Raw genomic sequence first — 113,714 nt, 5'->3', positions numbered from 1 at the left:
GGCTAGCGCCGCCACCGCCTCCAGGGCGGGCCCCTCCTCCGCGGTCATCAACGTGGTCGCGTGCGCGGTCGACAGACCGGCGGGATCGGACTCCGCCGCCCGCAGGGCCGCGTGGACGTCCGAGGACAGCCGCTCGGGCTGCCGATCAGCGGCGACCCTCTCGCGCAGCACTCCCCAGTCGCCGTAGACGTCCTCGAAGTCGCTGCGCCGGTCGCTCGTGCGCCCCTCGGTGTCGACCGCCGTGTGCAGGTCCGCTCGTCCCGTCGTGACGTCGAATCCCCCGTCGGGCTCCTGCCAGGGCAGACCGGTGGGCAGCACGTCCGCCTGCGCGAGACCGTCGGGTCCGCGGAGCGCCTCCACATGGCCTCGCAGCCGGGGATCCAGCCACGGCACGTCCAGGAACTGCGGGTGCGCCGTGAGGCGTTCACGCAGCTCGAAGCCGGCCTCGGCGCTCAGCGCCACGAGCTGGTCGATCTGGGGCCAGGGACGCTCGGGGTTCACGTGATCGGGGGTCAGCGGGCTGATGCCGCCGAAGTCGTCGACGCCCGCGTCGAGCAGTGCGCGGCACTCGGCGAGGTCGACGAGGTTGGGCGGGGCCTGGATCCGCATCCCGGGGCCGAGCACCACACGCGACGTCGCGATGGCGGCCAGGTACTCCTCGAGCCCGAGGTCGTCGTCGTGACGCATCGCCGTGTCGGGCTTGGCCCGGAAGTTCTGGACGATGACTTCCTGGATGTTGCCGTACTGCCTCGCGATCCGTCGCAGCTCGAAGATGCTGTCGGCCCGTTCGGCCAGGTCCTCACCGATGCCGATCAGCAGGCCCGTCGTGAACGGGACGTTGAGCCGGCCCGCGTCCTCGAGCACCTGCAGACGTACTGCCGGGTCCTTGTCCGGGGACTTGTAGTGCGCCGCGCCCTTGGTCTCGAACAGGCGACGGCTGGTGGTCTCGAGCATCATGCCCATCGACGGGGCGACCGCCTTCAGCCGCGACATCTCGGTCCACGACATGACGCCGGGATTCAGGTGCGGCAGCAGCCCGGTCTCCTCCAGCACCCGGATGCTCATCGCTCGCACGTACTCCAGCGTCGAGTCGTAGCCTGCCTCCTCGAGCCACTGCTTCGCCTCGGGCCAGCGGTCCTCCGGCCGGTCCCCCAGCGTGAACAGCGCCTCCTTGCAGCCCATCTCCGCACCCTCGCGGGCGATGGCCAGGATCTGGTCGGGCGACAGGAACGGCGCCTCGAGCTTGCCCGGGACCGTCACGAACGTGCAGTAGTGGCACCTGTCGCGGCACAGGCGGGTCAACGGGATGAAGACCTTCTTGGAGTACGTGACGACCCCCGGACGTCCTGCCGCCTCCAGACCTGCGTCCCGTACGCGCCGGGCGACCGTCATGAGACGCTCGAGGTGCTCGCCCCGTGCGCACAGCAGGGCCTGGGTCTCGGCGAGGTCGAGCGACTTGCCCGCCTCCGCCCGTACGACGGCACGGGCGACCTGTCGCTCGTTGGGTGGCACGACCGGGGTCGGCAGGACAGTCACGGGATCAGCCTTCCTGCACTCCGGTGATGGCCACGCCCGAACGGGTCTTGTACCGCTTGTTCATGCTGATCAGCACGGCGGTCAGCGGCTCGAGCTGGCGAGCCAGCCGGAGCCTGCCCGCATCGATGCCGCGCTTGCCGGTCACGGCGGCGGCGAGGTCCTGCACGACGGACTTGGCCTCGTCGTCGTCGCCGCACACCAGGACGTCCTCGTGGGTGAGGGCGTCCTGGGTCTTCCACAAGGACAGCGCTGCGACGTGGTGGAACGCGCCGACCACGCGCGCCTGGGGCACGAGTCGCTGCGTCTCCTGCGCCGCCGACTCCTCCAGGACCAGCCCGTAGGGGCCGTCGGCGTCGAAGCCGAGGGGGTTGACGCAGCTGATGACGATCTTGTCGGCGAGCTGCCCGGCCAGGGACGACACGAGGTCCGCGTGCCCGTCCCACGGCACGGCCAGCAGCACGATGTCGGCCGCTCCCACCGCATCGGCATTGGTGGCTCCGGACACCGTCTCGGCCTCGAGCTTCGCGTTGATCTCGTCGGCCTTCTCCTGCGCGCGGCCGGCGTCACGGGAGCCGAGGATCACCGGGTGCCCGGCCAGGGCGAATCGGTAGGCGAGCCCGCGACCCTGGGGTCCGGTTCCGCCGACGACGGCGATCGTGTGAATCTGGTTCATGTCTGGTTTCCTCCGGTGGAGTGAACGGCACTGGGACACGCACAACGCGTGCGCGGCGAACATGCGGCCCGTACAGCTACGAGCACCAGATCAGACGCCTCATGAGGAGGCGGGACTCGGACCAAGGTGTGTCCGGTGGATCCTCTGCTTGGCACTATACGCACGCTGGGGGCCACTGTGCAGCAATCGGGACGACGGCGGTCGACGCGGCTCAGCGGACGGCCGGCAGGACGCACCGGCCGAACGTCTCGATGAAGTCCCGCTGCTCGCGCCCGACGTTGTGCAGGTAGATCCGATCGAAGCCGATGTCGGCGAACTGCTGGATCCTTCGTCGGTGCGCGTCGAGATCGCTGCTGATCAGCATGCGGTCGTCGAAGCCGTCCGGCCCGACCTGTCGGGCGATCTGCTCGAAGACCTGCGGGCTGCGGATGTCGCCCTTGGGGAACCTCATGGCCCCGAGCGGCCACTGCTCGATGGCGTTGGCCATCGCCTGCTCGTCGCTCGGAGCCCAGCTCAGGTTGAGGTGCAGCACCCTCAGCATCGTGCCGGGATCGCGGTCCGCCTCGTCGACGCCCCGGTCGAAGCGCTCCAGCAGCGTGGCCGCGCGGTCGTACGAGGTGCCGACCGTGACGATGCCGTCCGCGACCTTGCCGGCACGACGAGCCGTGACCGGCCCTCCGGTCGCGACCAGCACGGGAGGCGCGACCGCGGGCATGGTCCACAGGCGGGCGGACTCCATGCGGTGGTACGTGCCGGTGAACCGGGTGTCGCGACCGGCGATCGATCCGCGGAAGAGCTTCTTGATCAGGTCGATGGCCTCGAACATCGAGTTGAGGCGGTCCGGCGCCTCGGGCCAGTAGCTCGCGGTGACGTGCTCGTTGAGCGCCTCGCCCGGACCGATGCCGACCCAGTGACGTCCCTCGTACATCGACGCGAGCGTCGCGGCGGCCTGGGCCAGCGTCGCCGGGTGGTAGCGATACCCCGGGACCGCCATGCCGGGACCGAAGTTGGTCGACGTCCGCTCCCCCAGGGCCGCGAGGACGCTCCAGACGAACGGGCTCTGGCCCTGGCTGGGCAGCCACGGCTGGAAGTGGTCGGTGGCCAGGGTGCCGACGAATCCGTGCTGCTCGGCCATGGCGGCCAGGTCAACCGCCTCGCGCGGCGCGTACTTCTCGAGCGCGGCCGCGTACCCCACCTCGACTCGTGAGCTCATCCGTCACACCTTCTGTCGTCGCCGGCCGGCGACCTCATGCTAGCGAGGGCGGAACGGGCCGACGGGGTCATGCCGTCACCGCGGTGCCATGCGGATCGCGCCGTCGAGCCGGATCGTCTCTCCGTTGACGTAGGAGTTCTCGAGCAGGCTCAGCGCCATGTGGGCGTAGTCGTCGGCCTGGCCGAGGCGGCTGGGATGCGGGACGGTCTTCTCGAGCGCTTCGCGGATGTCGCCGCGCAGGCGCGCCAGCATCGGCGTGTCGAACACACCGGGGGCGATCGTGTTGACGCGGATCAGCCGGCTCGCGAGATCGCGGGCGGCGACCAGCGTCATGCCGTGCACGGCAGCCTTCGCGGCCGTGTACGACGTCTGGCCGATCTGTCCGTCGAAGGCCGCGACCGACGCGGTCAGCACCATCGCGCCACGCTCGCCGTCGACCGGCTCGGCCTGGGAGATGCGGGCAGCACCCAGCCGAAGGATGTTGTACGTGCCGACCAGGTTGACCCGGATGACCTCCTCGAACGTGTCGAGGGAGCCCGGCTTGCCCTCACGGTCCAGGATGCGTACGCGGTCGCCGCCGCGTCCTGCACAGTGGACGACCGAGCGGATCTGGCCGTACGTCTCGTGGGCGACGTCGAGCGCGGCCTCGACCGACGCCTCGTCGGCGATGTCGGTCTGGACGTACGTGACACCGTCGCCGAGCTCGGCGGCGTCGGCGTCCGAGGGAGCGTTCAGGTCGGCGATCGTGACCTTCGCCCCCGCGGCGCGCAAGCGGCGCACCGTGGCGAGACCGAGTCCGGACGAGCCGCCCGTGACGAACGCAGCTGTGGAGTCGAGCTTCATGGGTTCTCCTGTGGTCGAGGGGGTGCGGGGGTGGAGGTCAGGGCTCGAGCAGCTCGAGGATCGTGGCATTGGCCATTCCGCCGGCCTCGCACATCGTCTGCAGGCCGTACCGCAGGCCGTTGTCGCGCATGTGGTTCAGCATCCGGGTCATGAGGATCGCGCCGGACGCGCCGAGCGGGTGCCCGACCCCGATCGCCCCTCCGAGCGGGTTGACCTTCGCGTGATCGGCACCTGTCTCGATCTCCCACGCGATCGGCACGCTGGCGAAGGCCTCGTTGACCTCGAACACACCGATGTCGTCGATCGTCAGGCCCGCGCGCTTCAGCACCTTGGCGGTCGCCGGGATGGGCGCCGTCAGCATGGTCACCGGGTCGTCGCCCACGACCGAGCCGGAGTGGAAGCGGGCGATCGGCTTCCAGCCGAGCTGCGCTGCCCGCTCACTCGTGGTGATGAGCAGCGCGCCGGACCCGTCCGAGATCTGCGAGCTGTTGCCGGCTGAGATGACGCCGTCCTCCATGAAGGGGGTCTTCAGTGTCCCGAGCTTCTCGACGGTGCTGCCGGGCCGGACTCCCTCGTCGGCCGTGAGCTCCCCGTCTGGTCCCACGACAGTCGCGAGCTGGGTGGAGAACGCGCCTGCGGCCTGGGCGGCGATCGAGCGCTCGTGCGACTCCACGGCGAACTCGTCGAGCCGCTGGCGGCTCAGGTTCCATCGACGAGCGATGTCCTCGGCGCCCAATCCCTGGTTGAAGCTCTCGCGCCCGTAGCGCTTCTTGACCTTCGGGCCGAACGGCTCACCCATCGCGCGCGCCGAGCCGATCGGCACCCGGCTCATCGACTCGACGCCCCCGGCGATGACGATGTCGTTGATCCCGGACATGACCGCGCCGGCAGCGAAGTGGACAGCCTGCTGGCTCGAGCCGCAGGCCCGGTCGATCGTGACACCGGGGATGACCTCGGGCCAGCCGGCTGCGAGCACCGAGAGCCGGCCGACGTTCGTGGACTGGTCGGAGATCTGGTTCACGCAGCCCCAGATGACGTCGTCGACGAGACTCGGGTCGAGTCCGTTGCGCTCCGCGAGGGTGGTCAGCACGTGCGCCGACAGGTCGACCGGGTGGACGTTCTTCAGGGTGCCGTTGCGTCGCCCGATGGGGGTGCGCACGGCGTCGACGATGACTGCGTCTCGCATGATGAAGCTCCTCGTGTCGAAGGCGCGGAAGGGAACGGCCGATCAGCCGACCACACCGGCCGCCCAGCCGGAGCGCGACCGCTCCGTGGGCACGCTCACCTCGCCTGGGCCAATTAAGATTGATTAGTTATCTGATTATAGGCACAAGACGGCCCATCGGTCCCAGGTGTGGTCGCACACGACGGCCGACGAGTCACCTACGGACGCTGACGAGTCGCGCACGACAAGCGAGGAGTCACCTACGGATTCGTAGGTGACTCCTCGGTGTCCGTGCGCGACTCCTCGGTGTCCGTGCGTGACTCGTCGGCGGTCGTGCCGAGCTAGAGGGCGGCGTAGCCGGGCTTGATGACGTCGTTGATGAGGGCCAGGCGCTGGTCGAAGGGCAGGAAGGCGCTCTTCATCGCGTTGATCGTGAACCAGCGCAGATCGTCCACGGTGTAGCCGAACGCGTCGACGAGCAGCTCGAGCTCCCGCGACATCGACGTACCGCTCATGAGCCGGTTGTCGCAGTTGACCGTGACCCGGAACCCCAGGTCCTTGAGCTTGCCGATCGGGTGGTCGGCGATCGAGGTCATGCCGGGCACCGCGTGGGTCTGCAGATTGGACGACGGGCACATCTCGAGCGGGATGCGGCGGTCGCGGATGTACGCCGCGAGGTCGCCGAGCACGGGTCCGCCCGGGGCGTCCCAGTCGATGTCGTCGACGATCCGCACGCCGTGGCCGAGGCGCTCGGCGCCGCAGCGCTGGATCGCCTGCCAGATCGACGGCAGCCCGAACGCCTCCCCCGCGTGGATCGTGAAGTGGGCGTTCTCGCGGCGCAGGAACTCGAACGCCTCGAGGTGCAGGATCGGCGGGAAGCCGTCCTCGGCGCCCGCGATGTCGAAGCCCGCGACGCCGCGGCGACGGTACTCGACCGCGATCTCGGCGATCTCCAGACCACGCTTGGCGTGCCGCATCGCGGTCAGCAGCTGGCCCACCACGATCGGGTGGCCCAGCTGCTCGGCCTCGGCCCGTCCGGCGTCGATGCCGGCCTGCACGGCCTCGACCGCCTCGCGCAGCGTCAGCCCGGCCGACTGGTGCTGCTCGGGCGCCCAGCGCAGCTCGGCGTACACGCAGCCGTCCGTGGCGAGGTCGACGACGGCCTCGCGGGCCACGCGGGCCAGGTCCTCGGGCCGCTGCATCACCGCGACCGTGTGGACGAACGTCTCCAGGTAGCGCGGGAGCGAACCAGAGCTCGAGGCCTCCTCGAACCACGTGCCGAGGGCCACGGGTCCGTCGGCCGGGAGGTCGTGCCCGATCTCGGTGGCGATGTCGACGATGGTCGCCGGCCGCACGCCGCCGTCGAGGTGCTCGTGCAGTGCGACCTTGGGGGCCTTGGCGATCTGTTGGAAAGTTGCTCTCACAGGCTCATCGTGTCATGAGGCCATCAGCAGCGTGACGACCTCCGCGACGCACGCCGGCTTCTCGCTGCCCTTGATCTCGACGGTGTGCTGCAGCGTCGCGCGCTGTCCCTTGTCGATGTCCTCGACGCTCAGCAGCTCGACGCGGTCGCGCACCTTCGAGCCGACCGTCACGGGCGACACGAAGCGCACCTTGTTGAGGCCGTAGTTGACCCGCGCGACGTCCCCCGCGAACGCGAAGACCTGCGCGCCGAGGAACGGCAGCATCGACAAGGTGAGATAGCCGTGGGCGACCGTCGCGCCGAACGGCCCGTCGGCCGCACGCTCGGGATCCACGTGGATCCACTGCCGGTCACCCGTCGCATCGGCGAACATGTCGATCCGGTCCTGCGTGATGGGGACCCACTCGCTGACGCCGAGCTCCTGGCCGGCCGCAGCCGCGATCTCTTTGCTGTTGTTCAACATGCGCATCGTGCGAACCTATCCGATCCGGTCGATGACCACGGCAGACGCCTTGCCGCCCTCCGTACCTGCGCCATACAACCCGTCACCTATGTCATACACCCCGTCGAGCGCAGCCACCGCTCGATCGAACCGTTCGGGCGTGTCGGTGTGCAGCGTCAGCAGCGGCTGGCCCGCGGTGACGGCGTCACCCGGCTTGGCGTGCATCACGACGCCGGCGGCGGCCTGGACCTGCTCGCCGGGACGCGATCGACCGGCGCCGAGACGCCACGCGGCGACTCCCACGCCCATCGCGTCGAGACGGGTCAGCGTCCCGGACGTCGGGGCGGTGACGACGTGCGTCTCCTTCGCGACCGGCAGCGGTGCGTCGGGGTCGCCGCCCTGCGCGCGGATCATGCGCTTCCAGACGTCCATCGCGGCGCCCGAGGCCAGCACGTCAGCCGGATCGCGGTCGTCCTTGCCCGCTGCGGCGAGCATCTCGCGAGCGAGCGCGACCGTGAGCTCGACGACGTCGGCAGGTCCGCCGCCGGCCAGGACGTCGACCGCCTCGGCGACCTCGCACGCGTTGCCGGCCGTCAGGCCGAGCGGCGTGGACATGTCGGTGAGCAGCGCGACCGTCGTGACCCCGGCGTCATTGCCCAGCGCGACCATGGTCTCGGCGAGCTCGCGGGCCTGGTCCACGTCCTTCATGAACGCACCGGAGCCCGCCTTCACGTCGAGCACCAACGATCCGGTGCCCTCCGCGATCTTCTTGCTCATGATCGAGCTCGCGATCAGCGGGATCGCCTCGACCGTGCCCGTGACGTCGCGCAGCGCGTAGAGCTTCTTGTCCGCCGGTGCGAGGCCCGCACCGGCGGCGCAGATCACCGCACCGATGTCCTCGAGCTGGGCCATCATCTCCTCGTTGGTGAGCGACGCGCGCCACCCCGGGATGGCCTCGAGCTTGTCGAGCGTGCCGCCCGTGTGGCCGAGGCCGCGACCCGACAGCTGCGGCACGGCGACGCCGCAGGCCGCGACGAGCGGGGCCAGCGGCAGCGTGATCTTGTCGCCCACGCCCCCGGTCGAGTGCTTGTCGGACGTCGTCCACGACAGCGACGAGAAGTCCATGCGCTCGCCGCTCGCGATCATCGCGTGCGTCCAGCGGGAGATCTCGCGACGATTCATGCCGTTGAGCAGGATCGCCATCGCGAGCGCGGACATCTGCTCGTCGGCGACGATGCCACGCGTGTACGCGTCGACGACCCAGTCGATCTGCGGATCGGTCAGCTCGTGCCGGTCCCGCTTGGCAGCGATCACCTCGACCGCGTCGAACGACTCACTCATGAGGCCACCTCCACGTCGATGCGCTCGAATCCGCGCAGCACCCACGTCGGGCGGCGCGGCGCCTCGCCGACGAGCCGCAGCTGCGGGAAGCGCTCGAGCAGGGTCCTGATGCTGATCTGCAGCTCGAGGCGCGCCAGCGGAGCGCCCAGGCAGAAGTGCAGGCCCATGCCGAAGCCCACGTGCGGGTTCGGGTCGCGGCCCACGTCGAACGTGTCGGCGTCCGGGAACACCGCGGCGTCACGGTTGGCCGAGCCCATCAGGCAGGCGATCTTGTCGCCGGCCCGCACGAGCTGGCCGCTCACCTCGACGTCCGCGGTGGCGGTGCGCTCGAACAGCTGCAGCGCGGCGTCGTAGCGGATGAGCTCCTCGAGGGCGGTCTCGACCGAGACCTCGCCGCTCGTGACGCGGGCCATCTGCTCGGGGTGCTGCAGCAGCGCGTGGAAGCCGTTGCCGAAGACGTTGACGGACGCCTCGTGGCCCGCGTTGAGCAGCAGGACGACGGACGCCACGAGCTCGTCGTCGCTGAGCTTGGTGCCCTCGTCGCGGGCCTCGATCAGGTCGGTGATGAGGTCCTCGCCGGGGGCGCTGCGACGCTGCTCGACGACCTCGCGGACGTAGTCCGAGAACGCCGTGCTGGCCTCGATCGCGGCCTGCTTGGTCGCCTCGTCGACGTGGGGCTCGTACATGTGGACGATCGCCTGGGACCAGTCGCGCAGGCGGGCGTGGTCCTCGCGCGGGACGCCCAGCATGTCGGCGATCACGTAGACGGGCATGGGCTCGGCGTAGTCGCCGAGGACGTCGAAGCTCTCGCCGAGCTCGGCGACCATGCTCCGGGCGAGGTCCTCGACGCGCGGACGCATCCGCTCGACGTGACCGCGGCCGAAAGCCGCCGCGACGAGCCGCCGCAGACGGGTGTGCGTCGGGGGCTCGTTTTCCATCATCTGGTTGCGGTGGAGGGCGTTGAACGGCTCCATCTCCGACGTGGGCTCCCAGTCGGTCCACAGCCGCCCGAATGCCCGGTTGCGCAGCACCTGGCTCACCGCGTCGTGGGTCGTCGCGAGCCACGCGCCCATCGGCTCGTGCCAGAGCACGGGGCCCTCCTGGCGCAGCGACGCCAGGACCGGGTAGGGATCGCGGACGAAGTCCGGCGAGCCGAGGTCGACCTGGACGGCTCCGGCGGTCACTGGATCCCCAGGTCGTCCGCGCCGAACGCGTCGGGCAGCACCTCGGCCATGGTCCGGACGCCCTTGGGCGTCATGAGCTGCATCGTGGGACCGCCGTTCTCCCACAGCAGCTGCCGGCAGCGCCCGCACGGCATGATGGCCGCCCCTGCCGCGTCGACGCACGCGACCGCGCGCAGACGTCCGCCGCCGGTCGAGTGCAGGGCCGAGACCATGCCGCACTCGGCGCACAGCGCGACGCCGTACGCGGCGTTCTCGACGTTGCAGCCGAGCACGACCCGGCCGTCGTCGACCAGCCCGGCCGCGCCGACCCGGTACTTGGAGTACGGCGCGTACGCCCGCCCCATGACCTCGGTCGCGTAGCGGGTCAGTGCCTCCCAGTCGACCGGATCGTCCGCTCCGGTGATTCCCAGCGCCACTAGCCTGCACTCCCTCGTCGATATGGTTTTCCGTCGGCTGCCGGCATGCGTAGTCGTTGTGAGAACAACGCGAGCACCAGGAGCGTCGTGACGTACGGCGTCATGCCGGTGAGGTCCTCGGGGATCGAGTCCGTCGCGAAGTACCAGACCGCGACGCCCACGCCGAGCAACGCACCGATCAACGTCGAGACGCGACGGGTCTTGCGGTACTGCCAGATGCCGTAGAGCACGATACCGACCGCGACCAGGAGCAGGAGACCGTGGATGGTCTCGCCTCCGCCGCGCAGCCGCAGGGTGTCGGTGTAGCCGAACAGGCCCGCGCCGGCGAGCAGTCCACCGGGGCGCCAGTTGCCGAAGATCATCGCCGCGAGGCCGATGTAGCCGCGTCCGCCCGTCTGGCCGTCACGGAACGTGCTGGAGGCCACGAGCGCCAGGAAGCCACCGGCCAGACCGGCGAACCCGCCGGAGATGACGACCGCGATGAACTTGTAGCGGATGACGTTGACGCCGAGGGACTCCGCCGCCGCGGGGCTCTCGCCGCACGAGCGCAGACGCAGGCCGAACGGGGTCTTCCACAGGACGTACCAGGTCAGCACGAACAGGAGCAGGCAGATGATCGTCAGCACCGACAGGTTGGTCACGAGCGCCCGCACGACCGAGGCGAGGTCGGACACCACGAACCAGTGCTTGCGCTCGAGGTCGCCGAGCGGATCGGACAGGAAGTCCAGCGTCACCGACGGCAGGCTCGGGATGGTCGGCGACTGGGTCTGGCCGCCACCGGGCACGCCCGTGAACGCGAGCGCGGCGAGGTACTGCACCGCACCCAGGGCGATGATGTTGATCGCGACGCCCGACACGATGTGGTCGACGCCGAAGATCACGGTCGCGACCGCGTGCAGCAGACCGCCGACCGCGCCCAGGGCGATCGCGCCGAGGACGCCCTGCCAGGGGCTGTAGAAGTAGCCGAAGTAGCCCGCACCGAAGGTGCCGAGGATCATCATGCCCTCGAGGCCGATGTTGACGACGCCGGCCCGCTCGGACCACAGGCCGCCGAGACCGGCCAGGCCGATCGGCACCGCCGCGACGAGCGTCGCGCGCAGCGTGCCCGAGGAGTCCAGGTCGTTCGCGCCCGTGATGATGCGCAGCAGCGAGAACAGCACGAGGCCGACGGCCAGCCAGATCATGATCCAGCCGTACGTGAGCTTCTGCGCGGCGGCCTTGACCGGCGCGACGACGTCGTTGACGGCGCTCATGCGGACACCTCCTTCGTCGTCGCGGGCTGGTCATCGAGGGCGCTTGCCACCCTGCGTTGCTCGATCCGCACGCCGTAGCGACGGACCACCTCGTACGCGATGACGACCGTGAGCACGATCGTGCCCTGGGTGATCTTGACGATGTCGGGCGAGACGTTGAGCAGGATCTGCAGCGGATTGGACTGCTCGTCGAGGAAGGCGAACAGCAGGGCGCCGAGCGCGATCCCGACCGGGTGGTTGCGACCCAGCAACGCGATCGCGATGCCGGCGAAGCCGAGGCCTGACTGGAACGTCGAGCCGTACGCGTAGTCGTTGCCGAACAGCAGCGGCATGCCCACGAGCCCTGCGGCACCGCCGGACAGCAGCATCGAGATCACGATCATCTTCTTGACGTTGATGCCGCTGGCCACCGCGGCCGACTCCGAGGCGCCCGTGGCGCGCAGGTCGAAGCCGAAGCGGGTCTTGTTGATGACGAACCAGTACAGGAAGCCGACCGCGACCGCGAGGAGCACGAGGCCGTAGACCGTCGCCGGCACGTCGCCGAACAGGCTGAAGCCGCCGACGCGGCTGCCCTCGGGGACCTCCTTGGTCGCGGTGATGTTGCTGCCGGAGTTGTCGACCGCGGCCTTGCGCAGCAGGTACGCCACGAGGGCCGTCGCGATCGAGTTGAGCATGATCGTCGAGATGACCTCGCTGACGCCGCGGGTGACCCGCAGCAGGCCTGCGATGCCGGCCCACGCCGCACCGACCAGGACCGCGGCGACCATCGCCAGGGCGGTGTTGAAGTAGCCCGGCAGCCAGCCCTCGCCGGCCACGACCGCGGCGGTGAACGCCGCGACCCGGTACTGACCATCGACGCCGATGTTGAACAGGTTCATCTTGAAGCCGATGGCCACCGCGATCGCCGAGAGGTAGTAGACCGTCGCGGCGTTGATGATGTTGACGTAGCCCCGGTCGGTGGGCAGGCTCAGGATCTGGCTCCACACACCGCCGACGTCGTCGCCCGCCAGGACGAGCACGAGGCTCGTGATGAGGAACGCCGCCACGAGGGCGAGCACGGGGGCCCCGATCGCCAGCGCGATCTTGGTCGTACGAGGGCTCTTCATGACGCGTCTGCTCCTGTCATCGCCGAGCCCAGCATCGACGGGGTCACCGTCGCGGGGTCGAAGGTCTCGCCGAGGCGACCGCGCAGGATCACCCGGATGGTGTCGGACAGGCCGATGAGCTCGTCGAGGTCGGCCGAGATCAGCAGCACCGCGAGCCCTTCGCGCCGGGCCCGCTTGATGTGGCCCCAGATGGCCGCCTGCGCGCCGATGTCGACGCCGCGGGTGGGGTGCGACGCGATCAGCAGCACCGGGTCGTCGGCCATCTCGCGGCCCACGATGAGCTTCTGCTGGTTGCCGCCGGACAGCGCCCGCGCGAGCGTGTCGATGCCCGGGGTGCGGACGTCGTACTGGTCCACGATGCGCTGGGTGTCCTGACGCGCTCCCCCGCGGTCGATCAGCGGGCCCTTCACGTTCGGCTCACGCGTCTGGTGACCGAGGATGCGGTTCTCCCACAGCGGCGAGTCGAGCAGGAGGCCGTGGCGGTGACGGTCCTCGGGGATGTAGCCGATGCCGGCCTCGCGGCGGTCGCGGGTCGAGCGCCCCGCCAGGTCCTTGCCGGCCAGGGTGATCGATCCCGTGGTGCCCGAGCGCATGCCCATGATGGCCTCGACCAGCTCGGCCTGGCCGTTGCCCTCGACCCCCGCGACGCCCAGGACCTCGCCCGAGCGGATCACCAGGTCGATGTGGCTCAGCAGGTCGCGGCTGCCCTCCGACGGGAGGGTCAGGTCGCGGACCTCGAGGATGACCTGGTCGGTCACGGTCGAGGTCTCGGTGCTGGGGCTGGGCAGCTCGGAGCCGACCATCATCTCGGCGAGCTGGCGCGAGTTGACCGAGGAGGCGTCCACGGTCGCGACGGTCGTGCCCCGGCGGACGACCGTGACCTCGTCCGCGGCCGCCAGCACCTCGTCGAGCTTGTGGGAGATGAAGATGACGGCGAGGCCCTCACGGGTGAGCTCCTGCAGGTTGCCGAAGAGCTCGTCGACCTCCTGGGGCACCAGCACGGCGGTGGGCTCGTCCAGGATGATGATCGACGCGCCGCGGTAGAGGACCTTCAGGATCTCGACGCGCTGGCGGGCGCCGACGCCGAGGTCCTCGACCAGCGTGTCCGGGTCGATGCCGAGGCCGTACGAGTCGGAGATCTCGCGGATGCGCGCGCGGGCCTTGTCGCCGATGCCGTGCATCTTCTCGGCTCCGAGCACGACGTTCTCGAGCACGCTGAGGTTGTCGGCCAGCATGAAGTGCTGGAACACCATGCCGACACCCGCGGCGATCGCATCGGCAGGGGACGACAGGTTCACGAGGTTGCCGTTGACCTCGATGGTGCCGGAGTCCGGCTTCTGGACGCCGTACAGGATCTTCATCAGCGTCGACTTGCCGGCACCGTTCTCGCCCACGATCGCGTGGACGGTGCCACGCCTCACGTCGATGTTGATGTCGTGGTTGGCGACCACGCCGGGGAACGTCTTGCCGATGTCACGCAGGCGGACGACGACGTCGTCGGTCGTGCTCGTGGTGTTCACACTCTGCCCATCAGTTCTGGCCTCACTTGGAAAAAGTACGACAGGACGACCCTGGCCCGGGACCACGCTACAGCGGGGTCCCGGGCCAGGTCTCTCAGTGCCTACTTCGTCGGGACCGTGATCTCCCCGTCGATGATCTGCTGCTTGTAGCCGTCCAGCTTTTCCTTGATCTCGTCGACCTGGCCACCGGTGGTGGAGTAGCCGACACCGTCGACCTTGAGGTCGTAGACCTTGGGGCCGCTGACGTTCTCGCCCTTCTCGACGCTCTCGAGGTAGTCGAAGACCGCCACGTCGATGTTCTTGAGCATCGACGTCAGGATCACGTCGCGGACCGACTTGTCGGCCGTCAGGGCCTGGTCGGAGTCGACGCCGATGGCCTTCTTCCCGGCCGCGGAAGCAGCCTCGAAGACGCCGCCGCCGGAGCCGCCTGCTGCGTGGTAGACGACGTCCGCACCGGCGTCGAACATGCCCTCGGCCGTGGTCTTGCCCTTGGCCGGGTCACCGAAGCCGCTGAAGTCCGGCGGCTGCGAGAGGTAGCGCGACTGGACCTTGATGCTCTTGTCGACCGCCTTGGCGCCAGCGGTGTAGCCCGCCTCGAACTTCTTGATCAGGGGCGTCTCGACGCCACCGACGAAGCCGATGTTCTTGGACTTGCTCTCCAGGGCTGCGGCCGCACCGACCAGGAACGAGCCCTGCTCCTCGGCGAACAGCAGGTTCGCGATGTTCTTGCCCTCGACCGCGTCGTCGACGATCGCGAAGTTCACGTCGGGGTTGGCCTTGGCGACCTTGGCCAGCGACGGGGAGTACGCGAAGCCGACCGCGATGACGGGGTCGAACCCGGCGTCGACGAGCTGCTGCAGGCGACCCTCGCGAGCCGACTCGGGCTCGCCGTCCTGCGCCTCTGCGGTCTGGACCGTGAGTCCGAGCTCGCACGCGGCCTTGTCCAGGCCCTTGGCTGCCGAGTCGTTGAAGGACTGGTCGCCGCGTCCGCCGACGTCGAACGCCATGCCGACCTTCTTGTCGGGATCGGCCTTGACGCAGTTGTCCTTGGAGCCGGACTTGTCGCTTCCGCCGTCGCTTCCGTCACTGTTCTTGCCACAGCCCGCGGCAGCGAGCACCAGCACGGCCAGACCCGCGATGGCGGTGGCCTTCGTCGATCGACGCAAAATTCCTCCTCGAAACGGAGCCGGGTGCCCGGCTCGTGAGTCGAACCTTAATCTTTGCCCCACGGCTTCGGGACCACACCCCCGGGATTGGAGGCGCCCTTAACCGTTTCTTCACCATTTGCGGCCGCGCAGAGCACGTGCCGCGTGGCTCAGCTCACAGCGGCGCTGGCCAGGACCTTCGCACCGACCGCGATCGCGCGCTCGTCGACCCGCAGGTTGCCCTGGTGCAGGTCGTACGTCGGGCCGTCGGGGGTGCGGGTGCCGAGACGTCCCATGGCGCCGGGGACCGCCTCGACGTACCAGGCGAAGTCCTCGCCGCCGAGGCTCTGCGAGGTCGTCGCGACACCGCTCGGCCCGATCGCCTCCGTGACGGCCCGTCGCAGGACCTGCGTCGCGCCGAAGTCGTTGACGACGGGCGGGACGCCGCGCGTGTAGTTGACCTCTGCGCTGACCCCGAACGGCTCGATCAGGTCGCTGATGATGCCGCGGACCAGATGTTCGGCCTGGTGCCACGCGGACGCGTCCAGCATGCGGATCGTGCCCCGGAGCTCGCCGCTGGACGGGATGACGTTGGCGGCGTTGCCGGACTGCACCTGGCCCCACACGAGGCTCGCCCCCGCCCGGGGGTCGAACCGCCGCGACAGCACCGCGGGCAGCTGCACGAGCAGGCTGCCGAGGGCGTACGTGAGGTCCTCGGTCAGGTGGGGCCGCGACGTGTGGCCGCCCCGTCCCGACAGCACGACGTGGACGTGGTCGGACGCGCCGGTGATGGGCCCCTCGCGCAGGCCGACCTGGCCGACGTCCAGCGACGGGTCGCAGTGCAGCGCGAAGATCCGCGAGACGCCCTTGAGCGCCCCGGCGGCGAGCAGCTTCAGCGCGCCGCCCGGCATGACCTCCTCGGCGGGCTGGAACAGCAGCCGCACGTGGAACGGGAGCCCATGATCGGCGTGGGCGTGCGCCAGGGCGATCCCGGCACCGAGCAGCGACGCGACGTGCACGTCGTGACCGCACGAGTGCGAGACGCCCGGGACGGTGGACCGCCAGGGATCCTGGGACGTCTCGATGACGGGGAGCGCGTCCAGATCCGCGCGCAGCGCCACGATGGGCCCCTCGGACGGACCGATCTCGGCCATCAGGCCGGTGCCCTCGAAGCGCTCGTAGGGCACGCCGATCTTGTCCATCCACGTCGCGACCACGTCCGTCGTACGCTCCTCGTGCCACGAGAGCTCGGGCGAGGAGTGCAGGTCACGGCGGACCTCGATGAGATCGGGGGTCACCACGTCGATGGATCGTGCGAGCGACTCGATCAAGGACATGGCCCCCAGTTTATCGCTGATCGCGGGCCACGCCGGACCGCTACCGTCCGGGGGGCTCCAGCGAGCGGCGGATCTGCTCGACGGTCTCGTCCGCGAGCCCCTCGAGCTTGGGCCTGACCACGAAGGGCGCCGCGACGCGGGCGAGGCCGCGGAACCGGAAGTCGGCGCGATAGCGGATCTGGGTGCTGTCGCCGTCGCGGGTGAACGTCATCGAGTCGATCGTGGTCGCGGTCTTGTTGGTTCCCCGGCACGCGAAGAACGTGGGTCGGTCGAAGCCGATCGTCTCGTAGGTGAGGTCGGTCTCGCGGCCCATGAACTCCGACCGGTTCGCGTACGTCGTGCCGAGGCCACCGTCCCCGCCGGTGCGCGTCGTGCGCACCGTCCCGGGGTCCCACTCGTTCGTGTTCTCGAAATCACTCAGGTAGGCGAACACGTCCTCGATCGGACGTGGCACCGTGAAGGTCCGTTCGACGTGCATGTCGCCAGCGTAGATCGCGGATCGACGTCCGCAACTCCTCGAGCGTCTCGTCCTGGTGCCGCAGGAACCAGATCGTGGCCAGCGCGATGCCGACGAGGGTCAGGCTCCCTCCACCCGTGAGCATCCACCGGGCGCCGAAGGTGTCGCCGACCCAGCCGACGAGCGGAGCGCCGAACGGCGTGCCTCCCATGAAGACCATGAGGTACAGCGCCGCGACCCGACCGCGCATCATGGGGCTCGAGGTCAGCTGGATCGTGGCGTTCGCCGACGTGATCATCGTCAGGGCGCACAGGCCCAGCACCGGCAGGACCGCCGCGAAGGTCTCGTACGTCGGCATGAGGCCTGCGACGATCTCGACCACGCTGAAGGCAGCACCCGCGATCACGACCGAGCGCAGGCGCGGACGTGCGCGCCGCGCCGCGAGGAGGGCGCCGGCGAGCGAGCCGATCGCCATGATCGAGGCCAGCAGGCCGTACTCCCCCGCGCCCTTGCCGAACACGTCGGTCGCCATCAGCGCGCTGGTCATCTGGAAGTTCATGCCGAACGTGCCGACGAAGAACACACAGGTGAGGATCAGCACCAGGTCGGGGCGCGAGCGGACGTACGCGACACCGTCGCGGACCGCGTGCTTGCGCGTCCCGGTCACCTCCGAGGGCCGCAGCCGGCTGCCGTCGAGCAGCTGCAGGGAGGCGAGCACCGCGAGATAGCTGAAGGCGTTGATGAGGATGACCCAGCCCGCGGCGCCGACGCCGGAGCCGAGCGCCGCGATCAGGATGCCGGCGACCGCGGGGCCGATCATGCGCGCCAGGTTGAACGACGCCGAGTTCAGGCCGACGGCGTTCGCGAGGTCGTCGCGCCCGACGATCTCGACCACGAACGACTGGCGGGCGGGGGCGTCGAAGGCCGTGCCGATGCCGAAGAGGAACGACAGGGCGTAGACATGCCAGGTCTGGACCGCCCCCGTGACGGCCAGGATGCCGAGCAGGGCCGCCGGGACCGCCATCGCGACCTGGGTGACGCGCAGGACCGTCCGCTTGGGGACGCGGTCGGCGACGACGCCGGCGATGGGCGAGAAGAGCAGGGCGGGCAGCAGCTGCAGGCCCGTCGTGATGCCGAGGGCGGTGCCGCTGTTGGTCAGCTGCAGGACCAGCCAGTCCTGGCCGATCCGCTGCATCCAGGTGCCGGTGTTGGAGACGATCGCGCCGAGGATGTAGATGCGGTAGTTGCGCACCGCCAGCGCGCGGAACGTGGGGCTCAACTCTGTGCCAGCCGTTCGAGCAGGGCGGCAGCCTCCCTCAGGGTCTTGCGCTCCGCGGCGGTGAGGGCCGCGAGCCGGTGGCCGAGCCAGAGGTCGCGGCGCGTGCGCTCCTCGGCGAGGACGGCATCGCCCTTCTGGGAGACCGAGACCAGGACCTGTCGACCGTCGTCGGGGTGGGGCTCGCGGATCGCGTAGCCCTCGTCGACCAGGCAGGCGAGCGTACGGGTGATGGACGGCGGCTGGACGCGCTCGTGCGCTGCGATCGCGCTGGGCGTCGCAGGACCGATCTTCAGGACCGCGCCGAGCACCGACAGCTGGGTGGGGGTCAGATCGCTCTGGCGCTCCTGACGGAGGCGGCGGTTGAGACGCGCCACCGACCGAGCGAGCTGGTGGGCATCAGTAGGCATGTCCTTAGCATAACAAATTACCTACGCTAATCAATGTCGTGCACGAAGACGTCATCCCGGGCGAACCGCGTGCGGCTCGCCCGGGATGACGTCAGTGCGATATCAGGCGTCGCCGTGCGCGAGGGCTCCGAGGAGGTCGCGGTTGAGCCGACTGATCGTGTCCAGCGGGATGCCCTTGGGGCATGCCGACGTGCACTCGCCGATGTTGGTGCAGCCGCCGAAGCCCTCGTGGTCGTGCTGCTCCACCATGCCGATGACCCGCGAGTCACGCTCGGGCTGGCCCTGCGGGAGCAGACCCAGGTGCGTGATCTTGGCGGCGGTGAAGAGCATGCCCGAGCCGTTGGGGCACGCCGCGACGCAGGCGCCGCAGCCGATGCACGCGGCCGACTCGAAGGCGTGGTCGGCATCGACCTTCGGGACCGGGAGGTTGTTGGCCTCGGGCGCCGAGCCGGTCGGGGCGCTGATGTAGCCGCCCGCCTGGATGATGCGGTCCAGCGATCCACGATCGACCACGAGGTCCTTGATGACCGGGAACGCTCCCGAGCGCCAGGGCTCGACGTCGATGACGGCGCCGTCCTCGAAGCTGCGCATGTGCAGCTGGCAGGTCGTGGTGACCTGCGGGCCGTGCGCGATGCCGTTGATCACGACGCCGCACGCGCCACAGATGCCCTCACGGCAGTCGTGGTCGAACGCGATCGGCTCGTCGCCGGCCAGCGTGAGCTGCTCGTTGAGGACGTCGAGCATCTCCAGGAACGACATGTCCTGCGAGACGTTCTCGACGCCGTACGTGACCATCTTGCCCTTGTCGTCGGCGTTCTTCTGACGCCAGACGCGCACCGTGATGTTCACTTGTAGCTCCTCGACTTCATCTCGACGTACTCGTACTTGAGCGGTTCCTTGTGCAGCACAGGCTGCTCCTGACCGAACTCCCACGCCGAGACGTAGGCGAACTCCTCGTCGTGGCGCAGTGCCTCGCCGTCCTCGGTCTGGCTCTCGGCGCGGAAGTGGCCGCCGCAGGACTCACGGCGGTTGAGCGCATCGATGCACATGAGCTCACCCAGCTCGAAGAAGTCCGCGACCCGGTTCGCGCGCTCGAGGGTCTGGTTGAGCTCCTCGTTGACGCCGGTGACCTTGACGTCGCGCCAGAACTCATCGCGCAGATCGCGGATCATCCCGATGGCCTTGATCAGGCCTTCTTCGCTGCGCTCCATGCCGCAGTACTCCCACATGATCTGGCCGAGCTGCTTGTGGAACGAGTCCACCGTGCGGGTGCCGTTGATCGACAGCAGCTTGGCGACGCGCTCCTCGACGGCCGCGCGGGCCTCGAGGACGGCCGGGTGGTCGTCGGCGATCTTCTCGTACGGACCGGATGCCAGGTAGTCGGCGATCGTGTTGGGCAGGACGAAGTAGCCGTCCGCGAGACCCTGCATCAGCGCCGAGGCGCCGAGGCGGTTGGCCCCGTGCTCGGAGAAGTTGGCCTCGCCCGCCACGAACAGGCCCGTCAGGTTGCTCTGCAGGTCGTAGTCGACCCACAGGCCACCCATCGTGTAGTGCACGGCCGGGTAGATGCGCATCGGCTGCTCGTACGGGTTCTCGCCGGTGATCTGCGCGTACATGTCGAACAGGTTGCCGTACTTGGCCTTCACGGCCGGCAGGCCGAGGCGCTCGATGGCCTCGGCGAAGTCGAGGTAGACACCCAGGCCGCCGGGGCCCACGCCCTTGCCGTCGTCGCACTGGTACTTCGCGGCACGCGAGGCGATGTCGCGGGGCACCAGGTTGCCGAATGCGGGGTAGATGCGCTCGAGGTAGTAGTCGCGCTCGTCCTCGGGGATGTCGCTCGGGATGCGGTCGTCACCGGCCCGCTTGGGCACCCAGATGCGTCCGTCGTTGCGCAGCGACTCGCTCATCAGCGTCAGCTTCGACTGGTAGTCGCCGCTGACCGGGATGCACGTCGGGTGGATCTGCGTGTAGCAGGGGTTCGCGAAGTACGCGCCCTTGCGGTGGGCACGCCACGTCGCGGTGACGTTGGAGCCCATCGCGTTGGTCGACAGGAAGAACACGTTGCCGTAGCCGCCGGTCGCGAGCACGACCGCGTCGGCCGTGTGCGTCTCGATCTCGCCGGTCACCATGTCGCGCACGATGATGCCGCGCGCACGGCCGTCGACCATGACGAGCTCGAGCATCTCGTGGCGCGTGTGCATCTCGACCGTGCCGGCGGCGATCTGGCGCTCGAGCGCCTGGTACGCGCCGAGCAGCAGCTGCTGGCCGGTCTGGCCGCGGGCGTAGAACGTGCGGGAGACCTGGACGCCGCCGAACGAGCGGTTGTCGAGCAGTCCGCCGTACTCACGGGCGAACGGGACGCCCTGTGCGACGCACTGGTCGATGATGTTCACCGACACCTGCGCGAGGCGGTAGACGTTGGACTCGCGGGCGCGGAAGTCGCCGCCCTTGACCGTGTCGTAGAACAGCCGGTAGATGCTGTCGCCGTCGTTGCGGTAGTTCTTCGCCGCGTTGATGCCGCCCTGGGCGGCGATCGAGTGCGCCCGGCGCGGGCTGTCCTGGTAGCAGAAGTTCTTGACGTGGTAGCCGGCCTCGCCGAGCGTCGCGGCGGCCGAGGCCCCCGCGAGGCCGGTGCCGACGATGATGATGCTCAGCTTGCGCCGGTTGGCGGGGTTGACGAGCTTGGCGTTGAACTTGCGGTCGTCCCAGCGCTTCTCGATGGGGCCCGAGGGCGCCTTCGTGTCGGCGATGTCGGCGCCGACGGTGTGGAACTGCTCGGACACGTTGGTGGTGGTCATCAGGAACCAGCTCCGAAGAAGAAGACAGCGAACGGGACGGAGAGGAAGCCGACCGTGATGAGGGTCGCGAGGCCGATCGCGATCGGGGTCCAGCGCGAGCCGCGGCGCGTCGCGCTGCGGTTCTGGCCGAGGGTCATCAGGGCGCCCCAGAAGCCGTGGGCGAGGTGGAAGCCGACCGCGATCATGCCGATCGTGTAGAGCAGGACGACCCACCAGATCTCGAAGCCGTTGACCACGCGGTCGTACTTGCTGTCGCTGGCGCCGCCGGGCGAGAGCCAGTTGGGCATCATCTGCGCGACGTGGCCGATGATGAACAGCAGCAGGACGACGCCGCCCCAGCGCATCGTGAACGAGGCGTAGCTGCGCTGGATGCCGGTCTTGTTCTGCGTGGTGTGGTAGCGCTTGCCACCGACGTAGCCGGCCGCGGCCTTGTTGCGACGCCACAGGTTGGCTGCGCAGTAGACGTGGACCACCAGCGCGACGAGCAGCAGCACTCGGATGATCCAGAGCGCTCCGCCCTCGGGGAGGTACGGGTAGAACATGTGCGGCAAGGTCTCGTGCAGGTAGGAGTCGAACTTCTCCTCGCCCTGGAAGAACTTCAGGTTGCCGTACATGTGGACGAGCAGGTAGCCCAACATGATGAGCCCCGACACCGCCATCGCATATTTCTGAGCGACCGTCGACCTGCTGGCCGAGACGCGCTTCACAGTTTGGGTAGTTGCCACCTGCACAGGGTAGGACTGATCGACGATTCACGCTAAGTCTTGTTGAGGCAAACCTTCATAGCCAATGGCTATGACACACTGGTTGGATGCAGATCCACCAGCTGACCTACTTCGTGGCCGTCGCCCGTACCCGCCACTTCACCCGGGCCGCCGAGATCACCGGTGTGTCGCAGCCCACACTGTCCAAGCAGATCCGGGTCCTGGAGAACGCCCTCGGCGCCCCGCTGTTCGTCCGCAACCGTGGAGCGATCGAGCTGACCAGCGCGGGCGAGGCGCTGCTCCCCCATGCCCAACGCATCCTCATCGACGTCGCGAGCGCCGAGCGCACGGTCCACGAGGTCGCGAGCCTGCAGCGCGGCCGGGTACGCCTCGGCGCGACGCCCTCGCTGTGCGACGGGCTGCTGCCCGAGGCGCTGACCCGGTTCCACGAGTCGTACCCGCAGATCGACCTCGAGGTGCAGGAGGCGGGCTCGCGCGTGCTGACCGAGGAGCTCGCCCAGGGCCGGCTCGACATCGCCCTGCTGATCGTCCCGCTGCACACCAACGACCCCGACATCGAGACGACACCGGTGCTGCGTGAGCGGCTCGTCCTGGCCAGCCCGGTCGATGCGGATGTCCCGGACGCGATGGCGGTCGCCGAGCTGCGCGATCTCCCCTTCGTGATGTTCCGCGAGGGCTACGACCTGCGCGACGTGACGCTCCGCGCCTGCGCGACAGCCGGGTTCGAGCCGCGCCTCGCGGTCGAGGGAGGCGAGATGAGCGCAGTCCTGCGCTTCGTCCAGGCCGGTCTCGGGCACGCGGTCGTGCCCAGCATGGTGCTGACGACCCGCCCGCAGCTGCGCGCGACCGAGCTCGTCGACCCGCCCCTCGAGCGGGTCATCGCCCTGGCCCACCGCAGCTCGGAGGCGCTGCCGCTGGCCGCCCGGGCGTTCAAGGCCGATCTCCTGGAGCACCTCCCGCGGATCGGCGACGGCGATCTGGCCCTCGTGTGAGTCCGGCTACCCCGGGCCGAGGCGGAAGGCCCGCTGCGGCACCCAGCCCGCCTCGTCCTCGTGGTGGTAGAGCGCGAACTCGCTGACCGTGAACCGGCACTCGAAGTCGTTCAGCTCGTCGTACGCCCGGTCGAGGCTCGCGTCGTCGAGGTTGTGCGCGACCGTGACGTGGGGATGGAACGGGAACTCCGGCTCGGGGCTGCCCAGGGCGGTGCGGACGCACTTGGCGAGCATCTCGGTGTAGGAGATGCCCTGGCTGACCGCGACGAAGACCACGGGCGAGACGGGGCGGAACGTGCCCGTGCCGCGCAGCCGCATCGCGAACGGCGGCAGGGCCGCCGATGCGCGCTCCAGCGCCGCGCAGACCGCGTCGAGCTGGTCGTCCTCGACCTCGGTCGGCGGGATCAGCGTGACGTGGCTCGGGACGGTCCTGGCCATCGGGTCACCGAAGTCGGCCCGCTTCTCGCGCAGCAGGGCGCCGTACGGGTCCGGGACCGGGATCGCGACTCCGATCGTGGGCATGGATCAGGCCCGCCGCACGAATCCGGAGCGCTCGTAGACCAGGTCGAGCGTCGTGGCGGCGACCTCGCGCGCCTGGGCCGCGCCCCGGGCCAGGATGCGATCGAGCTCGCCCCGGTCGTCGAGCAGCTCGCGGGTGCGGTCACCGAAGGTGCCGACGAAGTCGGCGACGAGATCGCCCAGCGCCACCTTCAGGTGGCCGTACTGCTTGCCCTCGAAGTCACGCACGATCTGCTCGACCGGCTCGTTCGTCAGCGCCGAGTAGATCGACAGGAGATTGGAGATGCCCGGCTTCTCGACCGGGTCGAAGGTGATCTCGCTGCCTGAGTCGGTCACGGCGGAGCGGATCTTCTTGGCGACCTGCTTCGGGGAGTCGGTCAGGTCGACGACACCCGCGTGCGAGGCGTTCGACCCGCTCATCTTGGAGGTCGGGTCCTGCAGGTCGTAGATCTTGGCCGTGCTCTTGACGATGTACGCCTCGGGGACCGTGAACGTCTCGCCGAAGCGGTGGTTGAACCGCTGCGCGAGGTTGCGGGTCAGCTCGACGTGCTGGCGCTGGTCCTCGCCGACCGGGACCTTGTCGGCCTGGTAGATCAGGATGTCGGCGGCCATGAGGATCGGGTACGTGAACAGGCCCACGCTCGCGGAGTCCTGGCCGCCCTTGGCGCTCTTGTCCTTGAACTGCGTCATGCGGCTGGCCTCGCCGAAGCCCGTCACGCCGCCGAGGACCCAGGCGAGCTGGGCGTGCTCGGGCACGTGGCTCTGCACGAACAGGGCGCTGCGCTCGGGGTCCACGCCGGCCGCGAGCAGCTGCGCCGCCGCGATGTAGGTGCGCTCGCGCAGCAGGGCCGGGTCGTACTCGACCGTGATCGCGTGCAGGTCCGGGATGAAGTAGAACGCCTCGAACTCGTCCTGCAGCGCGACCCACTGCTTGAACGCCCCGAAGTAGTTGCCCAGGTGGTACGAGTCGGCCGTGGGCTGGGCCCCGGAGAGGACGCGTGGACGGCGAACGGCAGGCATGGGGGCATTCTGCCAGTCGCGCGGTCGCCCGCCTTCGCGGGCTGCGCCTATGCTCGACGGGTGACTGACGTACGCCGCTGGGACGTGCCCGGGAGGGTGAACCTCATCGGGGAGCACCTCGACTACAACGGTGGGCCCGTCCTGCCCCTCGCGATCGACCGCTCGGTGACCGTCAAGGCCCGCCTGCGTGACGACGGCGTCATCAACGTGTGGAGCGACCTCCCCGGCGCCGCGAAGGTCACGTTCACGACCTCGGTGCAGCCCGGCGAGGTCGACGGCTGGGCGTCGTACGCCGCGGGGACGATCTGGAGCCTCGTGGACGCCGGTCACGCCCTGACCGGCGTCGACCTCGTGATCGAGTCGCGGCTGCCCTCAGGGGCCGGTCTGTCGTCCTCCGCCGCGACGACCTGCGGCATCGCTGCCGCGCTCGACGAGGCGCACGGCCTCGGCCTGGACCGCACCCAGATCGCCCTCGTCGCCCAGCGCGCGGAGTCCGGCTTCGTGGGCGCACCCGTCGGCCTGATGGACCAGCTCGCAGTCCTCTACGGGGCCGCGGGCCACGCAGTCCAGATCGACACCTCCGTGAGCCCTCACACGACCCGCCTCGTCCCGCTCGGCTGGGAGGAGGACGGGCTGACGCTCGTCGTCATCGCGACCGGCGTCCACCACGCCCTCGCCGACGGCGAGTACGCCGCCCGTCGCGAGGAGTGCGAGCGGGCGGCCGCCGAGCTCGGCATCGAGTGGCTCGCGCAGGCGACGCTCGACGCCACGGTGCAGCTGACCGACGAGACCCTCAAGGCCCGCACCCGGCACGTGCTCACCGAGACCGCCCGCGTCCGCGGCGCCGTCACGGCCGTGAGCCGGCGGGCCTGGGCGCAGCTCGGCACGATCCTCACCGCGTCCCACGCCTCGCTGCGCGACGACTTCGAGGTCAGCTGCCCCGAGCTCGACGTCGCGGTCGAGGCCGCGCTCGAGGCGGGCGCCCTCGGTGCCCGCATGACCGGCGGCGGCTTCGGCGGCAGCGCGATCGCCCTCGTGGCCCCCGAAAAGGTCCAGGCCCTGCGCGATCGCGTCGAGGCCCGCTACGACGCACGGCAGTGGAAGCGTCCCGAGGTGTTCGCGGTACGCGCTGCGGACGGTGCGCACCCCGTGCCGGACGCGAGTGCCAAACTAGGTCAATGACCTCTCGACGGATCGCCTACCAGGGTGAGCCCGGTGCCAACTCGCACATCGTGGCCAATCGGCACTATCCCGACTGGGAGGCCGTCCCGTGCGCCTCGTTCGAGGACGTCTTCGCGGCGGTGACCGGCGGGGAGGCCGATCTCGCGATGATCCCGATCGACAACTCGCTCGCGGGCCGGGTCGCGGACATCCACCACTTCCTGCCCACCTCGGGCCTGCACATCATCGCCGAGCACTTCCTGCGCATCCAGTTCAGCCTCATGGGCGTGCGCGGCGCGACGATCGACCAGATCAAGACCGTGCACAGCCACGTCCACGCGCTCGGGCAGTGCCGCAAGATCATCCGCGAGCACGGCCTCACGACCGTGATCTCCGGCGACACCGCCGGCGCGGCGCGAGAGATCGCCGACGCGGGCGATCCGACCCAGGCCGCCATCTCCCCGCCCATGGCCGCCGAGATCTACGGTCTCGACGTCCTGGCCGAGGACATCGAGGACGAGGACCACAACACGACCCGGTTCGTCGTGCTGTCCCGCGAGCCCGTCCGGGCCGCTCCCGGCTCCGGGCCGACCGTGACGACGTTCGTGTTCAACGTGCGCAACCTGCCGGCGGCCCTCTACAAGGCCCTGGGCGGCTTCGCGACCAACGGCGTCAACATGACCAAGCTCGAGAGCTACATGGTCGACGGCGAGTTCATCGCGACCCAGTTCCTCGCCGAGGTCGACGGCCACCCGGACGAGGGGCCCCTGGCGCGCGCACTCGAGGAGCTGGCCTTCTTCACCACCGAGGTCACGGTGCTGGGCGTCTATCCCGCCGATCCCTTCCGCACCCGCTCGCAGTGAGGGGCCAGCCGTGAGGTGGCCGCTGAACGTCCCGGTGCTGAGCGACGGCGTCGTGACGATCCGCGCCCACGTCCCGGACGACATCGACGCGATGCTCGAGATGGCCCTCGACCCCACGATGGTCCGCTGGACCGCGATCCCCTCGCCCCACCAGCGGAGCATGAGCGAGCAGTTCGCGTTCACGATCCTGCCTCGGGGCTGGGAGGACGGATCGCACCGCGGCTGGGCGATCGAGGCGACCGACGACGCCGGGCGCTCCCGGTTCGCGGGCAACGTCGACATCCGGCAACGGCCCATCGCGGACATCGGCTTCGCGCTGCACCCGTGGGCACGCGGGCGCGGGATCATGTCCCGGGCCGTGCGCCTCGCGGTGGACTGGGCGCTCACCGAGGGCGGCGTCGAGATCGTGCACTGGCGTTCACACGTCGGCAACGAGGCCTCCTTGAGGGTCGCCCACTCGACGGGGTTCACGCTGCACGGCCTGGTCCCGGGCATGCTGCACGAGCGGGGCCGGGTCCTCGACGCGTGGACCGGGTCCATCCGTTTCGGCGACGCGCCCTACCCGAGTACGCCGTGGGCCGGGGGGACGGTGCTCGAGTCCGAGCGGCTGCGCTTGCGTCCGTTCACCGCCGCCGACGTCCCGCGGCTCGTCGAGATGTGCAACGACCCGGTCAGCCGGCGCTTCCTGGCCTGGCTCCCCCAGCCGTACACCGTCGCCTCGGCCGAGGCGTACCTGCACGACTGCCTCTGGCAGGCCGCGACGGGGGCGAAGGCCACGTGGGCCGTCGCGGACCGCGACAGCGACGAGCTGCTGGGCAACATCGCCGTGATGGACATGCTCGGCCTCAACCGGGACCACGGCGAGATCGGCTACTGGATGCACCCCGACGCCCGGGGTCGCGGCCTGGCGACCGAGGCGTGCCGCACGGTCGTCGACCACGCGCTCGACCCCGACGGGCTCGACAGGCGACGCCTCTCGCTGTACGCGGCGGAGGACAACCCGGCCAGCCACGCGATCGCTCTCGCGGCCGGATTCTCCTACTACGGCACGCAGCGGGCCGCCGAGCGCCTCGGCGACGGGTCGTTCGACGACCTGCGCGGCTACGAGCTCCTGCGCTGAACCGTCGACGGCTTCTGTCGGACCCCCGCGCCAGGATGCTGTTGCGGAGAGCAACTATCGTGCGTATATTCCAGCTGGAGTAATGCGCGGGGACTGATCGAGACGGGGCACCATGGCACTCAAACCGCTGTGCATCTCGGTCCTGGCGCTGCTGGTCGAGCGGCCCATGCATCCCTATGAGATGAACCGCCTGCTGCACGAGCGCCACGAGGACCGCTTCGTCAAGATCCGGCTGGGCTCGCTGTACCACACGGTCGAGCGGCTCCAGGCCGACGAGCTGGTCGAGGCGATCGGCACCGAGCGGGAGGGCAATCGTCCCGAGCGGACGACGTACGCGATCACCGCCGCGGGCCGCGAGGCCGTCGAGGCACGCGTCAGAGAGCTCATCTCCCGCCCCGTCCGCGAGTACCTGCACTTCGCCCTCGCCCTCAGCGAGGCCCACACGATCGGCGCGGCCGAGGCCACCGCCGACCTGCAGCAGTACGTCACCGCACTCGACGAGGACATCGCCGAGCTCACCGCGCTGCTGCGCGCCGCCCGCGACCGGGGCATCCCCGAGACGTACTGGATCGCCGGCGACTACCTGCTGACCACCGCCATCGCCCAGCGCGACTGGATCACGACCCTCATCACCCGCATCGAGACCAAGGACCTCATATGGCAACCCGATCTGCAGTGAGCACTGAGCTGCCGCCGGACTACAAGCCCTGGCCGGCCCTCTGGGCCATGGTCATCGGCTTCTTCATGATCCTGGTCGACAACACGATCGTGTCGGTCGCGACGCCCGCGATCATGGAGGACTTCCGGACCGACTACAACACCGTCATCTGGGTCACGAGCGCGTACCTCCTCGCGTACGCCGTGCCGCTGCTCGTCACGGGCCGCCTCGGCGACCGCTTCGGCCCCAAGAACATGTACCTCGTCGGCCTGACGATCTTCACGCTCGCGTCGTTGTGGTGCGGGCTGACCGGTTCGATCGAGATGCTGATCGTGGCCCGCGTCGTCCAGGGCTTCGGCGCGGCGCTCATCACGCCGCAGACGATGGCCGTCATCACCCGCACGTTCGCCCCGGCCAACCGCGGTGCGGCCATGGCGCTGTGGGGCGCGACCGCGGGCGTCGCGACGCTCGTCGGACCGATCCTCGGCGGCGTGCTGGTGGACTCGCTCGGCTGGGAGTGGATCTTCTTCGTCAACATCCCCGTCGGCATCGTCGGCTTCGTGCTGGCGGTGCGGCTCGTCCCCGTGCTGCCGACGCACACCCACACGTTCGACTGGCTCGGGGTCGCGCTCAGCGGCATCGGCGTGTTCCTCATCGTCTTCGGCATCCAGGAGGGCGAGAAGTACGACTGGGGCACGATCGAGGGCGTCCTCAGCGTCCCGCTGCTCATCGCCGTCGGCCTGGCCGTGTTCGCGGCGTTCGTGTTCTGGCAGAGCCGCATCAAGAACGAGCCGCTCGTCCCCCTGAGCCTGTTCCGCGACCGCAACTTCTCGCTCGGCAACGCGGGCATCGCGCTGGTGTCGTTGTCGATCACGGCGATGTCGCTGCCGTTCTTCTTCTACGCCCAAGGGGTCCGCGGGTGGAGCCCCACCGGGTCGGCGCTGCTGATGGTGCCCATGGCGGTCGTGCTCATCCTGCTCGCTCCGTTCGTCGGCAAGCTCGTGGATCGCACCCACCCGCGCAACATCACGCTGGTCGGCTTCGGCACCGCCGCGGCCGCGATGTTCTGGCTGTCGCAGCTGATCACCCCCACGACCCCGGTGTGGCAGCTGTGCCTGCCGATGGCGCTGTTCGGCGTCTCGAACGCATGCCTGTGGGCGCCGCTGAGCGCCACCGCGACCCGCAACCTGCCCATGTCCTCGGCCGGCAGCGGCGCGGGCGTCTACAACACGACCCGCCAGATCGGTGCGGTGCTCGGCAGCGCAGCGATCGCGGCGCTCATCCAGGCCCGGCTGACCGCCAACGGCATCGAGGGCTCCTCGCAGGACCTGCAGGCCGCCGGCGACAAGATGCCGGACGTCATCCAGGGCCCGTTCGCGGAGGCGATGTCGCAGACCCTCTACCTGCCGGTCGCCGCATTCCTGGTCGGCATCGTGCTGGTGCTGTTCCTGGCCAAGCCCACCCACGCGGGCCACGGCAGGCCGCGGGCGGCAGCCGCCGAGGAAGCGGCCCCCATCGCATAGCGCGTTCCGGAGGCGCCCGGCCCTCTCCTAGAGTGGTCGGGTGCCTTCGTCGTTCGTCCTGACCCTGTCCTGCCCCGACCGTCCCGGTCTCGTGTTCGCGGTGACCCGCTGGATCGCCGAGTCGGGGGGCAACATCCTCGACAGCCAGCAGTTCACCGACGTCACCTCCGGCCCGGACAGCGCGGCGGAGTTCTTCCTGCGCGTGCACTTCGACGTCCCCGAGCCCCGGGACGTGGCCACGGTGTCGCAGCAGTTCGCCCCCGTCGCGGCCGAGCACCGCATGACGTACCGCCTCGTGCCGGCCGAGCGCCCGCTGCGCGCACTCGTCATGGTGTCGCGTGAGGGGCACTGCCTCAACGACCTGCTCTATCGCCAGAGCACCGGCGCCCTGCACGTCGAGATCCCGGCGATCGTCTCGAACCACCGGGACCTCGAGAGGCTCGCGGCCGCGTACGACGTCCCGTTCACGCACGTGCCGGTCACGCCCGACACCAAGCAGGACGCGGAGGCCGCGCTGCTCGCGATGGTCGACGAGCTGGACATCGACCTGGTCGTGCTCGCGCGCTACATGCAGATCCTGTCGGACGACCTGTGCCGCGCGCTCGAGGGACGGGCGATCAACATCCACCACAGCTTCCTGCCCAGCTTCAAGGGCGCACGGCCGTACCAGCAGGCCCACGACCGCGGGGTCAAGCTGATCGGCGCCACGGCCCACTACGTCACGGCCGCGTTGGACGAGGGCCCGATCATCGACCAGGGCGTCCTTCGCGTCGACCACCGCATGACGGCCGCCGACCTGGCCCGCGTCGGCCGCGACGTCGAGTCGCAGACCCTCTCGCGAGCCGTCCAGCTCCACGCCGAGTCCCGCGTCCTCATGAACGGCCCCCGCACCGTCGTCTTCGACTGACCCCGCCCCGCCCCGCCCGCGCCCCCGCCCCCGTTGACGGTTTCCCACGGGACCGTGGGAATTCGTCACTCCCCTAGCGTTGAAACCCGCGGGAAGTGACCAAACCCCACGGTCCCGTGGGAAACCGGCAACCGGCGGAACGGTCGGGGGCGGTAGCGGGCGTCTCAGCATCTGTCGGTGCGTCCTGCATCGTGAGACGGGAAAAGTGCCGGGCGAGAAACGCCTACGTTGAGGATCCGAGCACGCACGGTGGCGTGCCCTGGATCCCCGAGGCAGGAACATGTTGACCTTCACCCGCAAGAGCGTGGCCACGGCCGTCGCGGTGTCACTGGGCGCAGCGGTCCTCGCGGCCTGCGGTGGTGGCGCGTCCGGGGGCGACGGCAGTCAGCTCTCGCTCGTCGGCTTCGCGGTCCCCAAGGCCGGCAACAACGCCGCGCAGGCAGCGTTCGCCAAGACGACCGCGGGCAAGGGCACGTCGTGGAAGGAGTCGTACGGCGCGTCCGGCGACCAGAGCCGCGCGGTCGCCGGCGGCCTCAAGGCCGACTACGTGCACTTCTCGATCACCCCCGACGTGACCCGCCTGGTCGACGCGGGCCTCGTCGCCAAGGACTGGAACGCGGGCCCCAACAAGGGCATCGTGACCGACTCGGTCGTGGTCCTGGTGACCCGCAAGGGCAACCCCAAGAAGATCACCGGCTGGGACGACCTGGCCAAGCCCGGCATCGGCATCGTGACGCCCAACCCGGGCTCGTCCGGCGCAGCCCGCTGGAACATCCTCGCGGCGTACCAGCACGTGATCGGCGAAGGCGGCAGCGAGCAGGACGCCGAGGCGTACCTGACCAAGGTCTTCGCCAACGTCAAGGCCCTGCCCGGCAGCGGCCGCGACGCCACGACCGCCTTCCAGGGCGGCACGGGCGACGTCCTGATCTCGTACGAGAACGAGGCGATCCTCGCGCGGCAGAACGGCGAGGAGATCGACTACGTCGTCCCGGACGACACCCTCAAGATCGAGAACCCAGCCGCCGTGACGGTCGACGCCGACCCGAAGGCCAAGAAGTTCCTCGACTACGTGCTGACCAAGGAGGGCCAGCAGCAGTACGTCTCCAAGGGCTTCCGGCCGCTCGAGTCCGTTCAGGGCGTCGAGGTCGGCACCGTCGAGGGCGCGAACGACGAGGCGGACCCGTTCCCGACCCCGTCGAAGCTGTTCACGATCGACGGCGACCTCGGCGGCTGGGACGCGATCAACACGAAGTTCTTCGACGAGAACGACGGCATCATCACCAAGATCATCGCGGAGTCCGGGAAGTCGTGACGATCGACGCGCCCCTCGCCCCCAGCACCGCGCGCAAGCGCCGTGCCAGGGGCGCGACCTCGCTGACGCGGTCCTCAGGCCTCGGCCTGGGGATCGCGTTGACCTGGTTCAGCCTCCTGGTCCTCATCCCGCTGTCGCTGGTCGTGATCCAGTCCATCGACGGCGGCTGGGCGACGTTCCGCGAGACCCTGACCAATCCGCAGACCGCCGCGGCCCTGCGCCTCACCGTGACGCAAGCCCTCGTCGTGACCGCGATCAACGTCGTGATGGGGACGCTCATCGCCTGGGTGCTCGTCCGCGACCGATTCCCGGGCCAGCGCCTGCTCGAGGTCGTCATCGACATCCCGTTCGCGCTCCCCACGATCGTCGCGGGCCTGGTCCTGCTCAGCCTCTACGGCCCGGACAGCCCGCTGGGGGTCAATGTCGCCAACACCGAGCGGTCGGTCTTCCTCGCCCTGCTGTTCGTGACGCTGCCGTTCGTGGTCCGGACGGTCCAGCCCGTCCTCATGGAGCTGGACCGCGACGTCGAGGAGGCCGCCGCCTCGCTCGGGGCCAGCCGGTTCACGACGCTGCGCCGCATCATCCTGCCGAGCCTGGCCCCGGCCATCACCGCGGGCGCCGCGCTGTCGTTCGCCCGCGGCATCAGCGAGTACGGCTCGCTGGTCCTGCTGTCGGGCAACCTCCCGCTCAAGACGGAGGTCGCGTCCGTGCGCATCCTGACCTACATCGAGAACGGCAACGAGGCCGCCGCCGCCTCGGTCGCCACGATCCTGCTGCTGGTCGCGCTCGCCGCGATCGTCGCGCTCCAGCTGATCTCCTCCTGGGTGGCCCGCCGTGGCTAGCCGGATGCGTCAGCCGCGGACCGCGGGCACGTACCTGCGCCGCGTGCTCGTCGTCGCCTACCTGTTCCTGCTGGTCATCTGGCCCGTCGCCCTCGTGGTGCAGAAGACGTTCGAGGGCGGCCTGGACAACCTGCAGACCGCACTGTCCGATCCGGTCGTGACGGACGCGCTCCAGCTCACCGTCGTCGTTGCGCTGTGGGCGGTCGCGATCAACACGGTCTTCGGCGTGGGCATCTCGCTGCTGCTCGTGCGGTACGAGTTCCCGGGCCGGCGGATCCTGTCCGCCCTGATCGACCTGCCGCTCTCGGTCTCCCCCGTCGTCGTCGGTCTCGCCCTCCTGCTGGCGTACGGCGGCACCAACGGGACGTTCGGTCCTGCGCTCGAGGACGTCGGCCTGCAGGTCGCGTTCGCGACGCCGGGCATCATCATGGCCACGGCCTTCGTCAGCCTGCCGCTCGTGATCCGCGAGATCGTGCCGGTCCTGCACGAGATCGGCACCGAGCAGGAGCAGGCCGCCAAGAGCCTTGGCGCCGGCGCGGTGCAGACGTTCCGCCGCATCACGCTGCCCTCGATCAAGTGGGCCCTCGTGTACGGCGTCGTGCTCAGCCTGGCGCGCGCGCTGGGCGAGTTCGGCGCGGTCAAGATCGTCTCGGGCAACGTCGCCCAGCAGACCCAGACGGCCACGCTGGTCGTCGAGCAGAAGTACCAGGACTTCGAGCAGGGATCCGCGTACGCCACCTCGTTCCTGCTCGCACTGATCGCGGTCGCGGCGCTCGTCGTCGTGACCATCCTTCGACCCAAGGACGACACCGATGAGCATTGAGATCCGCGGCGTCAACAAGAACTTCGGCGACTTCGTGGCGCTGCAGGACATCGACTTGAGCATCCCGAGCGGACAGCTCACGGCCCTGCTCGGCCCGAGTGGCGGCGGCAAGTCGACCCTGCTGCGCATCATCGCGGGACTCGAGTCGTCCGACAGCGGCTCGATCGAGATCGAGGGCGTCGACGCGACCGGCGTCCCCGCGCAGAAGCGCAACGTCGGCTTCGTGTTCCAGCACTATGCCGCGTTCAAGCACATGACCGTGGAGAAGAACGTCGCCTTCGGCCTCGAGATCCGCAAGAAGCCCAAGGACGAGGTCCGGCGCCGGGTCGCCGAGCTGCTCAAGCTGGTGCACCTCGAGCAGTTCTCCCACCGCCTGCCCTCGCAGCTGTCCGGCGGCCAGCGCCAACGCATGGCCCTCGCGCGGGCGCTGGCGATCGAGCCGAGCGTCCTGCTGCTGGACGAGCCGTTCGGCGCGCTCGACGCCAAGGTCCGCAAGGAGCTGCGGGACTGGCTCCGCCGCCTGCACGACGAGGTCCACGTGACGACGGTGTTCGTGACCCACGACCAGGAGGAGGCCCTCGAGGTCTCCGACAACTTGGTCGTCATCAACGAGGGCCGCATCGAGCAGATCGGCACCCCGGACGACCTGTACGACCGCCCGGCCAGCGACTTCGTGCTGTCGTTCCTCGGCCCCGTCACCCGGCTCGGGGACCGCCTCATCCGCCCGCACGACATCGACATCACCCGCTACGAGCACGCCGCGACGGCGTCCGGCCCGATCACCCGCTGGACGCGTGTGGGCTTCGAGGTACGCCTCGAGGTCACCCCGACCGATGCACTGCACCCCGATCCGGTGCAGGTCGTGCTGACCCGGGCCGAGGCCACCGCACTGCAGCTGCACGAGGGCGACATGGTGTGGCTGCGCCCCCGCGTCGGCGCCGACCTGGTCCGGGCCTGACCACCCCCGCAGACGGCAAGGGCCCCGCCGGACGCTGATGCGTCCTGCGGGGCCCTGCGTCGTTCGGTCGAGCAGCGCGGACTAGAAGCCCATGCCGCCCATGTCGCCCATGTCCGGGGCGCCTCCGCCGGCCTGAGCAGGCTCAGGCTTGTCGGCGACGACGGCCTCGGTGGTGAGGAACAGCGCCGCGATCGAGGCTGCGTTCTGCAGCGCCGAGCGCGTGACCTTGGCCGGGTCGATGATGCCCGCGGCGATCAGGTCGACGTACTCACCCGTGGCGGCGTTGAGACCGTGACCCTCGTCGAGGTTCGCGACCTTCTCGGCGACGACTCCACCCTCGAGACCGGCGTTGACCGCGATCTGCTTGAGCGGGGCCGAAGCGGCGACACGCACGATGTTGGCACCCGTGGCCTCGTCGCCCGTGAGCTCGAGCTTGGCGAAGACCGCAGCTGCGGCCTGCACGAGAGCGACGCCACCACCGGCGACGATGCCCTCCTCGACAGCAGCCTTCGCATTGCGGACGGCGTCCTCGATGCGGTGCTTGCGCTCCTTGAGCTCGACCTCGGTGGCCGCGCCGACCTTGATGACCGCGACGCCGCCGGCGAGCTTGGCCAGACGCTCCTGCAGCTTCTCGCGGTCGTAGTCGGAGTCGCTGTTCTCGATCTCGGCCTTGATCTGGTTGACGCGACCGGCGATCTGGTCGTCCGAGCCACCGCCCTCCACGATCGTGGTCTCGTCCTTGGTCGTGACGACCTTGCGGGCGGTGCCGAGCAGGCTGAGGTCGGCGTTCTCGAGCTTGAGACCGACTTCCTCGCTGATGACCTCGCCACCGGTGAGGATCGCGATGTCGGCCAGCATGGCCTTGCGGCGGTCACCGAAGCCGGGGGCCTTGACGGCGACCGACTTGAAGGTGCCACGCATCTTGTTGACGATCAGCGTCGCGAGGGCCTCGCCCTCGATGTCCTCGGCGATGATGACGAGCGGCTTGCCCGACTGCATGACCTTCTCGAGGACGGGGACCATGTCCTTGACCGACGTGATCTTGGAGTTGACGATCAGGATGTAGGGATCGTCCAGGACGGTCTCCTGACGCTCCGGGTCGGTAACGAAGTAGCCCGACAGGTGACCCTTGTCGAAGCGCATGCCCTCGGTCAGCTCCAGGTCGATGCCGAACGTGTTCGACTCCTCGACCGTGATGACGCCTTCCTTGCCGACCTTGTCCATGGCCTCGGCGATGATCTCGCCGACCGTGGTGTCAGCCGCGGAGATGGACGCGGTGGAGGCGATCTGCTCCTTGGTCTCGACGTCCTTGGCCATGCCGAGCAGCTGGGCCGAGATGGCCTCGACAGCGGTCTCGATGCCCTTCTTCAGACCCATCGGGTTGGCGCCGGCCGCGACGTTGCGCAGGCCTTCGCGGACGAGGGCCTGGGCGAGGACCGTAGCGGTCGTCGTGCCGTCACCGGCGACGTCGTCGGTCTTCTTGGCGACCTCCTTGACGAGCTCCGCACCGATCTTCTCGTACGGGTCCTCGAGCTCGATCTCGCGAGCGATGCTGACGCCGTCGTTGGTGATCGTGGGGGCGCCCCACTTCTTCTCCAGGACGACGTTGCGACCCTTGGGGCCGAGGGTCACCTTGACCGCGTCGGCGAGCTGGTTCATACCGCGCTCGAGGCCGCGACGGGCTTCCTCGTTGAAAGCAATCGTTTTTGCCATGTGTACGTTTCTCCGACTTGGTTGTCGACGTGGAAGACCAGACGATGCCCGCGACGGACGGCTGCGGCGTACGGCGAACCCTTCTCGCCTCGGCCCACAACCTCATCGATCTGATCCGGTGCTCGGCAGCTGCGCTGCTAGCACTCTCACTATACGAGTGCTAATCCACCCAGCGCAATCAGGCCGGGGGGCCGACGTCGTACGTGAGCTCCGCGAACTGCCCGCGCTGGGCCACCGAGGTGAGCGTCAACCGGTCCGATCGCAGGTCGCGCGGCAGCAGCGGCGCCCCCGCGCCCAGGGTCACCGGCGCGATCGTCGTGACGATGCGGTCGAGCAGGCCGGCGTCGGCGAACTGCCCCACCAGGTCTCCGCCGCCCATGACCCACAGGTCGCGACCGCCCGCCGCGGCGACCATCTCGGCGTGGACCTCGGGCACCGGCGCCTCGGTGAACCGGATGTCGGCTCCCTGCACCACCGGGAGGTCGCGGTGCGTGAACACCCACGTGGGCCGGTCGCCGTACCACGCAGTCCACGTCGCTGGCCGCTCGAGCAGCGACTCGTGGTCGACGACCCACTCGTACGTCGTCGAGCCCATCGCCATCGCGCCGATGCCCGACAAGAAGTCGTTGATGCCGCCCTCCTCGTCGTCCGCGCCCGGCACGTCGAAGAGCCACTGCAGCGAGTTGTCCGAGGTGGCCAGGAAGCCGTCGAGCGTCGTCGCGGTGTTGTAGATCGTCGCCATCTCCGGACCGTACCCCCGCGGGCGGTGGATGCTCCACCGTATGAGCGCGAAATCGGGCTCATACGGTGGCAGATCCACCGCCCCGGGGGTGGCGCGGCGGTCAGACGGAGAACAGGAGGTACAGCCCGGTGAACGTGTAGGCGACCATCAGCACGAGCATCGCGAGCTGCCCGCTGAGCCGGTGCGCCCTGGGCAGCAGCACGAGGGCCCGGTCGTGGGCCGCGACGACTGCGAGCACGTGGCCGGCCACCACGAAGGTGACCTTGAGCGCCGCGAGGGTCGAGGTGTGCTCGGTGAGGAAGTACGAGACGTCCGGCTCCCCGAGGGGCGTCCACCCGCGCCCGAGCGGGTCGAGGAGCGCGTAGAACGCCGCCTGCCCCTTCTCGAGCAGGTACGTCAGGTAGTGCGCGAAGACGTAGCCGATCACGATCGGCACGAGCGAGTGCGCGAGCGCGCCCGGCATCGCCCGCCGCTGCGCGGACGTGACTCCCCCGGTCGCCATCGCCGCCGCGACGAACAGCACCCCCACGACGACGCAGAAACCCAGAAGCGTCGCGGAGTGCTGCAGATCCGACAACGACTTGCGCTGCCAGAACGGCGAGGCGGAGAAGCTGTCGTACGCGGTCGAGCCCAGCAGGACCGCGAGCACCGCGACCAGCCCGGGGGCCACCGGGACGGTCGTCAGCCCCCGCAGCGGGTTGCGGGAGCGCCGGCCGCCGCGGACGACGGGCGACATCCGCGCGACGATCGCGCTGTAGACGTCGAAGGGATCGGCCCGGTCGAACCACCGCGGTCCGAAGGCGAGCCCGCCGGCCAGCATCGCGACGGCGTAGACCGCGACCCACGTGCGCACGCCCGACACGTCGCCCGGGTCGGGGGACGCCAGCTCGAGCCACACGAAGGCGAACAGGCCGATCGCAGCGGGCCAGTAGCCCAGGCGCTCGGGGTAAGCCCAGCGGCCCCGTCCCGTGAGCGTGCGCCACGGCGAGAGATCGCGCCACACGTGTCCCGCGACCAGTGCCAGCGGGACCAGGCCCACCCACACGAAGATGTAGAACGCCTGGAGGCCGCCGTTCGACGGATCGGACGGGCCCGCGTACAGGGCCACGAGCACCCAGGCGGTCAGGAGCAGGCCGAGGGCCGCGAGCCACGGCCGCCGCGGCGGCTCGGGGGCCGCGTCCTCGTCCTGGAACCGCGGCTCCTTCCACGCCAGCGCGAGCACCGCGAACGAGATCGTGAGCGCCCAGGAGGCGCCCACCATCGCGTAGATGAACGGGATCGGCAGATCGGTCGAGCCGCCGACGCCGTGGGCCGCGAGGCCTGCGCCGGGGGCTGCGGGCAGCGTCACGGACGGACGACGAGCTGCACGATCGTGGCACCGAGGTGGTGGGCCTCGACCGCGACCTGCCCGGGGGTGTCGACCGAGAACGTCTCGGAGATCGCGCCGCCCGCCGGCACCTCGAAGGTGTGCTCGGGGTCGGAATGGACGTGGATCTCCTCTGCGGCGTCCGAGCTCACCTCGAGCGTGACCTTCTCGCCCACCCCGACCTCGACGCGCTCGCCCTGCGGGACCACCGTGCCGTCCTTGATCGCGACCTCGACGACCGTGCCGCGCTCGGCGTCGCCGAGCTCCTTCTGCGCCTTCTCCTGCTGCTCGGCCTGCTCCTGGGGCTGGGTGCGTGGCGCGTCACCGCCGAACGGCTGGGCTCCGTCGGAGTCCGATCCGCTGCACCCCGTCAGGAGCAGGACGGAGGCGAGCAGGGCAAGGGCGATCTTCATGCGTGGCCACTCTCTTCATGGGTCGTGGGAGGGGTCAGGGTCGGTCGGTGTCGTCGTTCTCGGCCGGGTCGAGGGCGCGCTCGATCAGCTCGCGCTCCTCCCGTTCCTCACGTCGGTCCTTGCGGGCGATGTAGAGGACGACCCCGACCACCACGACGGCCGGCACGATCGCCGGGATCGCGAGCAGCGCGACGTGGTGGGCCAGCAGTACGTCACCCAGCACCTGTGTGCCGTCAGGGGTCATGAGGTCAGGGTAGGTGCTCGATCGGACCCCGCGGCCTCATGCTCCTCGATCCGGCGGGCGACCCGCGAGACCGAGACGCAGATGCCGATGATGATGGCGAGGCTGCACAGCAGGACGACCATGTTGGCGCCGGCCCACAGCACGGGTGAGCTGTCGTCCTTGCGCTCACGCTGCAGGATGTCGATCTCGGGGACGAACTCGCGCGTGAACGAGGCGGAGGCCGGGACCTCACCCACCTTGAGCGGCGCGTCCGCCGGCAGGAAGATCGGGACGGCCGCGAGCGTACGTCCGTCCTGCACGCGCAGGAGCGTCTTCCAGTTGCCGCCGACGGGGACCGGCTTGGTCGACTCGTACGTGCCGTCGCCCGTGCGGCGCAGGCGGTCGGTGACGACCCCCTCACCGCCGCCCTGCCACGCGGTGATCTGGACCCAGGTGGGGTCGTCGTCGGCGACGCCGTCGGACAAGGTCACCTGGGCGGTCACCTCGGGCTCCTCGGGGGTGCCGACCTGGGTCAGCGCGAACGTGGCCGACTCGTCCTTCGGGACCGTCGCGTAGAGGCCGTTGGCGACCGCGGCGGACAGGGCGAGCACCGAGGCGGTGACGATGACCCGGCCCACGTTCCTGTGCGGCAGCTGGCCCTTGAGGCCCATCGAGAACAGCGCTCCGCACAGGCCCGCACCGATCGCGACCGGGACGGCCATGAGCAGGCCCTCGACCCACATGTCCCGGGTCCACGCGAACTGGAAGACCTGGTCGTTCCAGAGCTTCTCGATGACCAGTCCGACCGTGCCGATCAGCAGGCCGCCGACCGCGCCGAACCACAACGGCTTGTCCTTGAGCCGGGACAGGGCGAGCAGCTCGATGAGGATCGCGCTGCCGAGATACAGCGGGAAGACGTGGTGGGCCTCTCCCATCACGTCGGTCACGAGGAAGGAGATGATGCCGCGCATCAGCAGGAAGAAGGTCGCTGCACCGATCGCGGCGCCGGGCCCCACGTAGAGGCGCGCCGCCACGAGCGAGATGCCGGCCGCGGCCACGATCATCAGCGGCGCGAACACCATGCGGAACTGGGCGATGCCGAAGTCGAACTCGGCCTGGAACACCGACAGACCGATCAGCAGCGCTCCGAACGCGACCGAGTTGAGCGTGGTCTTGAGCCAGGTCGGGATCGCCCGGCCCTGGGCGCGCATGTGGATCTCGGCCTCACGGTTCAGCAGGATGATGCCCGCGGTGGACAGGCCGGCGCCGCCGATGAGCATGAGGTGCGTGGGTCCCCACAGCGTCACGTCCTGGCCGAACATGCGGTGCCAGACGTCGTCGAGCGGGAAGCCGATCAGGGCGTACAGGCCGCACGCCGCGATGAAGATGCCGCTCACGGGGGCGTACCAGTGGCGGGTGATGCGGACGGCTGCGATGCCGGGCTTCTCCCCGTCCCGCGGGTAGACGATCGCCGACATGCCCGCGACGAACAGGGCGAACAGCCCGTACAGGATCAGGTAGTGCGCGGGATTGGCCAGCGGTCCGGCGTCTCGTCCCCGGCCCGCGTGGAGGCTGACGTCCCACATGAAGCCGAGGAGCGCGACGATCAGCGAGCTCGCGACGAACATCGTCGGGATCGTGGACCAGCCGGGCTCGCCGTACTGCGCGCCGAGGCGCTTGCCGAGATTGTCGAACCAGTCGATGCGGTGGGTCCGGTGGGCCCAGGCGATGGCCAGCAGGATGCACGTGACCACGGTGGCGGCTACCGACAGGCCGATGACCTGACCGAGCTCGGCGCCACCGGTCGGGGCGGTGACGGGGTCAGCAGCGGAGATGAGCATACCGGGAGTATGTCAGTGCTCATGTGACATGGCAAGTGTCGTATAGGCCACGCTTCGCCGACACATGAAAGGACCCGGTCCCCCCGGACCGGGTCCCTGTGCTGCCTAGTGGCTGACGACCTCGTGGGCCTCGCGACCCTTGGGCCCGTCGACCACCTCGAACTCGACCTTCTGGCCGTCCTCGAGCGTCTTGTAGCCGTCGGACGCGATCTTGGACCAGTGGACGAAGACATCGTCCTGGCCCTCCACCTCGATGAACCCGTAGCCCTTGTCAGCGTTGAACCACTTGACGGTGCCATGCACCATGCCGCCACTCCCACCTGTCACAGATGCGAGCCCACCTGCCGAGGGCTCGATATGAAGAGCGTACCCGCCTCGGCGCCCTGCGGTCACGGCCGGTCCGCGAGCCCCGGACGGGTCAGCAACCCCCGGCGACGGCAGGGATGATCGAGACCTGGGAGCCGTCGGGCGTGGGGGTGTCCAGGCCCTGCGAGAACCGGACGTCCTCCTCCGCGACGTAGATGTTGACGAAGCGGCGCAGCTTGCCCTGCTCGTCGACGACACGCGCCTTGATCCCCGGGAAGCTGGACTCCAGCGACTCGATGACGTCGGTGAGGGTTCCTCCCTCGGCGGTGACCTGGGACTGGTCCTGCGTGTACGCGCGCAGGATCGTGGGGATGCGAACTGCAACTGACATGGGCGTGCTCCTCGGCTGGTGGGATCAGGTCAGACGATGTCGGCGTCGACGAAGGCTTGGTAGGTGGGGGCGATCGTGGCGGCGGGACCCACGAGGTCCGTGACGGCGTCGAGCGTCTTGAGGCCGTGCCCCGTGTTGATGACGACGGTCTCGAGCTCGGGGTCGAGCACCCCGCTCTCGACGAGCTTCTTCAGCACGCCGACGGTCGTGCCGCCGGCGGTCTCGGTGAAGATGCCCTCGGTGCGGGCGAGCAGGACGATCGCGTCACGCACCTCGTCGTCGGAGATGTCGGCGACGGCTCCTCCGGTCTCGCGGCAGATGTCGAGCACGTAGATGCCGTCGGCCGGGTTGCCGATCGCGAGCGACTTGGCGATCGTGTCGGGGCGCACGGGCTTGATCGCGTCCCAGCCCTGACGGAACGCCTCCGACACCGGCGAGCAGCCCGTGGCCTGGGCGCCGTAGATCTTGACCGGCTTGTCCTCGACCAGGCCCAGCTTCACGAGCTCGCGGAACGCCTTGTGGACCTTGGTCAGCTGCGAGCCCGAGGCGACCGGGATCACGATCTGGTCCGGGAGCCGCCAGCCGAGCTGCTCGGCGATCTCGTAGCCGAGCGTCTTGGACCCCTCGGCGTAGAACGGGCGGACGTTGACGTTGACGAAGGCCCAGCCGTCCTCCTCGCCCGCGATCTCGCTCGCGAGCTTGTTGACGTCGTCGTAGTTGCCGTCGACCGCGACGAGGTTCTCGGTGTAGATCGCCGAGTTGACCTTCTTGGGGGTCTCCAGGTTGCTGGGGATGAACACGACGGTCTTGATGCCGGCCCGCGCCCCGGCCGCAGCCACCGCATTGGCCAGGTTGCCGGTCGACGGGCAGGCGAACACCTTGCTGCCGAGCTCGCGGGCCGCGCTGAGCGCACAGGCCACGACGCGGTCCTTGAACGAGTTGGTCGGGTTGGTGCTGTCGTCCTTGACCCACAGCCGGGACAGGCCCAGCTCGGCCGCGAGGTTGTCGGCCCGCAGGAGCCGCGTGAAGCCGGGCTCCAGGTTGGGGCTCGTCTCGATGTCGTCCGGGACCGGCAGCAGCGCCTTGTAGCGCCAGATGTTGGCCGGTCCGGCCTCGATCTGCTCGCGGGTCACGGCCGGGAAGTCGTACACGATCTCGAGCGGGCCGAAGCACTCGCTGCACACGTAGTGCGGGCCGAGCTCCTGCGTGGCGCCGCACTCGCGACAGGCCAGGCCGGTCGCGTGACCGAAGGCCCCTTCGCGGACGACGGGACGGGTGGCGGCCTGGGTCGAGCTCTGGGCGGTGATGGTCACGCGTACCTCCGGGTCATCTTTCCCGGATCGACTGTCGTCCGGGACGGAATGAGCACCTGGTCGCATGTCGCGACTGGTTGCTGGGGTGTCGTCGGGCCGTGTCCCTCTACCCCTCTGGATGAGTGGCCCCAGCCTAGGCGGGCGTCTCACGATGTGTCTACTCCGTCCACATGGTGGACGATTGCCGTTCGGCATGCGGGCACGCCGCACCGCGTACGCGGCGAGACGGGTGCCTCTGCCCGGAAACCGGCGCCTCGCCCCGGTCGCAACGCGTGCGAGGCGACAGATTCCCAGGTTCTCCTGGGAATCCGCGGCCGGGGGTCAGACGTGGAGGTCGTCGGCGAGCTGCTCGAGCCAGTCCGCGACGGCGTCGGGGCCGTCGAGGACGACGTCGGCGCGCGCCACCAGGGCGTCCTGCTCGGTCGAGGCGGAGCAGATCAGGAGGCCCCCGACTCCCCGCTCACGCAGCGACTCGACCGCGGCGTACGCCGGCAGGTCGCCGAGGTCGTCGCCCGCGAAGATCACCTGGCGGGCGTCCAGGCCGTTGACCAGCAGGCGCAGCGCGTCACCCTTGTCGTGGCCCGGGGCACGCAGCTCGATCACCTGGCGACCCGGCTCGACCGCGAGGCCCAGCTCGGCGGCGAGCTCGGCGAGGGGGGCCGCGAGGGAGTCCAGCAGCCCCTCGCCGATGCCGCGCGTGTGGATCGCGATCGCGAGCCCCTTGTCCTCCAGGCGGGCGTCACCCGCACCGCGCTCGGCGAGCCAGGACGGCAGGACGTCCGCGAGACGTCGGATCGCGTCCGGCCGGTCGGGCCGGGTCGTCTCCCCGTTCTCGGCGTCCCAGCGCTCGGCGCCGTACTGCCCGTAGATCACGAGGTGCTCCAGCCCCGCACGCCCTTCGAAGCCGCCGAGCTCGAGCGCCTGCGGCACGGGGCGGCCGGTCACGATCGCGATCTGGCCGAGCACCGTCCCGAGCCTCGCGAGCGCCGCGACCGACCGCGGATGGGCGTACGCGCGGGTGGGGTCCTCGACGATGTGGGCGAGCGTCCCGTCGAAGTCGACGGCCAGCAGGGTGTGGCGCGGATCGGCCAGGACGGCGGCGCGGGTGGACGAGCTCATACCCCGATCATTGCGGGCCCGACAAGATGATCGTCAGCCGGTCCATCCTCATGGGTGCCACGCTGGGCAGGATGCGCTCGATCCCGACGTCCTGGCCGAGCTGCTCGGCCTGCGCCTTCAGACCCGGCGGGTAGTACACGGTGTTGGCCGGGATCGACCCGGTCCAGTTGCCGATGCCGCCGAGCGACCAGCCCGCCGCGGTCACCTTGGCCGAGAACGCCGCGGCCGCTCCCCCGATGCCGGAGTTGTTGAGCACCGACACGGGCGCGTCACGCCGGACCGCGGGCGCGCTCTCGGTGGGCGCCGCGCTGGGCGTGGGCTCGGTGGTCTTCGTGCTCTTGGTCGGCTTGGGCGTCGGCTCGGTGGCGGAGCCCGAGGAGTCGGGGGGCACGGAGATCGACGGTGTGGTCGGCGAGGCGACGGGGTCGTCGGAGTCGCCCACGATCAGCAGCCCGAGCCAGCCGGCGCCGCCGATGCACAGCATCACGGTCAGGAGGATGGACCATCCCCTCGGCACGTACGCCTTGCGAGTCGGGACGTTCTTGCGGTGCGCCACCATGGCGCCTCAGAGATCGATGCCGAGGCGCCTGGCCGAGCGGCTGCGCTGACGCTGAGCGCGGAGACGACGCAGGCGCTTGACCAGCAGCGGGTCGAACGCAAGGGCGTCCTCCCGGTCGATCAGCGCGTTGAGGACCTGGTAGTAGCGGGTCGCGGACATGTCGAACTTGTCGCGGATCGCCTGCTCCTTGGCGCCGGCGTACTGCCACCACAGTCGCTCGAGCGCCAGGATCTCCCGGTCGCGGTCGGACAACGTCTCGGCGGTCGACGTGCCGGCGGCGTTCGACTTCTCCACGGCGCTCATGCCTTCATGCTAGGCCATGAATAACACGCATGTCATTCGGTTGGCGGGAACGCCCCGATGTGTCCAGACTGCACCATGACCACTCGATGGGGGATCCTGGCCACCGGCGCGATCGCCACCAGCTTCGCGACAGACCTGGCGCTCGTCGCAGACAACGAGCTCGTCGCGGTGGGCTCACGCCGGCGTGAGGCCGCGACCGCGTTCGCCGAGCGCTTCGGGGCCACCCGGGCACACGGCTCGTACGAGGAGCTGGCCGCCGATCCGGACGTCGACGTCGTCTACGTCGCGACGCCCCACTCCCGCCATGTCGAGGACGTGCTCATGTGCCTCGAGGCCGGCAAGGCCGTGCTGTGCGAGAAGGCCCTGACCCTCAACGGACGTGACTCCGCGGCGCTGGTCGCCGAGGCGCGCGAGCGCGGCCTGTTCTTCGCCGAGGCCATGTGGATGCGCACCCACCCGGTCATCCGTCGCGTCAAGGAGCTGGTCGCCGACGGCTCGATCGGCACGGTCTCGCAGGTGCGTGCCGAGCTCAGCTTCGCCGCACCCGCCGACAACGACCGCCTCTGGGACCCCGCCCTCGGCGCGAGCGCACTGCTCGACGTCGGGATCTATCCGCTGACCTTCGCCCACCTGGTCCTCGGCGAGCCCGTCTCGATAGCCGCAGGAGGCGTGCTGTCCGACCGCGGCATCGACGTCAACGGCGGGGCGGTCCTCACGTACGCCTCGGGGGCCGTGGCCAGCATCTCGTGGACCCAGCTCGCGTGGGGCGACAACCGGGCCAGCGTCGCGGGCGACGCCGGCCGCATCGAGGTCCCCGGGCGGTTCCACCACCCGTCCGGTCTCACGCTCGTCCGTGGCGAGGAGGAGGTCACGGTCTCCGAGCCCGTCACGGGCCGCGGCTACGCCCACGAGATCGAGGAGGTCGCGGCGTGCCTGCGCGACGGCCGGACCGAGTCCGATCTGCTCCCGCTCGACGAGACCGTGTCGATCCAGCGCCAGATGGACGAGATCTTGTCCCAGCTCGGCGTCGCCGAGCGGTGACCTCCCACGATCCCCGCTAAGGTGATGCGCATGACCGACGGCTCCGCAGACTTCGTGGTCATTGCCAACCGCCTCCCTGTCGACCGGGTGTCCGCACCCGACGGCTCGACGATGTGGCGCACCTCCCCCGGTGGCCTCGTCACGGCGCTCGAGCCCGTGATGAAGCGCAACGGCGGGGCGTGGATCGGCTGGCACGGCGCGGCCGACGAGAAGGTCAAGCCCTTCGAGCACAACGGCATGCACCTCGAGCCGGTCCCGCTGTCGGAGCAGGAGGTCGCCGAGTACTACGAGGGCTTCTCCAACTCGACGCTCTGGCCGCTGTACCACGACGTCGTGGCGCCCCCGGAGTTCCACCGCGAGTGGTGGGAGTCCTACGTCCGGGTCAACCGCCGCTTCGCCGAGCGGGCCGCGAAGGTCGCCCGCGAGAACGCCGTCGTGTGGGTGCAGGACTATCAACTGCAGCTCGTCCCGGCGATGCTGCGCGAGCTGCGGCCCGATCTGCGGATCGGCTTCTTCCTCCACATCCCGTTCCCTCCCACCGAGCTCTTCCAGCAGCTGCCCTGGCGTCGCGAGATCCTCGAGGGCCTGCTCGGCGCGGACCTCGTCGGCTTCCAGATGCCCGGTGCCGCGCAGAACTTCGTCCGCCTCGTGCGCCAGCGGGTCGGGCACAAGACCCACCGCGACATGATCTACCTGCCGGACGGTCGCACGGTGCTCGCCAAGGCGTACCCCATCTCGATCGACGCGGCCGGCTTCGAGGAGCTCGCCCGCACGCCCGAGGTCATCGCCCGTGCCGCCGAGATCCGCGAGAGCCTCGGCAATCCCCGCACGATGCTGCTGGGCATCGACCGCCTCGACTACACCAAGGGCCTGCGGCAGCGGCTCCGCGCGTTCGGCGAGCTCATCCAGGAGGGCTCGCTGCACCCCGACGACGCGGTGTTCGTGCAGGTCGCGACCCCCTCGCGCGAGCGCGTGCAGCAGTACAAGCTCCTGCGCGACGACATCAACCGCCTCGTGGGCCGCATCAACGGCGACGTCGCCCGCATCGGCCAGCAGCCGGTGACCTATCTCCACGCGTCCTATCCCCGGGCCGAGATGGCAGCGCTCTACCGGGCGGCCGACGTCATGGTCGTCACGCCCCTGCGCGACGGCATGAACCTGGTCGCCAAGGAGTACATCGCGTGCCGCTACGACGAGCGGGGCGCCCTGGTGCTGAGCGAGTTCGCCGGCGCCGCCTCGGAGCTCAAGCAGGCCTACCAGGTCAACCCGCACGACATCAACGGCATGAAGAGCATGATGCTCGCGGCGATCAACGCGAGCCCGCGCGAGAACGCGCGCCGCATGAAGGCGATGCGCAAGCAGGTCATGGAGAACGACATCGAGCTGTGGGCCAACAACTTCCTCGAGGAGCTCACCGCGACCCGCGACCCCCACGAGAAGAACCCGCGCCCGATCTGAGAATCACCCCGCCGACCCGGGCCGTGCGCTACAACTGACGCATGGCTGAGGCGCTGGCAGCGGGCACCCGCCGCGGGTACGCCCTCGGCAGCGTCGCGACCGGCACGTTCGGCACCGTGCCGGGCCTGCTGCTGCTGCCCTACCTGACGGACTCGCTCGGGATCGCCGCGGTGGTCGCCGGCTTCATCGTCTTCGTCCCCAAGGCCTGGGACGTCCTGCTCAACCCCGTCGTGGGACGCCTCAGCGACCGCTCCAGCTCCCCCGCCGGGCGCCGGCGTCCGTTCCTGCTCCGGGGCGGGCTGGCCCTCGCGGTCTGCTTCGCGCTGCTGTTCGCCGGGCCCACCGGCCCGACCCTCCTCGCAGGCGCCTGGGTGGTCTTCTGGTTCCTCGCGTGCGCCACGGCGTACGCGTTCTTCCAGGTCCCCTACGTCGCGATGCCCGCGGAGATGACGCTCGACTACGCCGAGCGGACCCGCTTGATGACGTGGCGGGTCATCGTCCTGGCCCTCGCGATCCTGCTGTCGGGGGCCACGGCCCCCATGGTCGTCAACGCCTTCGGCGGCGAGGAGACCGCCACGGGCTACCGGTTCATGGGCGTGTACGTCGCCGCGATCCTGACGGTCGGGGTGGTCGGCGCGTGGCGCGGCACCCGGGACGCGCCCGAGCACCGGGTCGAGACCGCAGGTGGCTCGCTGCGCGACCAGCTGCGCCTCGTCGGGGCGTCCCACGACTTCCGGGCCCTGCTCACCACGTTCGTGCTGCAGGCCGTGGGTGTCGGGGCGATGCTCGCGGGCGTCGCGTACGTCGCGGACGACCTGCTCGACTCCTCGGCCGCGGCGACGATCCTGTTCGCCGCCTTCGTCGCACCCGCGCTGCTCGTGACGCCGCTGTGGGAGCGGTACGCGGATCGACGCGGCAAGCGCTCGGGCTACCTGATCTCCTCGGCGTTCCTCGTGGTCGGCGCCGCGCTGCTCATCGTCGCCCGCCAGGACCTCGAGGCGGTGGTGTACGCCGCCGCGGCCCTGGTCGGGATCGGCTACGCGGGCGCCCAGGTCTTCCCGATGGCGATGCTGCCCGACGTCGCGGCGCACGACGCGCGCACGTCCGGCGAGAACCGCATCGGCGTCTTCACCGGGGTCTGGACCGCGGGCGAGACCCTGGGCCTCGCGATCGGTCCGGGCCTCTTCGCGCTGATCCTCGCGATCGGCGGCTACGTCTCCTCGACCGACCACACCGCCGACCAGCCCGACAGCGCCCTGACCGCGATCGCGATCGGCTTCTCGCTGGTGCCGGCCGTTCTGATCGCCGCCAGCATGCTGTTCCTGCGGCGGTACGCACTCGACTCCACCCGGACGACGACTCACCCGGAAGGCGACCGTGTCGACTGACGACCTCCTGCGCCGGCTCCAGCAGCTGCGCGCCGACGACCTGCCCACCCACGGCGGACGCACCCTCGCGTACGTCTACGACTCCGGCCTCGCCGACGCCGACGAGCTCGGCAAGCAGGCGCTGGCGATGTACGCCTCGACCAACGGCCTCGACCCCACCGCGTTCCCCAGCCTGCTCGCGATGGAGAAGGACCTCGTCGCGTTCGCGCGGCCCTTGTTCCACGGGACCGCGGACACCGTGGGGACCGTGACGTCAGGCGGGACCGAGTCGATCCTGCTGGCCGTGCAGGCGGCTCGCGACGCACGCCCTGTCGCCGCGCCGGTCATGATCGTGCCCACCACGATCCACGCGGCGTTCGCCAAGGCGTCCCACTACTTCGGGGTCGAGCGTGTCGCGGTCGACGTGGACCCGGTGACGAGGCGTGCCGACCCGGTCGCGATGGCCGCGGCGATGGACGCGCACCGCGACCGGGTCGTGCTCGTGGCCGCGTCCGCACCGTCGTACGCCCACGGGGTCGTCGACCCGATCGAGGCGATCGCCGCCGAGACGTCCGCACGAGGTCTGCGCTTCCACGTCGACGCGTGCATCGGGGGCTGGGTGCTGCCGTGGGCCGAGAGGCTCGGGCACGACATCGGGCCGTGGGACTTCCGGGTGCCGGGCGTGACGAGCCTGTCCGCGGACCTCCACAAGTACGCGTACACCCCGAAGGGCGTCTCGCTGCTCCTGCACGCGACGCCGGACCTTCGACGTCCGCAGTTCTTCGCGAGCGCCGACTGGCCCGGCTACACGATGCTCAACGCCACGACGCAGTCGACCAAGTCCGGAGGACCGCTCGCCGCCGCCTGGGCGGTCGTGCACCTGATCGGCGACGACGGCTATCTCGACCTGGTCCGCACGACCCTCGCCGGGACCGCAGCCCTCGTCGCCGGGGTCGAGGAGCAGCCGCACGTACGCCTGGTGACCCGGCCCGACTCGTCCCTGGTGACGCTCGAGACGGACACCGCGTGCGACGTCTTCACGCTCAGCGACGAGATGCTCGCCCGTGGCTGGTTCGTGCAGCCGCAGATGTCGTTCCGCGACATGCCCGCGTCGCTGCACCTGACGGTGTGCGCCGCGACCGCACCGGCCGTGCCCGAGTTCTTGACCGCCCTGGCCGAGTCCGTGGACGCGGCGGTGGCCGCCGGGCCGATCGTCGTCGACGAGGATCTGCGCGAGGCCGCGGTGTCGATCGATCCGGCGACGCTGGACGACGCCGCGTTCGACGGGCTCCTGTCGCTGGCCGGTCTCGGCTCGGGGACCGGTGAGGTCACCGTCCCGGACCGGATGGCCCCGGTCAACGCGCTCCTCGACGTGGCGCCCCCGGCACTGCGGGAGGCGCTGCTGATCGCCTTCCTCGACCGGCTCTCGCGCTAGCGGAGGGCGGTCCGTGGATAGGGTCGGGGGATGACTGCCGACGAGCTCGATGCGTTCTGGTCGGTGGCACGCCACCAGACCCGCACCAATCCCGTGCCCGGCTACCTGGGGACGTTCTCCGGCGAGGCACTCGTCCCACCGGCCTGGGCCTTCGGCGCCACGCCTGAGCAGGCCGACGAGCTCATCCAGCTCGTGCTGGACGGCACCAAGACCGCCACGGCCAGCGCCGAGTGGGACTACGTCCACGAGGACGAGCAGCTGCCCCGCGTCGGTGACCTCGCGATCGTCCTCGACGGCTCGCAGCACCCCCGCGCGCTGATCGAGGTCATGCGGGTCGACGTGGTGCCGTTCGAGACGGTCGATGCCGAGCACGCGCACCTCGAGGGCGAGGGCGATCGTTCGCTCGAGCACTGGCGCGAGGTGCACCGACGCTTCTTCACCGAGCACGCGAGCCATGACCGCGGCTTCGACCCGGCCATGCCGGTCGTCCTCGAACGCTTCCGGGTCCTCTACCCGCGCTGATCCGATGCCCACCTTTCACCATGCCGTGACCCTGACCGGCCGACGCGTCCGCCTCGAGCCCCTCACGCCCGATCACGCCGAGGGGGTGCTCGCCGCGGCCGACACGGACGAGGTCTTCCGGTGGCTGTCGTTCGAGCGTCCGAGGGATCTGCAGGCGGCCCGCGCGCTCGTCGACCGCTACCTGGACGATCCCGCGCTGGTGGCCTGGGCGCAGGTCGACACGTCCACGGGCCGCGTCGCGGGCCTCACGACGTACTACGACGTCGACGAGACCCTGCGCACCGTCGCGATCGGCTTCACCTGGCTGGGCTCGGCACACTGGCGCACCGGGATCAACACCGAGGCCAAGCTCCTGCTGCTGACCCGCGCGTTCGACGACCTCGGCTGCGTCCGCGTGGTCTGGCACACCGACATCTTCAACGAGCGTTCGCAGCAGGCGATCGCCCGTCTCGGAGCCCAGCGCGAGGGGGTCATGCGCAAGCACCGGCTCCGCCGCGACGGCACGTGGCGCGACACCGTCCTGTTCTCGATGATCGACGAGGAATGGCCTGCCGCGCGGGCCCATCTGAAGTCCCGTCTCGACCACTGACCCACGCGGCACCGGCGATCCGCGACAATGGTCCCGATGACAGACACCACGAGCGACTCCCTCCAGGACCTGCCTACCCTTCCCGGACAGTGGCGCGCTCGCGTTCCCGGCTTCTCCGACATCGACGCGCTGGTCGAGCTGCGCCGTCTCGACGAGCTCCAGGGAACCGGCGAGGCACACGTCGACCCGGCCGGCATCGAGTCGGAGGTCGCCGGCCAGGCGTCCTGGACCCGCCGCCAGATCGTCGCCGTCGGCGACGACGACGTGCCCCGCGCCTGGATCACGGTGCACGACCGGGCGGCCGGCCGCGCGCTCGTCTGGGGCTACTTCGACCGTGACGTGCCGGAGGTCGACCGGATCGCTGCCGACTTCTACGCCTGGGCCGAGTCGGCGGCGGTGTCGATGGCACGGCTGCGGGGCGTCACCGAGACCCGCCTGGACGAGAGCCCGTTCGCGGGCGACCACCGCCAGGCCGGCTGGCTCCGGGACGCCGGCTACGCCAAGCGACGCACGTGGCTGCACATGGAACGGCCGGTGACCGCCGAGGACGCGGCCCTCGAGCCGCGGGCCGGCGTGACCGTGCGCCGGGTCGAGCGGCACGAGAACGGCCTGCCGGTCGCCGCCGACCTCCAGGTCGTCCACCAGATGCTCGAGGAGTCGTTCGAGGACCACTTCAACTCCTATCGCGAGAGCTTCCCCGAGTTCGTCCAGCGGCTCCGCGAGGACCCGGGCCACAGCTGGGACCACTGGTGGCTCGCGTACGTCGATCCCGAGGACGGCGGCGATCCCCTCGCCGCCGGGACGCTCGTCTGCTCGGTCCTGACCGCGAAGGAGGGCGGGGCCGAGGGCACGTACGTCGAGTACATCGGTGTCAATCGGTCCGCACGGGGCCGGGGCGTGGCCAAGTCGCTGCTCGGCGTGGCCATCGCGGACGCTGCGGCCCGCGGCCGTGACCGGGTCGGCCTCGAGGTCGACGCCGACTCCCCCACCAAGGCCGACCAGCTGTACCTGACGCTCGGCTTCGAGACCGACTACGCGACCGACTCCTGGTTCAAGGACATCCGGATCGAGGACTGAGCACCGCCCGAGGTCACTCGGCCAGGCGGCCCCGCTTGTGCTCGAAGATCAGGTTGGTCTCGGTCAGGGCCACCTCGGGGGCCGAGCTCAGGTGGTCGACCACGAACGACCGCAGGTCCTCTGGGTCCCGTGCCGCGACGTGGACATGGAAGTCGTCCGCCCCGGCGAGGAAGTAGACGTTCAGCACCTCTGGCATTCCGGCGAGCCGGTCGGAGAACTCCGTGATCGCGCCGCGGGCGTCGCTGCGCAGGCGCACCGCGATCATCGCCTGGATCGGCCGACCCAGCCAGGCCGGGTCGACCTCGGCGTGGAAGCCCGCGATGACTCCGCGGTCGATGAGGCTGCGCAGGCGGGTCAGGCAGGTGGATGCGGCGATGCCGACCTTGTCGGCCAGCGCGTTGTTGGGGATCCGTCCCTCGCGGCGCAGCGCCGCGACGATGCGCTCGTCGATGTCGTCCAGCTCACGAACATCCTTCGCCACGGGCACTCCTGTCACCTCGGTTGCCTCACATGGTGCGGTCATCCCCGACTCTACAGAATCTTCTTTCGACCGTTGCCACGACATCCGTAGAACCTTCACCATGGGACAAAGCCCTTCGAAGGAGCGAATCATGCTGGTCGGCGTCCCCCGCGAGATCAAGAACCACGAGTACCGCGTCGCGATCACGCCCGCCGGCGTGCACGAGCTGGTCCGCCACGGCCACGACGTCGTGATCGAGCAGGGCGCAGGCCTCGGCTCCTCGATCACCGATGACGAGTACGTCGCCGCCGGCGCCAAGATCATGGACTCGCCCGACGACGTCTGGGCGTCCGCCGAGCTGGTGCTCAAGGTCAAGGAGCCCATCGAGCAGGAGTACGGCCGCATGCGCGCGGGCCAGACCCTGTTCACGTACCTGCACCTCGCGGCCAGCCGCGAGTGCACCGACGCCCTGCTCGCGTCGGGGACCACCTCGATCGCGTACGAGACGGTGCAGCTCGCCGACCGCTCGCTGCCGCTGCTCGCGCCGATGTCGGAGGTGGCCGGGCGACTGGCCCCCCAGGTCGGGTTCCAGCACCTGATGGCCAGCAACGGCGGTCGGGGCGTCCTGCCCGGAGGCGTGCCCGGCGTCTACCCCGCCGACGTCGTGGTGATCGGCGCCGGCGTGTCCGGCGTCAACGCCGCCGAGGTGGCACGCGGGATGGGCGCGCGGGTCGAGATCCTCGACCTCGACGTGACCAAGCTGCGCCAGGTCGACGCCCGCTTCGCCGGCATGATCACCACGGTCGCCTCCAACGCGTTCGCGATCGAGAAGGCCGTCCAGCAGGCCGATCTCGTCATCGGCGCGGTGCTGGTGCCCGGCGCGAAGGCCCCCAAGCTGATCAGTGACGACCTGGTCGCCACGATGCGACCGGGATCGGTGCTCGTCGACATCGCGATCGACCAGGGCGGCTGCTTCGAGAGCTCGCGGCCGACGACGCACGACGACCCGACCTTCCCGGTCCACGACTCGATCTTCTACTGCGTCGCCAACATGCCCGGGGCGGTGCCGCGCACCTCGACGTACGCCCTCACGAACGTCACGCTGCCGTACGCGGTCGCGCTGGCCGACAAGGGCTGGCGCCGGGCCGTCACCGACGACGCCGCCCTCGCCGGCGGCCTCAGCACCCACGAGGGCAAGCTCGTCAACGGCCCCGTGGGCGAGGCCCTGGGCCTCGACGTCACCCCCCTCGCCGCCCTCTGACCGCGCCCCGCCCCGCCGCAGTTTCCCAGGAGATCCTCGGAAACTGGCGCCTCACCCCTGGTGCGCCCTGCGCGACGTGCAGGTTTCCGGGGTTCTCCTGGGAAACCTCACCCGGGAGGTCAGTAGCCCTGGTCGACGGGGACGGCTTGGCGGAGGGCCTTGTTGGAGGTCAGCGAGATCACGACGGCCAGGCCGGCTGCGGCCACGGTCACCGCGAACGCCGCGGTGTGCCCATGCTCGTCGGCGAGACGTCCGGCCACGGCCGCGCCGAGCGCGTAGCCGATGCCGGTCGCGCCGGCCAGCATCGTCATCGCGGTGCTGACCTTGCGCACCGGGACGAGGATGCCCGCGAGCGCGAAGTTGCTGATCATGTAGGGCGCGACGGCGAAGCCCATGAGAGCGATGACCGTGATGAGCGCCGGCAGCGAGTCGACCAGCAGCAGCGGCGCGGTCAGGATCAGCAGCCCGACCGAGGCGACGGCCATCCGGGTCGCGTACAGCACGCGCTCGGGCAGCCCCGTGATCGCCAGACCTGCGATGACGCTGCCGATCCCGAGGACCGCGTGGATGAGGCCCGCCAGACCCGCCTGCCCCTCGGCCGTGGCCAGGACCGTGGTGCCGGTCTGGACGCTGCCGAAGATCATGCCGATGCACAGCTGCGCCAGGACGAGGACCACGAACACGCCGGTCCACAGCGGCTCGCTCGTGACGCCGCCGGTGGCCGACCGGCGAGCGACCAGCGCGGACGTGGGGTGGATCGCGAACCACGAGCCGAAGATCGCCAGCAGGGCTGCCGCGGCGAGCAGCGCGCCGGACGGCTCCGCGATGATCGCGAGCACGCCGATCGTCGCCGGGCCCAGGACGAACGACGCCTCGTCGGCCGCGCCCTCGTACGAGAACGCCGCGTCGACCAGTCGCCGCTGGTCACCCTTGTCCTTGGTGATCGGACGCCAGCGCACCCGCGCCAGCGGCCCGACCTGGGGGATCGCGAAGCCGGTGATGGCGGCCATCGCGAAGATCGCGACCCGCGAGGCGTCCGAGTCCGTCACGGCGACGATTCCGGCCAGGCCCGCCGCGCCCATGAGCGACTGGACCAGCACGACCGGACGCTGGCCGATGCGGTCGGAGAGCGCGCCGAAGATCGGTGAACCGATCGCGTTGGCGACCGCGAGGATGCCTGCCGCGGCGCCACCGACGCCGTAGCGGTCGGTCGCCTCGCTCACCAGGACGAGGACTCCGAGCTGGCTCATGGCAAGCGGAATTCGCCCGAGGAAGGCTACAAGGATGTAGGCGGGCCCGACGATCCGCAGGAGCGCGCGGTAGGAGGCAATTGCTGACACAGCCGGACCATCCTACGGTGCCCACCCCGACCTCCCCTCGGGGGCTACGCTCGTCCGGTGCCCCCCACCAGAGCCCGCCGCGCGACGTCCGGAGTCTTTGCGCTCAACGGCTTCGTCCTGGGCATGTGGGTCGTCAACATCCCGACGATCAAGGACCGCACGGGAGTCGACCAGGCCGATCTCGGGCTGATGCTCCTGGTCCTCGGCGCGTCCGCGTGGATCGGCATGCAGCTGGCCGGACGGGCGATCGACCGCTTCGGCAGCCGACCCGTCGTGACGACGGCCGCCGTGGCCCTCGCGCTGACGATCCCCGGACCGGCGCTCGCGACGGACGGGCTCCAGCTCGTGCTCGCCCTGGCGGTCGTCGGCTTCTTCAACGGCATCGTCGACGTGTCGCAGAACGCGCAGGCGGTCGTGGTCGAGCGGGCGTACGGCCGCCCGATCATGTCGGCGTTCCACGCACTGTTCTCGCTCGGCGGCCTGGTCGCGTCGATCCTGGGCGGCACGCTCATCGCGCTGGACGTCGACGTGCGGGCGAGCCTGGCAGCAGCCGCAGTGCTCGGCGTCGTGGTCGCACTCTCCCTGCGCCCGTCCCTCATCGCGGCACCCGCGGTGCACGAGGACGCGCCCCCGCGGGGTCGCGCACCGTGGACGTCGCGCGTGCTGCTGCTGGGTCTGCTCGCGTTCGCGCTGCTGCTGGGTGAGGGCGTCGCGTACGACTGGAGCACCGTGCACCTGCGCGACTCGCTCGGCTCGAGCGAGACCGTCGCGGCGTTCGCCTACGGGGCGTTCTCGATCACGATGACGATCGTGCGGCTGTTCGCCGACCGCGTCGTCGCCGCCTGGGGACCCGCGGTGTACGTCGGGCGGGCGGCGCTCGTGGGTGCCGCCGGCCTGCTGGGCGCCGCGCTCGCCCCCAACGCCGAGCTCGCGATCGTGGCGTGGGGCGTCTTCGGCATCGGCCTCGCGGGCTGCGTCCCACAGTTCTTCTCCGCCGCGGGAAATGTCGACGAGTCCGCCTCGGGGACGTATCTCGCCCGCGTCACGAGCATGGGCTACCTGGGCCTGCTGGCCGGCCCGTCCGTGATCGGCCTGCTGACCCATTGGGTCCCTCTCACGACCGCCTTCGCGGTGCCCATCGTCGGCTGCCTCGCTGCGGGACTGCTGGCACCGCGCGCACTGGCACCGGCCACCTCCGAGGAGTCCCGACGATGAACCGACCTCTCCACGAGCTCATGGCGCCGGACTGGGCCGAGGCCCTCGAGCCGGTCGCGGACCAGATCGCCGCGATGGGGCAGTTCCTTCGTGAGGAGATCGCTGCCGGACGCTCGTACCTCCCCCACGGCGACCTGGTCCTGCGTGCCTTCGCCCAGCCGATGGCCGACGTCCGGGTGCTCATCACCGGGCAGGACCCCTACCCGACCCCCGGGCACCCGGTCGGGCTGTCGTTCTCGGTGGCGCCGGACGTCCGGCCTCTGCCCCGCAGCCTGGTCAACATCTACGCCGAGCTGCAGGCCGACCTCGGCATCCCACCCGCGCCGTCCGGCGACCTGACGCCTTGGTCACGGCAGGGCGTCCTGCTGCTCAACCGCGTGCTGACAGTCCGCCCCGGCGAGTCCGCGAGCCACCGTCGCAAGGGCTGGGAGGCCATCACGGAGCAGGCGATCCGGGCCCTCGTCGCGCGCGATGCGCCCCTCGTCGCGATCCTGTGGGGCCGCGACGCGCAGAGCCTGCGGCCGCTGCTCGGCGACGTGCCCGCGATCGAGTCGGTCCACCCGAGCCCGCTGTCCGCATCGCGGGGATTCTTCGGCTCCAAGCCCTTCAGCAAGGCCAATGAGCTGCTCGTCGCACAAGGGGCCGAGCCGGTCGACTGGAGCCTCGCCGACCGATAGCCCGGGCGACGTCCGCAGGTCGGCACATGCGGCGAGGACCACTAGGGTGGATCCGTGGCTGAGAACCAGAGGATCCGAGATCGAGGCGTCGTCATCGACGAAGGCTTCGGCAACCTGCAACGGTGGGGTCTGCGCATCATCGTGATCGCCGCTGCGGCGTACGTCATCGGCTGGGGCATCGGCCACGTGTGGATCGTGCTGTTCCCGGTGTCGATGGCGCTCATCGTCTCCACCGTGCTCGGGCCCCCCGTCGCGTTCCTGCGGTCCAAGGGCTGGCCCTCCGCCCTGGCCGCGGCACTCGTCGTCGTCAGCTTCATCGCCGCCCTCATGGGTGTCATCGCGGTCCTCACCCCCCAGGTCGCAGGACAGGCCGGCGAGATCGCGTCCAACGCCACCGACGGCCTGCAGAAGGTCAGGGACTGGGTCACCGGCGAGCCCCTCAACCTCTCCGACGGCCAGATCTCCCGGGCGATCGAGGCCGTCCAGGAGAAGCTGCAGTCGAGCGCCACCGCGATCAGCTCGGGCGTCTTCTCGACCCTCAGCACGGCGACGTCCATCATCGTCAACATCATCCTCGTCCTGATGCTGACGTTCTTCTTCGTCAAGGACGGGCACAAGTTCCTGCCCTGGCTCAACGCCCTGGGCGGCCAGCGCACCGGCGCGCACCTGTCGGAGGTCCTCGGCCGGGTGTGGGCGACGCTGGGCGGCTTCATCCGCACCCAGACCCTCGTCGCGCTGATCGACGCGATCATCATCGGCGGCGGCCTGTGGATCCTCGGCTCGCCCTTGGCGGTGCCGCTCGCGGTCATCACCTTCTTCGGCGGCTACATCCCGATCGTCGGCGCGTTCGTCAGTGGCGCCCTGGCCGTCCTGGTCACGATCGTCACGAACGACTTCAAGGCGGCACTCATCGCCCTGGTGATCGTCGTCGCGGTCCAGCAGCTCGAGGGCAACGTGCTGTCGCCGCTGCTGCAGGGCAAGAACATGAATCTGCACCCCGCCGTCGTGCTGATGAGCGTCACCGCAGGCGGCTCGATGTTCGGCATCACCGGCGCATTCCTCGCGGTCCCCGTGGCAGCGAGCGTCGCGGAGATCCTGCGCTACGTCAACGAGCGCATCGACGACTCGGTGTCGGTGCTGGCGCCCAAGGAAGACGCCCGAGCGGCCGAACCGTCCAGGGACGACTGACCACTCCACGCCCGCCCAGACGCCGGTGGGCCGCCGGAGACGGCTCGTCGGTGGCCGGTTCGTCGTCGCCGCCGAAGGGGACGGACGATGAGGGTTTGCGGCAGCCCCAGCGACCCAGAACCCTCATCCTCGGCACGGGACCGGACGGACGATGAGGGTTTGCGGCAGCCCCAACGACCCAGAACCCTCATCCTCGGTCCCCCGGTCGGGACCGCCGAGCCGATCAGTGCCCGGCCCAAGCCGCGGCTCTCGGCGAGCGCGTGGGGCTGTGCGACGTAGAGTTCTTGTCATGGCCGGCCGTCTCACCCGTCGCACGCGCGTCACCCGTTTCGACCCCGCAGCGGCGACGGTCCAGCGCGAGGACACCCTCGCCGTCGAGGAGCCGCTCGAGATCCGGGTCAACGGCCGCTCGTTCTCGGTCACGATGCGCTCCCCCGGCGACGACTTCGACCTGGTGGCCGGCTTCCTCGTGTCCGAAGGCGTCATCTGGTCCGCGGAGCAGCTCGTGTCGTTGCGCTTCTGCGCCGGCACGGATGAGAACGGCCTGCAGACGTTCAACGTGGTCGACGCCCAGCTGAGCGCAGACACCGCGCCCCCTGACCTGTCGCTCGAGCGCCACGTCTACACGTCCAGCTCGTGCGGCATCTGCGGCACGGCCTCGATCGAGGCGGTCGAGAAGGCCACGCACTTCGGCCGGGTGGACGACGACCAGACCTGGCCCGCCTCGCTGATCGGCTCCCTCCCCGACCGGTTGCGCGAGCACCAGAAGGTCTTCGACCGCACGGGCGGCGTGCACGCTGCCGGCCTGTTCGACGCCGCCGGCGAGCTGGTGTGCCTGCGCGAGGACGTCGGACGCCACAACGCGGTCGACAAGGTCGTGGGGTGGGCCCTGCGCGAGGGACGCCTGCCCCTGCGCGGGATGAGCCTGCAGGTCTCCGGCCGGGCGTCGTTCGAGCTCGTCCAGAAGGCCCACATGGCCGGCATCCCGGTGCTCGCCGCGGTGTCCGCGCCCTCCTCGCTGGCCGTCGAGCACGCCGAGGTGGCCGGCATGACGCTCGTCGGGTTCAGCCGGGGCGGGGCCTTCAACGCGTACGCAGGAGCGCACCGCATCTCCGAGTGACCCTCAGCCGACGACTTCCAGGATCGCGCAGCTGATGAGGCTGCCGCCCAGGAAGTACGGGGTGTTGAGCAGGCCGTACGCGAACGGGCGCGGGAAGCTCGGGTTGATGGCGATGTTGAACGCCATGGCGACGAGGTAGCCGACGCCCACGATCGCGCCGAACGCCAAGGCGTCCCCGATCGACTCGACACCGAGGGCTGCCATCAGGACTGCGTTGGTCACGACGACCACGAACATGCAGGCCACCGGGCCCGCGTACGTCACGAGGCCCGGCTCAGGCGCGGGCAGGTCCTGGCGCCCCAGCACCGCGACGTACTGCCGCGGCACGAGAGCCCCGAAGTAGATTCCGCCCAGCACGGCGAGGACGCCGGTGGACAGCAGGATCGCAAGCCAGTTGAGCTCAGGGATGACGTCGAACATGTGGTGCTCCGCTTCTGTGTGGTTGGTCCCTCCAGACTCTCGACAGAAGAGGACAGGTTCTGTCCCCTTCTGCCAGCAGACTGAGATCCGTGACCACGACCTCCTCCCGGCTGCTGTCGCTCCTGTCCCTCCTGCAGGCACGCCGCGACTGGCCGGGTGCGGTGCTGGCTCACCGCCTCGACGTCAGTGCGCGCACCGTCCGCCGCGACGTGGATCGCCTGCGCGAGCTCGGCTATCCCGTCGTGGCGTCGAAGGGACCGGACGGCGGCTACCGGCTGGAGGCGGGCACCGAGCTGCCCCCGCTGCTGTTCGACGACGAGCAGGCCGTCGCCCTCGCGGTCGCGCTGCGGCTGGCCGCGACCTCGGGGGCGAGCATCGATGAAGCCGCCGCCCGGGCCCTCGCCACGGTCCGGCAGGTCATGCCGGCGCGCCTGCGCCACCGCATCGACGCCGTCGAGGTCACCGCCGTCGGCCGGCCGGAGACGCCCCCCGTCGACACCGGCCTGCTGGCCGAGCTGAGCACCGCGATCCGCAGGCGGGAGGTGCTCCGGTTCGACTACGCCTCGCCATCCGGCGCCCGCGGCCCGGGGCCCCGACGGGCCGAGCCGCTTCACCTGGTCGCCCGCAGCGGCCGGTGGTACCTGGTGGGGTGGGACCTCGAGCGCGAGGACTGGCGGACGTACCGCGTCGATCGCATCGCCCCGCGAACGCCGAACGGTCCGCGGTTCGAGCCGCGCGAGGTGCCCGGCGGCGACCTCGCCGCCTTCGTCAACGGCCGGTTCCGCGGATCCGACGGAAGGACCGACTGGCCGTGCCGGGGCGAGGTCGTCGTTCACCGGCCCGCTGCCGAGGTGTCGCCGTACGTGCGTGACGCCACGGTCGAGCCGCTCGGCGCGGATCGCTGCCGCCTCGTCCAGGGCGCGTGGTCGTGGATCGGGCTGGCCGCGCTGCTCGGCCGGCACGATGCCGAGATCGAGGTGGTCGGCCCGCCGGAGCTCGCGGCGGCCTTCGAGGCGCTGGCCGCCCGCTACGCGCGGGCCGGCTCCCCCACGTAGGCCGCGAGATGCTGACCCGTCAGCGTGGACCGATCGGCCACGAGATCGGCCGGGGTGCCCTCGAAGACGACCGTGCCGCCGTCGTGGCCCGCACCGGGACCGATGTCGATGATCCAGTCGGCGTGCGCCATGACGGCCTGGTGGTGCTCGATCACGATGACCGACGTGCCCGCGTCCACCAGGCGATCGAGCAGCCCGAGGAGGTTCTCGACGTCGGCGAGGTGGAGACCAGTGGTGGGCTCGTCCAGCACGAACACGCCCCCATCGGCGCCCATGTGCGTCGCCAGCTTGAGCCGCTGGCGCTCTCCTCCTGACAGGGTCGTCAGCGGCTGGCCGAGGCTCACGTACCCGAGGCCGACGTCCTCGAGCCGCAGCAGGATCTTGTGCGCCGCGGGCACCCGGGCCTCGCCGGAGCCGAAGAGCTGCGCGGCCTCCGAGACCGGCATCGCGAGCACCTCGCTGATGGTGCGGCCACCGAAGGTGTACTCGAGCACCGCGGGCTGGAACCGCTTGCCCTCACAGTCCTCGCAGGGGGTCGCGACGCCGGCCATCACCCCGAGATCGGAGTAGATGACGCCCGCTCCCTTGCACGTCGGGCACGCCCCCTCGGAGTTGGGGCTGAACAGCGCGGGCTTCACCCCGTTGGCCTTCGCGAACGCCTTGCGGATCGGCTCGAGCAGGCCGGTGTACGTCGCAGGGTTGCTGCGTCTCGACCCCTTGATGCCGCTCTGGTCGACCGCTACGACGCCGTCTCGCCCGGACACCGAGCCGTGGATCAGCGAGCTCTTGCCGGAGCCGGCGACCCCGGTGACGACCGTGAGCACCCCGAGGGGGATGTCCACGTCAACGTCGCGCAGGTTGTGGGTGCTCGCGCCGCGGATCTCCAGCGCGCCGGAGGCCGGGCGCACCGTCTCCTTCACCCTCGAGCGGTCGTCGAGGTGCCGTCCGGTGAGCGTGTCGCTGGCCCGGAGCCCCTCGACCGTCCCCTCAAAGACGATCTCCCCGCCTGCGGTGCCCGCGCCCGGACCCAGGTCGACGACGTGGTCGGCGATCGCGATGGCCTCGGGCTTGTGCTCGACGACCAGGACCGTGTTGCCCTTGTCGCGCAGCTGGGTCAGCAGGTCGTTCATGCGCTGGACGTCGTGCGGGTGCAGTCCGATCGTGGGCTCGTCGAAGACGTACGTGACGTCGGTGAGGGCCGATCCGAGGTGCCGGATCATCTTGGTCCGCTGCGCCTCGCCGCCGGACAGCGTCCCGGACGGGCGGTCGAGCGAGAGATAGCCCAGACCGATCTGGACGAACGAGTCCAGCGTCTCGGACAGGGCCGTGACGAGAGGGGCCACCGAGGGCTCGTCAAGATCGGCGATCCACCCCGCGAGATCGCTGATCTGGACCGCGCACAGATCGGCGATGTTCTTGCCCCGGATCCGCGAGGACCGCGCCTCCGCGCTCAGCCGGGTGCCTTCGCAGTCGGGGCAGGTCGTGAACGTGATCGCGCGCTCGACGAATGCGCGGATGTGCGGCTGCATCGCGTCGACGTCCTTGGCCAGGAACGACTTCTGGATCTGCGGGATGATGCCCATGAAGGTCAGGTTGATGCCGTCGACCTTGATCCTGATGGGTTCCTGGTGCAGGAGGGCGTCGAGCTCCTTGGCCGTGAACGTCGAGATCGGCTTGTCGCAGTCGAACAGCCCGACACCGCGCAGGATGCGCCCCTGCCAGCCGTCCATGCTCCAGCCGGGGATGGTCAGCGCACCCTCGTTGATGGACTTGGTCTCGTCGTAGAGGGCCGTGAGGTCGAAGTCGTTGACCGCTCCGCGGCCCTCGCACCGCGGGCACATGCCGCCGGTGACGCTGAAGCTGCGCCGCTCCTTGGTCTGCCGTCCGCCCTTCTCCATCGTGACCGCCCCCGCGCCGGACATCGAGGCGACGTTGAACGAGAACGCCTGGGGGCCGCCGATGTGCGGCTCGCCGAGCCGGCTGAAGAGTCGGCGCAGCATCGCGTTGACGTCCGTCGCCGTCCCGACCGTCGAGCGGGGGTCCGAGCCCATCCGTTCCTGGTCGACGATGATCGCGGTGGTCAGCCCGTCGAGCACATCGACGTCCGGGCGGGCCATCCGCGGCATGAATCCCTGCACGAACGAGCTGTAGGTCTCGTTGATCATCCGTTGCGACTCCGCGGCGATCGTGGCGAAGACCAGCGAGCTCTTGCCCGAGCCGGAGACACCCGTGAAGACCGTGAGCCGGCGCTTGGGCAGGACGACGCTGACGTCCTTCAGATTGTTCTCGCGGGCACCGACCACTCGGATCAGGTCGTGGGAGTCAGCCGGGTGCGTGCTGTCGTGGGAGGTCACCATGTCGGTCAGTGCAGCCTCGACTGCCAGTCCGCGGGCACCGAGCCGGCCGGTCCGGGCGCGGGCTGGTCGGCTGGACGACTCGTGGGCGCGGCGAGCTCGACACCCGAGAAGGCCTGCTCCGTGCGGAAGTCCCACAGCCAGCTCTCCCCCGGCTCGAAGGACTGCATCACCGGGTGCCCGGTCTCCTGGAAGTGGGCGGATGCGTGCTGTCCGGGCGAGCTGTCGCAGCAGCCCACGTGCCCGCACTCGGCACACCTGCGCAGGTGGAACCACCAGCCGTTCGCCGCGAGGCACTCGGCGCAGCCGTCGCCGGACGGTGGGACCGTGGGCGCGATGCCGTCCTGGGATGTGGGCACGGCTCCTCCTGACGCAGTGAGGTGAGGCTCCGATCCTCGCACTTCCCGGCCCGGCGCGGCAGGGGGTCGCTCGTCACGGCTCGAGCAGCACGAGCTCGTTGCCGCCCGGATCGGTCAGCGCGGCCCCGCCGAGCTCTGCGTCCAGGTGCTCGGCCCGCGCCGCGCCGAGCGCGATCAACCGGTCGATCTCGACCTCGGTGGCGCCCGTCGGTGCGAGCGCGAGGTACAAACGATTGCGGCCGCGCTTGTCCCGGGACGGAGGCCCACCCCAGCTGATCTTGGTGCCACCCGCCGGGGACTGGATGGCCGTCTCCTCGTCCTGGTCCCAGACCAACGGCCACCCGAGGGCCCCGCTCCAGAAGCGGCCCACCGCTGCCGACCCGTCGCACGACAGCTCGCCGAGCGGTGCGGTGTCGGCAAGGAAGCCGTTGTCGGCCTCGATCACGCAGAACTCGTTGCCCTCGGGGTCGGCCAGGACGATGTGCGCCTCCTCGGGCAGCTGGCCGACGTCGAGGTGGCTGCCGCCGAGCGCGAGGGCACGGTCGACCGTCGCCAGCTGGTGCTCCGGCGACGTGCTCGTCAGGTGCAGGTGCGTCTGGTTGGGGCCGCGCCTCGGGTGGTCGAACGGGACGTACCGGATCCGGAGGTCGGCGGCACCGGCGGGCTCGACGTCCGTGCTGCCGTCAGGCCCCGCCGTCGTCTCGCGATCGAGCAGGCGGGCCCAGAACTGCGCCAGGGCGGCAGGCTCCCGGGCGCCGAAGCAGAGAGCCACGAGAGTGGACGGCATCAGTCCTCCGGAGGTCCTCGCGCCACGGTTCGGGGCCTTCCCGGCTCGTCGCGCGGACACCTCACGCTAGGACGGCGGCGACCTCCCGCGCAACGGTGTGGTCACGACGGCACGGGCGCGGCCACGTCTCAGCCCCGGGCGGAGGCTCGTCCCGCTATCCTGTTCTCGCGCGGCTGGGACGACGCGACAGGGGCCGGCGTCAGAGGTTCATGTGGGTGACCGTTCGCGACTCACTTCTAGGATCGGCGGGGCGACGTGCACGACTTCGCGCTCCAGGATCGGCAAGTGCTGGGCGAGCTCGCGAGCTGGATCGCCGACCGCCGCGACGCACCCGTTCCCCCGCGCCCCGCCGGAGCGGCAGCGCTCCCCGAGGTGACCGGCTCGGGCATCGGGATCCGCGCGACCTGGGCTGCGTTGCGCGACGTCCTCCTGCCCTCGAGCTTCCCCACCGACCATCCCCGCTACCTCGCGTTCGTCGGCGGCTCCCCGACGCCGGCCGCCGTCATCGCGGACGCCGCCCTGTCGGCCGCTGCGGTCTACGGCGGCAGCGAGCTCGAGGCCGGTGACGTCGTCGCGGCCGAGCGCGTGGCGATCCGGTGGCTGTGCGACACCATCGGCTACCCCGAGCAGTCCCATGGGGTGTTCGTGGCCGGCGGATCGTTGGCCAACCTCAGCGCGCTCGTCACCGCCCGCCATCAACGGGTCACCGAGCGCGGAGGGATGCCCGGCATCATCGTGGCCAGCGCCTCGACCCACTCCTCGGTCCGCGCCGCGGCCGGGATCATGGGGTGCCAGGTGCTCTCGGTCGGCACCCCCGACCGGCCGCTCCACGCCGATGAGCTCACTGTCGTGCTGGACGGCCTCGACCCCGACGACGTGGTCGCCGTCGTCGCCAACGCGGGCGCAACCAACACCGGGGCGATCGACGCCCTGCGCGAGATCGCCGAGTGCTGCGAGGTGCGCGGGATCTGGTTGCACGTCGACGCCGCGTACGGCGGTGCCGCGCTCCTGGCACCCGGCCGCCGCGCCGAGTTCGACGGGATCCAGCACGCCGACTCGGTCACGATCGATCCGCACAAGTGGCTCTTCACACCGTTCGACTGCGCTGCGGTGCTCTACCTCGACCCCGCGATCGCGCGGGCTGCCCACCAGCAGCGCGCGGTGTACCTCGAGGCGGTCGAGGACGACGGGGCCGACAACCCCGCCGACTACGCGGCCCACCTGACCCGCCGCGCCCGCGGGGTGCCGGTGTGGGCCTCGCTCGTGGCCAACGGCACCGATGCGTACGTCGACGCGGTCGAGCAGTGCCTCGCGGTCGCCGAGTACGCGGCCAAGCAGATCGAGACGCTCCCCCATCTCGAGATCGTCACCGAGCCACACCTGTCCGTCGTCCTGTTCCGGCGACGCGGGTGGACCGCGGAGCACTACTCGGCCTGGTCCGCCGAGATCCAGGCCAACGGCCTCGCGCTGGTCACCCCCACCACGTTCGACGGCGAATCGGTGCTCCGCCTGTGCTTCGTCAACCCACTGACCTCGACCGATGACGTCGATCTCGTCCTGAAGACCCTGGAGTGCCATGCGCCCAACGGATGAATCAGTGCGTTCGCGGGTCAACATCGCGCAGGCCATCGTGGCACCGCTGCCGTGGGCGGTGATGACCACGGGCCTGGTGGTCAACGAGATCACCAAGCCGGCGGCCGACGTCAAGACCCCCGAGGTCGTGCTCACCTCCCTGGCCATCTTCTTCCCGCTGCTCGTCCTGCGCCTCGCCCTGGTGTCATTCCTGCACCCCGGGCGGCGGACGACTCTCCTGCTGCTGCTCGCGTCGATCGCGGCCTGGTCGGTGGGGTCGATCTCGGTCAACGCCGCGCGGGTCGACGGCCAGACCCAGTTCCCCGCGCCGGGTGAGTGGCTCTTCCTGCTCTCCTACCTCGGGATGGCCGGATATCTGCTGCGCGACGTGGACCGCCGCCAGTCCCGCCCGGCTCGCGCCTGGCTCGACATCATCATCATCTGCGGAGGCACCGCCTGCCTGGCCTCGCTCCTGCTGGTCACACCGGTGCGGGCCGTCTCCCACCAGGAGGGCTCGTCACTGCTGCTGGCGTTGATCTATCCGATGGCCGACATGATCCTCGCGCTCGTGGTCCTGGGGCAGTCGCTGCTCCAGACGCGGATCGACCGCCGCAAGTCCTGGATGACCGGCATGGCGTTCGTCCTGCTGGCAGTCGCGGACTCGGGCCTGGCCCTGCAGGGATCAGCCACCACCTACGACTTCGGCACCCTCAGCTACGCCCTCTGGGGTGCCGGGTTCTCGCTCCTCGTCGCGGCCGCCTGCCGGCCCGCGCAGACCGTGATCCGCGCGGTCCCGCGATCCGGCGACACGTTCGTGCTGGTCGGTGCCGGCGTCATCGCCCTGGCGGTGCTGACGGTTCGTCCCGACCAGACGCTCGGCTACTACATGCTGCCCCCCGCGATGCTGACCCTGGCTGCCGTCGGTGCCCGTCTGGCCCTGGCCCTCAGGGACGCCAACCGCGCGAACGACGCCTTCGCGCTGTCCCAGACCGACGACCTGACCAAGCTGCCCAACCGGCGGGCCGTGCGTGCATGGCTGTCCGAGGGCCTGGCCGATCGCACCCCCCTGGCCCTCATGCTGCTCGACCTCGACGGCTTCAAGGAGATCAACGACTCGCTCGGCCACCGTGCAGGTGACACGGTCCTGATGCTCGTTGGAGTCCGCCTGCGCGAGGCGGTGGAGCTGCCGGCCCGGGTCGCCCGTCTGGGCGGCGACGAGTTCGCGATCATCATGCGGACCACCGACGAGATCGAGCTGATGGAGACGGCCCAGAGCGTGCTGGCAGAGCTCGCCAAGCCCATCTCGGTCGAGGGGATCGAGATCTCGCCGGCGGGCTCGATCGGGGTCACGGTCGCCGGACCGGGCGACCAGGACGGCGGCGAGGTCATGCGCCGTGCGGACGTCGCGATGTACCAGGCCAAGAACTCGGGCCTGGGCGCGGCGCTCTACGACGCCGAGCTGGACGAGTTCACCCGTTCGCGTCTGAAGCTGGCCGAGGAGCTGCGGCGAGGAATTGCCGAGGGCCAGATCGAGGTCTGGTACCAGCCGCAGGTCGACGCGGCGACGATGCGGGTCTGCGGGCTCGAGGCGCTCGTCCGCTGGCGCCATCCCACGCAGGGCGTCATCAGCCCGGTCACGTTCCTGCCGGCCGCCAGGCGCGCTGGCCTGATGGGCAAGCTCTCCGAGTCCGTGGTCACGCAGGTCGTCGACGACCTCCAGGCCCGCCACGAAGCAGGCGTGGACCTCAACGTCGCGATCAACTGCGCTCCCCCGGAGCTGCTCGGCCCGACCTTCCTGCCGCACCTGTTCGCCGCCATCGACCGGGTGAAGGTGCCGCCGGACCGCCTCGTGCTCGAGGTGACCGAGGATTCCTTCCTCGCCGACCCGCAGCACACCCGTGAGATCCTCCTCGAGCTGCGTGACCACGGCGTCCAGATCTCGATCGACGACTACGGCACGGGGTTCTCCTCGCTCGCGTACCTGCGCAACCTGCCGGTGCAGGAGCTCAAGATCGACCGCACCCTGATCGGGGACGTCGCGACCGACGATCGCAGCCGGATGATCGTGGCTTCGACCATTCAGCTCGCACACGCCCTGGAGATGCGTATTGTCGCCGAGGGCGTCGAGAACGCCGCGGATCTCGCTGCCTTGGTGGCGATGGGCATCGACGAGGTGCAGGGATATCACATCGGGCGACCGATGCCTCCGTGGCAGATCGACGCGTGGCTCAGCGAGCGAGCCGCAGCGGACCGCGAGCTCGTCCCGTCGCCGTCGGCGGCATCCGAAACCGAGCTGGACAGACCTGAGCAAGAGAGGAAGGAGTCACGATGACTTCTGCACCGCTGAGATTCGTGTTCGACCCGGTGGGCGACGAGCTGGCCGCTGCCCGGCAGTGCGAGGCGGACGTCTTCCTCGAGGCCTACGGCAACACCGCCGAGGAGTTCGAGGTCGAGTACGGCGCGTACGAGGACTCGACCGGCTTCATGACGATCCTCGAGGACGACGGCCGCGCGGTGGCCGTCGCCCGGTTCATCGCCCCCGGGCCCGCCGGCCTGAAGACGCTGAACGACGTGAGCCGCCCGCCGTGGCACGTCGACGGCCTGAGGTCGGCACGCTCGGCCGGCATCAACCCCGACCGGACGTGGGACATCGCGACCATCGCGGTCCGACCCGGCGCCGGACGGGGAGGGCTGTGCGCGAGCGCGCTCTACCACGGCCTCATCCGGGCGATCTACGCCAACGACATCGAGTTCGTCGTGATGATCATGGACTCGCACGCACGTCAGCTGCTGACCAGCCTCGGCATGCCGACGCAGGCCCTGCCGGGCACCAAGACCGGCGAGTACCTCGGCTCAGCCAGCAGCACGCCGCTGTGGTCCCACGTGAACCGTGGCCTCGACCAGCAGCGGCAGGAGAGCCCCGACGCGTACCGGCTGATCTTCCAGGGCACCGGCCTGGACGGCATCTCGATGCCGAGCGACTGGGTCTGGCGACGCAAGAGCGTGACACCCGCGGACGCCTAGGCGTTCTGCGCTGGCATCGTCGAAAACCTCTGCGCTCGCAGGGAGAAGTGTCAGTGGCGACCTCTAGGTTTGAGGTATGGCCACCACGACAGCTCCGACGACAGATGATCTGTCCGATGTCGTGCGCTGGCAGGCCATGGCCGAGGCGTACGCGATCGGGCGGATGGCCGATTTCCGCGACGCGGAGATGGCTCGCACTGCCCTGATCGAGTCGTCACTTCGGCGCAAGATCGAGCGGTCGGCGATCGCGTTGACGATCGGCGAAGCCACCGGGATGTCGGAGGCGCAGATCCATCTGCTCCTGTCGATCGCCGATCGCGTGCGCGAGAAGACTCCGCAGGTGTGGGCTGCGTTTGTCGACGGGTTGATCGACTTCTCCCGCGTCCGCGACATCAGCGCCGCGATCGAAAAGCTGCACCGGGATGAGTCCATCGCCCGCCTCGAGAGTCGGGTCATCGGCTACGCGACCAGCCACACCGGCGCCGAGCTGCGGCAGTGGCTGCGCCGGTTCGTCCAGCGTGTCGAGGCCGACCTCGCGATTGAACGGGCCGAGACCGAACGCGCCGACCGGCACGTGACGGTCACTCACGGGGATGACTCGATGTCCTGGCTCAACGCCTACCTGCCGTCCCACCAGGCAGCCGCCATCGAAGCCCGCCTTCGCAAGGACGCTCGCAAGCCGGTCGAGCCCGATGACGACCGCACCGTCGCCCAGCGCGAGGCCGACCTGCTGGTCGCCTGGTGCACCAGCTCCGAGGCCGCGAAGGCGGGCATCGACGCCAACATTGCCGTCACCGTCTCAGCCGACGTGCTCGCCGGTGCTGCGCCCGGTTTCGCGGAGTCCACCGACGGCGCCTGGGCTGTCCCCGCCCCCTGGCTCGCGGACGTGACCGCGACCGGCAGCACGTTCTGGCACCGCATCGTCGTCGACCCCGTCGACGACGACGTCCTGGCCCACGAGTACGTGGGCCGGTTCGCACCCGACACCCTGGCCGTCGCTTTGCAGTTCCTCCACGGGGTCTGTCAGGCGCCCGGGTGCATGGTGCCGTCGGAGCGGTGCGATCTGGACCACCGAATACCCCACCCGGTTGGTCCCACCAGTGGCGACAACATGGGACCGCTGTGCCGAAGACATCACAACCTCAAGGGCCACGGTCTCCTGCACTGGTCGACCGGCCCACCGCACCCGCCACCCGAGCCGATCGTCATCGAGATCCACCCACCCGCGACCCACTTCGCGATGGAGTACGTCGCCGCTTGAACTCACATGGAGCCTCCGACAGGATTCGAACCCGCGACATCCTTATTACAAGTAAGGCGCTCTACCAACTGAGCTACAGAGGCGTATGGGCCGAGGCCCGGGGTCCATCGTAGCGAGGTCTAGACCTGGCCCGCCCGGCACCGCTGGAGATAGTCCGCGTCGACCTGCTCGTCGTCACCCAGATCGGGCATCTCGACGTCGTCCGCGTCGCCGACCCGCTGGAAGGTCTGCAGGTCGGAGCGGGTCTCCTCCAGGTCCGATTCAGGGACGAGCTGGTCGTCCAGCGCGAGGGCGCAGTCGCCCGCGCCGAACTCCTGCCAGCCCCCGCTGACGCCGAAGTCGTCCGTCGTGTCGGCGTACGCGCTGAGCCCGTGCACGCGGAGCATCCCGATCACCCGGACGGGTCCGTCCGAGCCGAGGCGCACCTCGTACGCGGCGCGGGTCTGCAGCTCGAGCACGACGTAGGGCTTGCCGTCCTCGTCGTCGGCCTGCGACACCTGCCAGGCAGTGGACACCTGTGGGGTGCCGAGCACGGTGACGTCGTCGGCGAACACGTTGGCGACCGCGAGCCGCGGGGAGACCGCGCTCCGGGCCTGCTTGCGCAGTGCCGCGGCGGCCCGGGCCGGGAGCACCTCGGACACTGCGTCGACCGGCTTGGCCGCGTGCCACACCGAGTCGTCGACCGTCGTGACCCGCGCCCAGCTCGCGAGGTCCGCGGCCATGCGCTCGTACGTGAGGGGGTTGACGCCTTCGGGGGCCGGAGGCGGATCGCCGGCGTCGAGCTTGCCCTGCGCCGTGGACCAGCCGAGGTCCAGGGACGCGAGGGACAACGCCGGGGGGCTGGCCGGTGCGGGCGAGGGCTGCTCGTCGGATCCGGAGGTGCACCCGGCACACACCACGAGCCCTGCCACGAACGTCCCGAGAAGTCTGCGCATCGTTCCAGTATCGGTGACCGGGACGTGGAACCGCGGTGCGACATACTGACGAGATGCCACAGCCGTACGACCGCCTGCTCGACGCGACGGCGGCCCTGGACACGCCGTTCGCCGTGGTCGACGCCCCGGCGCTGTGGGCCAATGCGACGGACCTGGTCCACCGTGCCGCCGGCGTGCCGATCCGCGTCGCGAGCAAGTCCGTGCGCGTCCGCTCGATCATCGACCAGACCCTCGCCCGTGACGGGTTCGCAGGGATCATGTCCTACTCGCTCGCGGAGTCCAACTGGCTCGTCGACCACGGGGCGGACGACGTCCTCCTGGCCTATCCGACCACCAGCCGGACGGCCCTGGAGGCCCTCGTCGCCGACGAAGCCCGGCTGGCCGCGATCACCGTCATGGTGGACAGCACCGAGTCGCTCGACCACATCGACTCCCTGCTCGGCGCCGACCACCCGCCGATCCGGGTCTGCATCGACGTGGACGCCTCGCTCAAGCTGGGCCCCGTCCACCTCGGCGTCCGGCGCTCCCCCGTCCACTCGGCTGCGCAGGCCGGGGCCCTGGCCGCGGCGATCGAGAAGCGGCGCGGCTTCGACCTCGTGGGACTGATGTTCTACGACGCGCAGATCGCGGGACTGCCCGACTCCTCCCGCGCGGTGCGCCTGGTCAAGAAGCGGTCGGCCGCCGAGCTCCTCGAGCGGCGCACCCGGGTCGTGGACGCCGTGCGGCAGCACGCCGATCTGGAGATCGTGAACGCCGGCGGCACCGGCAGCCTCGAGGTCACCGGGCGGGACCGTGCGATCACCGAGCTGACCGCGGGCTCCGGCCTGTTCTCCCCCGTCCTGTTCGACGGCTATGACGCCTTCACGTCGCGCCCCGCGGCGTACTTCGTGCTGTCGGTCGTGCGCAAGCCCGCCCCGGACATCGCGACCCTGTTCGCGGGGGGATACGTCGCCTCGGGCCCGACCAACAAGAACCGTCAGCCTGCGCCCACCTGGCCTGAGGGCCTCACGGCGATCGGCACCGAGGGCGCCGGTGAGGTGCAGAGCCCGGTCAAGGGCGACACGGCCCGAGGCCTGTCCATCGGCGACCGCGTCGTCATGCGGTACGCCAAGGCCGGTGAGATGTGCGAGCGCTTCGACCAGGTCGCGGTGGTCGGGGCGGACGGCTCCGTGGACCTCACGCCGACGTATCGCGGAGAGGGCCGGAACTTCGGATGACGGCTCGGACGACCTCACCGACGTGGCAGAACTGGGGCCGCAACGTCACGACGCACCCCGTGCGCATCGCGCATCCCGGATCGAGCGCCGAGGTCGTCCGGGTCGTCCGCGAGTCCGTCGCCGCCGGGCTCCCGGTGAAGGCGGTCGGCGCGAGCCACTCGTTCACCGCGATCGCGGCGACGGACGGCGTCCTGCTGCGGCTCGACCGCATGAACGCGATCCTCGGCGCCGACACCGCGACCGGACGCGTCCGGGTGCAGGCCGGCATCTCGCTGCACGAGCTCAACCCCCAGCTGCACGCGCGGGGGCTGGCCCTGCCGAACCTCGGTGACGTGGACCCGCAGTCGGTGGCCGGGGCGGTGTCGACCGGCACGCACGGCACGGGCGGCAGGCTGTTCGGCATCTCGGCCGCTGTCGTCGCGGTCCAGCTCGTGACCGCCTCGGGCGACGTCCTGGAGATCGACGACCAGCACGAGTGGTTCGGCGCCAGTCGGGTGACGCTGGGCGCGCTCGGGATCGTGACGGAGGTGACGTTGCAGTGCGTCCCGGCGTTCCTGCTGCACGCCCGCGAGGAGCCGATGCCGCTGCCCGAGGTGCTCGGCCGGGTCGACGAGCTCGTCGCCGACAACGACCACTTCGAGTTCTACTGGTTCCCGCACACCGAGAAGACGTCGGTCAAGCGCAACAACCGCGTGCCCGACGGCACCGGACGCCGGCCCGTCGGGCGTCTTCGCCACTGGCTCGACGACGAGCTCCTCAGCAACACCGCGTTCGAGGGCATCAACCGGGTCGTCGCGAGGCGTCGCGCCCTGGTTCCCCGGGTCAACACCCTCGCGGCGTCCGCCCTGAGCGCCCGGGAGTACGTCGACGACTCCTACAACGTGTTCGTCTCCTCCCGCCGGGTGCGCTTCCGCGAGTCCGAGTTCGCGATGCCGCGCGAAGCCCTCCCCCACGTGCTCGGTGAGCTCGCGGCCTGGTTCGGCGCCGGCCACCAGAACATCTCGTTCCCGATCGAGGTGCGGTTCACCGCGGCGGACGACGTCTGGCTGTCGACCGGCCACGAGCGTGACAACTGCTACGTCGCGGTCCACCAGTACTGGCGCAGCGACCCCACGGCGTACTTCGCCGCCGCGCAGGACATCTTCACCGCGCACGAGGGGCGTCCGCACTGGGGCAAGATGCACACCCTCGACGCGTCGTACTTCGCCAAGACGTACTCCCGCTTCGACGATTTCGTGGACATCCGCGACCAGCTCGATCCCGGACGTACGTTCAGCAACGCCTATCTCGACCGCGTCCTCGGCTGATCCACCCCGCCCCGATTTGCGGACTCCTGCACGCTTTTTGCCCGACAAAGCGTGCAGGAGTCCGCAAATCTGGGTGGGGTCAGCGCGGGGTGTGGGTGCCGAAGGTGCGCTGCCAGTACGTCAGCGGGGCCGCGTCGGTCGAGTCGGCTGCCTCGACGTCGCCGAGGACGAGGGTGTGGTCGCCGGCGACCACGAGGCGTTCCACCGTCAGCGCGACCCAGGCGTGCCGCTCGCGCAGAGCGGGCGCCCCGTCCTCGAGCTGCCAGGGCACGTCGAGGAACTTGTCGTCGCCCTTGCCGGCGAACCGCATGGCCACCTGCTCCTGGTGCGCCGCGAGGACGTTGACGCCGATGCGAGATCCCACCTCGAGCTTGGCGAGGAGATTCGACCTGTTGTCGAGCGAGACCAGCAGCATCGGCGGATCCATCGACAACGACGAGAACGCGCTCACGGTCGTGCCGTGCGGGCCGCCGTCGTGGAACGTGGTCACGACCGACACGGCAGCAGCGACATTGCCCATCGCGGACCGGAACGACTTCTGCAGCACCTCGGCGTCGATGCGTGGTTCTTGCCTCATGGTCTCGACGTTAGGCCGGGGCGCGAAACCGTGCCGGGGCTCCCGGATGGCGGACGCGCCCGTCTGCGCCCAGGTCGTGGTGTAGGGGCGAGACGCCTGGGACGATCCGCGCCACCGGGTAGGGGACAATGAGGTGTGCAGATCACGGTGCTGTCAGGCGGAGTCGGTGGCTCTCGGTTCATCGAGGGACTGTTGCGGACCAAGGGCCCGGACGCCGAGGTGACGGTCATCGCCAACACGGCCGACGACATCTCCCTGTTCGGGCTGCACATCAGCCCGGACCTCGACACCGTCATGTACACGCTCGGCGACGGCATCGACCGCGAGCGCGGATGGGGCCGCACCGACGAGAGCTGGAACGCCAAGGACGAGCTCGCGACGTACGGGATCGAGCAGGCCTGGTTCGGCCTGGGTGACCGCGACATCGCGACGCACCTCGTGCGCACCATGAGGCTGCAGGAAGGGCGCACCCTCAGCGAGGTCACGGCCGAGCTGTGCGAGCGCTGGCAGCCCGGGGTCCGGCTGCTGCCGATGACCGACGACCGGGTGGAGACGCACATCGGCATCGACCGGGACGGGCGGCGCGAGATCATCCACTTCCAGGAGTACTGGATCAGGCTCCGCGCCCAGGTGCCCGTCGAGGAGGTCGTGGTGCAGGGGGTCCAGGACGCCCGACCCGCGCCCGGCGTCGTCGAGGCGATCCGCGGGGCCGACCTGGTGCTGCTCCCGCCGTCCAACCCCATCGTGTCGATCGGCCCGATCGCCGCCGTTCCCGGCATCCGGGAGGCCATCGCCGCGACGCCCGCACCCGTCGTGGGGGTGTCCCCGCTCATCGGCGGCGGCGCCGTGCGCGGCATGGCCGACCAGCTGCTGACCGGCCTCGGCATCGAGCTGAGCGCAACCGGCGTCGCAGCGCACCACGGGGCTCGGAGCTCCGGCGGGCTCCTCGACGGCTGGCTCGTGGACACCACGGACGCCGCCCAGCTCCCCGCCCTCGAGGCCCTCGGTCTCGCCGCCCGCGCGGTCCCGCTCTGGATGACCGACGCCGGCACCACCGACCGGCTCGCCGAGGACACCGTCCAGCTCGCCCACTCGATCGGAGCCCGCCGATGACCCTCGTCTTCGAGCCGGTCGAGGGCATCGGCGAGGTCTCCCCCGGCGACGACATCGGCGCGCTGATCGCCGAGCGCTGCGAGCTCTCGCCCGGCGACGTCGTGGTGGTCACGAGCAAGATCGTCAGCAAGTCCGCGGGCCTCGCGACGACGCGTCCCAAGGACGAGCTGCTCGCCGCCGAGACCGATCGGGTCGTCGCCCGGCGGGGCCCCACGAGCATCGTGCGGACCCACCACGGCCTCACGATGGCCGCCGCTGGGATCGACAACAGCAACACCGCACCGGGCACGCTCATCCCGCTGCCGCCCGACCCCGACGGCGCAGCATCAGCGATCCGCCGCCGCCTCGAGGAGCTCACCGGGCTGTCCGTCGCAGTGGTCATCAGCGACACCGCGGGACGCGCCTGGCGGACGGGACAGACCGACATCGCGATCGGCTGCGCAGGTCTCCTGCCGGTCGACTCCTTCGAGGGACGCACCGATCCGTACGGCAACCCGCTCGCGGTCACTGCACCGGCGATCGCCGATCAGCTCGCGGGCGGGGCGGAGCTGGCCTCGGGCAAGTTCGGCGCCCGACCGGTCGTCGTCGTGCGCGGCGCCGATCCGGCCTGGCTCCTGCAGGACGACGGCCCGGGCGCCCGGGCGCTCATCCGCGACGAGGCGAGCGACATGTTCGGTCTCGGGGCCCGGGAGGCAGCGGTCGCGGCCGTCATCGGCGACCAGCCGGTCCGCGGCCTGCCGGTCGATCCGACCATGACCCTGGACGACATCGTCGACCTGGCGCTCTCAGGGCTGGACTTCCCGCGCCGCCACGTGTCGGTCGACGGCAGCACCGTCGTGCTGTCGATCGGGCTCGACGACCAGCTCGGCGCCGGCGTGCTGGCGCAGCGCCTCGTGTCCCTCGGCATCGCCCACGGCACCGCGATCGGCGTCCGGGTGACGTCGCTGCCGCAGGACTGAACCCGGGACGATCTCAGGACCCGGGCACGCCTATCGCCGCAGCCGGGCGCCGTCCCAGGTGAACGCCCCGTCCAGGACGTCGGCCAGCTCGATGCCAGGCCACGGCGTGTGCCAGTCCAGCACGGTGTCGGCGAACTGCAGGACCGTGCCGAGCCCCTGCGACGGGCCGAGGTACGTCTCGCGCCAGCCCGGGTCGTCGAGCTTGGTGCCGGTGGTCCGGTAGCCGCACGACGTCAGGTCGCGCTCCAGCCCGACGACGTCCTCGGTCAGGAAGGTCACGTGGTGCACCCCCGGGCCGCGCTCGTCCAGGAACCGCTGCAGGTCCGAGCCCGGATCAACGGGCTGCAACAGCTCGAGCTTGACCTCCCCCCTCAGGTGGAACTGGGCGGTGCGGAACCCGTAGTCGTGGTTGTCCCCGCCCCGCTGGAACTCTCCACCGAGCGCGCTCATGACCAGCTCGGCCGCCGGTGCGATGTCGGGGACGGCGAAGCCGACGTGGTCCAGCCACGGACGCCGGTCCGCCCCGTCCGTCGGGCTCACGACGGGGACGCCGCTGTGCTCGCTCCCCCGGAGTCGGACACACCAAGGAAGGCGTTCGCGACCCGCGGGTCTCCCCGCAGCTCCGCGCCGGTGCCGCCCAGGACCTCGCGGCCCTGCTCGAGGACGTGCACGCCCGAGGCCAGGTCCATGGCCGCCGCGTTCTGCTCGACCATGACGATCGCGATCCCCCGCAGGGCGATCTGCTTGACCGTCTCGAAGACCTTGTCGACCATGACGGGGGCGAGCCCCATCGAGGGCTCGTCCATCAAGATCACGTCCGGGTCGGCCATCAGCGCCCGCCCGAACGCGAGCATCTGCTGCTCGCCTCCGCTCAGGAGCCCACCTGCCGAGCGCCGCCGATCCGCCAGGATCGGGAACAGGTCGTAGACGTCGGCCAGGATCGAGTCGCGGCTGCTGGAGTCGGTGTTCGAGTAGCCGCCGAGCAGCAGGTTCTCCTCGACGCTGAGGGACTGCACGATCCGGCGTCCCTCCGGCACGAGCACGACCTTCGAACGGACGACCCGCCAGGCGGGCTTGCCGGTGATGTCCTGGTCGCCGATGCGGACCTGGCCACCGGCCGGCCGGACGACGCCGGCGACTGCCTTGAGTGTCGAGCTCTTGCCGGCGCCGTTGGCACCGAGCAGCAGCTCGATCGTCCCCGGGACGGCCGTGAAGGACACGGACTCGACCGCGGTGAGTCGTCCGTAGCGGACGGTGAGGTCACGAACCTCAAGCTGACGTGTGTTGCGGGCCAAGATAGGCCTCCCTCACAGAAGAGTCGTTCATGACGGTCAGTGGATCGCCGTCGGCGATCACCTGGCCATGGTCGAGCGCGACCAGGTGGTCGCAGATACGGGTCACGAGACCCAGGTCGTGCTCGACGAGCATCTGGGTCATGCCGTCAGCCCGGAGCGAGAGCAGCAGGTCCGCGACCTGGCGACGCTCCTCACCGGACATGCCGGCGACCGGCTCGTCGAGCAGCAGCACCTCGGGCTCGCTGACGACTGCGCGCGCGATCTCGACCATGCGCTGGTGGCCGTAGGGCAGATCCGTCGGACGGTGCCCGGCCAGGTGCGCCAGCCCGACGCGATCGAGCGCCGCGAGCGACTGCTCGCGCACACGTCGCTCCTGCCTGCGGGACCGAGCGGGACGGAGGAGGCCGTCGTACTGACCCCCACCTGAGTCCGCGCCGAGCGCCACGTTGGCGAGGACGTCCAGGTCCGGCAGCAGGCGGATCGACTGGAAGGTGCGCCGCAGGCCCAGGCGGGCCAGCGCGAACGGCGAGGTCCGGGTGGTGTCGGACCCCAGGAACTCGATCCGACCACCGGTCGCCGGGGAGATGCCCGACATCGCGTTGATCAGCGTGGTCTTGCCCGATCCGTTCGGCCCCACCACGCCGCAGAGCGATCCGCGGGCGAGGTCGAAGCTCACGCCGTCCACCGCCTTGATGCCACCGAAGTGCACCTTGACGTCGTCGAGCCGTACCAAGGACTCCGTGCTCATGCGCGCTCCTCCACCGTGACGGGATCGCCGGCAGGCTCCGGCTGGTGCGGATCCGGTGGTCCGCCGCCTGGACGCGGCCTGAGTCGGCCTGTGGCGGCACGGACGATCCGTGCCACGATGCTGGTCAGGCCCTGCGGCGCGAAGATCACCATCACGACGATCAGGACGCCGTACACCGCGCTGCTCCACTCGTCCATGAAGGTCAGGACCTCGGGCAGGAACGTGACGATGACCGCCCCGACAGCTGCGCCGATCCACGACCGGGAGCCGCCGATCACGACGACCGTGAGCCCCAGCACCACCAGGGTGAACCCACCGTCGCCGGGTCCGAGGACGCCGAAGATGAGGGGGCTGATGGCTCCGGAGAGACCGCCCAGCACGCCGCTCAGCACGATGCAGTAGATGCGTGCTCGCCCGACGTTGATGCCCACCGAGGACGCGAGAGTCGCGTCTGTCCGCAGGGCGTCGAGGGCCCGGCCGCCCGACCGCGACTGGAGCAGCCCGACGACCACCGTCGCGACGACAGCCAGCAGCAGAGCGTGCAGCACGGTCACGTCACGCGGGATGCCGTAGAGGCCGATCGCGCCGCCCGTGACGCTCTCCCACGTGTAGGCGAGAGACACGATGATCAGGTCGAAGGCGATCGTGGCCATGCCGAGGTACAGCCCCGAGAGGCGCCCCAGGGACAGGGCGAGGCCCAGCGACACGACGAGGACGATCACCAGCGACACGGCGACCGCGAGGGGCCAGGCGACGTCGCGGTCGAGCATCCAGGCGGTCGCGTAGCCCGCAATCGCCCAGGTGCCCGCGCTCGCGAGGGAGAACACGCCCGCCCGCAGGACGACCTGGATGCTGAGGCCGAAGATGTAGTAGACCATGAGGGTCTGCAGGAGCGTCTCGTTGTCAGAGACCCATTCGTTGATCATGCGCGTTGACCTGCCGCTCGGGTGAAGATTCCTTGGGGCCGCAGGAGCAGCACCACGATGATGAGACCGAAGGCCACGAAGTCCTTGGCATCGCCGCCGAAGTACTCCACCGCGAACGTCTCACCGAGCGCGAGCGCGAAGGCGCCGATCGCGGCCCCCGGGATGCTGCCGACCCCGCCCAGCACGACGGCTGCGAAGGCCTTCAGCAGGAGTCCGTCGCCCATGTGCGCCTCGATCGCGTTGGCGTTCGCGGCCAGCAGCAGGCCGGCCGTGCCGGCCAGCGCCCCGCTGATGAACATCGTCAGCGCCGACAGGCGCGCCACCGGGATGCCCATGATGTCGGCGGTGACGGGATCGGCCGCGATCGTGCGCATCGCACGGCCCGTGCGCGTCCGGGCCACGAACACGCTCAGTGCCGCCGCCAGCACGAGCGACACCACGATGATGCCGATCTGCAGGGTCGTGATGCGGACCGATCCGAACACGTGAATCTGGGTCTCGACCACGCCGGCCGGCAGGTTGACGACCTCGTCGGTCGACAGGTTGAGGGCGACCGTGACCGGGATCAGTCCGGCCCCGATGCTCGCGATCAGCACACCCAGCTCGGCAGAGTGCGCGTCGGCGGTACGCCGTTGCAGCGGGTGGTAGACCAGCACCTGCAGGAGAACCGACAGGGCGCCGCCGACGAGTGCCGCGATCACCGCGAGCACCGCCAAGTGGATGTCCGGGGTCACCTCGCGGGTGATCAGGTAGGCGCTGTAGGCGCCGAACATGAAGATGGAGCCGTGGGCGAGGTTCAGGATGTTCAGGACCCCCCACGACAGGCTCAGACCCATCGAGAACAACAGATAGATCGAGCCGAGGATGAGCGCGCTGCTCAAGAGCTGGAGCATGGATCTTCTTTCACAGAGGAGGTGCCGGCCGGGACGGTTCGCCGTCCCGGCCGGCCGGCGGTCACGGGACCAGACGCGCGGTGGCGTCCTGCCACTCGATCAGCACACCGTCGGCGCGGGCGTCGCGGTCCTCGAACGTCAGGCGACCGACAGCTGCGTCGATGCCCTCGTCCGCCGCCTTCGACATGCCCTCACGGACGTCCGAGCGGGAGAAGCTCGGCGCCTGCTCGAGGCCCGCGACCGTGAACATCACGGCGTCCCAGGCCTCAGCGGTGAAGGCGTCGATCTCGGCCGCCTCGGTGCCGGTGATCTTGGTGTAGGACGCGACGAAGTCCTTGGTGCCGGCGTTGTCGGCGTCCGGGTGGAAGTCCGTCGGCCAGGTCAGCCCGTTGGCCTTGGCACCCAAGGGCTTGAGCACGCCGCCGGAGAATCCGGGCGTGCCGCCGATGAGGCCCTCGAAGCCGCTCTGGAGGACCTGGGTCACGATCGTGACGTTGGGCGTGCCCTGCCCGAGCACCAGGACCGCGTCGGGCTTCGCCTTCACGATGCCGTTGGCCAGGCCGGTGAAGTCGAAGCCGTCGCCGGCGAACTTGCTGGACTTGACGAGCTTGATCCCGGCATCGTCGAACAGATCGGGGTAGACCTTCTCGCCGAGGTCGACCAGCGTCGGGTTGTCGGTCTGGTAGGCGATCGCGACGCTCTTGACGCCCTTGGTCTCCCAGTGGTCGACCTGCTTCTTGTGGTACGACGCCTGCGGAGCGGTCGTGCGGAACACGTAGTCACCCACGTCGACGACGCCCTCGGTGCCCGACTGCACCGCGACCAGGGGGATCTCCTCGTCCTGGGCGATGGGGGCGATCGCGACGGCTTCGGCGCTGGAGCAGCCGAAGATCGTCGACACCGCGTCGGACGAGGCCGCGTCGCTCATCGCGGCGGACGCCTTGCGGGGATCTGTCGCGGTGTCGCGGACCTTGAGCTTGATCGTGACGCCGTCGAGCATCTTGTCCGCGTTGGCCTTCTTGACCGCAGCCTCCGCACCCGCGCGGACTGACTTGCCGCAGAACGCCGCGGCGCCGGTCAGCTCGGTCAGCAGATCAATCGTGACGGTGTCGGCGTCTGCCTTCGACTCGCCGCCGTCGCTGCCCGATCCGCACGCGCCGAGCACGAGCGCGGCGACCGTTCCAAGTGCCAGGACCTTGCCGGACCGCCGGCGAGAGGTAGACGTCATTTTACCATCCGTTCGTTTGGTGACTTGGCGACAAGAGTACGAGACTCACGTCACATGTCAAGCCTTTGGACGAACAGCCTCGGCCGGGTCGGTGCGGAGTCAGGCTCCGCGAGAGGGCGAGACCAGGCCGGAGACGAAGATCTTCGAGAACTGGCGACCGATCTCGTCAGGCCCCCACGAGCCCGCATCGCGGTACCAGCGGTAGATCCAGTTCGTCGCGCCCAGCACGGCCATGGCGGCCATGGAGGCATCGATCTCGGGGCGGATGCTGCCTTCTTCCTGCCCGGCCCGGATGAGGTCGCGCAGCTGCTCGGTGTAGCCCAGCGCCGAGAGCTCCTCGCGGCGACGGGCCGACAGCTGGTCGAACTCGTGCAGGAACACCGTGGTCGCAGTCATGTTGTCGATCAGATAGCGGACGTGACCCTCGATCGCGTGCTCGAGCCGGTCGACCGCGTCCCCGGGACCCGTGGTGATACGGCGAAAATTCGCCACGCCCTCCCAGTACACCCCGCGGATGATCTCGTAGAGGAGGTCGTCCTTGGTCTTGATGTAGTAGTACAGGCTGCCCTTGAGCATGCCCAGCTCGTCGGCGATGTGCTGGAGAGACGTCGCGGCATAGCCGCGGTCCGCGAACATCCTCGCCGAGACGTCGAGCAGCTCCTTCCAGCGCTCGTCGCCTGACTTGCGCGGGGACTGGCGACTCGACGTCGCGACCTTGCGACCCGACCGCGGCATCGACGCCGCGTCGGCCACTGCTGCGCCGTCTGCACTCTCGTTCATCTGGCTGAAGTTACCATCCGGGTGTTTGACATGGGTCGCGGCGCGCGCTGTCCCGCGGGGACGACTCGTCCCATGCGCCGCAGCAGGAGGCTGCGCATCCTGAGCGTGTCGGGGGCCCTCCCGGCTTCATTGCCTTACCTACCGGTCGTTTGTATGATTGGCCGATGACCGATCTCTCCCCCCTGGCAGGGCTCCTGCGCACCTACGCGTACGGCTACACGGCCAGCCACGACTTCTCGGTGTGCGACCAGATCATGGTCGACGACTACGTGCTGCACATGAACGCCTTCAGCCTCCGGGGACGAGATGAGCAGTACAAGCCGGCCACGGCCAAGCAGTACCGCCAGTTCCCCGGTCTCGGCTTCACGGTCCACGGGTTCATCTCGAACGGGGAGCGCGCTGCCCTGCACTTCACCGAGCACGGCAGCTCGGTCCTGTCGGGGACGTCCGCGAGCTGGCAGGGCGTCAGCATGTATCGCTGGGACCACGAGCGCCTCACGGAGTGCCGGGTCGAGCAGGACTACTTCTCGCGCGCAGCCCAGCAGCAGTCCGGTGTGCCGCTGCCGGTGTCGCCCCCCGCGATGGACCCGTTCATGGCCGGGGACGAGGACCCGTCCCCTCACACCGAGGACGTCGTGCGCACGTGGCTGGAGTCGTCGCGCTGGCTGGACGACACCGAGGTCCGTCGGGACGACGGACACGCGGACACGCCCCGCGCCCGGATCGCCGACCCCTCCTCGCGCGTCCTCGACCTCTTCAGCGCAGGACCGCACGCCGCGTTCCACGTCCTGGTCTCCGGCACGTACGCCGGGGGGCTCGGCGAGGCCCACGACGAGCTGCGAGGTGTCCAGGGCGAGCTCTACGCGACCGGGCTCGTCCAGGTGGTGGACGGACGGCCCAGGGGCCACGTGGTGACGGACCGGCACACCTACCTGCGCCGTCTCGCCGCGACCGCCTGAGAGTCGCCCCTCCTCGTCCGCCGGGTCAGGAGATGGTGGCGATGAGGCCGCCGTCGACGACCAGCGAGGTGCCGGTGACGTAGCCGGCCAGGTCGCTCGCGAGGTAGACCACGGCGTTCGCGATGTCGTCCGGCGTCCCGAGGCGTCCGAGCGGCACCTTCGCGACAGTCGCGTCGTACGCGTCCGACGCGAGCGGCCGATCGACCGTCGTCATGTGGGTCTGGATGATGCCCGGCAGGACCGAGTTGACCCGCACGCCGGACGATCCCAGCTCGAAGGCGAGCGTCTGGGTCATCAGCAGGATCCCCGCCTTGGAGGCGCTGTACGCCGCGGAGGTCCGCGATCCCTGGACGCCGGCGATGCTCGCGACGTTGACGATGCTGCCAGATCCCCGCGCGGCCATCCCCCGCCCCGCAGCACGACAGCCGAGGAACGTGCCCCGGAGGTTCACGGCCAGCACACGATCGAAGTCGTCGACGGCCATCCCCGTGACCGGGCTCGCGGGGCCGACGATGCCGGCGTTGTTGACCAGCACGTCGACCCCGCCGAGCGGGTCCGCGGCCGCGATCGCCTCCTCGACCGACTCGGGCCGGCTGACGTCGCACGAGACGAAGACGCTGTCGCCGCCGATGACCTCGTGGGTCGCTCGCCCGCCCTCGCGGGGTTCCGCGAGGACGTCGGCGACCACGACGGCCCGGGCCCCCTGCGCGGCGACCGCGAGAGCGATCGCCCGACCGTTGCCGCTCGAGCCGCCGGTGACGACCACGACGCGGTCCTGCAGGAGGCCGTTGCTCATCGGAGGAGCTCCAGGATCGTGGCGTTGGCCATGCCGCCGCCCTCGCAGATCGTCTGCAGACCGTACTGGATGTCGTTGTCGCGCATGTGGTGGAGCATCGTGGTCATGACGCGGGCGCCGGAGCCGCCGAGCGGGTGCCCGAGGGCGATCGCGCCGCCGTTGGGGTTGACCTTGTCGGTGTCGGGACCGATCTCGTCCTCCCACGCGCCGATCACCGACGCGAACGCCTCGTTGACCTCGAAGACACCGATCTCGGACAGGGGGATCCCCGAGCGGTCCAGGATCTTGCGGGTCGCGGGGATCGGGCCGGTCAGCATCGTGATGGGATCGACACCCACGACCGCGGACGAGACGAACCGCGCGATCGGTGTGAGCCCCAGATCGCGAGCCTTGTCGGCGCTCATGATCAGCAGCGCGGCCGCGCCGTCCGAGATCTGGGACGCGTTGCCGGCCGTGACGCGGCCGTTCTCCTGGAACGGTGTCTTCAGGTTCGCCAGCGTCTCCAGGGTCGTCCCGCGACGCACGCCCTCGTCGGTGTCGACGACCACTCCGTCGGGGGTCGTGACGGGCACGATCTGGCCGGCGAACCGTCCGGCGTCGATCGCTGCGGCGGCACGCTCGTGCGATCGCACCGCGATCGAGTCGAGGCGCTCACGGCTGAGGCCCCACTTCTCGGCGATCATCTCCGCACCGATGCCCTGGGGCACGAGCTGGTCGCCGTAGCGGGCCGTGACCTGGGGCGACTGCGGGTGGCCCGGACCGTTCTCGACGGACGAGAACATGTGCACGCGGCTCATCGACTCGACCCCACCGGCCACGACGATGTCGTAGTGCCCGGCGATGACGCCTGCGGCTGCGAAGGCCGCAGCCTGCTGGGACGACCCGCACTGCCGGTCCACGGTCGTGGACGGCACCGACTCGGGCCAGCCGGCGGCGAGGACGCCGTAGCGACCCACGTTCATGGACTGCTCGCCCACCTGGCTCACGCACCCCCAGATGACGTCCTCGACGAGGGCCGGGTCGAGGCCCGTGCGATCCACGAGACCCTGCAGGACCGTGGCGGACAGATCGGCCGGGTGGACACCCGACAGCCCGCCGTTGCGCTTGCCGATCGGCGTGCGCACGGCCTCGACGATTACTGCATCCATCATGTGAAGCTCCTCATTGGTGGTGGTGTGGTCAGTCAGCGGTCGGCACGAGGGAGTTGCGGGGCCCGCCACCGTCGACCAGCACGCGCTGGCCCGTGACGTAGGACGCCGCGGGACTCGCGAGGAACGCCACGACACCCGCGACGTCCTCCGGCCGGCAGACCCGACCGAGCGGGGAGAGCTCGTCGAGGGTCGACGCGCTGGCGTGACCCGTCGTCGCCTCGGTCAACCGGTTGCCCATGTCGGTCGCGACCAGGCCCGGGGCGACCAGGTTGACCCGGACCCCGTGCACCCGCTCCTCGCGGGCCATCACGATCGCCGCGGCTCCCATCGCGGCCTTCGCCGCGGCGTACGGCGCAGTGCCCTCGGGCAACAGGTCCACGACCGTGCTCGAGACGAAGACTGCGCTCCCGCGCTGTCGCCGCAGCGACGGCATGGCCGCCGCCGCGAGCTCGATGTTGGACAGTGCGTGGATGTGCAGCATCCGCAGGTACTCCTCGAGCGTCGTGTCGACGGCCGACAACCCACGCGAGGCGGAGCCGGCATTGCCCACGAGGACCGACACGTCCCCGTGCTCGGCCAGGACCGTCTCGACCAGTGCCGTCGCAGCGCCGGGCTCGGAGAGCTCGGCCTGCACCGCGTGCGCCTCGCCGCCTGCCTCCTGGACGCTGCACAGCAGCTCGTCCGCGGCCTCCCGGTCGCGGCGGTACGAGAACACGACGCGGTGATCGGTCGCCAGGCTCGCGACGATCGCCCGTCCGACGCCTCGGGAGCCACCGGTCACGATCGCCAGGGGCCGCGTCACGAGGCCACCTCGCGACGTCGTACGAGCTCGGCCCGGGCGGTGATGACCGTGGCGCCCTCGCCCGTCCGGACCACGACGTCGAAGGCCTCGCGGCCCGACCCGGCCTCGCCGGCCGGAACCGCCGAGACGGTCACGGCATCGCCCGCGAGGACATTGCCGAGCAGGCGGAACGACACCCGTGCGACCCGGTGGTCGGGGTGGGTCTGCTCGAACAGGTTGTAGACCGTTGCCATCGTCGAGGGACCCTGGTTCACGACCCGGGCGGCCCCGATGCCGGCAGCGGCCTCGGCGTCGAAGTGGATCGGGTTCGGGTCCGCCAGCAGCAGCGCCAGCACCTTCATCCGCTCCGCGTCGACCTCGGGGAGCTGCCAGGTGAGCTCCCCGTCCGGCGAGATCGCGGTCATGACTCGTCCCTTCTGATCGCGTACACGTTGGTGACGCTGGCGACGCGGCCACCGTCCTGGGCGTCCAAGAGGTCGAACCGGCACGTGGCCAGGTCGAACGTGCCGAGCACGGCACCGTGCTTGCGGACCAGGTCGATCACCTCGCCCTCGACGCTGTACGTCCGGTCGGTCTCCAGGTCGCGGTCGAGCTCGATCGTCGACTGGGCCAGCATCGGCCCGTCGGCGATGTCGCACTCGAGCAGCTCGAACAGCCCGGCGACGCTCAGGCCCATGCCCCGCTGCACGCCGATGAAGGCCATGATCGGGTGGGGCTGAGGCGAGGCCGCGGCGGAGAGGGCATCGCGCGCGAGCCAGCTCTCGTACCCGGCGATGCTGTACTCACCGCCGGGCACGCGCGATCCCACCAGGTGCCGGAGGGGATGTGTCGCGGTCTCCATGTCAGAACGACCGCGGGAGGCCGAGCCCCTCGGCGATGCCGTTGCGGGCCATCTCATTGGTGATCGGCCCGATGCGGAACAGTCGGACGTCTCGCCAGTACCGCTGCATGTTGGTCTCGGCCGAGTAGCCCATGCCGCCGAGGATCTGCAGGCCGAGGTCCGCACCCTGCCCCGCGAGCTCCGACGCGATGACCTTCGCCATGTTCGACATCGCGCCGGCATCTCGGCCCGTGGCCTGCATCCACGCGGCCTTGAACACCACGAGCTCGGACTGCTCACGCCACATCGCGATGTTGGCGACGTGGTGCTGCAGCGCCTGGAACCGTCCGATCTTCCCGCCGAACGCCTCGCGCTCGTCCATGTACCTGAGGGCGTCCTCCAGGACGCCGTCGAGGATGCCGACGCAGAACGAGGCGAGCATGACCCGCTCGTTGTTGAGGGTCGGCAGCAGCATGTACCACGCGCGGCCGGGCTCACCGAGGACGTTCTCATCCGGGATGAAGACCTCGTCGAGGAACACGTCGCATGAGCCGAGGGCACGCATGCCGAGCTTGGGGATCTCCCTGATCGTCACGCCCTCGGACTTCGCCGGGAGGATGAACAGGGTCAGGCCCTGGGTCCGCTTCTCGGTCTCCTCGGTGCGTGCGAGCAGCAGGATGTTGTCGGCGACGTGGGCCATCGAGCTCCACGTCTTCTGGCCGTTGACGATCCAGCCACCCTCGACCTTCCTCGCGCGGGTGCGCATGGCCCCGAGGAGGTCCGTGCCGCCGCCGGGCTCGGTGAAGCCGATGGCCCACTTGTCCTCACCCGAGCAGATACGCGGCAGGTAGTGCTTCTTCTGCTCCTCGCTGCCGTAGAGGCCCACCGACTTGCCACCGGCGAACGAGGTGATGCCCCAGACCCAGGTGAGTCCGGCCAGCGACCGCGACAGTCCCCGGGCGAGCAGCATCTGGGTCACGATGTCGCCACCCTGGCCGCCGTACTCCTCCGGGATGCCGACCCCGTGGAAGCCCGCTGACGCCATCTTCTGGAACAGGTCTTCAGGGAAGGTGTGCTCTTCCTTCTCCCACGCCAATGCGGCGGACTTGGGGGCCTCGCGGTCGACCCAGTCGCGCACGAACTCCACGAAGTCTTCCTGGTCCTGAGTGATGCTGAAATCCATGTCGATGCTCCTTGTGTGATGTATGTGCTGTGGGGCGTGCGGTTCAGGGACGGATGACGACCTTGCCCACGGCCTGACCGCTCTCGAGCCGGGCAACCGCTGCCTGGGCGTCGTCGAGTGCGTGGACCGAGTCGATCGCCGGGTGGATGTCCGCCGCGACGCAGAACGCCACGAGGGAGGACAGCTGCTCGACCGTCCCCATCGACGAGCCGACGATCCGGACGTGGTTGAGGAAGATCTTCATGAGGTCCAGCGACACCTTGGCGCCGGTGGTCGCGCCCGCCACGACGATCGTTCCGCCTGGGCGCACCGACTTGGTGCTGTGGTCCCACGTCGCAGCGCCGACCGTCTCCAGCACGATGTCGGCACGGGCCGGCAGTCGCTCACCCGCAGCGAAGACCGCCGAGGCACCGAGCTCCGTCGCTGCTGCGAGGCGCTGCTCGTCGCGGCCCGTGACCCACACGCGCAGTCCTGCCCGCGAGGCGAGCGTGATCGCGGCGGTCGACACGCCTCCGCCGGCGCCCTGGACGAGGACCGTGTCGCCGGGCTTGGCCTCGGCCTTCACGAACAGCATCTGGTAGGCCGTGAGCCATGCCGTGGGCAGACACGCCGCCTCCTCGAAGGTCAGCTCGGCCGGCTTGTCGATCAGGTTGCGCTCGGGCACGAGGATCTCGTCCGCGGCGCCCCCGGAGCTGGCCTCGGCCAACATGCGGCGGCGCGGGTCGAGCAGCTCGGTGCCCCCGCCGCGAGACGGGTCGGCGACCAGCGAGTGCACGACCACCTCACGGCCGTCGGCCGTGACGCCCGCGACGTCGGAACCGACGCCGAGCGGGAACTGGTCCGCCGTGACACCCACGCCCTTGATCGACCAGAGGTCGTGCTGGTTCAGCGCGACGGCCTTGACCTTGACGACCGTCCATCCGTCACGGGGCTCAGGTGCCGGGGCCTCCACGACCTCGATGACTCCCGAGGGCAGGTCGGTGGCGATCTCGCGGGCTTGTGCTCTTCTCATGTCGGTACCTCCAGGGACCTTCGGGGTGGGGAGCTGATCGTGTTCTCGCGGCCGTGAAAGGGCGGTGCGACCTGCCAGAGGGGGCCGGCCGCGGTCTCGACCTCCAGGAGCGAGCCGCGCTCGCGGACCTGCGGATCGGTCGGCAGGTCGTCGATGTCGAGCACACCCGACACGCACGTGTCCGGCAGGTCCAGCTCGAGCAACCACTGCGCCAACGGCTTGGTGGCCACGACGGCGGCGACGTCCGCGACGAGCGCTGGATCGGTCTGGCGCGCCGCCCACTCGGGGTGACCGAGGATCGTCACGACGCGCTGCCAGAACTTCTCCTCGACGGCTGCGACGGCCAGGTGACGACCGTCCGACGTCGCGTACACCTGGTAGCAGGGGCTTCGCCCGTCCAAGGGCGTCGCGACGGGGACGTCCAGGCGCCGGGACGCGAGTCGTTCGGCGATCTGCATGCCGCCCAGCACCAGCGCCGCATCGGCCAGGGCGAGATCGATGAACGCGCCGCGGCCCGTCTCGCGCGCCGCCAGCACGCCGGCCGTGAGCCCGAGCGCTGCCAGCACCCCGCCGGTGACGTCCGCGACCAAGGTGGGAGGCACGTCGCGCTCGGCGCCCAGGAGACCTGCCCGCGCAACGAAGTTGAGGTCGTGCCCGGCCGCTGACGCGCGAGGACCCTCCTGGCCGTACCCCGACAGCGCGAGGTAGACGAGGGCGGGATTGATCTCGGCGAGGACGTCGTGCCCGATGCCCAGGCGCGCGGCCACGCCGGGGCGGAAGCTCTCGACCAGCGCATCGGCGCCCCGAACGAGATCGAACAGCTCGGCCCGCCCCGCATCGGTCTTGAGGTCGAGGGAGACCGCGGTCTTGCCGCGGTCCATGTACTGGTGCTGCGCGCTGGAGTCCGTGCCGACGCGCGGCTCGAGCCATCGCGTCGCGTCGCCGCCCGGAGGCTGCTCGATCTTGACGACCTCGGCTCCGAGGTCGCTGAGGAGCAACGTCCCGGTCCCTCCCGGCAGCATCCGGGTCAGGTCGATCACCGTCATGCCCGCGAGCGGGCGCCAGGGCACGCTCATCGGGTGAGCCCTCGTCCGACGATGTCCTTCATGATCTCGTTGGCCCCGCCGTAGATCCGCTGGACCCGCGCGTCACGCCACCGTCGCGAGATCGGGTACTCGTCCATGAATCCGTAGCCGCCGAACAGCTGGAGGGCCTGGTCGAGGACCGCTCCCTCCAGGTCCGTGGCCCAGAACTTGGCGCCGGCCGCGTCCTCGGCGCTCAGGCGGCCCTCGTCGAGCTCGACCACGCAGGCGTCGACGTGGCTCCGGGCCACCTGCACCGCGGTGTGCATCTCGGCCAGCGTGTGGCTGACCGCCTGGTGCCGGTTGATCGGACGGCCGAAGGTCGACCGCATGGTCGTGTGCTCGAGCGCGAGCTGCAGGCCGGTGTGGGCGCTCTCCACCGCGTGCACCGCGATCGAGAGACGTTCGCGTGCCAGGTTGCGCTTGACCAGGCTGAACGCGCGGCCGGGCTCGCCCAGGATGTTCTGGACCGGCACCGCGCAGTCGTCGAAGAAGATCTCGGCGGTGTCCTGTCCCCGGCGGCCCGCCTTCTTCAGCGGCTTGCCCCGAGTCATCCCGGGGGTTCCTTCCTCGACGACCACGAGCGTCATCCCCCGACCGTCGTCCTCGCCCGTGCGCACCAGCACGATGACCAGGTCAGCGATCGACCCGTTCGTGATGAACGTCTTGGAGCCGTTGAGCACGATCGACCCACCGTCGGGGCGGCCGCTGGTCGTGACCGCGGCAAGGTCCGAGCCGGCCTGCGGCTCGGTCATCGCGATCGCGGTGATCGTGTCGCCGGCGGTGAAGCCGGGCAGCCAGCGACGACGCTGCTCCTCGTCGGTGAACTCCAGCAGGTACGGCGTCACGATGTCGTTGTGCAGCGAGAAGCCGTCGTTCGCGATCCCGCTGGCTGCCACCTCCTCCTGGATCACCGCGTTGTAACGGAAGTCCTGGATGCCCAGCCCGCCGAGCTCGGGGTCCGCCTCGAAGCCCAGGTATCCGGCCTGACCAGCGCGCTGCCAGAACTCACGCGGGAGCGTCCCTGCGGACTCCCAGTCCTCGACGTACGGGACGGCCTCGTGCTCGAGGAACTCACGGAACGCGGACCGGAAGGTCTCGTGCTCGGCCGAGTAGAGGTGACGCTGCATGGGCTCAGAGCCTCGTGGCCGCGTCGAGGCGCACGTACTCGCCGTTGAGCAGCGTGACCTCCATGAAGGTCTTGACCAGCGCGGCGAAGTCAGCCGGCGTGCCCAGGCGCTTGGGGAACACGTGCAGGTCGACCAGGGCTGCGCGGCGCGCCTCGTCGACGCCCGCCAGCATGGGCGTGTCCATGATCCCGGGCGCGACGGACATGACCCGGATGCCCCAGACCGACAGGTCCCGCGCGAGCTGCAGCGTCAGAGCGAGGATCGCGCCCTTGGACGCGGTGTAGGCCGCCTGGCCCGTCTGCCCCTCGAGCCCGGCGGCCGAGGCGACGTTCACGATCAGGCCGCGCTCGCCGTCGGTCCGCGGGTCGTTCTCGCTCATGGCCTTGGCCACGTGGCGGATGACGTCGAAGGAGCCGGTCAGGTTGACGTCGAGCGTCGTGCGGAAGGTGTCGAGCGGGAACATCGTGCCGCGCCGATCGACCACGCGGTGCGCGGGTGAGATCCCGGCCGCGTTGACGCACAGATCGATCCGGCCGAACGTCTCGGTGGCCAGCGCCACGGCCGCCGCGACCTGGTCCGTATCCGACACGTCCGTGGGGATGAACAGCACGTCACTCCCGAGCTCGGCCGCGAGGTCTGCACCGGGGCTGCGGTCGAGATCCAGGACCACGGCCTTGCCGCCGTTCTCCACCAGCATCCGGACCACACCAGCCCCCAGACCGCCGCCGCCGCCGGTCACCAGTCCCACCGATCCCTGCACCTGCATGGTCACTCCCGCTCTCTTGACGATGTGATCAACAATCTACCGTATGTTTGGTAGTTGGTCGATGGTCAAATATCGGAAGTTTCGCCACTCACGCGCCACCTCCGCCTCCGCCCTGCCATACCAATAGCTTCGACCACCGGAGGCACCCGCTGACCGACGTCCAGCCACCAACCACTCGTTAGGCAGGGACGCGGACGGGGTCAGGGGACCGACCAGATCCCCTCAGGACAGGACCGGCTTGGGCGCCTGGGGGACGCCCTCGGCCGTCAGCTCGGCGACCAGCGGGTCCCGCAGCTCGAACTTCTTGATCTTCGTGCCCGACATGGGCCACGAGGTGACGAACCGTACGTACCGGGGCACCTTGTAGGTCGCGACCCGGCCGAGGCAGTGACCGACGATGTCCGCCTCCGTGGCACTCGCGCCCGGCTCGAGCTCGACGAACGCGGCCGGCACCTCGTCGTACCGCGCATCCGGGACGCCGACCACCTGGACGACCCTCACCGCCGGATGGGTGGCCAGGAAGTCCTCGATCTCGATCGCCGCGACGTTCTCGCCGCCGACCTTGAGCATGTCCTTGATCCGGCCGCCGTAGATCATGTGTCCCGTCTCCGCGATGGACGCGCGGTCGCCTGAGTGGAAGAAGCCGTCAGCATCGAACACCTGGGCCGTCAGCTCGGGATCCTTGTAGTAGCCCTCGAAGCACGAGTAGCCGCGGAAGCACAGCTCACCCATGACGCCCGGCGGGACCTCCAGACCCGTCTCCGGGTCGACGATCTTGACCTCCATGCCGTCGACCACGGGGCCCAGGGTCCGCAGGCGGAGCTCGGGGGTGTCGTGCTCGAGCCCCATCGTCAGGTTCGTGGCGCTCTCGGTGGAGCCGTACGACGTCACGTGGCTGGCCCAGGGCATCTGCGCCGCGAACTGCTCCATGCGTTCGGGGGTGTGGATGTTCTGCACGAGCCGGACGTGCTGGAGCTCCTCCGGGACGTATTCCTCGTGGTCGACGAGGCCCAACCAGATCGCCTCGAATGCCGGGTACAGGACCGTGCAGCGCTCGGCCTTGATCATCCGCAGGGACGGGCCCGGCTCGAAGAACCCGGGGTGGCAGAACTTCGCACCGACCGAGAACACCCCCAGCATCGGCACGATGCCGCCGCAGTGGAACAACGGCAGCGGATCCCACAACGCGTCCTCGCGGGTCAGGTTGAAGCGCGTGCGCGCGACCTTCTCGCCCTGGCGGACGACCGCCTCGTGCGTCAGCAGGCAGCCCTTGGGCCGGGCGGTCGTGCCCGACGTGTACATCAAGATGCCGATGTCACGCAGCCGGACCGTGGCCTGCACCTTCTTGACGTCCGGGACGGGGACCGCCGCGGCGAGCAGATCGTCACGGGTCAGGAATCCGGCACGGGGCGACTCGCCCAGGTCGACCACCGTCGCGTCGGCCATCCCCCCTTCGGAGATGACCTGCGCCAACAGGGCCGGGAAGTCGGTGGCGCCGGACGGGTCGCCCGAGGTCAGCATCACGGAGATCTCGGCGTGGTCGATGACGTAGGAGGCCTCATGGGCCTTGAACCGGGCATTGATCGGGACGATCACGGCAGCGATCTTCGCGATCGCGAAGATCCCCACGACGAAGTCCACCGAGTTGGGCATCAGGATGCCGACCCGGTCCCCGCGCCGGACGCCGAGACCGAGGAGCCCCGCCGCGACCCGGTCGCTGGCATCGGACAGCTCGCGGTACGTCAGTCGGCGATCGCCCATCACCAACGCGATCCCGTCGTTGCGATCGGCCTCCTGGTCGAGGCGGTCACCGATCGTCGTTGCGTTGATCCACATGCTGCGGTCCTCCATGACTCGTGTTCTGGACTGGGTGGTGATGCTCAGGGCGTCGGCGACGCCGTCGCGGCCTGGGGTGAGGCACGCAGCTGGCGCTGGACCAGCACCCGGTTGCTGATCGCGTCGAGCCCGGTGAGCCGGCCGTCCTCGAGCCGCGCAAACGCACCGATCGCGGTCGCGACCGCCGCGCCGTGGCCACCCCCGTCCGGCAGACCGCCCTGGTAGGTGCCACTGATCGTGGCGTTGAAGGCGACGCGGGAGCCCTCCACCACGAAGGCGTTCAGCGCGACGGAGGCCACGGCGATGCTCGGCTGAGTCGAACCGCTCGCACCCGCGTCCACCTCCCCCTCGGCCGGGGGCCACGACGCCAGCTCGCCGAGCCACGCGCGCAGCGCACGCTCCGCGTGCGCACGGTCGGTGCCGTCACCGCGCTCATGACCCGACCACGGGTCCAGCGCGACCGGGCGCACCTGCTCCGGCTCCCCGACGGCGAGCTGGTGCCGCCGCCCGAAGTGGTCCTGCTCGACCCAGCACTCGGCCAGCAGGCCGTCCTCCGCGCGGTAGATGCTGACCCCGCGCCATGCCGCTCCGTGACCGGGCGGCCGTCCGGCGTGACCGTGCTCGCTGAAGAGCAGGGCGGTCCTGGTGCCGTCGGTGATCAGCTCGTGGATGCTGAACCCGAGGCCGGGGAACTGCGCCATCTGGTGCAGCACGGCAGGGATGTACTGCTCGTCGCGGCCGACGAGCGTGTCGCTGCCCATGTGGAGGCGGTAGTCCGCAGCCATGATGGAGCGGGCCACGTCGGGGTCCTGGGCATTCACGAAACCGTGGACGTATCGCCTCATCAGCTCCAACATCGACCGCTCCCCACTCGTCTTGTCACATGACTCAGGTCACAGTAACCTACCAAACGAGCGGTAGACAAGTGGGTTCGTGCGACGACAGGATGACCATGAAGTACGAGCGTCTGTTCAGTGAGGTCCGCATGCGCGGCGTGACCCTCCCCAATCGCGTCGTCATGGCCGCGATGTCCACCGGCCTCGCCGACGAGCGCGGCTGGATCACCGATGCGCAGATCGCCTACTACGCCGAGCGCGCCCGTGGCGGCGTGGGCATGGTGGTCGTCGAGTTCGCCTGCGTCGCGAGCAGCTTCGGCATCTCGGAGAAGACCCAGGTGACGCTGGACGACGACCGTGCCGTTTCCGGCCACGCCCGGCTCGTGGCCGCCGTCAAGGCCGAGGGGGCCGTCGCCGGCCTCCAGCTGCAGATGCCCGGACAGTTCGCCGCTCCGCGACCGGGCCTGGTGCCGATCGCTCCGAGTGAGGTGAGGTCGAGGCGGGACGGCTCCCTGCGCGCCCGGGGCCTGGACCCGGGCGAGGTCGAGGACGTCGTGAGGGCCTTCGGCGACGCCGCCGCTCGTGCGGTTGCCGCGGGCTATGACGCGATCGAGCTGCACGGCGCCCACGGCTACCTGCTGCACGCCTTCATGTCGCCGGCCATGAACCACCGGGACGATGCGTGGGGCGGTGATCTCATGCGCCGTCTCACACTCCCCCTTGCGGTCATCGCCGCGGTGAGGGCCGAGATCGGCGACCGCCCTCTGCTCTATCGTCTGTCGGCCGAGGACTACATGAGCGGTGGTCTGTCGATCGACGACATGACCACGATCGCTCCCCTCCTGGTCGGCGCCGGCGTGGACGGCATCGACGTGTCCACCGGCTCGATCGCGGGATCGCTCGAGCGCACGATCGACCCGATGTCCCGGGAGGGGTGGCGCTTCGACCTGACCCGGCGCATCAAGGCGGCCGTCGACGTGCCCGTCGTGGGCATCGGCACCAGGTGGCCGGAGACCGCGGAGGCCGCGCTCGAGGCCGGCGACGTCGACCTGATCGCGCTCGGACGGCCGCTGCTCGCCGATCCGGCCTGGGCCGCGAAGGCGCGCGGCGACCGGTCCGAGCCCATCCGTCCGTGCACGAGCTGCAACTGGTGTGCCGACCGGGTCTTCAAGCACCAGCCCACGGGATGTGCGGAGAATCCCCGCGCGGGTCGCGAACTGGTCCCCCTCCTGCCCCGCGACATCGGCCGGGGCCGACGGATCGTCGTCGTGGGCGGCGGGCCGGGCGGCATGGCGGCCGCGATCCAGGCCGAGTCGGTGGGCTTCGACGTCACCCTGTTCGAGCGCGGCACCTCTCTGGGCGGTGGCCTGATCGCGTCCGCGGCGCCTCCGGACAAGGAGAACCTGCTCTGGTACCGCGACTACCTCGTCGAGAGGCTGGAGTCGTCGGGCGTGGACGTCCACCTCGGGGTCCAGGCCTCTGCCGACGCCGTCGACGCGATCGCCCCGTTCGCGGTCATCCACGCGCAGGGGGCCACCTCGCTCGGGCACGACATCCCCGGCCACGACGGTCCCACGGTCCACTCCGCGTACGACCTCCTGCTCGACGAGACGGAGGCGGTCGCGGCGCTGCCGGGTCCCGCGGTGGTCTACGGCGGAGGCGAGACCGGCTGCGAGACCGCCGAGCTCCTCGCAGCGCACGGGTTGGATGTCACCCTCGTCAGCCGCTCGCGCGACTCCGAGCTCGCCCGTGCCGCCGAGCCGTTGTACCGCAAGGTCCTCCTCGGTCGGCTCCGCGCGAATCCCCGCCTCACGGTGATCACCGAGTCCGAGCTCGTCGCCATCACCCCGACGGACGTCGCACTCGCGGGCGTCGGGCAGGCGCGTCGTCTCCCTGCCGCGACGGTGGTTCTCGCCCAGGGCAGGCGCAGCGACACCGGGTTGCACGCCGAGCTCACCGCGCGCGGCCGTCGCTGCATCCTGATCGGTGACGCTGCCGGGATCGCACGCATCGGTGAGGCCGTGCACCAGGCCATGGCGGCGGTCCGCGATCTCGCGGGGACGGCCGGGGAGCCTGCGCCGGCCTGAGGGACGCGCGGACGCGCAAGGACCGCGGAGGGCAGTGCCCTCCGCGGTCCGGTCTCGCTCAGTGCTGCGCGTCGCTCACTCGTAGACGATGACCCCGCGCAGGTTGCGACCCTCCGACATGTCGGTGTAGCCCTGGTTGATCTCCTCCAGGGAGTACGTACGGGTGACGAGCTCGTCCAGCTTCAACGCGCCCGAGCGGTAGAGGTCGAGCAGCTTGGGCACCTCGACCCGTGCGTTGCACGAGCCGTACAGCGCGCCCTGGACCCGCTTGCCCGACATCGTCAGGTCGAGCAGGTTCATGCTCACCTCCGTCTGCATCGCGGGCGCGGCCGCCGTCACCACCAGGACGCCGGCCTTGCGGGTCAGCTCCAGGCACGGGGCGATCAGGTCGCCGTACGCCACGCCCGTGGTCAAGATGACCCGGTCCGCCATGACGCCGTGGGTCAGGTCGCGCACCAGCGCGATCCCCTTCTCGAAGTCCTCGACCGTGTGGGTCGCGCCGAGCTGCTCGGCCATCTCCCGCTTGAACGCGACCGGGTCGATGGCCACGATCGTCCTGGCGCCCGCGTGGCGCGCACCCTGCACTGCGTTGATGCCCACGCCGCCCGTGCCGACGACGACGACCGTGTCGCCGACCTGCGTCTCGGCGGAGTTGACCGCCGAGCCCCATCCGGTCGGGACGCCGCAGCCGATGAGCGCCGCCTTCTCCAGGGGGATGTCCTTGTCGATCTTGATGACACCGCTCACCGGCGCCACGACGTACGGCGAGAACGTGCCGAGGAACGACATCGCGCCGACGGGCTGGCCGCCCGAGTGGATGCGGTTCGTGCCGTCGGGCGCGAAGCCGCTGAGGACGCCTGCGCCGACGTCGCACAGGTTGCCCATGCCCGACGAGCACCACCGGCACACGCCACACGAGGGCAGGAAGGTGGTCACGACGTGGTCACCGACCTGCAGGTCGTGCACCTCGGGGCCGACCTCCTGGATCACGCCCGCACCCTCGTGTCCGCCGAGCACCGGCTTGTACGGCAGCGGGATGTCCCCCGTGTCGAGGTGGGCGTCGGAGTGGCACAGGCCGGACGCGGTCAGCTTGATGAGGACCTCATCGCGCTTCGGCGGGTCGATCTCGATGTCCGAGATGGTCCATCCCGAGTTGGTTCCGGGCTCCCACAGCAGAGCACCCTTGGTGTTGATCGTCATGACGTTGCCTCCTGGCCGAAGTTGATCATCTTGGTCTCGAGATAGCCGGCGAGGCCCTCGGGCCCGCCTTCGCGTCCGATGCCGGACTCCTTGAATCCGCCGAACGGCTGCGTGACGCACATGCCGGCGTTGTTGACGTACATCTGGCCCGTCCGCACCTCGCTGGCGACGCGGGTGGCGACGGCCGGGTCGTTGGAGTACACCGCGCCCGCCAGCCCGTACGGCGAGTCGTTCGCGATCGCGATGGCGTCGTCGATGTCGTCGTAGTCGATCATCGTGATGACGGGCCCGAAGATCTCCTCACGGGCGATCCGCATGTCGTTGGTGACGTCGGTGAACAGGGTCGGCTCGAAGTAGAAGCCGTCCTCGAGCCCGGCGGGACGGCTTCCGCCCACGGCGACCGTGGCACCCTCCTGGCGACCGATCTCGACGTACTCCTCGACACGGGCGCGCTGGCGCTCCATCGCGAGGGGGCCGAGCGCGGTCGACGGGTCGAAGGGGTCACCGACGACGATCGACTCCATCGCAGCGGTGATCGCACTGACGTACTCGTCGTGCCGCGAGCGGGGCACGAGGATGCGCGTGATCGCGGCGCAGACCTGACCGGTGTGCCCGATCCCCGCCGGCACGAGCGTCGGGATGACGTCGGCCGGGTCGATGTCCTCGGCGATGATGGCCGCGGACTTGCCGCCCAGCTCGAGGGTGACCCGGGCGATGCGCTCGCCGCAGAGGCTGGCGATCCGCTTGCCGGCCACGGTGCTGCCCGTGAACGCGATCTTGTCGACGTCAGGGTGGGTGACCAGGCGCTCGCCGACCTCGCGGCCGCCGGGCACGATGTTGATGACGCCGGCCGGCAGGCCGGCGGCCTCGATGCACTCGGCGAGCATGAGCGTCGTCAGCGGACCCTCAGGGGCCGGCTTGACCACGACGGTGCAGCCAGCCGCGAGCGCGGGCCCGATCTTCCACGTCGCAGCCGCGACCGGACCGTTCCACGGGATGATCGCGCCGACCACGCCGACGGGCTCCCGGACGATGTGGACGCGCGCGCCGGCCTCGTCACGGACCTCGACGAAGTCCGTCGTCTCGTGCATCGTGGCGAACTGTCGCAGCATGGTGACGGCCAGGGTGTGGAATCCCACGCCCACGGGTGTCGGTGCGCCCACCTCGTGCGCGAACGTCTCGGCGAACTCGGGAATCCGCTTCTCGATCTCGTCGGCCAGGCGAGCCAGCGCAGCACCGCGCTCAGCAGGAGTCGTGCGGCGCCAGGGGCCGTTGAAGGCCTCACGTGCAGCGGCGACGGCCTTGTCGATGTCGGCCTCGGTCGCGTCGGGGATCTGGGCGATGACCTGGCCGGTGCTCGGCGAGATCACGTCGATGCGGCCCGTGCCGGTGGAGTCGACCCATGTGCCGCCGATGAAGAGCTGATCGAAGCTCCTCACGGCAGAGGCTGAGGTGGTTGTCGTCACGACGGTGTCCCTTCGAATACGGTTGGTGCTCGGTGTCAACAGACCGTAACCGGGGTCACACCGGCTGACTTGTCTCTCCGTGCACGGGTGTTTGCATGTGCGTGCCACCCCTTCCCGCCCGCGGCTTCCCTCCTGACCCCGACCGACGTAGAATGCCCGAACCATACAATCGGTTGGTAGATCGGAGCTCGCACATGTCGACCCTCTCGCTCACGCCCGCGACACGCCCCGCCACGGCGCTCGCCAGCAGCTCCACCACCAGCTCGGACGAGTACCGGTCCATGCTCGCCGCCTCCGATCTCTCGCTGGACGTCTCGCCGCGGACGGCGGGGCGTTTCCACGGCTCGGTCCAGGCCTACGCCGTCGACGGAGTGGCGATCATGCGCGTCAGCTCGGTGGAGCAGGACGTGTCGCGGACGAACCCGATGATCGGCAGCTTTCCGACCGACGTGCTCAAGGTGCTGATCGAGCGCGAGGGCAGCGCGGGCATCCGGCAGCACGAGCGGGAGGGAATCCTCTCCCCCGGCAACCTGACGATCTACGACACGGCCCGGCCCTATGACGTGCGTCAGTTCGCGCCCTTCGTCGCGGACGCCGTGCTGATCCCACGCGACCGGTTGCCACTGCGCAACGACGTGCTCGCTGCCTTGCAACGCTCGCCGCTGTCCGCGACCGCCGGCGCGGGCGCGATCTTCAGCTCGTACCTGACCCAGCTGTGGGACCGCCTGCCCGAGTGCTCCGCGCCGGCGGCCTCGCGCCTGCTGTCGGTACTGGTCGAGCTGCTGGCAGCAGCCGTGGTGGACGTCGCGCCCGAGCCGTTGTCGGACCAGGCGGCCCAGGCCACTGCGATGGCGTGGATCGGGACGCACCTGGGCGATCCCGATCTCAGCCCGCCCGCGGTCGCCGCGGCGACCGGGCTGTCGCTGCGTCACCTGCACCGCATCTTCGCGGACGCGGGCGTGAGCGTGTCGGGGTACATCCGCACCGAGCGCCTCAGGCACATCCGGCGCGACCTGGAGAATCCTCACCTCCGACACCGGACCATCGCAGCGATCGGCGCGAGGTGGGGCATCCCCGATCCCGCCCACCTGTCCCGGCTGTTCAGGTCCACCTTCGGGCTGTCCCCGCGCGACGTCCGCCACGCCTGCCTGTCCTGAGCCCGGGAGGCCCGGACGATCTCAGGACCAGCGGATCCGCTCGGCGGCGAGCCAGGCGAGCGCCATGACCGGAGCGGCGGTGTTGCCGGACACCTGGAACGGCAGCACCGACGCGTCGACGACCCGCAACCCCTCCACCCCACGCACGCGCAGGTCGCCGTCGACGACGTCGTCGTCGTGCGGACCCATCGCGCACGAGCCGACCGCGTGATAGATGCCGCCGCCGTGCCCGATCGCGTGCCGGACGACCTCGTCCGGGGTCGCGACCGACTGCCCCGGGAACACCTCGTCCTGCACGAGGTCCGCGAGCGGCGAGGTCGCCACGATCGATCGTGCGTGATCGAGGATCGCGCCCGTCGCCGCACGCTCGGGCTCGTCCTGGAGATGGTGGGGTGACACGACGGGCGGGCCGCCGTCCGCGGCAGAGGCGAGGTGCACCGAGCCGGTGCTGGTGGGGCGGATCGCATAACCCGTGAACAGCAGCCCCGAATAGGGCGCCAGCCGCATCTGCTCGGACGTCTCGTCGATCGCCATGGGGACCCACACACCCTGGACGTCGGGGCGTCCGACCCCGGGCCCCGAGCGGAACGCGCTCACGACGTCGTAGCCGCTGGTCGCGACCGGTCCCCGCCTCGTCGCGAGGTAGCGGGCGCCCTCGAGGGCCTGACCGGGCCAGCGGTTGAGCCGCTCGGTCGGTCCACGGCGCCCCCGGAACCGCACCTGCAGGCTGACGGCACGCTGCTCGATGACCCGCTCACCGACGTTGGGGCTCTCGACCTGCGGCACCACGCCCGCCGCGGCCAGGACCTCGGGGCGCCCGATGCCCGAGCGTTCCAGCAGGAGCGGGCTCTCGATGGTGCCCGCGGCCACCAGCACCTCACGGCGGACCCTCACCACCTGCGCCCGGTCCCCCGTGCGCAGGGCGACACCGACCGCCCGGGAACCCGCGATGACGACCGTCTCGGCCCGGGTGCCGGTCATCACGGTGAGGTTGGCGCGACGCCGGGCAGGGGTCAGGAAGGCCGACGCCGCGCTCACCCGCCGACCGCGGCGGATCGTCGCGGGGGTGAAGCCGATCCGCGCGTCGTCGGAGTCGTTGAAGTCGGCGGTACGCCGCAGCCCGTGGGCGCCCGCCGCCGCGAACAGCGCCTCGGTGACCTCGTCACCGGCGTCCGGCACCGAGATGGCCAGCGGGCCGCCGGCGCCGCGCGACCGGGAGGCGCCGAGAGCGTGGTCCTCGATCGCGCGGTACGCGCGGCCGAACGCCCTCGCACCCCAGCCGGGGCCGCCCGCCGCCTCGAGGGCGTCGAAGTCGGCCGGCGCCCCACGGACGTACATCATCCCGTTGACGAGCGTGGACCCGCCGAGTCCGCGGCCGCGGACCCATGTCTCGGCAGGCGTCCCGGGTGGGCTCGGCCGGGTGGGATAGCGACGCGTGTACCGGTCGGAGCGGAGCGTGAAGTAGAACGCCCTGGGGACCGACAGCACGGGGTTGCGAGCCGGCCCCCCGTCCTCGACCAGGAGCACCTCGACCGACGGGTCGACCGACAGCCGGTCCGCGAGCACGCACCCGGCCGCGCCCGCACCGACCACGACGTAGTCGTAGATCACGGCCGGCCCGCGGACGCAGGTCGCGACGGGAGCCAACGGGGCAGCAGGCACGAGATCGAGCGCTCCCGCGCGGCCCCCCACCAGACGCCTGCGCCGTACGCGAGGTCGTCGGCCCGACGGGCCAGCGTGAAGCGGATCGGGTCGAGATCGGTGCCGGACCTGCGGCGCGCCGTGACCCCCTCGGCGACGGCCATCACCGCGACCGCACGCCTGGCCCGGGTGGACCCCGCGGCCAGCACGACCGAGACCGGCCACCAGTGCCGCAGAGCGAGTCCAGCCGTCTGACGGGCCAGGGCGAGGCCCGTCGTGCGGACGACCCCCGCCTGCTGCGCGAGGGTCAGCTCGGGCAGCCGGCGCGCGACGTCGCGTGTCATGAGGCCCGCGCAGCCCGCCGCGACCAGCCACGACCACCGGCGCTGGAGGAGGACGCCCAGCACGGCCGCTGCGCCGATCGGCGTGAGCACCGCCGGGGCGACCTTGTCACGGTGACGGGCCGCGAGCGCGACCGCGCTGGTGCCGTAGAACGCCTTGCGTCCCAGCCAGCGCACGACGGAAGGGCGTACGTCGTGGGCCGCCTCCACCTCCGCCGCGTAGTGGACCCGGCGGCCCGCGTCGACGAGCCGCCACACCAGGTCGACGTCCTCGCCGCTGCGCAGCCGGGGGTCGAAACCGTCTCCCAGCGCCGCCACCCGGGCCACCAGGCACGCGCTCGGCACGTACGCGACGGGCGACCACGGCCGGACGGTCGCGGGCACGGGCCCCAGGTCGAGCGATCCGCACGCGTCCTCGTAGCGCTCGAACCAGCGGCGTCCGCCGCGCGACCGGATGCGCGGCGCGGCTGCCGCGAGGCCCGGATCCGCGAAGTGCGCGGCCAGCAGGCCAAGCGCGGACGCCGACACGACGACATCGGAGTCGACGAACGCGACCAACGGGGTCCGCACGGATCGCATCCCCATGTCGCGAGCAGCCGCAGGGCCCACGTTGCGGTCGAGCCGCACGAGGGTCGCACCGTGCCGCTCGGCCACGCGGGCCACCTCGTGGTGCTCGACGGATGCGTCATCGACCACGACGCAGACGACGTGCGGCGCTAGACGGGCCAGCAGGCGATCGACGCCGAGCGCGTTGTCGCGCACCGGCACCACCACCGTGACGTCCTCGAGCTCTGGGGCGTCACCGCCCGGCTCCGGCCGCGCAAGGTCGAGGTCGAGGAGCTGTGCGGCGAGGGCGGCCGACATCGGGGAGCCGACCGTCAGCGAGCGATCGGCCAGCATCTGCCGGGCAGTCGCCGACAGGCGGACGAAGCGCGAGCCACGCACGAGCAGCTTCCCGACGGCGACGTCGTCGTGCAGACGGACGACGAATCCGTCGGGAAGCCGCGACGCGCTCGTCACCGCGTCCTCGTCACTGTCCTCGTCACTGTGTCCTCGCCATGGGGCTGAGCGCCAGCATGCCACGCGCGTCGGGGACGCCGTCGCGGATCCGGTGCGCGATCTCGGCGATCATGTCCTCGAGCACCTGCGCACCGTTCTCGGCAGTCGCGCCGGCCGGGTCGCCGAGCACCCCGTTGGGTGACACGGCCCCGACCCCGCCGGCCATCATGAGCGGCAGGATCTCCGCCAGCGGACGCTTCTCGCCCGCCTCCGCGCGGTCGAGCCGGACGGACCCGGGGCGGATGTGCAGCATCAACGAGGTCTCGGTGATCCCGGCATGGAGGTCGACCCCCTCGGTCGCGCACGCGGCCCAGGAGACGTCGTGCTCCTCGACGATCATCTGGAACGTCGCCTTGGCGAGCGCCGCGACGTTGCCGCCGTGGGCGTTGACGAACACGATCCGCCCCGCCCACGTGCTCATGGACCGCACGAGCTCGATGACGAACGTCCGCAGCGCCTCCGAGCCGATCGAGCACGTGCCGGCGAACGACTGGTGCTCGCCGCTCGACCCGTACGACACGGGCGGAGCGACCAGCACGTCGCCGCCGAGCCGCTCGGCGACGCCCTCGGCCACCGCCACCGCAATGGCCGTGTCGGTGTCGAGGGGCAGGTGCGGACCGTGCTGCTCGATCGACCCCACGGGGACGAGCACGAGCGGCGTGGCGGCCACCTCGGTCCAGGTGGTGTCGGCGAGCTCGGCGGCCATGTCAGGCGGTCGCCGTGTCAGCGACGTCCTGGGCGACAGCGGCCGGACCGGCTGCGCCGAGCCGACGGGTGAAGCCGTCGGGGACGACCAGCATGTCGCGGTCGAGCTGGTCGATCGACGCCAGGCCCATGCCCAGCAGCGAGGAGTCGATGCCGCCGCGCAGGATGTCCAGCACGTTGCCGACGCCGGCCTCGCCGTTCGCAGCGAGTCCCCACAGGTACGCGCGACCGATCATGACCGCGCGGGCGCCCATCGCGACGGCCTTGACGACATCGCTGCCGCGCCGGATGCCACCGTCCAGCAGCACCTCGATCTCGTCGCCCACGGCATCGGCGATGCCGGGGAGCACCCGGATCGGGGCCGGGGTGCCGTCCAGGTTGTTGCCGCCGTGGTTGGACACCGAGATCGCCGTGACGCCGGCGTCGACCGCGCGACGGGCGTCGTCGACGCGGCACACGCCCTTCAGCATGAACGGGTGGCCGCTGATCTGGTGCCACTGCTCGCGCATCCACTCCACGTCCTCCCACGTCGGGGGCGTCGTGGTCATCCACTCGTAGTACGCGCCGAAGAAGGTCGGGCCCTTGGCCTCACCGGGGGCGGCGAGGTTGGGCGCGGTGAGGTCGGGGATCGCTCCGGTGCGCGCGAACTGCGCCAGCCAGCGCGGCTTGCGCGCGACCTGGGGCGCGAACTTCAGCGCGGTCTTGAAGTCGACCTTCTCGGGGATCTCCGGGCTGCCCCAGTCGCGTCCCATCGAGAACGACCAGTCGAGCGTCGCGATGAGCCCGACGGCTCCGGCTGCGTGGGCCCGCTGCATGCGCTGGACCATCACGTCGCGGTCGCCGGTCCAGTACATCTGGAAGAAGGTGCTGGGCGCGACCGCGGCGACCTCCTCGATGGACTTGCTGGCGAAGTTGCTCAGGCTCATGACGGTGCCACGCGACGCAGCAGCCCGCGCGACGGCGACCTCACCGTCGGGGTGGACGGCCTGCACGCCGGTCGGCGAGATGATGACCGGCATCGACACGTCCTGGCCCATGACCGTCGTGGCCATCGAGCGCTCGGGCTGGTGCCCGGCGACGTGGGGCGCGAGGCCCAGCTCCATGAACGCGGCCTCGTTGTCGGCGGTCGACTGGCCGCGCTCGGACCCGGCGACGAGTGCGCCGTAGACCGAGGAGGGCAGACGCTTCTTGGCACGACGCTGGGCGACGGCGACGGACTCGAACCAGGGGTTCTGGGCCCAGGGGTTCTTCGGCATGCTGAGGTGCTCTTTTCTGGTCAGAGGGTGAAGCCGGCGAGGGGGTTCTCGGCGCAGGCCGAGACCGGCGGTGCGGTCATGTCCTCGCGGCGGGTGAGGGTGAGCATGACCGGCTGGTTGCGGGTCGGGTTGGCCTTGGAGTGGTCCTGCGACTGCGCCGGGATGATGCGCTCGCCGGCCAGTGCGGTCTCGCCGTAGCCCTGGACGCACTCGGGGTCGGGTCCGTCCAGCGGCAGGCCGGTGAAGAACTTCGCGGCCATGCAGCCGCCGCGGCAGGCGTCGAAGAACTCGCACTTCGTGCAGGCGCCACCGGTCTGCGGCGAGCGCAGCTCGTTGAACAGCTCGGAGTTCTGCCACACGCGCTGGAATCCGCCGTCGGCCAGGATGTTGCCGGCCAGAAAGTTGTCGTGGATCGCGAACGGGCACGCGTACACGTCGCCGACCGGGTCGATCAGGCACACGACGCGTCCGGCCCCGCACAGGTTCAGACCGGGCAGGCTCTCGCCGAAGGCAGCGAGGTGGAAGAACGAGTCGCCGGTGAGCACGTTGTCACCGTTCGCGACGAGCCAGTCGTAGAGCATCCGCTGCTGCTCGGGCAGCGGGTGCAGCTCGTCCCAGACGTCCGCGCCGCGACCGGAAGGACGCATGCGTGTCAGTCGCAGGGTCGCGCCGTACTTGTCGGCCAGGGCCTTGAACTCGTCGAGCTGGGTGACGTTCTGGCGGGTCACGACGACCGAGATCTTGGCGTCCTTGAACCCGGCTTCCTGCAGGTTCGCCAACGCCGTGATCGCGGTGTCGTACGAGCCGGGGCCGCGGACGTAGTCGTTGACCTCGGCGGTCGCGCCGTCGAGCGAGATCTGCACGTCGACGTAGTCGGTCGAGGCCAGCAGCGCGGCCTTCTCCTTGTTGAGGCGCACACCGTTGGTCGAGAACTTCACGCCGACGTTGTGGTCCACCGCGTACTGCAGGAGGTGCCAGAAGTCGGGTCGGATCGTGGGCTCACCGCCGCCGATGTTCACGTAGAACACCTGCATGCGCTGCAGCTCGTCGATGACCGCCTCCGCCTGGGCGGTCGTCAGCTCGTTGGGGTCGCGGCGACCCGAGGACGACAGGCAGTGGGCGCACTCCAGGTTGCAGGCGTAGGTGAGCTCCCACGTGAGGCAGATCGGCGCGTCGAGGCCGTGCTCGAACTGCTCGATCAGCGAGCCGTTCTTCGGACGCTCGATGGTCGGACGGGTCTCGAGGATGGTCATGCGACACCTTTCTCGGCGATGCGGGTGTTCTCGTTCGGGCGGATCATGTCGGTGTCAGCGAGGCCCTGCAGGGCCGACTCGTAGGCCGACCACTGGTCGGGCGCGATGCCGGCGGCCACGAGGGCGGACCGGACGTCAGGATGCTCGCCGAGACCGCGGACCAGAGCGACGAGCTCCGGCCTCTTCAAGAAGGTGAGCTTGCGATTGCCGAAGTGGTACGCCAGCGCACCGAAGGGCTCGGGGCGCAGCTCCACGGACGGCGACAGCCGCCACGACTCGTCGAGCATTCCTGACATGGGTGGTCTCCCCCGGCTCAGTAGACGCCGCACATGCCGTCGATGGAGACCTCTTCGATGAGGTCCGCAGTCGCCAGCGCGGTGTCGTCGTTCGTCGTGGGAGCAGCGGTCGGGTTGTTCTCCATGGTGTCCTCCTGATCGCGGGTCACCGCTTGTGACCCGTGGCACACGATAATGGCACTCAGGGTCAAAAGGGAAGTGACACGCGCCACTGTTACATTCCGAGGCGATGAACGCCCCGCCCTCCCGGTCTCTTGGTCGCCCCTCGGTGACAGATCACGCGACGATCGAGCACGCGGCGTTCCAGCTCTTCGAGCGCCAGGGCTTCGAGGAGACCACGCTGGAGCAGATCGCGGACGCGGTCGGCGTGGGGCGGCGCACCCTGTTTCGCTACTTCCCGTCCAAGAACGACATCCCGTGGGGACGGTTCGACGAGAGCCTGCGCGGATTCCGCCAGCAGTTCGACCAGATCCCCGCGGACATGCCGCTGGCCGACGCGGTGCACCGCTGCGTCGTGGACTTCAACCGCTTCGACGACGCCGCGCTCGACCAGCACCGGTTCCGGATGCGGCTGCTCCTCACGACTCCGGCTCTCCAGGCTCACTCGGCCCTCAAGTACGAGGCCTGGCGCGGCGTCATCGCCGAGTTCATCGCCACCCGGCTGGGCCTCGCACCCGACGACGCGATTCCCCGCCTCGTCGGGCACGTCAGCCTCGCGCAGTCAGTGGCGGCGTACGAGCAGTGGCTGGGCGATCCCGACCGCTCACTCACCCAGATCCTCGAAGCCAACCTCGCCGCACTGCGCGACTACCTCTGCTGAGAGCGCCGAGCCTTCGGACCCCGCTCCACCCGCTGATCATCCCTTCATTGACTAATCTACCGACCGTTTGTATGTTCTACGTGACCCGCGTCTCACCGGACACCGGTCCCCCAACCCCACCCCGCAGTCACCGAGGAGCCATCATGAGCGCGGAGATCCCCGACGGCATCACCATCCCAGCCCTCCTGCGCCGCGGGGCCTCCCAGTTCGGCCCGCGCGAGGCGCTCGTCGTGGACGATGCCCGTGAGACGTACGAGCAGCTGCTGACGCACTCGCTGCGGTACGCCCGCGCGTTCACCGCCGCGGGCCTCGTCCCCGGGGATCGGGTCGGCCTGGTCATGCACAACTCCGTCGACCTGCTCCACGTGCTGTTCGGATGCTCGTTCGCCCGCCTGACCGCCGTCCCGATCAACACGCGGCTGTCGCCGCGCGAGCTCGCGTACATCATCACCGACTCCGGCATGGCGGCTCTCGTGACCGGCGACCACGCGGGCGACGAGGTCGATCTGGTGGGACGGGTGACAGCAGCGCTTCCGGGGCTCGACTCGGCGGGGCCCGGCGAGCAGGGCGCCAGCGACGCAGCCCCGGCGTTGCGGCACACGTTCCTGCTCGGCCGCACGACGGTGCCGGGACTCGTCGGGCACGGTCGGGTCGACGAGCTCGCCGCCCAGGTGCCCGAGGACGACGTCCTGTCGGGCGCCGAGGCCATCGACGCCGAGGACCCCTACCTGATGCTGTACACCTCCGGGACCACGGCCATGCCGAAGGGGTGCGTGCTCCCGTTCCGGTCCATCATCAAGACCGGCATCGCAGTGGGGCGCAGCAACTTCGAGCTGACGTCCGATGACCGGCTCTGGAACCCGCTGCCGATGTTCCACGTCAGCGCCCAGGCGCCCCTGACCGGCGTGCTCGATGCTGGCGGCACGTACATCTCGACGGTGCACTTCAAGCCCGCCGCTGCGCTCGCGCAGATCAAGCGCGAGCAGGCAACGGTGCTGTTCCCGGCGTACCCCGCGATCATGCAGCCGTTGATCAACGACCCCGAGGCCTCGGCCGACGCGTTGTCGACAGCGCGCGCGGTCCTGAACGTCGGCCCGCCGAACCTGCTGGCCAAGTTCCAGGACTCGCTGCCCAGCGGGACGATCCAGGTGAGCTGCTACGGCTCGACCGAGAGCGGAGGGATCGCCGTCATGGGACGGATCGGCGACTCCGCCCCCGAGCGACTGACCTCGGGCAAGCCCCTGGAGGGCATCGAGCTCCAGATCCGGGACTTCGACGGACGAGCCGAGGTCCCGCCCCTGACCAAGGGAGTCATCTGGCTGCGTGGCTACAACCTGTTCACCAGGTACCACAACGATCCCGCGAAGACCGCGATGGCGTTCGACGACCAGGGATGGTTCAACACCGAGGACCTGGGCATGGTCGACGCGGGCGGCGCCCTCACGTTCCTCGGTCGCTTCAAGGACATGCTGAAGGTGGGGGGCGAGAACGTCGCCGCGGTGGAGATCGAGACACATCTCGTGAGCCATCCGGACGTCACCCTCGCCGCCGTGGTGGGCCGGGCAGACAGCCGTCTCGACGAGGTCCCCGTCGCATTCGTCGAGCTGGCCCCCGGGTCGTCGGTGACCGAGGAAGCCTTGATCCAGCACTGCCGCGACGGCCTGGCGAAGTTCAAGGTGCCGCGCGAGGTGCACTTCGTCACGCAGTGGCCGATGTCTGCCACGAAGATCCAGAAGTTCCGCCTGAAGGAGCAGCTGGACCAGGGCACCCTGCTCTGACCCGGTGGCGCGGCGGCTACTGGGCCTCGGCGGCGAGCTTGCGAAGATCGACGCCGACATCGGCGGCGTGCGCTGGTGACAGCGTCCCGCCGCCCTTGAGGATGGCTCGGACGCCGATGTGGTCCGCGACGCGGCCGACCGACTCCGCCGCGAGCAGCTGGTCGCCCGCATAGGAGAAGATCGTGAAGCGGCGGTCCCCGAGGCTGCCCCGCAGCACCCACCGGTCGCCACGATCGACCAGACCCGCGATCTGCACCTTCGCGCCGAGCTGCTCGGTCCAGAACCACGGCACCGCATCGAATGCGGTCGGTCGGCCCATGATCGACGCGGCCACGCAGCGACCTTGGTCCGTCGCGTTCTGTACCGACTCCAGCCGGGTGCAGCGGCCGTCCCCCGCGATGAAGGACGCCGAGTCGCCGGCTGCGAGGATCGCGCGGTCCGATGACACCAGCCCCGGTCCGACCAGGACCGCGCCGCCGTCCGCCCGGTCGACGTCACAGGCGATCGCCGCCGTGGCAGGAACCGATCCGACGGCCACCAGCACGACGTCTGCCGGGAATCGCTCACCGTCGGCCAGGACGACGCCCTCGACCGCACGGTCGCCCTCGATGCTCACCACACGGGCGCCGAGACGGATGTCGACCCCGGCAGCCGTGTGCAGAGTCCGGATGAACTCCGACAGCATCGGAGAGCTCGAGCGCTGCATGAGTCGCTCGCCGGCCTCCAGCACCGTGACGGCCAGTCCGGACTTCGCCGCGAAGGAGGCCACCTCCAGACCGATGAAGCCACCGCCGATGACGACCAGCGAAGATGCTGCGCCGAGTGCTTCACGGAGCAGATCGGCATCGGCGAGCCCGTGCAGCGTGAGGACCCCGTCCAGGTCGGCGCCCGGGACGACGAGCTGCCGCGGAGCGGAACCGGGCGCGAGGACGAGGTGCCCGTACGACAACCGCTCACCCGATGCCAGCTCCACCTGGCGTTCCTCTCGGTGCACAGCCACGCACCGGCTGCCCAGCATCAGCTCGACGTCGTTCTCGACGTAGTAGGAGGCCGGACGGAGCAGGGTGGTGTCGTGCCCTCCCGTCCCGGCCAGGTACGCCTTGGACAGCGGCGGACGCTGATAGGGCAGGCCCTCGTGGGCGTCCACGAGGGTGATGGGGCCCGCGTGGTTTCCGGCCCGCAAGGACTCGATGACACTGAGCGCCGCCTGCCCCCCACCGATGATGACGGTCCTGTCGTCACCGGGGCGTCCGGTCACACCTGGACCTCGGGGATCTGGACGTCCACCTCGGTCGTCGTCGCCTGGATCACCAGCTGGCACGACAGACGCGACCGCTCGTCCGTGGGGGCCGCTGCCAGCTCGAGCATGTCCCGCTCGTCCTCGCTGAGCTCCGGCACGCCGCCGTCGGCGTTCGTGACGTACACGTGGCACGTCGCGCACATGAGCTGGCCACCGCACTCGGCGACGATCCCGCGGACGCCGTGCACCACCGCCGCCTGCATGACGCTCGTCCCGGGCTCGACCTCGACCGCGCGAGGCGTGCCATCAGGTTCCCGATAGGTGACTGCAGCCATGGTCACGAGCCTTCCGTCGAGGCAGCCGCCGCTTGCGGGTCGGGCACGGCCCGACCCAGGTGGTCGACGTCGAGTCGCTCGACGGCGCGCGAGGCGATGTTGGACTTCCAGGTCACCGGACCGGGCACCGTGAGCCCGGGGAGCCGCGCGATGATGCGCGGCAGCGCCACCCGTGCCTCGATCCGCGCCAGCTGGGCGCCCAGGCACGCATGGGCGCCGCGACCGAACGCCACATGGGGCGTCGGACTCGCCCGGCGGATGTCGAACCTGTCGCCGTCGGCGAAGAAGTCCTCGTCACGGTTGGCCGACTGGAGCACCAGGTACACCCGGTCGCCGGCCTTGATCGACCTGCCGCCGAGCTCGAGGTCCGCCGCCACCCAGCGGACGATGATCTTGATGGGTCCCTCCAGGCGCAGCACCTCCTCGACGGCTGCGTTGGTCAGGGACGGCTCGGCGGCCAGCAGCTCGAGCTGGTCGGGATGGCGGGACAGCGCGACCACTGCATTGCACAGCAGATTCGTCGTCGTCTCGTGGCCGGCGAACAGGATGAGGGAGCACAGCGAGATGAGCTCCTCGCGCGAGAGACGGTCCTCGCCACCCAGCCTCGAGGGCTCGAGGAGGGCAGAGATCATGTCGTCCCCGGGGGACTTCTCGACCTGGGCGATCAGGTCACCGAGGTACTGCTGCATCTCCGCGACACCTGCAAGCGCCCGGCTGTGCCGGTCCCTGCGGGCGTCTCCCCCGGCGCTGAACGCGACCAGCGCCAGCTCGTCCGACCAGGTCTGGAACAGGCCCCGGTCCGAGGCCGGCGCCCCCAGCATCTTGGCGATCACCGTGGCCGGCATGGGATAGGCCACGCCTGCGACGAAGTCCGTCTCGCCGGAGGCGATGAAGTCGTCGAGCAGCTCGTCGACGATCTCCGCGATCCACGCGTTCATCGTGACGATCCGTTGCTGACGGAACGCCGCGTTGGCGAGCGATCGCAACCGGGTGTGCGCCGGGGGATCCGAGACCACCATCCAGTCGCTCATCACGCCCAGCATCGGCGCCAGCTCGGCGCGCCGCTCGGCCGACACGACGTCCAGCAGCGGCCGGATCCGGTCCGACGACAGCCGCGGGTCGGTGAAGCCCGCCACCACGTCCTCGTAGCGGGTCACGACCCAGGCCTTGTGCTGCTCGTTCCAGTGCACGGGGTCGTGGGCCCGCAGCGCGGCCCAGTGCGCCGTGGCGTCGTGGGTCATCTCGACGCCCAGCAGGTCCGCGCTCTCGATCGGCATGCCGTCTCCCGGTTGAAGTGAGTGATCACCGACACATTAACAGCCAAACGGTCGGTAGATCTAGGGACGGCGCGAGGTGTCGACTCAGAAGTACTGGGCCCCGCCGTCGACGCTCAGGTGCTCCGCTGTGATGAAGCTCGAGTCGTCCGAGGCGAGGAAGGCCACGGCTGCGGCGATCTCCTCGGGCTCAGCGGAGTACTGCGGGACGAACGGGGTGCCCATCGCGTTGAGCGGCGGGTTCGTCTCGCCCGCGCGCTCGAGCACGGCACGCATGTCGCCCGAGCCCATGGGGGTGTTGACGCCGCCGGGATGGATGCTGTTGACGCGGATCCTGTGCCGGCCGAGCTCTGCGGCGAACGCCCGGGTCATCCCCGTGACAGCGTGCTTGCTGGTCGTGTAGCTGACCATGAACGGCTGCACCTTCTTGCCCGCGTACGAGCTGATGAGGATGACCGATCCGCCGCCGCGCTGCACCAGGTGCGGGGCCGAGACCATGACGGTGTTCCACACGCCGGTCACGTTGATGTCCATGGTGTCCTGGAAGATCCGGGGGCTCACCTCGTCCCACGCGGCCGGTATGCAGATGCCGGCGTTCGCCACGACGATGTCGAGACCTCCGA

Annotated in this window: 112 protein-coding genes, 1 tRNA gene and 1 riboswitch (2 of these 114 running past the window's edge); of the genes, 37 read left to right on the top strand and 76 right to left on the bottom strand. The window is 70.2% G+C overall.

Going from position 1 to position 113,714, the window contains the following annotated elements:
• The 21 genes from GEV27_RS15435 to GEV27_RS15335 form a co-directional block, all read right to left on the bottom strand.
• A protein-coding gene (locus GEV27_RS15435; protein WP_309222300.1) for a bifunctional FO biosynthesis protein CofGH crosses the window boundary here: on the bottom strand, positions 1-1,536 show its 5' portion. Its footprint begins 993 nt before the window's first position; 1,536 of the gene's 2,529 nt are visible here — the first part of the coding sequence; its start codon is at positions 1,534-1,536; its stop codon lies off the left edge, out of view.
• Positions 1,537-1,540: 4 nt separating this feature from the next.
• Positions 1,541-2,209, bottom strand: coding sequence for an NADPH-dependent F420 reductase (gene npdG, locus GEV27_RS15430; protein WP_153934970.1), 669 nt, complete (start codon positions 2,207-2,209; stop codon positions 1,541-1,543).
• 211 nt (positions 2,210-2,420) lie between these two features.
• Positions 2,421-3,422 carry a TIGR03557 family F420-dependent LLM class oxidoreductase gene (locus GEV27_RS15425; RefSeq protein ID WP_153934969.1) on the bottom strand — a complete coding sequence of 334 codons (1,002 nt, stop codon included), beginning with the start codon at positions 3,420-3,422 and terminating at the stop codon, positions 2,421-2,423.
• 75 nt (positions 3,423-3,497) lie between these two features.
• Positions 3,498-4,265 (bottom strand): SDR family oxidoreductase, encoded by a 768-nt coding sequence (locus GEV27_RS15420; RefSeq protein ID WP_153909409.1) that lies wholly within the window; start codon positions 4,263-4,265, stop codon positions 3,498-3,500.
• 37 nt (positions 4,266-4,302) lie between these two features.
• Positions 4,303-5,451 (bottom strand): acetyl-CoA C-acyltransferase, encoded by a 1,149-nt coding sequence (locus GEV27_RS15415; protein ID WP_153909410.1) that lies wholly within the window; start codon positions 5,449-5,451, stop codon positions 4,303-4,305.
• 320 nt (positions 5,452-5,771) lie between these two features.
• Complete coding sequence (locus tag GEV27_RS15410) at positions 5,772-6,854, bottom strand: adenosine deaminase (RefSeq protein ID WP_153651743.1); 1,083 nt, start codon at positions 6,852-6,854, stop codon at positions 5,772-5,774.
• Positions 6,855-6,866: 12 nt separating this feature from the next.
• Positions 6,867-7,322, bottom strand: coding sequence for a MaoC family dehydratase (locus GEV27_RS15405; protein ID WP_153651742.1), 456 nt, complete (start codon positions 7,320-7,322; stop codon positions 6,867-6,869).
• Positions 7,323-7,331: 9 nt separating this feature from the next.
• Positions 7,332-8,636, bottom strand: a complete 1,305-nt coding sequence (locus GEV27_RS15400) for a thymidine phosphorylase (protein ID WP_153651741.1) — start codon at positions 8,634-8,636, stop codon at positions 7,332-7,334.
• Entirely contained in the window at positions 8,633-9,820 is a 1,188-nt protein-coding gene (locus GEV27_RS15395) for a cytochrome P450 (protein WP_309222299.1), read from the bottom strand. Before GEV27_RS15395 ends, GEV27_RS15400 begins: the two co-directional genes overlap by 4 nt.
• Positions 9,817-10,230, bottom strand: coding sequence for a cytidine deaminase (locus tag GEV27_RS17885; protein WP_153910881.1), 414 nt, complete (start codon positions 10,228-10,230; stop codon positions 9,817-9,819). Before GEV27_RS17885 ends, GEV27_RS15395 begins: the two co-directional genes overlap by 4 nt.
• 5 nt (positions 10,231-10,235) lie before the next feature.
• Positions 10,236-11,489, bottom strand: a complete 1,254-nt coding sequence (locus GEV27_RS17880; RefSeq protein WP_153651738.1) for an ABC transporter permease — start codon at positions 11,487-11,489, stop codon at positions 10,236-10,238.
• Positions 11,486-12,595, bottom strand: a complete 1,110-nt coding sequence (locus GEV27_RS15380) for an ABC transporter permease (RefSeq protein ID WP_153651737.1) — start codon at positions 12,593-12,595, stop codon at positions 11,486-11,488. The genes GEV27_RS17880 and GEV27_RS15380 overlap by 4 nt, the downstream gene beginning before the upstream one ends.
• Positions 12,592-14,115, bottom strand: a complete 1,524-nt coding sequence (locus tag GEV27_RS15375) for an ABC transporter ATP-binding protein (RefSeq protein ID WP_153651736.1) — start codon at positions 14,113-14,115, stop codon at positions 12,592-12,594. The genes GEV27_RS15380 and GEV27_RS15375 overlap by 4 nt, the downstream gene beginning before the upstream one ends.
• A 101-nt stretch (positions 14,116-14,216) precedes the next feature.
• Positions 14,217-15,281, bottom strand: a complete 1,065-nt coding sequence (locus tag GEV27_RS15370; protein ID WP_194839952.1) for a BMP family protein — start codon at positions 15,279-15,281, stop codon at positions 14,217-14,219.
• A gap of 149 nt (positions 15,282-15,430) precedes the next feature.
• On the bottom strand, positions 15,431-16,597 hold the full coding sequence (locus tag GEV27_RS15365) for an amidohydrolase (protein WP_153651735.1): 1,167 nt from the start codon (positions 16,595-16,597) through the stop codon (positions 15,431-15,433).
• A gap of 40 nt (positions 16,598-16,637) precedes the next feature.
• Entirely contained in the window at positions 16,638-17,075 is a 438-nt protein-coding gene (locus tag GEV27_RS15360) for an SRPBCC family protein (protein ID WP_153909411.1), read from the bottom strand.
• Positions 17,011-18,333, bottom strand: a complete 1,323-nt coding sequence (locus tag GEV27_RS15355; protein ID WP_153909412.1) for an MFS transporter — start codon at positions 18,331-18,333, stop codon at positions 17,011-17,013. The genes GEV27_RS15360 and GEV27_RS15355 overlap by 65 nt, the downstream gene beginning before the upstream one ends.
• On the bottom strand, positions 18,330-18,740 hold the full coding sequence (locus GEV27_RS15350) for a MarR family winged helix-turn-helix transcriptional regulator (protein ID WP_153651732.1): 411 nt from the start codon (positions 18,738-18,740) through the stop codon (positions 18,330-18,332). Before GEV27_RS15350 ends, GEV27_RS15355 begins: the two co-directional genes overlap by 4 nt.
• Positions 18,741-18,842: 102 nt before the next feature.
• Positions 18,843-19,589: a succinate dehydrogenase/fumarate reductase iron-sulfur subunit gene (locus tag GEV27_RS15345; RefSeq protein WP_153651731.1), complete on the bottom strand. Its 747-nt coding sequence runs from the start codon at positions 19,587-19,589 to the stop codon at positions 18,843-18,845.
• The gene (locus GEV27_RS15340) at positions 19,586-21,538 is read right to left on the bottom strand and encodes a fumarate reductase/succinate dehydrogenase flavoprotein subunit (protein WP_153651730.1); all 1,953 of its coding nucleotides are present in this window, start codon (positions 21,536-21,538) and stop codon (positions 19,586-19,588) included. Before GEV27_RS15340 ends, GEV27_RS15345 begins: the two co-directional genes overlap by 4 nt.
• Positions 21,538-22,263: a succinate dehydrogenase cytochrome b subunit gene (locus GEV27_RS15335; RefSeq protein ID WP_243838890.1), complete on the bottom strand. Its 726-nt coding sequence runs from the start codon at positions 22,261-22,263 to the stop codon at positions 21,538-21,540. The genes GEV27_RS15340 and GEV27_RS15335 overlap by 1 nt, the downstream gene beginning before the upstream one ends.
• Before the next feature lie 86 nt (positions 22,264-22,349).
• Between GEV27_RS15335 and GEV27_RS15330 the strand changes: the two genes are divergently transcribed.
• On the top strand, positions 22,350-23,255 hold the full coding sequence (locus GEV27_RS15330; protein ID WP_153651729.1) for a LysR substrate-binding domain-containing protein: 906 nt from the start codon (positions 22,350-22,352) through the stop codon (positions 23,253-23,255).
• Between the two features lie 6 nt (positions 23,256-23,261).
• On the opposite strand, the gene GEV27_RS15325 is transcribed toward GEV27_RS15330, so the two are convergent.
• Together GEV27_RS15325 and trpS are read right to left on the bottom strand one after the other, a co-directional pair.
• Positions 23,262-23,777 (bottom strand): 2'-5' RNA ligase family protein, encoded by a 516-nt coding sequence (locus GEV27_RS15325; RefSeq protein ID WP_153651728.1) that lies wholly within the window; start codon positions 23,775-23,777, stop codon positions 23,262-23,264.
• A gap of 3 nt (positions 23,778-23,780) precedes the next feature.
• Entirely contained in the window at positions 23,781-24,794 is a 1,014-nt protein-coding gene (gene trpS, locus GEV27_RS15320) for a tryptophan--tRNA ligase (RefSeq protein WP_153651727.1), read from the bottom strand.
• A gap of 60 nt (positions 24,795-24,854) precedes the next feature.
• On the opposite strand from trpS, the gene galK reads away from it, so the two are divergent.
• The 10 genes from galK to GEV27_RS15270 all read left to right on the top strand — a co-directional run bounded on the left by galK (position 24,855) and on the right by GEV27_RS15270 (position 34,961).
• A complete protein-coding gene (gene galK, locus GEV27_RS15315) occupies positions 24,855-25,976 on the top strand; it encodes a galactokinase (protein WP_194944229.1) in 1,122 nt (373 codons plus the stop codon).
• The gene (locus tag GEV27_RS15310; protein ID WP_153651725.1) at positions 25,973-26,818 is read left to right on the top strand and encodes a prephenate dehydratase; all 846 of its coding nucleotides are present in this window, start codon (positions 25,973-25,975) and stop codon (positions 26,816-26,818) included. The genes galK and GEV27_RS15310 overlap by 4 nt, the downstream gene beginning before the upstream one ends.
• Positions 26,819-26,828: 10 nt before the next feature.
• Positions 26,829-27,938 carry a GNAT family N-acetyltransferase gene (locus GEV27_RS15305; RefSeq protein ID WP_153909414.1) on the top strand — a complete coding sequence of 370 codons (1,110 nt, stop codon included), beginning with the start codon at positions 26,829-26,831 and terminating at the stop codon, positions 27,936-27,938.
• A gap of 112 nt (positions 27,939-28,050) precedes the next feature.
• Positions 28,051-28,617, top strand: a complete 567-nt coding sequence (locus GEV27_RS15300) for a PadR family transcriptional regulator (protein ID WP_153651723.1) — start codon at positions 28,051-28,053, stop codon at positions 28,615-28,617.
• Positions 28,614-30,119, top strand: coding sequence for a DHA2 family efflux MFS transporter permease subunit (locus tag GEV27_RS15295; RefSeq protein ID WP_309222298.1), 1,506 nt, complete (start codon positions 28,614-28,616; stop codon positions 30,117-30,119). Before GEV27_RS15300 ends, GEV27_RS15295 begins: the two co-directional genes overlap by 4 nt.
• Before the next feature lie 40 nt (positions 30,120-30,159).
• Positions 30,160-31,026 carry a formyltetrahydrofolate deformylase gene (purU, locus tag GEV27_RS15290; RefSeq protein ID WP_153651721.1) on the top strand — a complete coding sequence of 289 codons (867 nt, stop codon included), beginning with the start codon at positions 30,160-30,162 and terminating at the stop codon, positions 31,024-31,026.
• A gap of 280 nt (positions 31,027-31,306) precedes the next feature.
• Positions 31,307-32,338 carry a sulfate ABC transporter substrate-binding protein gene (locus GEV27_RS15285; RefSeq protein ID WP_153909417.1) on the top strand — a complete coding sequence of 344 codons (1,032 nt, stop codon included), beginning with the start codon at positions 31,307-31,309 and terminating at the stop codon, positions 32,336-32,338.
• Positions 32,335-33,180 carry a sulfate ABC transporter permease subunit CysT gene (cysT, locus tag GEV27_RS15280; protein ID WP_243838886.1) on the top strand — a complete coding sequence of 282 codons (846 nt, stop codon included), beginning with the start codon at positions 32,335-32,337 and terminating at the stop codon, positions 33,178-33,180. Before GEV27_RS15285 ends, cysT begins: the two co-directional genes overlap by 4 nt.
• Before the next feature lie 4 nt (positions 33,181-33,184).
• Positions 33,185-34,003, top strand: a complete 819-nt coding sequence (locus tag GEV27_RS15275; RefSeq protein ID WP_153909418.1) for a sulfate ABC transporter permease — start codon at positions 33,185-33,187, stop codon at positions 34,001-34,003.
• Entirely contained in the window at positions 33,993-34,961 is a 969-nt protein-coding gene (locus tag GEV27_RS15270) for a sulfate/molybdate ABC transporter ATP-binding protein (protein WP_153651718.1), read from the top strand. Before GEV27_RS15275 ends, GEV27_RS15270 begins: the two co-directional genes overlap by 11 nt.
• Before the next feature lie 81 nt (positions 34,962-35,042).
• On the opposite strand, the gene groL is transcribed toward GEV27_RS15270, so the two are convergent.
• The 12 genes from groL to GEV27_RS15210 all read right to left on the bottom strand — a co-directional run bounded on the left by groL (position 35,043) and on the right by GEV27_RS15210 (position 45,250).
• Positions 35,043-36,674 (bottom strand): chaperonin GroEL, encoded by a 1,632-nt coding sequence (groL, locus tag GEV27_RS15265; protein ID WP_153651717.1) that lies wholly within the window; start codon positions 36,672-36,674, stop codon positions 35,043-35,045.
• Positions 36,675-36,852: 178 nt separating this feature from the next.
• On the bottom strand, positions 36,853-37,416 hold the full coding sequence (locus GEV27_RS15260) for a dihydrofolate reductase family protein (RefSeq protein WP_153909419.1): 564 nt from the start codon (positions 37,414-37,416) through the stop codon (positions 36,853-36,855).
• Between the two features lie 100 nt (positions 37,417-37,516).
• Complete coding sequence (locus GEV27_RS15255; RefSeq protein WP_309222297.1) at positions 37,517-38,764, bottom strand: hypothetical protein; 1,248 nt, start codon at positions 38,762-38,764, stop codon at positions 37,517-37,519.
• On the bottom strand, positions 38,761-39,195 hold the full coding sequence (locus GEV27_RS15250; protein WP_153651715.1) for a hypothetical protein: 435 nt from the start codon (positions 39,193-39,195) through the stop codon (positions 38,761-38,763). The genes GEV27_RS15255 and GEV27_RS15250 overlap by 4 nt, the downstream gene beginning before the upstream one ends.
• Before the next feature lie 34 nt (positions 39,196-39,229).
• Positions 39,230-39,439, bottom strand: coding sequence for a hypothetical protein (locus GEV27_RS15245; RefSeq protein ID WP_153651714.1), 210 nt, complete (start codon positions 39,437-39,439; stop codon positions 39,230-39,232).
• Positions 39,436-41,259 (bottom strand): hypothetical protein, encoded by a 1,824-nt coding sequence (locus GEV27_RS15240; RefSeq protein WP_153934967.1) that lies wholly within the window; start codon positions 41,257-41,259, stop codon positions 39,436-39,438. Before GEV27_RS15240 ends, GEV27_RS15245 begins: the two co-directional genes overlap by 4 nt.
• Before the next feature lie 105 nt (positions 41,260-41,364).
• Complete coding sequence (locus tag GEV27_RS15235; RefSeq protein WP_153651712.1) at positions 41,365-41,565, bottom strand: cold-shock protein; 201 nt, start codon at positions 41,563-41,565, stop codon at positions 41,365-41,367.
• Positions 41,566-41,677: 112 nt separating this feature from the next.
• Positions 41,678-41,956, bottom strand: coding sequence for a MoaD/ThiS family protein (locus GEV27_RS15230; RefSeq protein ID WP_153651711.1), 279 nt, complete (start codon positions 41,954-41,956; stop codon positions 41,678-41,680).
• A gap of 29 nt (positions 41,957-41,985) precedes the next feature.
• A complete protein-coding gene (gene thrC / locus GEV27_RS15225) occupies positions 41,986-43,263 on the bottom strand; it encodes a threonine synthase (RefSeq protein ID WP_153654938.1) in 1,278 nt (425 codons plus the stop codon).
• 16 nt (positions 43,264-43,279) lie between these two features.
• Positions 43,280-43,394, bottom strand: a riboswitch (SAM riboswitch).
• Between the two features lie 196 nt (positions 43,395-43,590).
• Positions 43,591-44,388: a trehalose-phosphatase gene (gene otsB, locus GEV27_RS15220; protein ID WP_153909421.1), complete on the bottom strand. Its 798-nt coding sequence runs from the start codon at positions 44,386-44,388 to the stop codon at positions 43,591-43,593.
• A 7-nt stretch (positions 44,389-44,395) separates the two neighbouring features.
• Positions 44,396-44,944 (bottom strand): LytR C-terminal domain-containing protein, encoded by a 549-nt coding sequence (locus tag GEV27_RS15215; protein WP_153651709.1) that lies wholly within the window; start codon positions 44,942-44,944, stop codon positions 44,396-44,398.
• Positions 44,945-44,953: 9 nt separating this feature from the next.
• Positions 44,954-45,250: a DUF3263 domain-containing protein gene (locus tag GEV27_RS15210; RefSeq protein ID WP_153651708.1), complete on the bottom strand. Its 297-nt coding sequence runs from the start codon at positions 45,248-45,250 to the stop codon at positions 44,954-44,956.
• 75 nt (positions 45,251-45,325) lie between these two features.
• Between GEV27_RS15210 and GEV27_RS15205 the strand changes: the two genes are divergently transcribed.
• The 7 genes from GEV27_RS15205 to GEV27_RS15175 are packed head-to-tail and all read left to right on the top strand — an operon-like array spanning position 45,326 to position 52,739.
• Positions 45,326-46,291 (top strand): Gfo/Idh/MocA family protein, encoded by a 966-nt coding sequence (locus GEV27_RS15205; protein ID WP_194944228.1) that lies wholly within the window; start codon positions 45,326-45,328, stop codon positions 46,289-46,291.
• 30 nt (positions 46,292-46,321) lie between these two features.
• Positions 46,322-47,749, top strand: a complete 1,428-nt coding sequence (locus tag GEV27_RS15200) for a trehalose-6-phosphate synthase (protein WP_153651706.1) — start codon at positions 46,322-46,324, stop codon at positions 47,747-47,749.
• A gap of 41 nt (positions 47,750-47,790) precedes the next feature.
• Positions 47,791-49,137, top strand: coding sequence for an MFS transporter (locus GEV27_RS15195; protein ID WP_153909424.1), 1,347 nt, complete (start codon positions 47,791-47,793; stop codon positions 49,135-49,137).
• Positions 49,127-50,551: an aminotransferase class V-fold PLP-dependent enzyme gene (locus GEV27_RS15190; RefSeq protein ID WP_309222296.1), complete on the top strand. Its 1,425-nt coding sequence runs from the start codon at positions 49,127-49,129 to the stop codon at positions 50,549-50,551. The genes GEV27_RS15195 and GEV27_RS15190 overlap by 11 nt, the downstream gene beginning before the upstream one ends.
• A gap of 30 nt (positions 50,552-50,581) precedes the next feature.
• On the top strand, positions 50,582-51,073 hold the full coding sequence (locus GEV27_RS15185) for an ASCH domain-containing protein (protein ID WP_153651703.1): 492 nt from the start codon (positions 50,582-50,584) through the stop codon (positions 51,071-51,073).
• Positions 51,074-51,077: 4 nt separating this feature from the next.
• Entirely contained in the window at positions 51,078-51,662 is a 585-nt protein-coding gene (locus GEV27_RS15180) for a GNAT family N-acetyltransferase (protein ID WP_153909425.1), read from the top strand.
• A gap of 36 nt (positions 51,663-51,698) precedes the next feature.
• A complete protein-coding gene (locus GEV27_RS15175) occupies positions 51,699-52,739 on the top strand; it encodes a GNAT family N-acetyltransferase (RefSeq protein ID WP_228765276.1) in 1,041 nt (346 codons plus the stop codon).
• Between the two features lie 13 nt (positions 52,740-52,752).
• Here GEV27_RS15175 and GEV27_RS15170 read toward each other — a convergent pair whose 3' ends face one another.
• Complete coding sequence (locus GEV27_RS15170; protein WP_309222295.1) at positions 52,753-53,220, bottom strand: Lrp/AsnC family transcriptional regulator; 468 nt, start codon at positions 53,218-53,220, stop codon at positions 52,753-52,755.
• 130 nt (positions 53,221-53,350) lie between these two features.
• Here GEV27_RS15170 and ald point away from each other — a divergent pair, with 130 nt between their 5' ends.
• Positions 53,351-54,460: an alanine dehydrogenase gene (gene ald / locus GEV27_RS15165; protein WP_153909428.1), complete on the top strand. Its 1,110-nt coding sequence runs from the start codon at positions 53,351-53,353 to the stop codon at positions 54,458-54,460.
• A 119-nt stretch (positions 54,461-54,579) separates the two neighbouring features.
• Here the strand turns inward: ald and GEV27_RS15160 are convergent, their stop codons facing one another.
• Complete coding sequence (locus GEV27_RS15160) at positions 54,580-55,800, bottom strand: MFS transporter (protein WP_153651698.1); 1,221 nt, start codon at positions 55,798-55,800, stop codon at positions 54,580-54,582.
• A gap of 57 nt (positions 55,801-55,857) precedes the next feature.
• On the opposite strand from GEV27_RS15160, the gene GEV27_RS15155 reads away from it, so the two are divergent.
• The 4 genes from GEV27_RS15155 to fdhD all read left to right on the top strand — a co-directional run bounded on the left by GEV27_RS15155 (position 55,858) and on the right by fdhD (position 60,000).
• Entirely contained in the window at positions 55,858-57,015 is a 1,158-nt protein-coding gene (locus tag GEV27_RS15155) for an MFS transporter (protein WP_309222294.1), read from the top strand.
• Positions 57,012-57,692: a uracil-DNA glycosylase gene (locus GEV27_RS15150; RefSeq protein ID WP_153909429.1), complete on the top strand. Its 681-nt coding sequence runs from the start codon at positions 57,012-57,014 to the stop codon at positions 57,690-57,692. Before GEV27_RS15155 ends, GEV27_RS15150 begins: the two co-directional genes overlap by 4 nt.
• Positions 57,693-57,746: 54 nt before the next feature.
• On the top strand, positions 57,747-58,880 hold the full coding sequence (locus GEV27_RS15145) for an AI-2E family transporter (RefSeq protein WP_153651696.1): 1,134 nt from the start codon (positions 57,747-57,749) through the stop codon (positions 58,878-58,880).
• A gap of 289 nt (positions 58,881-59,169) precedes the next feature.
• Entirely contained in the window at positions 59,170-60,000 is an 831-nt protein-coding gene (gene fdhD, locus GEV27_RS15140; protein ID WP_153909430.1) for a formate dehydrogenase accessory sulfurtransferase FdhD, read from the top strand.
• Between the two features lie 3 nt (positions 60,001-60,003).
• Here the strand turns inward: fdhD and GEV27_RS15135 are convergent, their stop codons facing one another.
• Positions 60,004-60,420: a DUF1761 domain-containing protein gene (locus GEV27_RS15135; RefSeq protein ID WP_153909431.1), complete on the bottom strand. Its 417-nt coding sequence runs from the start codon at positions 60,418-60,420 to the stop codon at positions 60,004-60,006.
• Between the two features lie 89 nt (positions 60,421-60,509).
• Between GEV27_RS15135 and GEV27_RS15130 the strand changes: the two genes are divergently transcribed.
• Positions 60,510-61,475 carry a WYL domain-containing protein gene (locus GEV27_RS15130; RefSeq protein WP_309222293.1) on the top strand — a complete coding sequence of 322 codons (966 nt, stop codon included), beginning with the start codon at positions 60,510-60,512 and terminating at the stop codon, positions 61,473-61,475.
• Here the strand turns inward: GEV27_RS15130 and GEV27_RS15125 are convergent.
• The 3 genes from GEV27_RS15125 to GEV27_RS15115 form a co-directional block, all read right to left on the bottom strand.
• Positions 61,448-63,832 carry an excinuclease ABC subunit UvrA gene (locus GEV27_RS15125; protein ID WP_153934966.1) on the bottom strand — a complete coding sequence of 795 codons (2,385 nt, stop codon included), beginning with the start codon at positions 63,830-63,832 and terminating at the stop codon, positions 61,448-61,450. The two genes, GEV27_RS15130 and GEV27_RS15125, sit on opposite strands and share 28 nt — an antisense overlap.
• A 5-nt stretch (positions 63,833-63,837) precedes the next feature.
• A complete protein-coding gene (locus tag GEV27_RS15120; RefSeq protein ID WP_309222292.1) occupies positions 63,838-64,188 on the bottom strand; it encodes a UBP-type zinc finger domain-containing protein in 351 nt (116 codons plus the stop codon).
• 73 nt (positions 64,189-64,261) lie between these two features.
• Positions 64,262-64,975: a VOC family protein gene (locus GEV27_RS15115; RefSeq protein ID WP_153909434.1), complete on the bottom strand. Its 714-nt coding sequence runs from the start codon at positions 64,973-64,975 to the stop codon at positions 64,262-64,264.
• A gap of 255 nt (positions 64,976-65,230) precedes the next feature.
• Here GEV27_RS15115 and GEV27_RS15110 point away from each other — a divergent pair, with 255 nt between their 5' ends.
• The 4 genes from GEV27_RS15110 (at position 65,231) to GEV27_RS15095 (ending at position 70,832) form a co-directional block, all read left to right on the top strand.
• Positions 65,231-66,568 carry an aspartate aminotransferase family protein gene (locus GEV27_RS15110; protein ID WP_153909435.1) on the top strand — a complete coding sequence of 446 codons (1,338 nt, stop codon included), beginning with the start codon at positions 65,231-65,233 and terminating at the stop codon, positions 66,566-66,568.
• 4 nt (positions 66,569-66,572) lie between these two features.
• The gene (locus tag GEV27_RS18280; protein ID WP_194944227.1) at positions 66,573-68,879 is read left to right on the top strand and encodes a bifunctional diguanylate cyclase/phosphodiesterase; all 2,307 of its coding nucleotides are present in this window, start codon (positions 66,573-66,575) and stop codon (positions 68,877-68,879) included.
• A complete protein-coding gene (locus GEV27_RS15100; protein ID WP_153909437.1) occupies positions 68,876-69,571 on the top strand; it encodes a hypothetical protein in 696 nt (231 codons plus the stop codon). The genes GEV27_RS18280 and GEV27_RS15100 overlap by 4 nt, the downstream gene beginning before the upstream one ends.
• A gap of 76 nt (positions 69,572-69,647) precedes the next feature.
• Entirely contained in the window at positions 69,648-70,832 is a 1,185-nt protein-coding gene (locus GEV27_RS15095; protein WP_153909438.1) for an HNH endonuclease signature motif containing protein, read from the top strand.
• Between the two features lie 7 nt (positions 70,833-70,839).
• Here GEV27_RS15095 and GEV27_RS15090 read toward each other — a convergent pair.
• Positions 70,840-70,915: transfer RNA gene (locus GEV27_RS15090), tRNA-Thr, on the bottom strand.
• 36 nt (positions 70,916-70,951) lie between these two features.
• The gene (locus GEV27_RS15085; protein ID WP_153651686.1) at positions 70,952-71,767 is read right to left on the bottom strand and encodes a hypothetical protein; all 816 of its coding nucleotides are present in this window, start codon (positions 71,765-71,767) and stop codon (positions 70,952-70,954) included.
• Between the two features lie 53 nt (positions 71,768-71,820).
• Between GEV27_RS15085 and GEV27_RS15080 the strand changes: the two genes are divergently transcribed.
• Both GEV27_RS15080 and GEV27_RS15075 read left to right on the top strand, forming a co-directional pair.
• A complete protein-coding gene (locus GEV27_RS15080; RefSeq protein ID WP_153909439.1) occupies positions 71,821-72,984 on the top strand; it encodes an alanine racemase in 1,164 nt (387 codons plus the stop codon).
• A complete protein-coding gene (locus GEV27_RS15075) occupies positions 72,981-74,291 on the top strand; it encodes a D-arabinono-1,4-lactone oxidase (protein ID WP_153909440.1) in 1,311 nt (436 codons plus the stop codon). Before GEV27_RS15080 ends, GEV27_RS15075 begins: the two co-directional genes overlap by 4 nt.
• A 79-nt stretch (positions 74,292-74,370) precedes the next feature.
• Here GEV27_RS15075 and GEV27_RS15070 read toward each other — a convergent pair whose 3' ends face one another.
• Positions 74,371-74,868: a flavin reductase family protein gene (locus tag GEV27_RS15070; RefSeq protein ID WP_153909441.1), complete on the bottom strand. Its 498-nt coding sequence runs from the start codon at positions 74,866-74,868 to the stop codon at positions 74,371-74,373.
• 135 nt (positions 74,869-75,003) lie between these two features.
• Between GEV27_RS15070 and cofD the strand changes: the two genes are divergently transcribed.
• Both cofD and cofE read left to right on the top strand, forming a co-directional pair.
• Entirely contained in the window at positions 75,004-75,981 is a 978-nt protein-coding gene (cofD, locus tag GEV27_RS15065) for a 2-phospho-L-lactate transferase (RefSeq protein ID WP_309222291.1), read from the top strand.
• Positions 75,978-76,940 carry a coenzyme F420-0:L-glutamate ligase gene (cofE, locus tag GEV27_RS15060; protein WP_153934965.1) on the top strand — a complete coding sequence of 321 codons (963 nt, stop codon included), beginning with the start codon at positions 75,978-75,980 and terminating at the stop codon, positions 76,938-76,940. The genes cofD and cofE overlap by 4 nt, the downstream gene beginning before the upstream one ends.
• 30 nt (positions 76,941-76,970) lie before the next feature.
• Here cofE and GEV27_RS15055 read toward each other — a convergent pair whose 3' ends face one another.
• The 7 genes from GEV27_RS15055 to GEV27_RS15025 form a co-directional block, all read right to left on the bottom strand.
• Positions 76,971-77,480 (bottom strand): VOC family protein, encoded by a 510-nt coding sequence (locus GEV27_RS15055; RefSeq protein WP_153909443.1) that lies wholly within the window; start codon positions 77,478-77,480, stop codon positions 76,971-76,973.
• The gene (locus GEV27_RS15050) at positions 77,477-78,235 is read right to left on the bottom strand and encodes an ABC transporter ATP-binding protein (RefSeq protein WP_153934964.1); all 759 of its coding nucleotides are present in this window, start codon (positions 78,233-78,235) and stop codon (positions 77,477-77,479) included. The genes GEV27_RS15055 and GEV27_RS15050 overlap by 4 nt, the downstream gene beginning before the upstream one ends.
• On the bottom strand, positions 78,210-78,983 hold the full coding sequence (locus GEV27_RS15045) for an ABC transporter ATP-binding protein (RefSeq protein ID WP_153909445.1): 774 nt from the start codon (positions 78,981-78,983) through the stop codon (positions 78,210-78,212). The genes GEV27_RS15050 and GEV27_RS15045 overlap by 26 nt, the downstream gene beginning before the upstream one ends.
• A complete protein-coding gene (locus GEV27_RS15040) occupies positions 78,980-79,909 on the bottom strand; it encodes a branched-chain amino acid ABC transporter permease (protein WP_153909446.1) in 930 nt (309 codons plus the stop codon). Before GEV27_RS15040 ends, GEV27_RS15045 begins: the two co-directional genes overlap by 4 nt.
• A complete protein-coding gene (locus GEV27_RS15035) occupies positions 79,906-80,802 on the bottom strand; it encodes a branched-chain amino acid ABC transporter permease (RefSeq protein ID WP_153909447.1) in 897 nt (298 codons plus the stop codon). Before GEV27_RS15035 ends, GEV27_RS15040 begins: the two co-directional genes overlap by 4 nt.
• Positions 80,803-80,863: 61 nt before the next feature.
• A complete protein-coding gene (locus GEV27_RS15030) occupies positions 80,864-82,030 on the bottom strand; it encodes an ABC transporter substrate-binding protein (protein WP_153909448.1) in 1,167 nt (388 codons plus the stop codon).
• A 99-nt stretch (positions 82,031-82,129) separates the two neighbouring features.
• Positions 82,130-82,810, bottom strand: a complete 681-nt coding sequence (locus tag GEV27_RS15025; protein WP_153909449.1) for a TetR/AcrR family transcriptional regulator — start codon at positions 82,808-82,810, stop codon at positions 82,130-82,132.
• A gap of 164 nt (positions 82,811-82,974) precedes the next feature.
• Here GEV27_RS15025 and GEV27_RS15020 point away from each other — a divergent pair, with 164 nt between their 5' ends.
• On the top strand, positions 82,975-83,769 hold the full coding sequence (locus tag GEV27_RS15020) for a nuclear transport factor 2 family protein (RefSeq protein ID WP_153934963.1): 795 nt from the start codon (positions 82,975-82,977) through the stop codon (positions 83,767-83,769).
• Positions 83,770-83,794: 25 nt separating this feature from the next.
• On the opposite strand, the gene GEV27_RS15015 is transcribed toward GEV27_RS15020, so the two are convergent.
• The 12 genes from GEV27_RS15015 to GEV27_RS14960 all read right to left on the bottom strand — a co-directional run bounded on the left by GEV27_RS15015 (position 83,795) and on the right by GEV27_RS14960 (position 95,192).
• Positions 83,795-84,565, bottom strand: coding sequence for an SDR family NAD(P)-dependent oxidoreductase (locus tag GEV27_RS15015; protein ID WP_153934962.1), 771 nt, complete (start codon positions 84,563-84,565; stop codon positions 83,795-83,797).
• Entirely contained in the window at positions 84,562-85,716 is a 1,155-nt protein-coding gene (locus GEV27_RS15010) for a thiolase family protein (RefSeq protein ID WP_153934961.1), read from the bottom strand. The genes GEV27_RS15015 and GEV27_RS15010 overlap by 4 nt, the downstream gene beginning before the upstream one ends.
• A 28-nt stretch (positions 85,717-85,744) precedes the next feature.
• On the bottom strand, positions 85,745-86,518 hold the full coding sequence (locus GEV27_RS15005; RefSeq protein ID WP_309222290.1) for an SDR family oxidoreductase: 774 nt from the start codon (positions 86,516-86,518) through the stop codon (positions 85,745-85,747).
• Positions 86,515-86,922: a MaoC family dehydratase gene (locus tag GEV27_RS15000; protein WP_153909452.1), complete on the bottom strand. Its 408-nt coding sequence runs from the start codon at positions 86,920-86,922 to the stop codon at positions 86,515-86,517. Before GEV27_RS15000 ends, GEV27_RS15005 begins: the two co-directional genes overlap by 4 nt.
• Positions 86,919-87,314, bottom strand: coding sequence for a hypothetical protein (locus tag GEV27_RS14995; RefSeq protein WP_153934960.1), 396 nt, complete (start codon positions 87,312-87,314; stop codon positions 86,919-86,921). The genes GEV27_RS15000 and GEV27_RS14995 overlap by 4 nt, the downstream gene beginning before the upstream one ends.
• A 46-nt stretch (positions 87,315-87,360) precedes the next feature.
• The gene (locus tag GEV27_RS14990; protein ID WP_153909454.1) at positions 87,361-88,521 is read right to left on the bottom strand and encodes an acyl-CoA dehydrogenase family protein; all 1,161 of its coding nucleotides are present in this window, start codon (positions 88,519-88,521) and stop codon (positions 87,361-87,363) included.
• A 43-nt stretch (positions 88,522-88,564) separates the two neighbouring features.
• On the bottom strand, positions 88,565-89,533 hold the full coding sequence (locus GEV27_RS14985) for a zinc-binding dehydrogenase (protein WP_153934959.1): 969 nt from the start codon (positions 89,531-89,533) through the stop codon (positions 88,565-88,567).
• A complete protein-coding gene (locus tag GEV27_RS14980; RefSeq protein ID WP_153934958.1) occupies positions 89,530-90,609 on the bottom strand; it encodes a CaiB/BaiF CoA-transferase family protein in 1,080 nt (359 codons plus the stop codon). Before GEV27_RS14980 ends, GEV27_RS14985 begins: the two co-directional genes overlap by 4 nt.
• Positions 90,606-91,745, bottom strand: coding sequence for an acyl-CoA dehydrogenase family protein (locus GEV27_RS14975; RefSeq protein WP_153909457.1), 1,140 nt, complete (start codon positions 91,743-91,745; stop codon positions 90,606-90,608). Before GEV27_RS14975 ends, GEV27_RS14980 begins: the two co-directional genes overlap by 4 nt.
• A gap of 4 nt (positions 91,746-91,749) precedes the next feature.
• Entirely contained in the window at positions 91,750-92,511 is a 762-nt protein-coding gene (locus tag GEV27_RS14970) for an SDR family NAD(P)-dependent oxidoreductase (protein WP_153935061.1), read from the bottom strand.
• Between the two features lie 222 nt (positions 92,512-92,733).
• Complete coding sequence (locus tag GEV27_RS14965) at positions 92,734-94,347, bottom strand: AMP-binding protein (RefSeq protein WP_194944226.1); 1,614 nt, start codon at positions 94,345-94,347, stop codon at positions 92,734-92,736.
• A 44-nt stretch (positions 94,348-94,391) separates the two neighbouring features.
• Positions 94,392-95,192: an ester cyclase gene (locus GEV27_RS14960; protein ID WP_194944225.1), complete on the bottom strand. Its 801-nt coding sequence runs from the start codon at positions 95,190-95,192 to the stop codon at positions 94,392-94,394.
• Between the two features lie 107 nt (positions 95,193-95,299).
• On the opposite strand from GEV27_RS14960, the gene GEV27_RS14955 reads away from it, so the two are divergent.
• Positions 95,300-97,270 (top strand): FAD-dependent oxidoreductase, encoded by a 1,971-nt coding sequence (locus GEV27_RS14955; protein ID WP_153934956.1) that lies wholly within the window; start codon positions 95,300-95,302, stop codon positions 97,268-97,270.
• 75 nt (positions 97,271-97,345) lie between these two features.
• Here the strand turns inward: GEV27_RS14955 and GEV27_RS14950 are convergent, their stop codons facing one another.
• The gene (locus GEV27_RS14950) at positions 97,346-98,470 is read right to left on the bottom strand and encodes an NDMA-dependent alcohol dehydrogenase (protein WP_153909461.1); all 1,125 of its coding nucleotides are present in this window, start codon (positions 98,468-98,470) and stop codon (positions 97,346-97,348) included.
• A complete protein-coding gene (locus GEV27_RS14945; RefSeq protein WP_309222289.1) occupies positions 98,467-99,909 on the bottom strand; it encodes an aldehyde dehydrogenase in 1,443 nt (480 codons plus the stop codon). Before GEV27_RS14945 ends, GEV27_RS14950 begins: the two co-directional genes overlap by 4 nt.
• Before the next feature lie 221 nt (positions 99,910-100,130).
• Between GEV27_RS14945 and GEV27_RS14940 the strand changes: the two genes are divergently transcribed.
• On the top strand, positions 100,131-101,093 hold the full coding sequence (locus GEV27_RS14940; RefSeq protein ID WP_194944224.1) for a helix-turn-helix domain-containing protein: 963 nt from the start codon (positions 100,131-100,133) through the stop codon (positions 101,091-101,093).
• Between the two features lie 21 nt (positions 101,094-101,114).
• Here the strand turns inward: GEV27_RS14940 and GEV27_RS14935 are convergent, their stop codons facing one another.
• The 7 genes from GEV27_RS14935 to mftA are packed head-to-tail and all read right to left on the bottom strand — an operon-like array spanning position 101,115 to position 107,769.
• Positions 101,115-102,755: a GMC family oxidoreductase N-terminal domain-containing protein gene (locus GEV27_RS14935; RefSeq protein ID WP_309222288.1), complete on the bottom strand. Its 1,641-nt coding sequence runs from the start codon at positions 102,753-102,755 to the stop codon at positions 101,115-101,117.
• Entirely contained in the window at positions 102,701-104,095 is a 1,395-nt protein-coding gene (mftF, locus tag GEV27_RS14930) for a mycofactocin biosynthesis glycosyltransferase MftF (protein ID WP_309222287.1), read from the bottom strand. Before mftF ends, GEV27_RS14935 begins: the two co-directional genes overlap by 55 nt.
• 22 nt (positions 104,096-104,117) lie before the next feature.
• Positions 104,118-104,840 carry a mycofactocin biosynthesis peptidyl-dipeptidase MftE gene (gene mftE, locus GEV27_RS14925; protein WP_153651675.1) on the bottom strand — a complete coding sequence of 241 codons (723 nt, stop codon included), beginning with the start codon at positions 104,838-104,840 and terminating at the stop codon, positions 104,118-104,120.
• 1 nt (position 104,841) lies between these two features.
• Positions 104,842-106,095: a pre-mycofactocin synthase MftD gene (gene mftD / locus GEV27_RS14920; protein WP_153651674.1), complete on the bottom strand. Its 1,254-nt coding sequence runs from the start codon at positions 106,093-106,095 to the stop codon at positions 104,842-104,844.
• Positions 106,096-106,115: 20 nt separating this feature from the next.
• Positions 106,116-107,348 carry a mycofactocin radical SAM maturase gene (gene mftC, locus GEV27_RS14915; protein WP_153934953.1) on the bottom strand — a complete coding sequence of 411 codons (1,233 nt, stop codon included), beginning with the start codon at positions 107,346-107,348 and terminating at the stop codon, positions 106,116-106,118.
• Positions 107,345-107,644 (bottom strand): mycofactocin biosynthesis chaperone MftB, encoded by a 300-nt coding sequence (gene mftB, locus GEV27_RS14910; RefSeq protein WP_153909464.1) that lies wholly within the window; start codon positions 107,642-107,644, stop codon positions 107,345-107,347. Before mftB ends, mftC begins: the two co-directional genes overlap by 4 nt.
• Positions 107,645-107,661: 17 nt before the next feature.
• Positions 107,662-107,769, bottom strand: a complete 108-nt coding sequence (gene mftA / locus GEV27_RS14905; RefSeq protein WP_153651671.1) for a mycofactocin precursor MftA — start codon at positions 107,767-107,769, stop codon at positions 107,662-107,664.
• Positions 107,770-107,873: 104 nt separating this feature from the next.
• On the opposite strand from mftA, the gene mftR reads away from it, so the two are divergent.
• Together mftR and GEV27_RS14895 are read left to right on the top strand one after the other, a co-directional pair.
• Positions 107,874-108,464: a mycofactocin system transcriptional regulator gene (mftR, locus tag GEV27_RS14900; protein WP_153934952.1), complete on the top strand. Its 591-nt coding sequence runs from the start codon at positions 107,874-107,876 to the stop codon at positions 108,462-108,464.
• 143 nt (positions 108,465-108,607) lie between these two features.
• Complete coding sequence (locus tag GEV27_RS14895; RefSeq protein ID WP_194944223.1) at positions 108,608-110,242, top strand: class I adenylate-forming enzyme family protein; 1,635 nt, start codon at positions 108,608-108,610, stop codon at positions 110,240-110,242.
• Between the two features lie 16 nt (positions 110,243-110,258).
• On the opposite strand, the gene GEV27_RS14890 is transcribed toward GEV27_RS14895, so the two are convergent.
• The 4 genes from GEV27_RS14890 to GEV27_RS14875 form a co-directional block, all read right to left on the bottom strand.
• Positions 110,259-111,500 carry an FAD-dependent oxidoreductase gene (locus GEV27_RS14890; RefSeq protein ID WP_309222286.1) on the bottom strand — a complete coding sequence of 414 codons (1,242 nt, stop codon included), beginning with the start codon at positions 111,498-111,500 and terminating at the stop codon, positions 110,259-110,261.
• On the bottom strand, positions 111,497-111,817 hold the full coding sequence (locus GEV27_RS14885) for a 2Fe-2S iron-sulfur cluster-binding protein (protein WP_153909467.1): 321 nt from the start codon (positions 111,815-111,817) through the stop codon (positions 111,497-111,499). The genes GEV27_RS14890 and GEV27_RS14885 overlap by 4 nt, the downstream gene beginning before the upstream one ends.
• A gap of 2 nt (positions 111,818-111,819) precedes the next feature.
• Complete coding sequence (locus tag GEV27_RS14880; protein ID WP_153934950.1) at positions 111,820-113,094, bottom strand: cytochrome P450; 1,275 nt, start codon at positions 113,092-113,094, stop codon at positions 111,820-111,822.
• An 84-nt stretch (positions 113,095-113,178) separates the two neighbouring features.
• Positions 113,179-113,714: the 3' portion of a mycofactocin-coupled SDR family oxidoreductase gene (locus GEV27_RS14875; protein WP_153909469.1), read on the bottom strand. The gene runs 277 nt beyond the window's last position; 536 of the gene's 813 nt are visible here — the last part of the coding sequence; its start codon lies beyond the right edge, outside the window; the stop codon is at positions 113,179-113,181.

This window comes from Aeromicrobium sp. S22 (assembly GCF_009661045.1).
GTDB lineage: Bacteria > Actinomycetota > Actinomycetes > Propionibacteriales > Nocardioidaceae > Aeromicrobium > Aeromicrobium yanjiei.
Note: the sequence above shows the minus strand (reverse complement) of the source record. Positions and strands in the feature narration are given on the sequence as shown.

Coding starts and splice junctions, on each gene's coding strand:
- GEV27_RS15230 (WP_153651711.1), bottom strand. CDS start 41,956: ATGTCAGTTGCAGTTCGCATCCCCACGATCCTGCGCGCGTACACGCAG.
- GEV27_RS15175 (WP_228765276.1), top strand. CDS start 51,699: ATGACAGACACCACGAGCGACTCCCTCCAGGACCTGCCTACCCTTCCC.
- mftE (WP_153651675.1), bottom strand. CDS start 104,840: ATGGCCGCCGAGCTCGCCGACACCACCTGGACCGAGGTGGCCGCCACG.
- GEV27_RS15275 (WP_153909418.1), top strand. CDS start 33,185: ATGCGTCAGCCGCGGACCGCGGGCACGTACCTGCGCCGCGTGCTCGTC.
- GEV27_RS15045 (WP_153909445.1), bottom strand. CDS start 78,983: ATGAGCACGGAGTCCTTGGTACGGCTCGACGACGTCAAGGTGCACTTC.
- GEV27_RS15235 (WP_153651712.1), bottom strand. CDS start 41,565: ATGGTGCATGGCACCGTCAAGTGGTTCAACGCTGACAAGGGCTACGGG.
- mftR (WP_153934952.1), top strand. CDS start 107,874: ATGAACGCCCCGCCCTCCCGGTCTCTTGGTCGCCCCTCGGTGACAGAT.
- GEV27_RS14950 (WP_153909461.1), bottom strand. CDS start 98,470: ATGACGATCAACACCAAGGGTGCTCTGCTGTGGGAGCCCGGAACCAAC.
- GEV27_RS14955 (WP_153934956.1), top strand. CDS start 95,300: ATGAAGTACGAGCGTCTGTTCAGTGAGGTCCGCATGCGCGGCGTGACC.
- GEV27_RS15330 (WP_153651729.1), top strand. CDS start 22,350: ATGCAGATCCACCAGCTGACCTACTTCGTGGCCGTCGCCCGTACCCGC.
- GEV27_RS14885 (WP_153909467.1), bottom strand. CDS start 111,817: ATGGCTGCAGTCACCTATCGGGAACCTGATGGCACGCCTCGCGCGGTC.
- cofE (WP_153934965.1), top strand. CDS start 75,978: ATGACCCTCGTCTTCGAGCCGGTCGAGGGCATCGGCGAGGTCTCCCCC.
- GEV27_RS15285 (WP_153909417.1), top strand. CDS start 31,307: ATGTTGACCTTCACCCGCAAGAGCGTGGCCACGGCCGTCGCGGTGTCA.
- GEV27_RS15075 (WP_153909440.1), top strand. CDS start 72,981: ATGACGGCTCGGACGACCTCACCGACGTGGCAGAACTGGGGCCGCAAC.
- GEV27_RS15415 (WP_153909410.1), bottom strand. CDS start 5,451: ATGCGAGACGCAGTCATCGTCGACGCCGTGCGCACCCCCATCGGGCGA.
- GEV27_RS14895 (WP_194944223.1), top strand. CDS start 108,608: ATGAGCGCGGAGATCCCCGACGGCATCACCATCCCAGCCCTCCTGCGC.
- GEV27_RS14980 (WP_153934958.1), bottom strand. CDS start 90,609: ATGAGCGTGCCCTGGCGCCCGCTCGCGGGCATGACGGTGATCGACCTG.
- GEV27_RS15180 (WP_153909425.1), top strand. CDS start 51,078: ATGCCCACCTTTCACCATGCCGTGACCCTGACCGGCCGACGCGTCCGC.
- GEV27_RS15260 (WP_153909419.1), bottom strand. CDS start 37,416: ATGGCGACGATCTACAACACCGCGACGACGCTCGACGGCTTCCTGGCC.
- GEV27_RS15300 (WP_153651723.1), top strand. CDS start 28,051: ATGGCACTCAAACCGCTGTGCATCTCGGTCCTGGCGCTGCTGGTCGAG.
- GEV27_RS15205 (WP_194944228.1), top strand. CDS start 45,326: ATGACCACTCGATGGGGGATCCTGGCCACCGGCGCGATCGCCACCAGC.
- GEV27_RS15325 (WP_153651728.1), bottom strand. CDS start 23,777: ATGCCCACGATCGGAGTCGCGATCCCGGTCCCGGACCCGTACGGCGCC.
- GEV27_RS15030 (WP_153909448.1), bottom strand. CDS start 82,030: ATGACGTCTACCTCTCGCCGGCGGTCCGGCAAGGTCCTGGCACTTGGA.
- trpS (WP_153651727.1), bottom strand. CDS start 24,794: ATGCCTGCCGTTCGCCGTCCACGCGTCCTCTCCGGGGCCCAGCCCACG.
- GEV27_RS15420 (WP_153909409.1), bottom strand. CDS start 4,265: ATGAAGCTCGACTCCACAGCTGCGTTCGTCACGGGCGGCTCGTCCGGA.
- GEV27_RS15360 (WP_153909411.1), bottom strand. CDS start 17,075: ATGCACGTCGAACGGACCTTCACGGTGCCACGTCCGATCGAGGACGTG.
- GEV27_RS15040 (WP_153909446.1), bottom strand. CDS start 79,909: ATGATCAACGAATGGGTCTCTGACAACGAGACGCTCCTGCAGACCCTC.
- GEV27_RS15070 (WP_153909441.1), bottom strand. CDS start 74,868: ATGAGGCAAGAACCACGCATCGACGCCGAGGTGCTGCAGAAGTCGTTC.
- GEV27_RS15135 (WP_153909431.1), bottom strand. CDS start 60,420: ATGTTCGACGTCATCCCTGAGCTCAACTGGCTTGCGATCCTGCTGTCC.
- fdhD (WP_153909430.1), top strand. CDS start 59,170: ATGGCCGGCCGTCTCACCCGTCGCACGCGCGTCACCCGTTTCGACCCC.
- GEV27_RS15115 (WP_153909434.1), bottom strand. CDS start 64,975: ATGCCGTCCACTCTCGTGGCTCTCTGCTTCGGCGCCCGGGAGCCTGCC.
- GEV27_RS17880 (WP_153651738.1), bottom strand. CDS start 11,489: ATGAGCGCCGTCAACGACGTCGTCGCGCCGGTCAAGGCCGCCGCGCAG.
- mftC (WP_153934953.1), bottom strand. CDS start 107,348: ATGACCATCCTCGAGACCCGTCCGACCATCGAGCGTCCGAAGAACGGC.
- GEV27_RS15025 (WP_153909449.1), bottom strand. CDS start 82,810: ATGAACGAGAGTGCAGACGGCGCAGCAGTGGCCGACGCGGCGTCGATG.
- GEV27_RS14990 (WP_153909454.1), bottom strand. CDS start 88,521: ATGGATTTCAGCATCACTCAGGACCAGGAAGACTTCGTGGAGTTCGTG.
- GEV27_RS15095 (WP_153909438.1), top strand. CDS start 69,648: ATGGCCACCACGACAGCTCCGACGACAGATGATCTGTCCGATGTCGTG.
- mftA (WP_153651671.1), bottom strand. CDS start 107,769: ATGGAGAACAACCCGACCGCTGCTCCCACGACGAACGACGACACCGCG.
- GEV27_RS15200 (WP_153651706.1), top strand. CDS start 46,322: ATGACCGACGGCTCCGCAGACTTCGTGGTCATTGCCAACCGCCTCCCT.
- GEV27_RS15380 (WP_153651737.1), bottom strand. CDS start 12,595: ATGAAGAGCCCTCGTACGACCAAGATCGCGCTGGCGATCGGGGCCCCC.
- otsB (WP_153909421.1), bottom strand. CDS start 44,388: ATGAGCTCGTCCACCCGCGCCGCCGTCCTGGCCGATCCGCGCCACACC.
- npdG (WP_153934970.1), bottom strand. CDS start 2,209: ATGAACCAGATTCACACGATCGCCGTCGTCGGCGGAACCGGACCCCAG.
- GEV27_RS15080 (WP_153909439.1), top strand. CDS start 71,821: ATGCCACAGCCGTACGACCGCCTGCTCGACGCGACGGCGGCCCTGGAC.
- GEV27_RS14960 (WP_194944225.1), bottom strand. CDS start 95,192: ATGAGGCGATACGTCCACGGTTTCGTGAATGCCCAGGACCCCGACGTG.
- GEV27_RS15185 (WP_153651703.1), top strand. CDS start 50,582: ATGACTGCCGACGAGCTCGATGCGTTCTGGTCGGTGGCACGCCACCAG.
- GEV27_RS15210 (WP_153651708.1), bottom strand. CDS start 45,250: ATGAGCGCCGTGGAGAAGTCGAACGCCGCCGGCACGTCGACCGCCGAG.
- GEV27_RS15365 (WP_153651735.1), bottom strand. CDS start 16,597: ATGTCCTTGATCGAGTCGCTCGCACGATCCATCGACGTGGTGACCCCC.
- GEV27_RS15240 (WP_153934967.1), bottom strand. CDS start 41,259: ATGCTCATCTCCGCTGCTGACCCCGTCACCGCCCCGACCGGTGGCGCC.
- GEV27_RS15425 (WP_153934969.1), bottom strand. CDS start 3,422: ATGAGCTCACGAGTCGAGGTGGGGTACGCGGCCGCGCTCGAGAAGTAC.
- GEV27_RS15400 (WP_153651741.1), bottom strand. CDS start 8,636: ATGAGTGAGTCGTTCGACGCGGTCGAGGTGATCGCTGCCAAGCGGGAC.
- GEV27_RS15125 (WP_153934966.1), bottom strand. CDS start 63,832: ATGGTGACCTCCCACGACAGCACGCACCCGGCTGACTCCCACGACCTG.
- mftD (WP_153651674.1), bottom strand. CDS start 106,095: ATGCCGAAGAACCCCTGGGCCCAGAACCCCTGGTTCGAGTCCGTCGCC.
- GEV27_RS14975 (WP_153909457.1), bottom strand. CDS start 91,745: ATGCAGCGTCACCTCTACTCGGCCGAGCACGAGACCTTCCGGTCCGCG.
- GEV27_RS15310 (WP_153651725.1), top strand. CDS start 25,973: ATGACCTCTCGACGGATCGCCTACCAGGGTGAGCCCGGTGCCAACTCG.
- GEV27_RS15245 (WP_153651714.1), bottom strand. CDS start 39,439: ATGACCCCTGACGGCACACAGGTGCTGGGTGACGTACTGCTGGCCCAC.
- GEV27_RS15000 (WP_153909452.1), bottom strand. CDS start 86,922: ATGACCGCGATCTCGCCGGACGGGGAGCTCACCTGGCAGCTCCCCGAG.
- GEV27_RS15340 (WP_153651730.1), bottom strand. CDS start 21,538: ATGACCACCACCAACGTGTCCGAGCAGTTCCACACCGTCGGCGCCGAC.
- GEV27_RS15270 (WP_153651718.1), top strand. CDS start 33,993: ATGAGCATTGAGATCCGCGGCGTCAACAAGAACTTCGGCGACTTCGTG.
- GEV27_RS14970 (WP_153935061.1), bottom strand. CDS start 92,511: ATGCAGGTGCAGGGATCGGTGGGACTGGTGACCGGCGGCGGCGGCGGT.
- GEV27_RS15405 (WP_153651742.1), bottom strand. CDS start 7,322: ATGCGCATGTTGAACAACAGCAAAGAGATCGCGGCTGCGGCCGGCCAG.
- GEV27_RS14985 (WP_153934959.1), bottom strand. CDS start 89,533: ATGAGAAGAGCACAAGCCCGCGAGATCGCCACCGACCTGCCCTCGGGA.
- GEV27_RS14965 (WP_194944226.1), bottom strand. CDS start 94,347: ATGTGGATCAACGCAACGACGATCGGTGACCGCCTCGACCAGGAGGCC.
- GEV27_RS14880 (WP_153934950.1), bottom strand. CDS start 113,094: ATGCCGATCGAGAGCGCGGACCTGCTGGGCGTCGAGATGACCCACGAC.
- GEV27_RS15085 (WP_153651686.1), bottom strand. CDS start 71,767: ATGCGCAGACTTCTCGGGACGTTCGTGGCAGGGCTCGTGGTGTGTGCC.
- ald (WP_153909428.1), top strand. CDS start 53,351: ATGCTGGTCGGCGTCCCCCGCGAGATCAAGAACCACGAGTACCGCGTC.
- GEV27_RS15020 (WP_153934963.1), top strand. CDS start 82,975: ATGACCGATCTCTCCCCCCTGGCAGGGCTCCTGCGCACCTACGCGTAC.
- GEV27_RS15035 (WP_153909447.1), bottom strand. CDS start 80,802: ATGCTCCAGCTCTTGAGCAGCGCGCTCATCCTCGGCTCGATCTATCTG.
- GEV27_RS15195 (WP_153909424.1), top strand. CDS start 47,791: ATGGCTGAGGCGCTGGCAGCGGGCACCCGCCGCGGGTACGCCCTCGGC.
- GEV27_RS15250 (WP_153651715.1), bottom strand. CDS start 39,195: ATGAAGATCGCCCTTGCCCTGCTCGCCTCCGTCCTGCTCCTGACGGGG.
- mftB (WP_153909464.1), bottom strand. CDS start 107,644: ATGTCAGGAATGCTCGACGAGTCGTGGCGGCTGTCGCCGTCCGTGGAG.
- groL (WP_153651717.1), bottom strand. CDS start 36,674: ATGGCAAAAACGATTGCTTTCAACGAGGAAGCCCGTCGCGGCCTCGAG.
- GEV27_RS14940 (WP_194944224.1), top strand. CDS start 100,131: ATGTCGACCCTCTCGCTCACGCCCGCGACACGCCCCGCCACGGCGCTC.
- GEV27_RS15100 (WP_153909437.1), top strand. CDS start 68,876: ATGACTTCTGCACCGCTGAGATTCGTGTTCGACCCGGTGGGCGACGAG.
- GEV27_RS15015 (WP_153934962.1), bottom strand. CDS start 84,565: ATGAGCAACGGCCTCCTGCAGGACCGCGTCGTGGTCGTCACCGGCGGC.
- GEV27_RS15350 (WP_153651732.1), bottom strand. CDS start 18,740: ATGCCTACTGATGCCCACCAGCTCGCTCGGTCGGTGGCGCGTCTCAAC.
- GEV27_RS15010 (WP_153934961.1), bottom strand. CDS start 85,716: ATGATGGATGCAGTAATCGTCGAGGCCGTGCGCACGCCGATCGGCAAG.
- GEV27_RS15150 (WP_153909429.1), top strand. CDS start 57,012: ATGAACCGACCTCTCCACGAGCTCATGGCGCCGGACTGGGCCGAGGCC.